This window comes from Pseudomonas sp. Irchel 3E19 (assembly GCF_900187585.1).
Lineage (GTDB): Bacteria > Pseudomonadota > Gammaproteobacteria > Pseudomonadales > Pseudomonadaceae > Aquipseudomonas > Aquipseudomonas baetica.
In genome coordinates, this window is the sequence record NZ_FYDT01000011.1 from 1 (window position 1) to 113,625 (window position 113,625).

The 113,625-nt window shown below is 59.6% G+C and carries 111 protein-coding genes, 6 tRNA genes and 1 pseudogene; 27 read left to right on the top strand and 91 right to left on the bottom strand.

The window, feature by feature from the left end; translation table 11 throughout:
- The 11 genes from CKW18_RS09400 to CKW18_RS09450 form a co-directional block, all read right to left on the bottom strand.
- The coding region (locus CKW18_RS09400; RefSeq protein ID WP_170947191.1) for a transposase domain-containing protein at positions 1 to 154 on the bottom strand (154 nt) is incomplete at its 3' end.
- A gap of 132 nt (positions 155 to 286) precedes the next feature.
- Positions 287 to 2,380, bottom strand: a complete 2,094-nt coding sequence (locus CKW18_RS09405; protein ID WP_095188546.1) for an LTA synthase family protein — start codon at positions 2,378 to 2,380, stop codon at positions 287 to 289.
- Positions 2,381 to 2,695: 315 nt separating this feature from the next.
- Positions 2,696 to 3,301 carry an START domain-containing protein gene (locus CKW18_RS09410; protein ID WP_095188547.1) on the bottom strand — a complete coding sequence of 202 codons (606 nt, stop codon included), beginning with the start codon at positions 3,299 to 3,301 and terminating at the stop codon, positions 2,696 to 2,698.
- Positions 3,302 to 3,342: 41 nt separating this feature from the next.
- Positions 3,343 to 3,597: a YkgJ family cysteine cluster protein gene (locus CKW18_RS09415; protein WP_095188548.1), complete on the bottom strand. Its 255-nt coding sequence runs from the start codon at positions 3,595 to 3,597 to the stop codon at positions 3,343 to 3,345.
- 166 nt (positions 3,598 to 3,763) lie between these two features.
- A complete protein-coding gene (locus tag CKW18_RS09420; protein ID WP_095188549.1) occupies positions 3,764 to 4,243 on the bottom strand; it encodes a translation initiation factor 2 in 480 nt (159 codons plus the stop codon).
- Between the two features lie 78 nt (positions 4,244 to 4,321).
- Entirely contained in the window at positions 4,322 to 5,761 is a 1,440-nt protein-coding gene (locus CKW18_RS09425; RefSeq protein ID WP_095188550.1) for a PLP-dependent aminotransferase family protein, read from the bottom strand.
- 201 nt (positions 5,762 to 5,962) lie between these two features.
- Positions 5,963 to 6,775, bottom strand: a complete 813-nt coding sequence (locus CKW18_RS09430; RefSeq protein WP_095188551.1) for an OmpA family protein — start codon at positions 6,773 to 6,775, stop codon at positions 5,963 to 5,965.
- Positions 6,772 to 7,128, bottom strand: a complete 357-nt coding sequence (locus CKW18_RS09435) for a DUF4398 domain-containing protein (protein ID WP_095188552.1) — start codon at positions 7,126 to 7,128, stop codon at positions 6,772 to 6,774. Before CKW18_RS09435 ends, CKW18_RS09430 begins: the two co-directional genes overlap by 4 nt.
- 9 nt (positions 7,129 to 7,137) lie before the next feature.
- Positions 7,138 to 7,959 carry an ABC transporter substrate-binding protein gene (locus CKW18_RS09440; RefSeq protein WP_095188553.1) on the bottom strand — a complete coding sequence of 274 codons (822 nt, stop codon included), beginning with the start codon at positions 7,957 to 7,959 and terminating at the stop codon, positions 7,138 to 7,140.
- Positions 7,960 to 8,039: 80 nt separating this feature from the next.
- Complete coding sequence (locus CKW18_RS09445; protein WP_095188554.1) at positions 8,040 to 8,969, bottom strand: electron transfer flavoprotein subunit alpha/FixB family protein; 930 nt, start codon at positions 8,967 to 8,969, stop codon at positions 8,040 to 8,042.
- Positions 8,970 to 8,971: 2 nt separating this feature from the next.
- Complete coding sequence (locus CKW18_RS09450; protein ID WP_007908338.1) at positions 8,972 to 9,721, bottom strand: electron transfer flavoprotein subunit beta/FixA family protein; 750 nt, start codon at positions 9,719 to 9,721, stop codon at positions 8,972 to 8,974.
- Positions 9,722 to 10,272: 551 nt separating this feature from the next.
- On the opposite strand from CKW18_RS09450, the gene CKW18_RS09455 reads away from it, so the two are divergent.
- Entirely contained in the window at positions 10,273 to 11,937 is a 1,665-nt protein-coding gene (locus CKW18_RS09455; RefSeq protein ID WP_095188555.1) for an electron transfer flavoprotein-ubiquinone oxidoreductase, read from the top strand.
- A gap of 183 nt (positions 11,938 to 12,120) precedes the next feature.
- Here the strand turns inward: CKW18_RS09455 and CKW18_RS09460 are convergent, their stop codons facing one another.
- Positions 12,121 to 13,011, bottom strand: coding sequence for an AraC family transcriptional regulator (locus CKW18_RS09460; protein ID WP_095188659.1), 891 nt, complete (start codon positions 13,009 to 13,011; stop codon positions 12,121 to 12,123).
- Positions 13,012 to 13,201: 190 nt separating this feature from the next.
- On the opposite strand from CKW18_RS09460, the gene CKW18_RS09465 reads away from it, so the two are divergent.
- The gene (locus CKW18_RS09465) at positions 13,202 to 14,254 is read left to right on the top strand and encodes an NAD(P)-dependent alcohol dehydrogenase (RefSeq protein WP_095188556.1); all 1,053 of its coding nucleotides are present in this window, start codon (positions 13,202 to 13,204) and stop codon (positions 14,252 to 14,254) included.
- Between the two features lie 3 nt (positions 14,255 to 14,257).
- On the opposite strand, the gene CKW18_RS09470 is transcribed toward CKW18_RS09465, so the two are convergent.
- The 10 genes from CKW18_RS09470 to CKW18_RS09515 form a co-directional block, all read right to left on the bottom strand.
- Positions 14,258 to 15,061 (bottom strand): IclR family transcriptional regulator, encoded by an 804-nt coding sequence (locus CKW18_RS09470; RefSeq protein WP_095188557.1) that lies wholly within the window; start codon positions 15,059 to 15,061, stop codon positions 14,258 to 14,260.
- Positions 15,062 to 15,121: 60 nt separating this feature from the next.
- Positions 15,122 to 16,432, bottom strand: coding sequence for an MFS transporter (locus CKW18_RS09475; protein WP_095188558.1), 1,311 nt, complete (start codon positions 16,430 to 16,432; stop codon positions 15,122 to 15,124).
- Positions 16,433 to 16,614: 182 nt separating this feature from the next.
- Positions 16,615 to 17,763 carry a galactonate dehydratase gene (dgoD, locus tag CKW18_RS09480; protein ID WP_095188559.1) on the bottom strand — a complete coding sequence of 383 codons (1,149 nt, stop codon included), beginning with the start codon at positions 17,761 to 17,763 and terminating at the stop codon, positions 16,615 to 16,617.
- 47 nt (positions 17,764 to 17,810) lie between these two features.
- Positions 17,811 to 18,431: a 2-dehydro-3-deoxy-6-phosphogalactonate aldolase gene (locus CKW18_RS09485; protein WP_095188560.1), complete on the bottom strand. Its 621-nt coding sequence runs from the start codon at positions 18,429 to 18,431 to the stop codon at positions 17,811 to 17,813.
- 19 nt (positions 18,432 to 18,450) lie between these two features.
- Entirely contained in the window at positions 18,451 to 19,440 is a 990-nt protein-coding gene (locus CKW18_RS09490; protein WP_095188561.1) for a 2-dehydro-3-deoxygalactonokinase, read from the bottom strand.
- A 292-nt stretch (positions 19,441 to 19,732) separates the two neighbouring features.
- On the bottom strand, positions 19,733 to 20,227 hold the full coding sequence (locus CKW18_RS09495) for a hypothetical protein (RefSeq protein ID WP_095188562.1): 495 nt from the start codon (positions 20,225 to 20,227) through the stop codon (positions 19,733 to 19,735).
- Complete coding sequence (locus tag CKW18_RS09500; protein ID WP_095188563.1) at positions 20,220 to 20,960, bottom strand: alpha/beta hydrolase; 741 nt, start codon at positions 20,958 to 20,960, stop codon at positions 20,220 to 20,222. The genes CKW18_RS09495 and CKW18_RS09500 overlap by 8 nt, the downstream gene beginning before the upstream one ends.
- A gap of 5 nt (positions 20,961 to 20,965) precedes the next feature.
- Positions 20,966 to 21,460 (bottom strand): PAAR domain-containing protein, encoded by a 495-nt coding sequence (locus tag CKW18_RS09505; RefSeq protein WP_095188564.1) that lies wholly within the window; start codon positions 21,458 to 21,460, stop codon positions 20,966 to 20,968.
- Positions 21,457 to 22,119, bottom strand: coding sequence for a hypothetical protein (locus CKW18_RS09510; RefSeq protein WP_095188565.1), 663 nt, complete (start codon positions 22,117 to 22,119; stop codon positions 21,457 to 21,459). The genes CKW18_RS09505 and CKW18_RS09510 overlap by 4 nt, the downstream gene beginning before the upstream one ends.
- Positions 22,120 to 22,279: 160 nt before the next feature.
- Positions 22,280 to 22,759, bottom strand: a complete 480-nt coding sequence (locus tag CKW18_RS09515) for a GNAT family N-acetyltransferase (protein WP_095188660.1) — start codon at positions 22,757 to 22,759, stop codon at positions 22,280 to 22,282.
- A 110-nt stretch (positions 22,760 to 22,869) separates the two neighbouring features.
- On the opposite strand from CKW18_RS09515, the gene CKW18_RS09520 reads away from it, so the two are divergent.
- The 4 genes from CKW18_RS09520 (at position 22,870) to CKW18_RS09535 (ending at position 25,551) form a co-directional block, all read left to right on the top strand.
- Positions 22,870 to 23,523 (top strand): HD domain-containing protein, encoded by a 654-nt coding sequence (locus CKW18_RS09520; protein WP_095188566.1) that lies wholly within the window; start codon positions 22,870 to 22,872, stop codon positions 23,521 to 23,523.
- A 111-nt stretch (positions 23,524 to 23,634) separates the two neighbouring features.
- Positions 23,635 to 24,831 carry an MFS transporter gene (locus CKW18_RS09525; RefSeq protein ID WP_095188567.1) on the top strand — a complete coding sequence of 399 codons (1,197 nt, stop codon included), beginning with the start codon at positions 23,635 to 23,637 and terminating at the stop codon, positions 24,829 to 24,831.
- An 82-nt stretch (positions 24,832 to 24,913) separates the two neighbouring features.
- Positions 24,914 to 25,249: a hypothetical protein gene (locus CKW18_RS09530; RefSeq protein ID WP_095188568.1), complete on the top strand. Its 336-nt coding sequence runs from the start codon at positions 24,914 to 24,916 to the stop codon at positions 25,247 to 25,249.
- A 47-nt stretch (positions 25,250 to 25,296) separates the two neighbouring features.
- On the top strand, positions 25,297 to 25,551 hold the full coding sequence (locus tag CKW18_RS09535) for a hypothetical protein (RefSeq protein WP_092279308.1): 255 nt from the start codon (positions 25,297 to 25,299) through the stop codon (positions 25,549 to 25,551).
- Between the two features lie 186 nt (positions 25,552 to 25,737).
- Here CKW18_RS09535 and CKW18_RS09540 read toward each other — a convergent pair whose 3' ends face one another.
- The 27 genes from CKW18_RS09540 to CKW18_RS09670 all read right to left on the bottom strand — a co-directional run bounded on the left by CKW18_RS09540 (position 25,738) and on the right by CKW18_RS09670 (position 51,485).
- A complete protein-coding gene (locus CKW18_RS09540) occupies positions 25,738 to 26,667 on the bottom strand; it encodes a PfkB family carbohydrate kinase (protein WP_095188661.1) in 930 nt (309 codons plus the stop codon).
- Positions 26,660 to 28,126, bottom strand: coding sequence for a cytosine permease (locus CKW18_RS09545; RefSeq protein WP_095188569.1), 1,467 nt, complete (start codon positions 28,124 to 28,126; stop codon positions 26,660 to 26,662). The genes CKW18_RS09540 and CKW18_RS09545 overlap by 8 nt, the downstream gene beginning before the upstream one ends.
- A gap of 202 nt (positions 28,127 to 28,328) precedes the next feature.
- Positions 28,329 to 29,327: an ADP-ribosylglycohydrolase family protein gene (locus tag CKW18_RS09550; protein WP_095188570.1), complete on the bottom strand. Its 999-nt coding sequence runs from the start codon at positions 29,325 to 29,327 to the stop codon at positions 28,329 to 28,331.
- Positions 29,324 to 30,037: a GntR family transcriptional regulator gene (locus CKW18_RS09555; protein ID WP_095188571.1), complete on the bottom strand. Its 714-nt coding sequence runs from the start codon at positions 30,035 to 30,037 to the stop codon at positions 29,324 to 29,326. Before CKW18_RS09555 ends, CKW18_RS09550 begins: the two co-directional genes overlap by 4 nt.
- A 998-nt stretch (positions 30,038 to 31,035) precedes the next feature.
- The gene (gene araH / locus CKW18_RS09560; RefSeq protein WP_095188662.1) at positions 31,036 to 32,004 is read right to left on the bottom strand and encodes an L-arabinose ABC transporter permease AraH; all 969 of its coding nucleotides are present in this window, start codon (positions 32,002 to 32,004) and stop codon (positions 31,036 to 31,038) included.
- 12 nt (positions 32,005 to 32,016) lie between these two features.
- Entirely contained in the window at positions 32,017 to 33,561 is a 1,545-nt protein-coding gene (gene araG / locus CKW18_RS09565; protein WP_095188572.1) for an L-arabinose ABC transporter ATP-binding protein AraG, read from the bottom strand.
- A gap of 48 nt (positions 33,562 to 33,609) precedes the next feature.
- Complete coding sequence (locus CKW18_RS09570) at positions 33,610 to 34,614, bottom strand: substrate-binding domain-containing protein (protein WP_095188573.1); 1,005 nt, start codon at positions 34,612 to 34,614, stop codon at positions 33,610 to 33,612.
- Positions 34,615 to 34,758: 144 nt separating this feature from the next.
- The gene (locus CKW18_RS09575) at positions 34,759 to 35,577 is read right to left on the bottom strand and encodes an SDR family oxidoreductase (protein ID WP_095188574.1); all 819 of its coding nucleotides are present in this window, start codon (positions 35,575 to 35,577) and stop codon (positions 34,759 to 34,761) included.
- A 270-nt stretch (positions 35,578 to 35,847) separates the two neighbouring features.
- Positions 35,848 to 36,723: an SMP-30/gluconolactonase/LRE family protein gene (locus CKW18_RS09580; RefSeq protein ID WP_095188575.1), complete on the bottom strand. Its 876-nt coding sequence runs from the start codon at positions 36,721 to 36,723 to the stop codon at positions 35,848 to 35,850.
- A 131-nt stretch (positions 36,724 to 36,854) separates the two neighbouring features.
- Positions 36,855 to 37,571, bottom strand: a complete 717-nt coding sequence (locus CKW18_RS09585; protein ID WP_095188576.1) for a FadR/GntR family transcriptional regulator — start codon at positions 37,569 to 37,571, stop codon at positions 36,855 to 36,857.
- A gap of 195 nt (positions 37,572 to 37,766) precedes the next feature.
- On the bottom strand, positions 37,767 to 38,327 hold the full coding sequence (locus CKW18_RS09590) for a DUF1285 domain-containing protein (RefSeq protein WP_095188577.1): 561 nt from the start codon (positions 38,325 to 38,327) through the stop codon (positions 37,767 to 37,769).
- A 12-nt stretch (positions 38,328 to 38,339) separates the two neighbouring features.
- Positions 38,340 to 38,945 (bottom strand): DUF4823 domain-containing protein, encoded by a 606-nt coding sequence (locus CKW18_RS09595; RefSeq protein WP_095188578.1) that lies wholly within the window; start codon positions 38,943 to 38,945, stop codon positions 38,340 to 38,342.
- Between the two features lie 170 nt (positions 38,946 to 39,115).
- Entirely contained in the window at positions 39,116 to 40,084 is a 969-nt protein-coding gene (locus CKW18_RS09600; RefSeq protein ID WP_095188579.1) for a GTP 3',8-cyclase MoaA, read from the bottom strand.
- Between the two features lie 137 nt (positions 40,085 to 40,221).
- Complete coding sequence (locus CKW18_RS09605; RefSeq protein ID WP_095188580.1) at positions 40,222 to 40,860, bottom strand: TetR/AcrR family transcriptional regulator; 639 nt, start codon at positions 40,858 to 40,860, stop codon at positions 40,222 to 40,224.
- 454 nt (positions 40,861 to 41,314) lie between these two features.
- Positions 41,315 to 42,106, bottom strand: coding sequence for a TatD family hydrolase (locus CKW18_RS09610; RefSeq protein WP_095188581.1), 792 nt, complete (start codon positions 42,104 to 42,106; stop codon positions 41,315 to 41,317).
- A 15-nt stretch (positions 42,107 to 42,121) separates the two neighbouring features.
- A complete protein-coding gene (locus tag CKW18_RS09615) occupies positions 42,122 to 42,478 on the bottom strand; it encodes a PilZ domain-containing protein (RefSeq protein ID WP_095188582.1) in 357 nt (118 codons plus the stop codon).
- Positions 42,479 to 42,520: 42 nt separating this feature from the next.
- On the bottom strand, positions 42,521 to 43,504 hold the full coding sequence (locus tag CKW18_RS09620; RefSeq protein WP_095188583.1) for a DNA polymerase III subunit delta': 984 nt from the start codon (positions 43,502 to 43,504) through the stop codon (positions 42,521 to 42,523).
- The gene (gene tmk / locus CKW18_RS09625; RefSeq protein ID WP_095188584.1) at positions 43,497 to 44,129 is read right to left on the bottom strand and encodes a dTMP kinase; all 633 of its coding nucleotides are present in this window, start codon (positions 44,127 to 44,129) and stop codon (positions 43,497 to 43,499) included. Before tmk ends, CKW18_RS09620 begins: the two co-directional genes overlap by 8 nt.
- Positions 44,130 to 44,148: 19 nt before the next feature.
- Complete coding sequence (gene mltG / locus CKW18_RS09630; RefSeq protein ID WP_095188585.1) at positions 44,149 to 45,324, bottom strand: endolytic transglycosylase MltG; 1,176 nt, start codon at positions 45,322 to 45,324, stop codon at positions 44,149 to 44,151.
- Positions 45,325 to 45,327: 3 nt separating this feature from the next.
- Positions 45,328 to 46,143, bottom strand: a complete 816-nt coding sequence (gene pabC, locus CKW18_RS09635) for an aminodeoxychorismate lyase (protein ID WP_095188586.1) — start codon at positions 46,141 to 46,143, stop codon at positions 45,328 to 45,330.
- Positions 46,143 to 47,387: a beta-ketoacyl-ACP synthase II gene (fabF, locus tag CKW18_RS09640; RefSeq protein WP_095188587.1), complete on the bottom strand. Its 1,245-nt coding sequence runs from the start codon at positions 47,385 to 47,387 to the stop codon at positions 46,143 to 46,145. Before fabF ends, pabC begins: the two co-directional genes overlap by 1 nt.
- 108 nt (positions 47,388 to 47,495) lie before the next feature.
- Complete coding sequence (gene acpP / locus CKW18_RS09645) at positions 47,496 to 47,732, bottom strand: acyl carrier protein (RefSeq protein WP_003175607.1); 237 nt, start codon at positions 47,730 to 47,732, stop codon at positions 47,496 to 47,498.
- Between the two features lie 196 nt (positions 47,733 to 47,928).
- Positions 47,929 to 48,669, bottom strand: coding sequence for a 3-oxoacyl-ACP reductase FabG (gene fabG / locus CKW18_RS09650; protein WP_095188588.1), 741 nt, complete (start codon positions 48,667 to 48,669; stop codon positions 47,929 to 47,931).
- A gap of 16 nt (positions 48,670 to 48,685) precedes the next feature.
- Positions 48,686 to 49,624 (bottom strand): ACP S-malonyltransferase, encoded by a 939-nt coding sequence (gene fabD, locus CKW18_RS09655; RefSeq protein WP_095188589.1) that lies wholly within the window; start codon positions 49,622 to 49,624, stop codon positions 48,686 to 48,688.
- Positions 49,625 to 49,746: 122 nt separating this feature from the next.
- Entirely contained in the window at positions 49,747 to 50,757 is a 1,011-nt protein-coding gene (gene plsX, locus CKW18_RS09660) for a phosphate acyltransferase PlsX (RefSeq protein ID WP_095188590.1), read from the bottom strand.
- A 4-nt stretch (positions 50,758 to 50,761) separates the two neighbouring features.
- Positions 50,762 to 50,944 (bottom strand): 50S ribosomal protein L32, encoded by a 183-nt coding sequence (gene rpmF / locus CKW18_RS09665; protein ID WP_003179396.1) that lies wholly within the window; start codon positions 50,942 to 50,944, stop codon positions 50,762 to 50,764.
- A gap of 13 nt (positions 50,945 to 50,957) precedes the next feature.
- Entirely contained in the window at positions 50,958 to 51,485 is a 528-nt protein-coding gene (locus tag CKW18_RS09670) for a YceD family protein (RefSeq protein WP_095188591.1), read from the bottom strand.
- Positions 51,486 to 51,590: 105 nt separating this feature from the next.
- Between CKW18_RS09670 and CKW18_RS09675 the strand changes: the two genes are divergently transcribed.
- Entirely contained in the window at positions 51,591 to 52,169 is a 579-nt protein-coding gene (locus CKW18_RS09675; protein WP_095188592.1) for a nucleoside triphosphate pyrophosphatase, read from the top strand.
- 94 nt (positions 52,170 to 52,263) lie between these two features.
- Here the strand turns inward: CKW18_RS09675 and CKW18_RS09680 are convergent, their stop codons facing one another.
- Genes CKW18_RS09680 through rluC form a run of 3 tightly spaced genes read right to left on the bottom strand, consistent with a single transcriptional unit; the run spans position 52,264 to position 54,886 of the window.
- The gene (locus CKW18_RS09680) at positions 52,264 to 53,253 is read right to left on the bottom strand and encodes a S49 family peptidase (protein WP_095188593.1); all 990 of its coding nucleotides are present in this window, start codon (positions 53,251 to 53,253) and stop codon (positions 52,264 to 52,266) included.
- Positions 53,254 to 53,277: 24 nt separating this feature from the next.
- Entirely contained in the window at positions 53,278 to 53,940 is a 663-nt protein-coding gene (locus CKW18_RS09685) for an HAD-IA family hydrolase (protein ID WP_095188594.1), read from the bottom strand.
- A complete protein-coding gene (gene rluC, locus CKW18_RS09690) occupies positions 53,927 to 54,886 on the bottom strand; it encodes a 23S rRNA pseudouridine(955/2504/2580) synthase RluC (protein ID WP_095188595.1) in 960 nt (319 codons plus the stop codon). The genes CKW18_RS09685 and rluC overlap by 14 nt, the downstream gene beginning before the upstream one ends.
- 699 nt (positions 54,887 to 55,585) lie before the next feature.
- Here rluC and rne point away from each other — a divergent pair.
- Positions 55,586 to 58,795, top strand: a complete 3,210-nt coding sequence (gene rne, locus CKW18_RS09695; RefSeq protein ID WP_095188596.1) for a ribonuclease E — start codon at positions 55,586 to 55,588, stop codon at positions 58,793 to 58,795.
- A gap of 80 nt (positions 58,796 to 58,875) precedes the next feature.
- On the opposite strand, the gene CKW18_RS09700 is transcribed toward rne, so the two are convergent.
- From CKW18_RS09700 to CKW18_RS09755, 12 genes are all read right to left on the bottom strand, one after another.
- The gene (locus tag CKW18_RS09700) at positions 58,876 to 59,466 is read right to left on the bottom strand and encodes a nucleotidyltransferase family protein (RefSeq protein WP_095188597.1); all 591 of its coding nucleotides are present in this window, start codon (positions 59,464 to 59,466) and stop codon (positions 58,876 to 58,878) included.
- A complete protein-coding gene (locus CKW18_RS09705; protein ID WP_095188598.1) occupies positions 59,463 to 60,443 on the bottom strand; it encodes an XdhC family protein in 981 nt (326 codons plus the stop codon). Before CKW18_RS09705 ends, CKW18_RS09700 begins: the two co-directional genes overlap by 4 nt.
- A complete protein-coding gene (locus tag CKW18_RS09710) occupies positions 60,443 to 62,764 on the bottom strand; it encodes a xanthine dehydrogenase family protein molybdopterin-binding subunit (protein WP_095188599.1) in 2,322 nt (773 codons plus the stop codon). The genes CKW18_RS09705 and CKW18_RS09710 overlap by 1 nt, the downstream gene beginning before the upstream one ends.
- A complete protein-coding gene (locus CKW18_RS09715) occupies positions 62,761 to 63,231 on the bottom strand; it encodes a (2Fe-2S)-binding protein (protein WP_034155364.1) in 471 nt (156 codons plus the stop codon). Before CKW18_RS09715 ends, CKW18_RS09710 begins: the two co-directional genes overlap by 4 nt.
- A 246-nt stretch (positions 63,232 to 63,477) precedes the next feature.
- Positions 63,478 to 64,497 carry a UDP-N-acetylmuramate dehydrogenase gene (gene murB / locus CKW18_RS09720; RefSeq protein WP_095188600.1) on the bottom strand — a complete coding sequence of 340 codons (1,020 nt, stop codon included), beginning with the start codon at positions 64,495 to 64,497 and terminating at the stop codon, positions 63,478 to 63,480.
- A complete protein-coding gene (locus tag CKW18_RS09725; protein ID WP_095188601.1) occupies positions 64,494 to 64,958 on the bottom strand; it encodes a low molecular weight protein-tyrosine-phosphatase in 465 nt (154 codons plus the stop codon). Before CKW18_RS09725 ends, murB begins: the two co-directional genes overlap by 4 nt.
- Complete coding sequence (kdsB, locus tag CKW18_RS09730) at positions 64,958 to 65,722, bottom strand: 3-deoxy-manno-octulosonate cytidylyltransferase (RefSeq protein ID WP_095188602.1); 765 nt, start codon at positions 65,720 to 65,722, stop codon at positions 64,958 to 64,960. The genes CKW18_RS09725 and kdsB overlap by 1 nt, the downstream gene beginning before the upstream one ends.
- Positions 65,719 to 65,904, bottom strand: a complete 186-nt coding sequence (locus CKW18_RS09735; RefSeq protein ID WP_003174668.1) for a Trm112 family protein — start codon at positions 65,902 to 65,904, stop codon at positions 65,719 to 65,721. Before CKW18_RS09735 ends, kdsB begins: the two co-directional genes overlap by 4 nt.
- Before the next feature lie 22 nt (positions 65,905 to 65,926).
- On the bottom strand, positions 65,927 to 66,937 hold the full coding sequence (gene lpxK, locus CKW18_RS09740; RefSeq protein WP_095188603.1) for a tetraacyldisaccharide 4'-kinase: 1,011 nt from the start codon (positions 66,935 to 66,937) through the stop codon (positions 65,927 to 65,929).
- Positions 66,937 to 67,365 carry a biopolymer transporter ExbD gene (locus CKW18_RS09745; RefSeq protein WP_095188604.1) on the bottom strand — a complete coding sequence of 143 codons (429 nt, stop codon included), beginning with the start codon at positions 67,363 to 67,365 and terminating at the stop codon, positions 66,937 to 66,939. The genes lpxK and CKW18_RS09745 overlap by 1 nt, the downstream gene beginning before the upstream one ends.
- Positions 67,362 to 67,997: a MotA/TolQ/ExbB proton channel family protein gene (locus CKW18_RS09750; RefSeq protein WP_167394894.1), complete on the bottom strand. Its 636-nt coding sequence runs from the start codon at positions 67,995 to 67,997 to the stop codon at positions 67,362 to 67,364. Before CKW18_RS09750 ends, CKW18_RS09745 begins: the two co-directional genes overlap by 4 nt.
- A gap of 101 nt (positions 67,998 to 68,098) precedes the next feature.
- A complete protein-coding gene (locus tag CKW18_RS09755) occupies positions 68,099 to 70,333 on the bottom strand; it encodes a DNA internalization-related competence protein ComEC/Rec2 (RefSeq protein WP_095188606.1) in 2,235 nt (744 codons plus the stop codon).
- A 136-nt stretch (positions 70,334 to 70,469) separates the two neighbouring features.
- Here CKW18_RS09755 and CKW18_RS09760 point away from each other — a divergent pair, with 136 nt between their 5' ends.
- Entirely contained in the window at positions 70,470 to 70,988 is a 519-nt protein-coding gene (locus tag CKW18_RS09760) for a DUF2062 domain-containing protein (protein ID WP_095188607.1), read from the top strand.
- Between the two features lie 156 nt (positions 70,989 to 71,144).
- Here CKW18_RS09760 and CKW18_RS09765 read toward each other — a convergent pair whose 3' ends face one another.
- The 4 genes from CKW18_RS09765 to CKW18_RS09780 all read right to left on the bottom strand — a co-directional run bounded on the left by CKW18_RS09765 (position 71,145) and on the right by CKW18_RS09780 (position 74,316).
- Entirely contained in the window at positions 71,145 to 71,924 is a 780-nt protein-coding gene (locus CKW18_RS09765) for an ABC transporter permease (protein ID WP_095188608.1), read from the bottom strand.
- On the bottom strand, positions 71,921 to 72,853 hold the full coding sequence (locus tag CKW18_RS09770) for an ABC transporter ATP-binding protein (RefSeq protein WP_095188609.1): 933 nt from the start codon (positions 72,851 to 72,853) through the stop codon (positions 71,921 to 71,923). Before CKW18_RS09770 ends, CKW18_RS09765 begins: the two co-directional genes overlap by 4 nt.
- A 136-nt stretch (positions 72,854 to 72,989) precedes the next feature.
- Positions 72,990 to 73,613 carry a glutathione S-transferase family protein gene (locus CKW18_RS09775; RefSeq protein WP_095188610.1) on the bottom strand — a complete coding sequence of 208 codons (624 nt, stop codon included), beginning with the start codon at positions 73,611 to 73,613 and terminating at the stop codon, positions 72,990 to 72,992.
- A gap of 43 nt (positions 73,614 to 73,656) precedes the next feature.
- Positions 73,657 to 74,316, bottom strand: coding sequence for a transglutaminase family protein (locus CKW18_RS09780; RefSeq protein ID WP_095188611.1), 660 nt, complete (start codon positions 74,314 to 74,316; stop codon positions 73,657 to 73,659).
- A 249-nt stretch (positions 74,317 to 74,565) separates the two neighbouring features.
- Between CKW18_RS09780 and CKW18_RS09785 the strand changes: the two genes are divergently transcribed.
- Positions 74,566 to 77,013: an acyl-CoA dehydrogenase gene (locus CKW18_RS09785; RefSeq protein WP_095188612.1), complete on the top strand. Its 2,448-nt coding sequence runs from the start codon at positions 74,566 to 74,568 to the stop codon at positions 77,011 to 77,013.
- Positions 77,014 to 77,102: 89 nt separating this feature from the next.
- Positions 77,103 to 77,510: a PA2817 family protein gene (locus CKW18_RS09790; protein ID WP_016986049.1), complete on the top strand. Its 408-nt coding sequence runs from the start codon at positions 77,103 to 77,105 to the stop codon at positions 77,508 to 77,510.
- A 144-nt stretch (positions 77,511 to 77,654) separates the two neighbouring features.
- On the opposite strand, the gene CKW18_RS09795 is transcribed toward CKW18_RS09790, so the two are convergent.
- Entirely contained in the window at positions 77,655 to 78,653 is a 999-nt protein-coding gene (locus tag CKW18_RS09795) for a LysR family transcriptional regulator (protein ID WP_095188613.1), read from the bottom strand.
- Positions 78,654 to 78,743: 90 nt separating this feature from the next.
- Between CKW18_RS09795 and CKW18_RS09800 the strand changes: the two genes are divergently transcribed.
- The 4 genes from CKW18_RS09800 to CKW18_RS09815 all read left to right on the top strand — a co-directional run bounded on the left by CKW18_RS09800 (position 78,744) and on the right by CKW18_RS09815 (position 82,806).
- On the top strand, positions 78,744 to 79,370 hold the full coding sequence (locus tag CKW18_RS09800; RefSeq protein ID WP_095188614.1) for a hypothetical protein: 627 nt from the start codon (positions 78,744 to 78,746) through the stop codon (positions 79,368 to 79,370).
- An 89-nt stretch (positions 79,371 to 79,459) separates the two neighbouring features.
- Positions 79,460 to 80,230: a 2OG-Fe(II) oxygenase gene (locus CKW18_RS09805; protein WP_095188615.1), complete on the top strand. Its 771-nt coding sequence runs from the start codon at positions 79,460 to 79,462 to the stop codon at positions 80,228 to 80,230.
- A gap of 1 nt (position 80,231) precedes the next feature.
- Positions 80,232 to 80,870 (top strand): LysE family translocator, encoded by a 639-nt coding sequence (locus CKW18_RS09810; protein WP_095188616.1) that lies wholly within the window; start codon positions 80,232 to 80,234, stop codon positions 80,868 to 80,870.
- A 196-nt stretch (positions 80,871 to 81,066) separates the two neighbouring features.
- Positions 81,067 to 82,806, top strand: a complete 1,740-nt coding sequence (locus tag CKW18_RS09815; protein WP_095188617.1) for a dipeptidase — start codon at positions 81,067 to 81,069, stop codon at positions 82,804 to 82,806.
- A gap of 132 nt (positions 82,807 to 82,938) precedes the next feature.
- On the opposite strand, the gene CKW18_RS09820 is transcribed toward CKW18_RS09815, so the two are convergent.
- The 6 genes from CKW18_RS09820 to CKW18_RS09845 all read right to left on the bottom strand — a co-directional run bounded on the left by CKW18_RS09820 (position 82,939) and on the right by CKW18_RS09845 (position 83,563).
- Positions 82,939 to 83,014, bottom strand: a tRNA-Gly gene (locus CKW18_RS09820).
- A 2-nt stretch (positions 83,015 to 83,016) separates the two neighbouring features.
- A tRNA-Glu gene (locus CKW18_RS09825) sits at positions 83,017 to 83,092 on the bottom strand.
- A gap of 58 nt (positions 83,093 to 83,150) precedes the next feature.
- Positions 83,151 to 83,226, bottom strand: a tRNA-Gly gene (locus tag CKW18_RS09830).
- Positions 83,227 to 83,229: 3 nt separating this feature from the next.
- Positions 83,230 to 83,305 (bottom strand) — tRNA-Glu (locus CKW18_RS09835).
- Positions 83,306 to 83,409: 104 nt separating this feature from the next.
- Positions 83,410 to 83,485 (bottom strand) — tRNA-Gly (locus CKW18_RS09840).
- Between the two features lie 2 nt (positions 83,486 to 83,487).
- Positions 83,488 to 83,563, bottom strand: a tRNA-Glu gene (locus CKW18_RS09845).
- 384 nt (positions 83,564 to 83,947) lie between these two features.
- Between CKW18_RS09845 and CKW18_RS09850 the strand changes: the two genes are divergently transcribed.
- A complete protein-coding gene (locus tag CKW18_RS09850) occupies positions 83,948 to 84,706 on the top strand; it encodes a hypothetical protein (RefSeq protein WP_170947233.1) in 759 nt (252 codons plus the stop codon).
- 579 nt (positions 84,707 to 85,285) lie between these two features.
- On the opposite strand, the gene CKW18_RS31465 is transcribed toward CKW18_RS09850, so the two are convergent.
- From CKW18_RS31465 to CKW18_RS09865, 4 genes and pseudogenes are all read right to left on the bottom strand, one after another.
- The gene (locus tag CKW18_RS31465; protein ID WP_371857622.1) at positions 85,286 to 86,167 is read right to left on the bottom strand and encodes a methyl-accepting chemotaxis protein; all 882 of its coding nucleotides are present in this window, start codon (positions 86,165 to 86,167) and stop codon (positions 85,286 to 85,288) included.
- Positions 86,144 to 87,253: pseudogene (locus CKW18_RS31470) on the bottom strand (HAMP domain-containing protein); the annotation flags it as partial. The gene CKW18_RS31465 and the pseudogene CKW18_RS31470, both read right to left, overlap by 24 nt.
- A 108-nt stretch (positions 87,254 to 87,361) precedes the next feature.
- The gene (locus CKW18_RS09860) at positions 87,362 to 88,756 is read right to left on the bottom strand and encodes a PLP-dependent aminotransferase family protein (protein ID WP_095188620.1); all 1,395 of its coding nucleotides are present in this window, start codon (positions 88,754 to 88,756) and stop codon (positions 87,362 to 87,364) included.
- A gap of 186 nt (positions 88,757 to 88,942) precedes the next feature.
- Positions 88,943 to 89,704 carry an SDR family oxidoreductase gene (locus CKW18_RS09865; protein ID WP_095188621.1) on the bottom strand — a complete coding sequence of 254 codons (762 nt, stop codon included), beginning with the start codon at positions 89,702 to 89,704 and terminating at the stop codon, positions 88,943 to 88,945.
- 242 nt (positions 89,705 to 89,946) lie between these two features.
- Between CKW18_RS09865 and CKW18_RS09870 the strand changes: the two genes are divergently transcribed.
- Positions 89,947 to 90,951, top strand: a complete 1,005-nt coding sequence (locus CKW18_RS09870; RefSeq protein ID WP_095188663.1) for an NADP-dependent oxidoreductase — start codon at positions 89,947 to 89,949, stop codon at positions 90,949 to 90,951.
- Positions 90,952 to 91,077: 126 nt separating this feature from the next.
- Here the strand turns inward: CKW18_RS09870 and pyrF are convergent, their stop codons facing one another.
- The gene (gene pyrF, locus CKW18_RS09875) at positions 91,078 to 91,776 is read right to left on the bottom strand and encodes an orotidine-5'-phosphate decarboxylase (protein WP_167394893.1); all 699 of its coding nucleotides are present in this window, start codon (positions 91,774 to 91,776) and stop codon (positions 91,078 to 91,080) included.
- Positions 91,777 to 92,059: 283 nt separating this feature from the next.
- On the opposite strand from pyrF, the gene CKW18_RS09880 reads away from it, so the two are divergent.
- The 4 genes from CKW18_RS09880 (at position 92,060) to CKW18_RS09895 (ending at position 95,959) form a co-directional block, all read left to right on the top strand.
- A complete protein-coding gene (locus CKW18_RS09880; RefSeq protein ID WP_371857621.1) occupies positions 92,060 to 92,821 on the top strand; it encodes a response regulator in 762 nt (253 codons plus the stop codon).
- Positions 92,821 to 93,870, top strand: coding sequence for a HAMP domain-containing sensor histidine kinase (locus CKW18_RS09885; RefSeq protein ID WP_095188624.1), 1,050 nt, complete (start codon positions 92,821 to 92,823; stop codon positions 93,868 to 93,870). The genes CKW18_RS09880 and CKW18_RS09885 overlap by 1 nt, the downstream gene beginning before the upstream one ends.
- Before the next feature lie 229 nt (positions 93,871 to 94,099).
- Positions 94,100 to 94,954, top strand: a complete 855-nt coding sequence (xopAW, locus tag CKW18_RS09890) for a XopAW family type III secretion system calcium-binding effector (protein WP_095188625.1) — start codon at positions 94,100 to 94,102, stop codon at positions 94,952 to 94,954.
- Positions 94,955 to 95,491: 537 nt separating this feature from the next.
- A complete protein-coding gene (locus CKW18_RS09895; RefSeq protein ID WP_095188626.1) occupies positions 95,492 to 95,959 on the top strand; it encodes a hypothetical protein in 468 nt (155 codons plus the stop codon).
- A 385-nt stretch (positions 95,960 to 96,344) separates the two neighbouring features.
- Here the strand turns inward: CKW18_RS09895 and CKW18_RS09900 are convergent, their stop codons facing one another.
- From CKW18_RS09900 to CKW18_RS09940, 9 genes are all read right to left on the bottom strand, one after another.
- On the bottom strand, positions 96,345 to 97,385 hold the full coding sequence (locus tag CKW18_RS09900; protein ID WP_095188627.1) for an AI-2E family transporter: 1,041 nt from the start codon (positions 97,383 to 97,385) through the stop codon (positions 96,345 to 96,347).
- A gap of 69 nt (positions 97,386 to 97,454) precedes the next feature.
- Complete coding sequence (locus CKW18_RS09905; RefSeq protein ID WP_095188628.1) at positions 97,455 to 98,261, bottom strand: DUF4892 domain-containing protein; 807 nt, start codon at positions 98,259 to 98,261, stop codon at positions 97,455 to 97,457.
- Between the two features lie 115 nt (positions 98,262 to 98,376).
- Positions 98,377 to 99,231, bottom strand: a complete 855-nt coding sequence (locus CKW18_RS09910) for an alpha/beta hydrolase (protein ID WP_095188629.1) — start codon at positions 99,229 to 99,231, stop codon at positions 98,377 to 98,379.
- Positions 99,228 to 100,034 (bottom strand): alpha/beta fold hydrolase, encoded by an 807-nt coding sequence (locus tag CKW18_RS09915; RefSeq protein ID WP_095188630.1) that lies wholly within the window; start codon positions 100,032 to 100,034, stop codon positions 99,228 to 99,230. The genes CKW18_RS09910 and CKW18_RS09915 overlap by 4 nt, the downstream gene beginning before the upstream one ends.
- Before the next feature lie 120 nt (positions 100,035 to 100,154).
- Positions 100,155 to 100,595, bottom strand: coding sequence for a hotdog fold thioesterase (locus CKW18_RS09920; RefSeq protein ID WP_095188631.1), 441 nt, complete (start codon positions 100,593 to 100,595; stop codon positions 100,155 to 100,157).
- 31 nt (positions 100,596 to 100,626) lie between these two features.
- Positions 100,627 to 102,282, bottom strand: coding sequence for an AMP-binding protein (locus CKW18_RS09925; protein WP_095188632.1), 1,656 nt, complete (start codon positions 102,280 to 102,282; stop codon positions 100,627 to 100,629).
- A gap of 203 nt (positions 102,283 to 102,485) precedes the next feature.
- A complete protein-coding gene (gene sixA, locus CKW18_RS09930) occupies positions 102,486 to 102,938 on the bottom strand; it encodes a phosphohistidine phosphatase SixA (RefSeq protein ID WP_095188633.1) in 453 nt (150 codons plus the stop codon).
- Positions 102,935 to 103,282, bottom strand: coding sequence for a DUF4389 domain-containing protein (locus CKW18_RS09935; RefSeq protein WP_095188634.1), 348 nt, complete (start codon positions 103,280 to 103,282; stop codon positions 102,935 to 102,937). Before CKW18_RS09935 ends, sixA begins: the two co-directional genes overlap by 4 nt.
- An 18-nt stretch (positions 103,283 to 103,300) precedes the next feature.
- Positions 103,301 to 104,326: an NAD(P)H-dependent glycerol-3-phosphate dehydrogenase gene (locus tag CKW18_RS09940; protein WP_095188635.1), complete on the bottom strand. Its 1,026-nt coding sequence runs from the start codon at positions 104,324 to 104,326 to the stop codon at positions 103,301 to 103,303.
- A 196-nt stretch (positions 104,327 to 104,522) separates the two neighbouring features.
- On the opposite strand from CKW18_RS09940, the gene CKW18_RS09945 reads away from it, so the two are divergent.
- The 6 genes from CKW18_RS09945 (at position 104,523) to CKW18_RS09970 (ending at position 112,052) form a co-directional block, all read left to right on the top strand.
- Positions 104,523 to 106,646 (top strand): TonB-dependent siderophore receptor, encoded by a 2,124-nt coding sequence (locus tag CKW18_RS09945; RefSeq protein WP_095188636.1) that lies wholly within the window; start codon positions 104,523 to 104,525, stop codon positions 106,644 to 106,646.
- A 1-nt stretch (position 106,647) separates the two neighbouring features.
- A complete protein-coding gene (locus CKW18_RS09950) occupies positions 106,648 to 107,580 on the top strand; it encodes an ABC transporter substrate-binding protein (RefSeq protein ID WP_095188637.1) in 933 nt (310 codons plus the stop codon).
- Positions 107,577 to 109,481, top strand: a complete 1,905-nt coding sequence (locus CKW18_RS09955; protein ID WP_095188638.1) for a response regulator — start codon at positions 107,577 to 107,579, stop codon at positions 109,479 to 109,481. The genes CKW18_RS09950 and CKW18_RS09955 overlap by 4 nt, the downstream gene beginning before the upstream one ends.
- Before the next feature lie 246 nt (positions 109,482 to 109,727).
- On the top strand, positions 109,728 to 110,243 hold the full coding sequence (gene fabA, locus CKW18_RS09960) for a 3-hydroxyacyl-[acyl-carrier-protein] dehydratase FabA (RefSeq protein ID WP_040065317.1): 516 nt from the start codon (positions 109,728 to 109,730) through the stop codon (positions 110,241 to 110,243).
- Between the two features lie 11 nt (positions 110,244 to 110,254).
- A complete protein-coding gene (gene fabB, locus CKW18_RS09965; protein WP_003227152.1) occupies positions 110,255 to 111,475 on the top strand; it encodes a beta-ketoacyl-ACP synthase I in 1,221 nt (406 codons plus the stop codon).
- Between the two features lie 388 nt (positions 111,476 to 111,863).
- Entirely contained in the window at positions 111,864 to 112,052 is a 189-nt protein-coding gene (locus CKW18_RS09970; protein ID WP_007917473.1) for a hypothetical protein, read from the top strand.
- Between the two features lie 70 nt (positions 112,053 to 112,122).
- On the opposite strand, the gene CKW18_RS09975 is transcribed toward CKW18_RS09970, so the two are convergent.
- The gene (locus CKW18_RS09975; RefSeq protein WP_016987455.1) at positions 112,123 to 112,665 is read right to left on the bottom strand and encodes a DUF2058 domain-containing protein; all 543 of its coding nucleotides are present in this window, start codon (positions 112,663 to 112,665) and stop codon (positions 112,123 to 112,125) included.
- A 24-nt stretch (positions 112,666 to 112,689) separates the two neighbouring features.
- On the bottom strand, positions 112,690 to 113,523 hold the full coding sequence (gene mazG, locus CKW18_RS09980) for a nucleoside triphosphate pyrophosphohydrolase (RefSeq protein WP_095188639.1): 834 nt from the start codon (positions 113,521 to 113,523) through the stop codon (positions 112,690 to 112,692).
- Between the last annotated feature and the right edge of the window lie 102 nt (positions 113,524 to 113,625).

Below are 113,625 nucleotides of genomic sequence, written 5' to 3' on the forward strand. Positions count from 1 at the left end.
CCAAAGGTAAGCGTCGCCTGCGCAAAGTGGCTACACCGGCCTGCTCCAATGCCTGTTCGACCAGAGATGGATCAAGCAACGAGTCCAACCCTTCGAGGGAGTTGGGAGTCGAGACGAAGTTGTGGGTAAGTTCCAGTGCCCGAGCCAGACGCATAAAAAAATCCGATGCCTATTCAGGCATCGGATTTTGATTTCTTGCGGCCAAAGGTCAAGCAAAAGGGCTTAACTGATCGGCATTACCCTTTTCAGGGCCTCTTTTTTATTGCGCGAAGCGTATGCCGATCATTCAGTCCGGCGTACCGTGAATGACACCGGCGGTGTTATCCAACAGGCTTTTGGTCGCCGTTTGCAGGAACGCTTCGAGCTTGAGTTTCAACTCGGCAGTGCGCGGTGCATCAGGAACGACCTCGGCGTGTGGATTGGCCCCCAGCTCGTACCGCCAGATCTTCGGCCCCATGTCCTTGTCTCTCGGCAACACCAGAATCTGGTCGGCAGTGACGATCGCAGTAGTCTGCTCGCTACCCGATGGCTTGATCACACCGAAACCGGTGTCGCCTTGCGGCAGGTTGAGCAAGTCGCGACCCCAGCACTGATGACGTACTTCGCCACCCAGACGCCCCATGATGGTCGGCACGATATCGATCTGCGTGCCCACGGTGTGGTCGCGGGTACCGAACTTCTCCTGGATGCCCGGTGCGATCATCAGCATCGGCACGTTGAAGCGGCCCAGATCCATTTCGGTGATCTGGCGTTCGTTACCGAAACCGTGGTCGCCGACGATCACGAACAGGGTTTCCTTGAAGTAAGGCTCTTTGCGCGCCTTCTCGAAGAACTGACCCAGCGCCCAGTCCGAGTAACGCATCGCGGTCAAATGCTCGTTGAGCGAACCGCGATCGGTCACACGCTCGACCGGCAATGGTGTCGGCAAAGCGTACGGCGTGTGGTTGGACAGGGTTTGCAGCAACGCGTAGAACGGCTTGCCGTTTTCCCGCGCCTTGAGCTCCTGCAGACCACGGTCGAACATGTCCTGGTCGGACACGCCCCACGTCGGATCGGAGAACACCGGGTTGACGAAGTCGTTACGGCCAACAAAGTTGGTCATGCCCTGGTTGCTGAAGAAGCCCGACTGGTTGTCCCAGGCGAAGTCGCCGTTGTAGACGTAGACGTCGTCGTAGTCACGGGCGCTGAGCACCTGCGGCAGGCCGGACAGCTTGTGGCTGCCTTCCGGCGTCTGCATCAGGTATTCGAAGCCTGGCAGGTTCGGGAAGCAGGCCATGGTCGCGAACATGCCCTGGTGGGTGTGCGTACCGTTGGAGAAGAAGCGGTCGAACAGCAGACCTTCCTTGGCCAGTTTGTCCAGGTAAGGCGTGATGTTACCCGGTGCGCCCAAGGCGCCAACCGAATGACCGGCCATGCTTTCCATCAGGATCACGACGACGTTCTTGATCGGCAGGGTCTTATCGGCCGGCGGCGTGTAATCACGGCGCACGGCGGCAATATCGGCATCGACCAGTTTGTCGTCAGGCATCAGCAGCATGTCACGCACGACTTTCTGCGCTTGCTCCTGCGGCAGCGTGGCTTTCCAGATGTTGTCGCGATCCTCGCCCATGCGGGACTTGGCGGCCTCGATCAGCGACAGCGTGGCGTTAAGGCCGAGTTGGTTGGCGAAGTTGGAATCGGTGGTGTAGACGTCACCCCAGCGCATTGGCGGGCCTTGGCGCAGGGTGCCACGGGCCGCGACTACGCAGATCAGCAGGCAAACCACAAACACTGCAAGGCGCATGTACCACGGGGCCACCTGGCGAGTGCTGACGCTGCCACCGCTGAACGGCCCGCGCGGCCGCGTGGCACGGTCGGCGCCCTTGAACGCCAGGGTCAGGATTACGGTGCCGATCACCCAGGCCAGCAGATAGCGCACCACCGGAAAGCCGTACCAGAGCATGCTCATCACGGTTTTCGGATCTTCCTTCACGTACTGAAACACCAGGCCGTTGAGGCGCTGGTGAAACTCGCGGTAGAAGTCCATCTCCATCAGGCCGAGAAACAGCGCGATGCTTGAGGCGACGGTCAGCCACAGACGGAAGAAGCCACGCGCCGCCATGGCGCGGGCACTGAACAGTGCCAGCACCAGCGGAATGCAGACGTAGACCACCAGGCGCAAGTCGAAACGCAGGCCGTTGGCGAAGGCTTCGAGGAAAGTCGAGGCCGGGGTGTCGAGGATCATCTCGCGGTTGTAGACCAGCAGCGCGAGGCGCAGCACGGAAAACATCACCATCATGACCAGCGCGCAAAGCAGCGTGTAAGCCAGATGCGATTTGACGGTCGGTTGCAGCAGGCGAGTGGAAGATCGCTGCTGATTCAGGGCGTCCGGGTTTGCCATGTCGTTTTAGGACCCATTGGAAGTTGAAGTTGCAAAATACAGCGGCGCCATGCCCTCTATTGGCCATTCCAGGCCCCGGGGCGTGCGCGGTGCGCAAATGTTGCACGATCATCCGCACCATTGCCATTGATTACTGACCCGCTACCAGACACTTTCATTTAAAGCCACGGCAGACAGGGACAGGGTGCAAACAGCGCGGGCGAATTGTCTTGAACGCATTGTGAAAATTTCGTTCAACGCATATCTGGAAACACAATAAAGCTACAAAACAAAACGCCCCGAATTGATCGGGGCGTTTTGCTGAATGGGCGGCGATTACTTCTCGGCGCGCTCTTTCAAGGCTTTAAGGGTTTTGAACGGAGCATCAACAACAAACTTGTTGGCAACCATCGCCGGCACGCTGCCACCTGGTTCGGTGTGCACTTGATAAGTGACTTCAACCTGGTCGCCCTTCGGTACGAACTTCCAGAAGCCTATGACCTGCTGCACGCGGACAAAGCCTTTTTCTTCAGGAACGTACGTCGGCAGACCTTTGAGGTTGCGGGTCAGGCTGCCGTCGGCACCTTCGACGGTGGTGACTTCAATCACCGAGTCACGCGGAGTTACCGGCCAAGGCGTATTGAACTGGCTATAGGTCCAGCTCTTGTCGCCCTCATGCTTGAGCAGTTTCTGGGTCTTGCACTCGTGAATCCAGGCGCAGGCGCCGGCGACGTCTTCCTGCAGTGCGCGCAGCTTGGCGACGGTGGTCTTCATCAGGGCGACGCCCTGATAGGACTTGTAGTCCGAACCCGGCACTTCGCTTAGGGAGACCTTGATGCCGTCCTCGTTCTTGGCGACTTTCCAGTCCTCAGCCTGAGCGGCGGAAGTGGCCAGCACGGCGGTCAAACCACACAACACAGCGATACGATGCAGCGAACCCATAGTCTTATTCCTTATTGTTGAAGTTCCGTTCGTTTGACACATCACGCCGCCGTCATTTGCTCCCACCAGCCGATCAATCTGATCGCTTCTTGCGAACTGCTGCCACACACCTCGATATCGGCGGCGAAGCCCGAACAGACAGCCGGACGCTCCGGGCGACCGAAAATGCTGCACAGGTTATCGACCGAAAGTTGCACGCAACGTTCGCCGGCAGGTTTGCCATCAGGCATGCCGGGTATCGCCGAACTGATGGAAGGGGCAATGCAGCAAGCGCCACAGCCTTCACGGCATTTCATGACGAACAAGTCCTCGCGACGGGCAATGTGTAAAAGGGACGCCGAACAGAGTAACCGCTAAAACGGCTGTTTCAAATTCCCTGTACCGGGGTTTTTACGGATAAGTGAATGTGACTGACCAGTCTCCGACAAAGCGTCTGCTTCGCGGGTCACAGATGGGAGGTATTTACTGCTTGAACTCGAAATCAAGCGCTGCGCCTTCAACATCCCGACGCTCTTCATTGCGTAGTTGCAAGTCCATTTCGTTTTTGAGCAAACGCCCATTGAGCTGGAATCCGCTGTCTTTTTCCCCAAACATCTGCGGCAGAATCGGCTCGCGCTTAGGCGAAATGACAGTGCCAGGCGGCTTCAATTCTTCAACCATGTCCTTGGGCAAACTCAGATCCAGCTTCGCTGACGGCAGTTTGGACTTTGCTATTTCCCTAGCGGGTTTCGATTTGGAGGCCACCGGCGGACGCTTCTTCACCGGAGCAGCTTTCTTTGGCTGGGCTTTTTTTACCGGGGCGGCTTTTTTACTCGCCGCCGGCTTCTGCGCTTGGCTCGTCGCTGCCGGTTTATCCTGAACCGCAGCCGCCAGCACCTGCGGCGCATGAATGATCATCAGCGAAAAAAGCACAACCCCAGCGGCAGAAAAAATCGCTTTCATGGACCCAACGACACTAACGGCAGAGGGCCATATGCTCGCTTGTTGAGCGCCACAAGACAAGCATGACCGGCCGTTCGTTCAGAATCCGCCAGCCGTTTCCTGACACAGTTGGGTCGCCAACAGCCCCAGCGTCATCAACGCCCGCTCCGCCTCGCGGTTCCACGGAATGCCGCAGTTCAGGCGGATACAGTGGTTGAATTGCTCGGTATTACTGAAGATCAGCCCCGGTGCGATGCTGATGCCTTGCTGCAACGCACGGACATGCAATTCCTGAGTATTGACCCTGCCCGGCAGACTCACCCACAGGATGAAACCGCCCGTGGGCCGGGTCATTTGCGTGCCTTCGGGGAAGTACTGCTGCACCGCCAACTGGAACGCACTGAGGTTTTTTCGGTATTCCTGGCGGATGTACCGTAAATGCCGGTCATAACCGCCGTTTTCCAGATAGGCGGCAATTCCCATTTGCGTGACGCTACACGCCGAATGTGTGCTGAAGGTCTGCAAGCGCTGGATTTCCTGCTGGTACTTGCCAGCAATCATCCAGCCGATGCGGACACCAGGCGACAGGGTTTTGGAGAAGCTGGAGCAGTAGATCACCCGATCAAGCCGGTCATACGCCTTGAGCGCTTTGGTACGGCCCTGCTCGAACATCAACTCGCCATAGATGTCGTCTTCGACGATCTGAATATCGAAATCAGAGGCCAGGCGCAGCAACTGTTTCTGCCGCTCCTCCGGCATGGTACCGCCCAGTGGATTGCTCAGGCGCGTGGTCAGCACCAGCGCCTTGATCGACCATTGGTTGGCCGCCAGTTGCAGGGCTTCGAGGCTCATGCCGGTGGCCGGATCACTGGGGATCTCGATGACTTTCAGGCCCAGCAGGTCGGCCAGTTGCAGCAGACCGTAATAGGTCGGCGACTCGGCGGCGATCAGATCGCCCGGCCGGGTCAGCACTCGCAGCGACATCTGCAAGGCATCGACACAACCGTGGGTGATCACCACTTCCGAGGGATCAACCACCACACCGGCATCGCGCATGCGGATCGCCACTTGCCGGCGTAGTGGCTCGAAGCCCGGGCTGAACATATAGCTGAATGCGCGCGGGCTGTGGAAGCGAGTGACTTTGGCCAGTTGCTGGTGCAGTGCCCGCACCGGCAAATAGTCAACGCTCGGTACCGCGGCACCCAACGGGAAGACACCTTCGCGGCGCGACTCGACCAGCACTTGTTGAATGATGCTGCTGCGGGTGACCATACCTGGCCGTTCAACTCGGGCAATGTCAGGCGTCGGTGCTGTCAGCGCCGGCGTCTGGTGTACGTAATAACCAGACTGCGGCCGCGCGCGGATCAGCCCCTGATCCTCGAGGTTGGCGTAGGCCTGCAACACCGTCGCATGGCTGACGTTGAGCTGCGAACTCATCTTGCGCACCGAAGGCACGCGCTCCCCCGGTTGATAGACACCACGGCGGATGTCTTCGGCCAGTTGCTGAGCAATACGTTGATAGAGCAAGAGATTGGTCATGACGCAGCACTCGATTTCACGGGCATTTTATTCTTGTGTGAAACAATACCGGAACAGTTTAGAAGTGTACTGGGACAGTTGTCACTCTAGTCGACCATACAGCGCTGTGTCAGCTGCAACTGTATTGATGTGCGAACCAATCGACAGGCATAAAAAAGCCCGGTGCTGCATGACAGCCCGGGCTTTCCAGAGACGCTGCCCTCAACGGGCGGCGCCGAGCTGGCCTTTTTCGTCGGAGAACACAATTTCCACTCGGCGATTCTGTGCACGTCCACGCTCGGAAGCGTTGGCGTCCACCGGGTACTCATCGCCGTAGCCTTCAACCTGAATGCGCTTGTCCTCAATGCCCAGGTCCATCAGCACGTCGGCGACTGACTGCGCGCGGTCGCGAGACAGTTTGAGGTTTTCCTGTTTGCCACCGGTGCTGTCGGTGTAACCCTCAATACGTACTACGCGCTTGGGATTCAATTGCAGGAACTGCACGATCTTCAGAACGACGCGGTTGGCCGAGTTTTTCAGCTCCGCTTCACCGGTGTCGAACAACACGTCGCCGAGGGTCATCACCAGGCCGCGATCGGTCTGCGTGGTGGCCAGTGCGACAATCTGTTCTTCGAGCCATTTGCCCTGCTGTTGAACGCTGAGCAACTTCGATTCGCGCAGGGCCAGTTGCAGGCGCTGACGCTCCAGTTCGAGCTTGGCTGCGCGCTCTTCGTTGAGCGCCTTATTGGTGTGCTCGCGAGCGATCTCGCTGTAGCGCTGGCTTAGGTAGGCGTAATGCACCACATCCGAACCACTGCCCCAATAGGTGGACAGGCGATCAGCGCGGGCCAGGGACTCACCGGCACGGATCACGTCTTTCGGCGCAATGCGCAGGACGTTGGAATCTTCCTTGACCTTCTGAAAGTCGGCGCTGGCCTCTTGCAGAGCGGATTCACTGTGTTGACCGGCGCAGCCGTAGAGGCTGACGCAACCGGCGAGAAGCAGACCACCGAGCACTTTGGACTTGAGGCTCATTTGGCATCTCCCAGTTGCTTGCGCAAACGGGCAATACGCGTGTTCAGTACATTGACCTGCTCTTCGCTTTTTTGCGTCAGCACTTTGGCTTCGGCCAGACGGGCGTCGAGCTCTGCCTGTTCGGCACGCATACGCGCATTCCGATAGGACTCGTCGGCCATGTTGCCCTTGGCCCGGTTGTACTTGGTTTCGGCCAGTTTCATTTCCGGCACGTCATCGGCGGTGGCGCCGACGGCTTTGGCCTGAGCGATGGTTTGCTCGGTCAGGCGCATTTGTTCATTGGGTGCCGGATCGGTTGCGCAACCGGCCATGGCCAGAACGGCCACAGCCGCGAAAAGAGGTCGAATACTCACTAAGAATCCCTACTGTTTTGGGGCACTGACGGGTTGTTGCGGCTGTTGCTGTTGCGCCTTCCAGCGCTCGATATTGCGTTGCAGCGCAGCTTCCGTCAGTCCGGACGCGGGCAATTCTGTCATCTTTTTGGCCAACTGTCCGCGCAACCACGGATCGTTGCATGCCGAGTTATGCGAAACCGCCAGAAACAGCCCCGGTCGATCAATGGGTTGCTCGAAGGCCAGCAAATCATTGGCCATGCCCAACGCCTGCGCGGCAGCCATGCCCGAGTAGCGACCGGCGAGTACATATTCCACCTCGCCCAGCAGAAGTTTCTGAAAGGCCTGGGTGAGGTTGGCTGACCGGGTAAGGGTCAATTGCTGATCGGCGAAAGTGCCGAATGCCTGGGTCATTCGAGACTTTTCCGACAAACCACCGGTATGGCCAAGCAGGTCTTTGGCTTCGCTGTACGCCAGTGTCGAGCCTTTGCGGGTCCACACCAGATAGTCGTTCTGCAGGATTGGCGGGTAAATGTAGTCGAGGTTCTCCAGCTCATTGAAGGTCAGCGCCGCATCGGCCAGCATGTCCATGCGCCCACTGCGCACTTCATCAAGTGCCTGCGAGCGTTTGCCGGCGTAGAGCAACTCGACCTTGATGCCCAGGTCTTTGGCGACTTGCTGCAACAGATCGGCACTGGCACCGATCAAGTGCTTGGGATTCTGCGGGTCTTGCCACAGGTACGGCGGCGCATCCGGGCTGCCGGTGACGACGAGGCGCTCGCACTTGCCGGCGGCCGTAGCCATTCCCGGCAAGAGGATCAATCCTAATAACAACCTGCGGCGCAGATCCATGGCTAAACGCTCCCACTCAAATCCGAGTCAAAAAAAAGCCCGACCAAAAGGTCGGGCTCTTTATAAGTGAAGCGGCTGGATTAGACCAGCTTCTCCAGCTCAGGGATTGCTTCAAACAGATCCGCTACCAGACCGTAATCAGCTACCTGGAAGATCGGCGCTTCTTCGTCCTTGTTGATCGCAACGATCACTTTGGAGTCTTTCATGCCGGCCAGATGCTGGATCGCGCCGGAGATACCGACGGCGATGTACAGCTGTGGCGCAACGATCTTGCCGGTCTGACCGACCTGCATGTCGTTCGGGACGAAACCTGCATCGACCGCGGCGCGCGAAGCACCCACGGCAGCGCCCAGCTTGTCAGCCAGAGCGTACAGGTGTTTGAAGTTGTCGCCGTTCTGCATGCCACGGCCGCCGGAAACGACGATCTTGGCAGCGGTCAGCTCTGGACGATCGGACTTGGCCAGCTCTTCGCCGACGAAGCTGGAGATGCCAGCGTCGTGAGCAGCAGCGACTGCTTCAACGGCAGCCGAACCACCTTCAGCAGCCACCGGGTCGAAACCGGTAGCACGCACGGTGATCACTTTGATCGCAGCGGTCGATTGCACGGTAGCGATGGCGTTACCGGCGTAGATCGGACGCTTGAACGTGTCGGCGCTTTCGACCGAAATGATCTCGGAGATCTGGTCAACGTCCAGCGCAGCAGCAACGCGCGGCAGGATGTTTTTGCCGTTGGAAGTGGCGGCAGCCAGGATGTGGCTGTAACCCTTGCCCAGCTCTGCAACCAATGGAGCAACGTTTTCCGGCAGCTGATGCGCGTAAGCGGCGTTGTCAGCGTTGAGGACTTTGCTCACGCCAGCGATTTTCGCAGCGGCTTCAGCCACGGCGCCAGCGCCCTGACCTGCTACCAGTACGTGGATATCGCCGCCAATTTTGGCAGCAGCAGCCACGGTGTTCAGCGTGGCCGGGGCCAGCACTTTATTGTCGTGTTCAGCGATTACCAAGATAGTCATGGTCAGATTACCTTCGCTTCGTTTTTCAGTTTCTCGACCAGTTCAGCCACCGACTTGACCTTGATGCCCGCGCTGCGTGCAGCCGGCGCTTCGACTTTCAGGGTCTTGTTGGTGGAGGCGGTGGAAACGCCCAAAGCGTCCGGAGTCAGCACTTCGAGAGGCTTCTTCTTGGCTTTCATGATGTTTGGCAGGGACGCGTAGCGCGGCTCGTTCAAACGCAGGTCGGTGGTGACGATGGCCGGCAGTTTCAGGGAAACGGTCTGCGCGCCGCCGTCGATTTCGCGAGTCACGGCAACGCTGTCGCCGGACACTTCGACTTTCGAGGCGAAAGTGCCCTGACCGTAGCCGCTCAGTGCAGCGAGCATCTGGCCGGTCTGGTTGTTGTCGCTGTCGATCGCCTGTTTGCCCAGGATCACCAGTTGAGGCTGTTCCTTGTCGACCACAGCCTTGAGCAGCTTGGCCACGGCGAGCGAAGTCAGATCTTCAGCGGATTCGACGAGGATGGCACGGTCGGCACCCAGAGCCAGTGCGGTACGCAGTTGCTCCTGAGCGGTGGTCGGGCCGATGGAGACGACGACGATTTCAGTCGCAACACCTTTTTCTTTCAGGCGTACGGCTTCTTCCACTGCGATTTCGCAGAACGGGTTCATCGACATCTTGACGTTGGCGAGGTCTACGCCGGAATTGTCCGCCTTGACGCGAACCTTGACGTTGTAATCCACAACGCGTTTGACAGCTACAAGAACCTTCATGGATTCCTCGTTACTCTCCGGTGAAAAGAAAGTCGCCTAGGCGAACCTGGCGGTTGATGCTCATCGGGTTGCAAGGGCACCTCTAAAAACGCCGGCTTGTGTGCGGGGTGATTCCACGCTGCGAAATCCGATGACCGTTCGTCAGTGGTGACCGACAAGTCATTGATCTTCACGGTGTGTAAACTGCGCGCCAGACATGCGCTGCGCTTCACCTTGTACTGCCTACGCCCTGTCTTTAGAGGTGCTCTTGAAACCGCCAGTCTGCCTACGGCGAGCGCAAAACCGCCCGTATCTTGACCGGAACGCCTATTCCGGTCAATACGGAAAAATGGTCACTCATAAGCCGCGCTTCTTTGATTTCTCTGGGCTGGAGCCAATTCAAACAAACGTTTGTATTGGACGCTCAGAGTGGTGTAGATATAATGCGCCCCCTAGAGAGAAAGGTGGGTTCTCCATTACTGCCCTTGACGTTAACGTAAAGGCAATTTGGATGCGACACCAAACCTCCAAAATAGAAAAAAAACTGTTGAGCCTTGAGTAGGAGATAGCCTGTGGAACGCGAATACATGGAATTCGACGTGGTCATCGTCGGTGCCGGCCCCGCTGGCCTGTCCGCCGCCTGCCGTCTGAAGCAGAAGGCCGCCGAAGCCGGTAAGGAAATCAGCGTCTGCGTGGTCGAAAAAGGCTCCGAAGTCGGCGCACACATCCTTTCCGGTGCCGTATTCGAACCACGCGCTCTGAACGAATTGTTCCCGGACTGGAAAGAACTCGGCGCTCCGCTGAATACGCCGGTCACCCGCGACGACATTTTCGTGCTGAAAAACGCCGACAGCGCGCAGAAAATTCCTGACTTCTTTGTGCCCAAGACCATGCACAACGAAGGCAACTACATTATCTCGCTGGGTAACCTGTGCCGCTGGCTGGCCCAGCAGGCCGAAAACCTGGGGGTAGAAATCTACCCGGGCTTCGCCGCTCAGGAAGCATTGATCGACGAAAACGGCATCGTGCGCGGGATCATCACCGGTGATCTGGGCGTCGACCGCGAAGGCAACCCGAAAGAAGGCCTGTACACCCCGGGCATGGAATTGCGTGGCAAATACACGCTGTTCGCCGAGGGCTGCCGTGGTCACATCGGCAAGCAACTGATCAAGCGCTTCAACCTCGACAGCGATGCCGACGCCCAACACTACGGCATCGGTCTAAAAGAAATCTGGGAAATCGATCCGGCCAAACACCAGCCTGGCCTGGTCGTACACACCGCCGGCTGGCCGCTGGACATCATGGGCACCGAGAACACCGGCGGTTCGTTCCTCTATCACCTAGAAAACAATCAGGTGGTGGTCGGTCTGATCGTTGACCTGTCCTACAGCAACACTTACCTGTCGCCGTTCGACGAGTTCCAGCGCCTCAAACATCACCCGGTGCTGGCGCAGTACCTGGAAGGCGGCAAACGCGTCAGCTACGGCGCTCGCGCCATCTGCAAAGGTGGTCTGAACTCGCTGCCGAAAATGGTCTTCAAGGGCGGCGCGCTGATCGGTTGCGACCTCGGCACCCTGAACTTCGCCAAGATCAAAGGCAGCCACACCGCGATGAAGTCCGGCATGCTCGCCGCTGAATCGGTGGCTGACGCGCTGTTCGCCGAGAAGGATGGCACTGAAGAACTGACCACTTACGTCGACGCCTTCAAGAAGAGCTGGCTCTACGACGAACTGTTCGCCAGCCGTAACTTCGGCCCGGCGATCCACAAGTTCGGCGCCATCGTCGGCGGCGGTTTCAACTGGCTGGATCAGAACATCTTCGGCGGCAAACTGCCGTTCACCCTGCATGACACCAAGCCGGACTACGCCTGCCTCAAGCTGGCGGCCGACTGCAAGAAGATCGACTATCCGAAGCCGGACGGCAAACTCAGCTTCGACAAATTGAGCTCGGTGTTCATCTCTGGTACCAACCACGAAGAAGAACAGCCGTGCCACCTGAAGCTCACCGACCCGAGCATCCCGATCAGCAAAAACCTGCCGCTGTACGACGAGCCGGCGCAGCGCTACTGCCCGGCCGGCGTGTACGAGGTGATCACCAAGGAAGACGGCGAGAAGCGCTTCCAGATCAACGCCCAGAACTGCGTGCACTGCAAGACCTGTGACATCAAGGATCCTTCGCAGAACATCACCTGGGTCACGCCGGAAGGCGCTGGCGGCCCGACTTACCCGAACATGTAAGCTGAACCGCTGAACAACAAGGCTCCCGAATTGGGGGCCTTTTTGTTGCCCTCGATTCCAGTAATGTCACAAAACAACGGTGGGAGCGAGCCTGCTCGCGAAAGCAATGTGTCATACAACGATGATGTCGACGGATACACCGCTTTCGCGAGCAGGCTCGCTCCCACAAGGGATTTGTATTGATCAAGCTGCGCGTTCGTCGCCGGGGCTGCGCTCAAAGTAGCGCTTGTACTCGCGACTGAACTGCGACGTACTCTGATACCCGACCCGATGCGCCACCTGTGCCACACCCAGCCCCTCCGCCACCAACAACGTCTGCGCTTTCAACAACCGTAAACGCTTCAGATACTGCACCGGCGACAACAACGTGCTGCGTTTGAAATGCTCATGAAACGTTGAAACGCTCATGTTCGCGCAACCGGCCAATGTCTCGACGTTCAACGGCTCGGTGTAGTGCGCATGCAGATGGCTGATCGATGCCGCCACCCGGGCAAACTGCCCCTGCTGCTCGACCAGCGCCCGCAACACATCAGCCTGCGGCCCGCGCAATGCGACGAAGAGCAATTCGCGAATCCGCGCCGGCCCGAGAATCTGACACTCCAGCGGATCGTGCAGACATTGCAGCAGCCGCTCGACACAACCGCGCATGGCATCGTCAAGCACCACCGAGGTCATCGACTCCGGGGTCTGCGCCGGAATGTGCCGCCCTGGCGCCAGCCCCATGGCCAGCACTAATTCGCCAAGCAAGACGCGGTCGATCGCCACCGAAATCCCCAGCAACGGCGCATCCGGCAAGGCAAAGGTTTCGCACTCGAAAGGCACCGGCAGTGCCTGAATCAGATAATGCCCGGCACCATATTCCAGGGTGCGCGGCCCAAGGAACGCCAGTTTGCTGCCCTGGGCGATGATCATCAGGCTCGGCTCATAAATATGCGGGCCACGGGCGACATCGCAACTGGCGCGCAACACCTGCACACCGGGTAACCCGGTCTGGCTGTAACCATCGCGCAGCGCCAGCGGTTCGATCAGCGAAACCAGCGTGGCATTGGCATCAAGGTGACGGGTCAATTGCATCGACATGTTCTTCACAAAAATCACGGAAAAAGGGATGAAAGCATCATCGCAGATCCTTTTGCCAAAGCGACCGATCAAAGCCGCATGCCGGAGGATTAGGCATGAGCCCCGGAGGAATCGTCATGGCCGGACAGGCGCACGGCGCCCAGAATGCGCCGCCTCACTTGTCACTGCTTTTGCGAGGTTTCACATGTATACCGCGATCGGCTATGCCGCCCAATCGGCCACCACTCCCCTCGCCCCGATGAAATTCGAACGCCGCAGCCCCCGGGCCGACGACGTGGCGATCGAGATCCTGTACTGCGGCGTCTGCCACTCCGATATCCACCAGGCTCGCAACGAATGGGGCATCGCCGTTTACCCGTTGATGCCTGGCCATGAGATCGTCGGAAAAGTCACCGCCGTCGGTGCGAATGTCACCAAACACAAAGTAGGCGATCTGGTCGGCGTTGGCTGCATGGTCGACTCTTGCCGCACCTGCGAAGCCTGCCAATCGGACCTTGAGCAGTATTGCCTCGAAGGCCCGACCATGACCTATGCCACCCCGGACCGGGTCGACGGCAGCAACACCATGGGCGGCTACTCCGACAGCATCGTCGTCAGCGAGCACTTCGTGGTAAGCATCCCGGAAAAACTGGCACTGGCCAGCGCCGCGCCGATTCTCTGCGCCGGCATCACCACGTATTCGCCGCTCAAGCACTACGGCGTCAAGGCTGGCGACAAGGTTGGTATTTTGGGCATGGGCGGCCTCGGCCACATGGGCATCAAGTTCGCCAAAGCCATGGGCGCCGAAGTGACGCTGTTCACCCGTTCGGCGAGCAAGGCTGAAGAAGGCCGTCGTCAGGGCGCCGATCATGTGATCGTGTCCACCGACGCCGAGCAGATGAAAGCGGCCGCCGGTTACTTCGACTTTCTGCTCGACACCATTCCGGTGCAGCACGACCTGAACCCGTACCTCGACACCCTGCGTTTCGACGGCGTACACATTCTGGTCGGTCTGATCGAGCCGGTTGATCCACCGGTACACGCCGGCAAACTGGTGATGAGCCGCCGCGTGCTGGCGGGTTCGTTGATCGGCGGCATCGCCGAAACCCAGGAAGTGCTGGATTTCTGCGCCGAGCACAACATCACCTGCGACATCGAAATGCTCGACATCCGCCAGATCAACGAGGCTTATGCCCGCATGATCGCCGGTGACGTGAAGTATCGCTTCGTGATCGACATGGCGACCCTGAAAGTCTGACCCTCAGACCTTCAAGCCAAGCTCCGCCGAGAGCCGGGCTGTGACCCCTTTGATCAGGGGAATCAGCTCGGCCATCTTCTCCAGCGGCATGTAAGGCACGGTGCTGGCAATGCTGATTGCCGCCACAATGCCTTTGCTCGCATCACGAATCGGCGCCGCCACGCAGCGGATCGACGGTTCGTTGTCTTCCAGATCGAACGCATAGCCACCGGCCACGTATTCGGTCATCCGCTGCTCAAGCTGTTCCCACGACTGCTGGGGATGCTGCGGCCAGAACTGACTTTTCCCACCCGCCGGCAGGCTGATGTCGTACAGCCTCTGCCAGTCTTGCGGCGCGTCATCGAGCATCAACGCCTTGCCGATCCCGGTCCGCGCCAGCGGCATGCGATGGCCGACCCGCGAGCGCATTTCCGGGCCGTTGCGCCCCGGATTTTTCAGCAGATAAAGCACTTCATCGCCTTCACGAATCCCCAGGTGAACGGTGTCACCGGTCAGTGCCGACAACTCATCCAGATAAGGTCCGGCCAACGTCACCAGCGGTAACTCTTCACGTGCCTGGAAACCCAGCTCGATCAACTTCGGCCCCAACAGATAACCGATTTGCGGCACCACGCGCAGGTAGCGCTCATCCACCAGACAACTGGCCAGCCGATGGGTGGTGCTACGCGTGGTGCCGATCAGCCGGGCAATCTCCTTGAGATCACGGGCGCCACTGGCCACGGCCTGCACCACACCCAATCCGCGCAGTAGCGTCTGAGTGCCGGTGGGCGCGGCGTCCTTGGTTTTTTCCGGGGCGTCTTCCTGCATATCCAGCCTTTACCGTTAAGCGAGGGAACGGGCGGCATTATGGTCGCCCGACGCAGAGCACTACAACTCGATACGTTCGACCTTGCCCACCAGCAGCACGTAGGACAACGCGCCAATCAGTGCGAGAACCGCGATGTAGGTGATCGCCGGGGCAAAGGAATCACCACTGGCGAGGAAACCGATCACGATCGGCGTGGCAATCGCCGACAGGTTGCCGATGAAATTAAACACCCCACCGGTCAAGCCGAGCAGACGCGCCGGCGCCAGCGTCGACACCAGCGACCAGGTGATCGACGCCAGACCGTTGCCGAAAAACGCCAGTGCCAGAAACGCAATCACCAGCGGCGTTGACTCAACGAAGTTGGCGCCAATGATCGAAGTGGAAATCAGCAGCCCGCCAATGATCGGCAACTTGCGTGCGAATCCGACGGTGTAACCACGACGGATCAAAAAGTCGGAAAAGAACCCCGAGCACAACACGCCGACGAACGCTGCGAGAAACGGCAGCGACGCCAACAGGCCGGATTTGATGAAGTCCATGCCGCGATATTTCACCAGGTAGGTCGGGAACCACGTCAGGAAAAACCACAGCGTCGAGTTGAGGCAGAACTGGCCGAGGTAGATACCCCACAACTTGCGTTTAGTCAGGACGATGCCGAGATCGGCCCAACTGAATTTGGCTTTGACCTTGGCGCTCTCGGCCTGAATATCCACCAACCCGCCACCCTCGCGGATCAGATCGATTTCTGCAGCATTGGCGCCTTTGAAATCCCGCGGCTCGCGATACACCGCGTACCAGATCGCCGCCCAAATGATGCCCACTGCACCGGTCGCGACGAACACCATGTGCCAGCCGAATTCGTGTTGCAGCCAAGCCAGTACCGGGGTGAGGAAAGCCAATCCAACGAACTGCCCGGACGTGTAGAAACCAATCGCCGTGGCGCGTTCACGCTCGGGAAACCAAGTGGTGACCACGCGGCTGTTGATCGGATAGGCCGGTGCTTCCAACGCACCGACCGCCATGCGCAGCACGAATAGCGCAATGAAACTGGCGGCGAAACCGAGCATCACCGTGGCCAGCGACCATAGCAACAGTGCAACGCTATACAGAATGCGCGGCGGCACCCGATCCACCAGCCAGCCGCCGGGGATCTGCATGGCGGCGTAGGTCCAGCCGAAGGCGGAGAAAATCAGCCCGACGTGAATCGGGTCGATGCCCAGTTCAGTGGTCAGGGCCGGCGCGGCAATCGACAGGTTGCTGCGGTCGAGGTAGTTGATGACCACGGTGATAAACAGCAACACCATGATGAAAAACCGCTTGCGGCTAGGCGTGACTAAAGACGCCTGCCCGGTGAGGGTTTGCGGTTGCATGAGAGAGGCCTCTTCTTATGTTTATTGAGGTCATGACGCAAATCTGCCATCCATGGAGATCAACACGGTGGGAGGGGGCTTGCTCCCGAAGAGGGGGTATCAGTCGACATTCATTTAGCTGACACGCCGCATTCGGGAGCAAGCCCCCTTCCACAGAAGAATGGTGGGGAGTCAGAAGGGACTCACCACTCGGCAAAACTGCCATCGGCATGGCGCCAGATCGGATTGCGCCAGCGGTGGCCGACGGCCGCACGCTCGATCACGTATTCCTCGTTGATCTCGATGCCCAGCCCCGGCCCGTTCGGGATCTTCACGAAGCCCTTGTCGTAATCGAACACCCGCGGGTCCTTCACGTAGTCGAGCAAGTCATTGCTCTCGTTGTAATGGATGCCCAGGCTTTGCTCCTGGATAAACGCGTTGTAACAAACCGCGTCGAGTTGCAAACACGCCGCCAGCGCAATCGGCCCCAACGGGCAATGCAACGCCAGGGCCACGTCGTAGGCTTCGGCCATGTTGGCGATCTTGCGGGTTTCGGTGATGCCGCCGGCATGGGACGCATCCGGCTGGATGATGTCGACGTAACCTTCGCTCAACACCCGTTTAAAGTCCCAGCGCGAGAACAGCCGCTCACCGAGGGCAATCGGCGTGCTGGTCAACGGCGCCAGCTCCTTCAGCGCTTCGTAGTTTTCGCTGAGCACCGGCTCTTCGATAAACATCAGTTTGTACGGGTCGAGCTCCTTCATCAGCACCTTGGCCATCGGCTTGTGCACCCGACCATGGAAGTCGACGCCAATGCCGACATTCGGCCCGACCGCGTCACGCACGGCGGCCACGTTGGCCAAGGCGAGGTCGACTTTTTCGAAGGTATCGAGAAATTGCAGTTCTTCGGTGCCGTTCATTTTCACTGCGGTAAAACCACGGCTCACCGCCTCTTTCGCCGCGCGTGCGGTGTCGGCCGGACGGTCGCCGCCGATCCACGAATACACGCGGATCTTGTCGCGCACCTGGCCACCGAGCAGATCGCTGACCGACACGCCGAGCGCCTTGCCCTTGATGTCCCACAGCGCCTGGTCGATACCGGCCAGTGCGCTCATGTGAATCGCGCCGCCGCGGTAGAAGCCGCCCCGGTACAACACCGTCCAGATATCCTCGATGTTGCGTGGGTCTTTGCCGATCAGGTAGTCGGACAATTCCTCAACGGCAGCGGCAACGGTGTGGGCACGACCCTCGACTACGGGCTCGCCCCAACCGGTGACGCCCTCATCGGTTTCGATCTTGAGGAAACACCAGCGCGGCGGGACGATGAAGGTGGTGAGTTTGGTGATTTTCATCTTTTTGTCTCTCTTATTAGATGCAGCGCACGCAGCGCTAAAAAGTCTTAACGAAGTGCCTTCCACGCGGCCACGTAGGCCTTGGCATTAACCGCCACTTGCTCCGGCGTCATGCCCGGTTTGAACAGACCGGAGCCGAGCCCGAAACCTTTCACACCCGCATCGATAAACGCCTGCATGTTGTCCGGAGTGATCCCGCCGACCGGCGCCAGAATCGTCCCGGCCGGCAATACCGCCAGCCAGGCTTTGACGACTGCCGGGCCCATCTGCTCAGCCGGGAACAGCTTGAGAATGTCCGCGCCCTCCGCCAGCGCCGCGAACGCTTCGGTCGGCGTGGCGACACCCGGCGACAGCAACAGCCCCGCCGCTTTGGCTGCGCGCAAGACCTTGGCATCGCTGTGCGGCATGACAATCACTTGGCCGCCTGCTTCTTTCACTTGCTCGACCTGTTCCGGCGTCAACACCGTACCGGCACCGATCAGGCAATCGGCGGGCAAGGTCTTGCGCAGGATGCGGATACTTTCGTACGGCAAAGGGGAATTGAGCGGTACTTCGATGACGCGAAATCCGGCCGCATACAGGACTTTTCCGACAGCGGCGGCTTCCTGCGGATGCAGGCCGCGCAGGATCGCGATCAGACCGTTTTGTGCCAATGCTTGCTTGAGCATGTCAGGCCTCCAGTCAGGGTTAACGGGATGAGGAGTCGATCAGTCCGGCGGCCAGCGCCAGTTGCCACAAGCCACGCTCGGTGGCCTGTTCGGCCAGCGTGACCTTGGCGAAACCGCAAGCATCGAGGGCACGGCTATAGCGCGCGCAGAGTTGCGCGTTACCGATGAGGATGATCGAAGGAAGATGCACGCTGTTGCGTCGATGCCGCTGAACCGTGGCGAGTGCCGCCAGTTCATGACCCATCATCAGGCCGGACAGGTAATCCGCTTGCGCCGTCGGGCTGAGTTCACCGGTCAGGCCCAGCGTTCGCGCACTGAATAAATTCGAGAGCACGCCGAGTTCACCGTCCGCCGACAGCGCCACCTGCACGCCCCGGTCAAACGCCTGACCGTCGAACGTCGCGCCCTGCAGTTGGGTACGGCCGAGGATGCTGTGTTCGCTGAGCACGGCGAATACTTCGCCAGTCATGAAGGTATCGAAATGGGTGATGCGGCCATCGACCACTTCCACCCATTTCGAATGGCTGCCCGGCAGGCCGATCAACAAGTCGCTGCCCGCTTCGGCCGGAAGATTCTGCAGCACACCGAGGACTTGAGTCTCTTCGCCACGCATCACATTCGGCAGACGCGAACGTTGAATCACGCCCGGCACGATATGCACTGGTGTGCCGCGAAGGCTGATCAATGTTTGTAGGGAGTTCCCGAGATTGGCGACGTTTGCCGGCGTCTCGCAGTATGCCGCTTCACGCCAGCCCTGCGCGCTGCCGACCATGCCGCAAGCGATCACCGGCAGATCCGGTTGCGCATCGAGCCAGTCGCCACACACCTCATCAAAGGCCAGTTCAAAACCGTCGGCGCATTCGCGACCGTTGATGATTCGCGGGGTCTTGGGCAACTGCATGATCCCGGACGACAGCGCGCGCTGCTCCAGCACCACACCGCCCGCCGCGAGTTTGTAAGCACGTAATGAGGTCGTCCCCCAATCGAGCGCGATCAATTGCGCCAGCATCGCTTCACCTGTTTTGTTTTTGGCAGTGAGTGCGACGGACTATAAACCCACGAGCTGTCATATCTCAATATATAAATATCAATCCCACATTATGAGATAAACAAGAGCGAGCAGGCTGCGGATTTCAGTCAGGGTTACGCCTACTGGAAAGCGGCCTTCGATAAAAAGAAGGCCGGAGCTTTCAAGGTTTCCGTGCGAAAGGCGCTTGATGGGTTGCTCAGTGGCAACTGGGAACGACAGAGGCGTGTTAAACCGGATCAAGGCTTCCTGCGATCAGGCAGGAAGCCCCTTCTCAGTACTTGTTGATTTCCTTTAACAGATCAGCAACAGGAATGTTCATCACGTCTGAATAGTAAATTTTGTAAGAGTAGGAGTTGATTCTGACTTTGCATGCGATTGACTGTCGGCCCGCTAACACAGTGCGTAAATCCTCGCTGCTCATCAGCGTGTCACTCGATGAGTCTTTCACTCTGCGAAACATCAGATCCGCTTTGAAGGCTGTTCCGTCAGCAGGCGCAACGGTTTCAATCCAGCCCTCACCATACTGATTCAGATTGCGCGGTTGCGAGAAATCCATCCCCTCACCCAAAGAGCAGAGCAAAGACTGGCTTATTTTTGACTTGAATAGTTTGTCGACATCGACATCGGATGAAAATCTGACTTGATAGATATTTCGGTCCAGGTATCGCTCGACGCCCAGATATTCGATTTTGGCAGTAGGTTTTCCGTGGCTGATCGCACATGAAGCACACAGCGAAAACATCAAAAACAAAATTAAATTACGCACATTTCCTCCCTTTAAAATGCAACACCACCGACTCCATCAAAACATCTCTGGCTGACATCCCCGTCCCAAGATCGGCAATATAAATTGCCCAGGCATCCGCATGGTTCACGTCAACTCTGCCATTCATGTTCGGACCGCTTTTCATATCCCACTGCTCTCCGAAATCTGCCACAAGGTCAGAAAAATTCCAGTCCTTGGCGTCGGCTCTTGCATTCACCCAATATTCAGTTTTAGGCGTAGGTTCTTTCTGATAGATATTGGAAATACCCCATACAATCTGTCCTTCTCCGACCGGATCAAGAGTTACCAGTACCGGAATTCGGTACCCCTTGTCGGCCAGGACTTTTGACAAGTGAGCCCCGTTCCACCCTCCCAGACTGTGTCCGATAATGTAGACCGGTGTCGTAAGGTCTGAAATTTTATCCAATACGCTTGCCTTGAGCCCGTCTTCACTGATGAACGCGTTATAGCCAATATGGTGTGCGTCGTACGTATCCGCGCAGAGTCCCTCCGCATCCATATTCTTCACAAAGATTTTCAGTGCTTCGGCAACGTTATTGTTAGGCCCGGTTCCATAATAACTTTCTTTATCGCCCGCTCCACCCACAAAAAACAGCACAATCTTTTTCGGAGTAACCGTAGCCTGCTTAACCGTTCCATCGGTTTTACAGGTCAAGTCATGGGTCACGACCAGCCTTTGGCATCCTTTCAAATCAGGGTTTTCAGCAGTCATCGAACCTACTCCACGAACAACTTGATGGATTCGGGTATGTGCGAGCTCACCGTATGGGTGAAACCCGCATCATTTGTAATACCGTGCTCGACACGTCCGTCGCCGCGTTGAATTGCGTAAGGATGATTGGGCATGGGTTCTCCCGTTATCTCGTTGACTACCTGCATCCGATCATTGAAATGCACCGGCATCGGCAACAACCCGCTAAACGCCGCCCCACCGCCGCTCTGGCCGATAATCACAGTGCCCGAACCACCAACCACGACATTGCCGTGGCCTCCGGTGCTGTCCAGCGTTGCGGCATTCAGGCCATTGATGAATACCGTGCCGGAAACTGCCCCGGTGATCGGACTGCCGCACGCCGATTTATCGGTCATGCGCGCGGCGGCGAGGCCGTCGAAGAAGACGTTCGGCGAGCCGGAGGCAATCGGGTTGGTGCCATGGCCTGGCAATGGGCAGGCGGTCGGGTCGGTGACGCGTGCAGCGGGTTTACCACTCAATTCAAAGCTCCTTGCTTCAGGGGTTCCGGGTGCGGCTGATGAATATCGATGTCGGTCGCGGCGAAGCGCCAGCGGTTATCGACGGGGTCTAACAGGGCGTGGCAATGCTCACGGCTGTCGGGTGATGCGGTGGTTTGCAGGTGCCGCCAGGCTTCGTCGGTTTGCCAGGCCAGTTCGGCCGGCGTCGCATCGTCGAGTTCGTTGAGCCAGGCGTTGTAGTTGCGCAGGTGATTACGCTCGTAAGTCGATTGCAGCAGTTCGGCCATTTGTGCGCCGAGGTCGAGATGATGCTGGGCCGTCCACTGGCCGATCTCGGAATAGACGTACCAGCCCATCGGCATCAACCCGCCGTCCTTGAGCAGCGAATGCCCGGCAGGGGCGACGAAACCGCAACAGACGTGCAGCATCAGCCAACCTTGATGAGCGTCGATAAACGCCGTCGGATCGAAGGTGCGTAGCGGTATCACGCGGTAATCGGCGAGCCCCGCACTGCGCGTCATCAACTCGGCATCGAGGCGTGACACGAACGCACGAATGGCGGTACCGCCCGCACGATTTGTCATGCAGAGAATGTCGACCGGTTGGCGCTGGGGGTTGTCGCTCGAGCCTGAGTTTTTCACCAGGCCATACAGACGCATTGACACCCGTAGTCCGCTCATCGCCGGTCACTCGGTGACGCAACTAAAGCTCCACGAGCGTGGAGAAAGAGTGCCAGAGGCATTGCAGGTGTCGTCCGTGAGCGCGCAAAAATGGCGCGTAGAATGCCGGACTAGAGCGCTGGCGACAATCGAATTAGCACTAGGTCGCCATCATTGTGGTTCAGCCCTCGGCGAACTCGCGCAACACCTTGCCATCCATGCGATACCTCACCCATTCTTCCTGCGGTTGCGCGCCAAGGGATTTGTAGAAATCGATGGCCGGCGTGTTCCACTCCAGCACGCTCCACTCGAAGCGGCCGCAGTCGTTATCGCAGGCGATTTTCGCCAGGTGACGCAACAAGGTTTTGCCGGCGCCACCGCCACGTTGTTCGGGGGTGATGTAGAGGTCTTCGAGGTACAGGCAGTTGCTGCCCAGCCAGGTCGAATAGCTGAAGAAGAACACCGCGAAACCGATGGGCAGACCATCGCGCAGGCAGATCAGGCCGTGAGCGGTGGCGCCTTCGCCGAACAGGCTGCGCTCGATGTCGGCGACACTGGCAATCACTTCGTGGCGGGCCTTTTCGAAATCTGCCAGTTCGGTGATGAACGCGAGGATTTGCGGTGCATCGCTAGGGGTCGCCGGGCGGATCTCGATCGACATGGACGGGCCTTGTTGGAAAATGGAAAGCGCCATACTAAGGCGCCAATGGTTTTGTGGCGAGAGAGCTTGCTCCCTCGCCACCGACACCCACCTCAACTGAAAGAATGTTTATGTCTGCCAGCGCTTTTATTCCTCTGATGCCCCTTGCTGAAGAACTGCTTCCTCACGCCCTCGAACCCTCAGACGACGGCGCCCACGACCTCGCGCACCTGCAACGGGTGTGGCACAACGCGCGCACCTTGCAGGCCGAGGAAGGCGGAAATCTTGAAGTATTGCTCGCGGCGGTGCTGCTGCACGATTGCGTGGCTGTCGAGAAAAACTCGCCGCTGCGCGCGCAAGCCTCGCGTCTGGCAGCGGAAAAAGCGTCGGCCGTGTTGACCGACCTGAGGTGGCCCGAAGCCAAAATCAAGACTGTCGCCCACGCCATCGAAGCCCACAGCTTTTCCGCCAACATCACGCCCGTCACCCTGGAAGCTAAAATCGTCCAGGACGCCGACCGTCTCGACTCGCTGGGCATGCTCGGTGTCGCCCGCACTTTCTACGTCGCCGGACGCATGGGCTCGGCGTTGTACGACCCAGAGGATCCGGAGGCAAAACATCGCGATTACAACGACACACGCTTCTGTCTGGATCACTTCCAGACCAAACTGCTGCACCTTGCCGACGGTTTCCAGACCGCCGCCGGCCAGCGTCTGGCGCAGATCCGCCATCAACGTCTGAAAGGTTTCATGGAGCAATTCAAGGAAGAGATTGGCATCGTCTGAACGCATTACTCCGGCCCGCAACGATCCTGACTTCACCAAGCTCAGATCTAAGCCTGGCATCGGGCGTGTTAGATAGAGGGCAGCCAATGTATCCGGTCAAGGAACCGCGTCATGTCTCAAGCCACACCCAAGGTGTCGGGCAAGCTGTTCGGCCTGTTCTGCCTCGCCAGTTATCTGCTGTCGCTGTCCTACGGCTCGACGTTTCTGCTGGCGTTGTTGATTGGCTCGCGCGGCGGCAACGAACACGATGCCGGCAGCGTGATTTCGGCGGCGATGCTCAGCACGTTTGCGGCGGTGCTGGTGTCCGGGCACCTGTCCGATCTGCTCGGCGCGGCGCGTTCGATCGCGTTGTTCGGTCTGCTGTTGGTGGTGGCCAGCCTCGGTTTTGCGATGACGCCGGGGGTCGGTCATCTTTTGCTGTTTTTCGGTCTGTTGCTGGGGTTGGGCTGGGGGATGTTTTACACCTTGGGGCCGATTATCGTCGCCACTCTGGTGACCCCGGCGCAGCGGGCGAAATATTTTGCCTTGCTGTCGGGGAGCATGATGACCGGGATCGGCTGCGGCCCGCTGCTCGGGCGCGCGGCCAGTGCGCTGGGCTTGCCGGTGACGTCGGCGTTCTATCTGGCGGCACTGGCGAGCCTGATCGGCGTGCTGCTGTTCTGGCGTCTCGGTGCTCGCCTGCAAAGTACCCAAGCCACCTCAGCGGCGAAAATCACCTGGCAAGCGACCACCCAAGTGCTCGGCTCCCGCGCTGTGTTTCCGATCATCATGGTCGGCCTTGGCGGTTGTGTGTTCGGTGGCCTGTCGAGTTTCCAGACCAGTTATGCCGCAGCCCGCTCGCTGGATTACTCGCTGTTCTTTCTCGGTTTCATGGGTGCGGCGATCAGTAGCCGGATGCTGATCGCAGGCTTCGTGGTCAAGCGTGATCCGCTGCGTGCGTCGTGTCTGCTGTCGGGGTTGATGCTCGGCTCGATTGTGCTGTTCACGTTCGGCGTCCACAGCGGTTTCACTTATCTGCTGGCGGCGGTGATGCTCGGTGTCGGTTACGGCCTGACTTATTCGGTGATCAACGGCCTGGCCGCCAACGAAGCACCGAATGGCACGACGTCGCAGGCACTGCTGCTATTCAGTCTTGCCTACTTCATCGGCGTTTTCGGCTTTCCGTTACTGGCCGGGAAAATCATCGTTGAACACGATATGGCAACGCTGCTGCTCACGGTGTTGGCGGTCGCGCTGGTGAACTGGTTGATCACCCTCGGCCGACTGCTCTGGCGCCGGATCAACATCAAAACCGCGCAGGTGATTTAGACCGTTCGTCGTTCCTCAGGCACCAATCCGGTTTGCGGGCAGACCAACAAAGGGTAAGGATTCCAATCACTGGAGAAGCCCTATGATTCCGTCAAGGTTGACCGCTCTTGTCTTCACCGCCCTGCTCTGCCCCGCAGCCTTCGCTGCAACCGCTGCAGGCACCGGCCCTACCGACCCGACCCCACCGCGTGCGCCGGCCATCAATAGCGCTCCGGGCATGAACACCGATGGTTCCGGTGTGCCATTGATCAATCAGCCACCGGCCACCGGCACCGACCCGCGCACGCAAGGCAGTGACCCCGGTCGCCAGGGCGGCATGAACACCCCCGACTCCCCTGCATCGCCAGATAATGCCGGCCCCGGCGTCGGCTCGAAAACCACCACCGGTGGCTCGGGTTCCGAAGGGTCCGGTCAGTAGCAGTTCGCCGACGCGAGCGTCCTATTCAATCCAATGAAGAGGTAACCATGAACGTCGATAAAAACCTGGAAAAAGAAGTCCTCACCCGCCTGCTGCACGCCCACCCGAGCGGCTTGGGCAAGGAGGTGCTGGACAATTATCGGGGCGAGAAAGTCGTCGCCAGCGCCCTCGCCGCCTTACAGGATCGCGGACTGATCCACCATGGTCATGTGACCTGCAACGAGGCCGGCGAACATTCGCTGAACCTGCCGATCAAGCTCAGTGCGGCTGGGGTTGAAGCGGCGCGCAAGCTCGATAGCTGACAACGTCTGCCCCTGTAAGAGCTGCCGCAGGCTGCGATCTTTTAGCTGTGGGGCGCAGAGCGTCCCCGGCTGCATTCCCACGCAGAGCGTGGGAACGATCAGATCGCAGCCTGCGTTAGCTCCTAAAGGGGTTTGTGCTTGGCACAGCTCCAATGTGGGAGCTGGCTTGCTAGCGATAGCGGCAGTTCAGTCGCCGAGAGTCTGGCTGATCAACGCATCAACCTCAGCACTCCCCGGCGAAGTGGCCGGCCCCCAGCGTGTCACTGCCAGTGCCGCCGCCGCATTCGCCCGCCGCGCTGCTTCATGCGCGTTCAACCCTTGCGCCAACCCGGCGACAAACACCCCGGCATGGGCATCACCGGCACCATTGCTGTCCAGCGCTTTGACGGCAAACCCAGGCACATGCCGACGCTCGCCACGCTGATGAATCCAGCAACCTTGCGGCCCGTCGCGCACCACCATCAGCACATCCGCTGGCAGATGTTCGGCAAGACGATCCAGCGCATCGCCAATATTCTCAGCTGCGGTAAAGCACAGCGCTTCGACACTGTTGCTGGTCCACACATCAATGCGCGGCAGCAATGCCTGCATCAACGGCGAATCCGGCGATTCCACCAACGGCCCCGGATCGAACACCACGTAGATGCTGGCGGGCAAGGCCAGTGTCCAGTCGAGCAACGCCTGCGCCTTGCCTTCATGCAACAGGCTGTAACCGCTGACGTAGACATAATCCCCGGCCTCGGCGGCGACGCTGTTCAAATCCTCGATCGTCACTTCACCTTCGGCGCCGATGTAGGAAATGAAACTGCGCTCGGCCGAAGCATCGGTCAGCGCCACACACAAACCGGTGTCGCTTTGCGCGGGTGTGTTGATGCCGATGTGAATGCCTTCCGCGTTCATCGCCTCGCGCGCCAGATCACCGAAACGCCCTGTGCCATGGCGACCGAGATAGACCACCGGCAGGCCGTTACGCACTGCTGCCGCCATCACATTGAAGCCGCCACCTGCTTCGAAACCGGCAGACTGCGCCAGCACATCACCGCCGATCTGCGGCAATTTTTCCACGGCCATGACCAGGTCGATGATCACCTGGCCGGTGTGCAACATCTTAGGCATGAGCATTCTCGACTTGCGCGGCGCGGCGATCTTTCGCCCCACCGAGTACCCAGTAAATGCCACCGGCGACCACGAACGTCACGATCCAGCCGAGACCGTTGTGGCCCAGCCACGAGTCGGACAGGAAGCCTTTGAACCAGACATTTTCCGCGGTGGTGCCGATGGTGGTGAAGCTGAAACCGAGCACGATGGCAATCGCCCACGCGCCGAACGCGCGCCACTCGATACCGCCGTGATACCAGTAGGCGCTGCTCGGGCTGACATCCAGCAAGTCTTTCGGGCTGTAGTAGTGACGGTGAATCAGGTCGACGACGAAGATCCCGACCCACGCGGTGATCGGTACCGCGAGCAGGGAAATGAACGTGATGAACGGGCCGTAGAAGCTGTCGGCGATCAACATGAAGTAGATCGAACCGGCGAAGATCGCAACGATGTCGACCACCACGGCGTAGACGCGTTTGACCTTCAGGCCCAGGGTTAGCGTGGTCAAACCGGCGGAGTACACCGACAGGTTATTCGACAGCAGCAGGCCACCAAACGCGGTGATCAGGTACGGCACGGCCATCCAGGTCGGCAGCATGTCGCGGATCGCCACGATCGGGTCAGTCGCAGAGGCAAGGTCGTTGTTGCCCACCGAGAGCAAACCACCGAGGGTGATCAGCAGCACCAGCGGAATGCCCGCGCCGAACGCCGCCGAAGCGACCAGGCGCACAGCCTTCACGCTGCGATGTTGATAGCGCGACATGTCGGCGCCAGCGTTGGCCCAGCCAATCCCGGTGCCGGCGGCCATGGTGCCGATGCCGATGATCATTGCGCTCATCGGCGCCGGCGTGGCGTTGAACACCGCCGTCCAGTCGATGGTCGCGCAAAGGAAGCCGCCGACCAGAATGTTCAGCGCACCGAACACGTAGGTTGCCCACTTCTGAATCACCAGCAACGTGGCGTGGCCGAGGCCGGATACCGACAGAGTCAGCAACACGAAAATCGCGATGAAGATCAGCGTCAGCACCGGCGCACTTTTCGCTTCCACTGGCGAGCCGAACAGGATCGAGCACAGCGACAGCAAGACGAACGCGGCGGTGGTGGTGTTGACGGTTTCCCAGCCCAGGCGCGACATCAGCGAGACCAGCGTCGGGCCGATATTGCCGCGCACACCAAAGATCGCTCGCGACAGGGTCAGGCTCGGCGCGCGGCCACGGCGGCCAGCGATGGAGATGATCCCGACCACCGCAAACGAACCGGCAGCGCCGATGATCGCGACGATGATCGCCTGCCAGATCGCCAGGCCGCGAAACGCGACCAGCGTGGCACCCAGCGGCAGGCCGAGAATGGAAATGTTGGCGGCGAACCAGACCCAGAACAGTTGCAGCGGATGACCGTTGCACTCGGCTTCCGGCACCGGTTCGATCCCGCGGGTTTCAAGTTGCCCGGCGCTTGGCCCGGCGTTTGATGAACTCATGAAAGTGCTCCTGTTGCCTTTTTTGTGGTTGTGGCAATGACGCAAAACGACAAGACATCCCGGCCATCCTGGGCCTGTCTGTGCGATCCATTGCGGGTGAATGATTCAACAATTGCAGCGCGCCCTTCGCGAGCAGGCTCGCTCCCACAGGTACAGCGTGATCCTTGTGGGAGCGAGCCTGCTCGCGAAGGCGCCAGACTAGTCAGCGCAAGGCCAACAGTCCTTGCACCAACGGTTCCAGCTCAAGATCATTGACGGCTTTCACCGTTGCAACCATCTCAGCAGGCCAGCTCTCAAGACCCAGGCAGGCCCCAAGCATTGCCCCGAGAATCGCCGCGATGGTGTCGGTGTCTCCGCCAAGACTGGCGGCCAGGCACAACGCCTCAAATGCGCTCATCTCACCGACCGCCACTTGCTGCCCCAGCGCGAACGACACCACCACCGACTCCTGCGACGCCACCGAAGTACCAATCACGTCGTACAGCAGATCCGCCAGCAACGCTTTGTCGCTGTCGACGCTGATGGTGCGTGCCCAACTGATACGCGAAGCGATGCGGCCACCGGCAACCCAATGGCCGTGGGATTCTGCTTGCTGAGCAATCTGCTGACCGAGGTTCAACGCCTCGCCCAGATCCATGCCATTGATCCCGGCCGAGACCACTGCCGCCACCGCCGCCGCGCTGGAAATCCCCAGCGTGGTGTTATGCGTCACCTGACAGGCCTGCACCACCGCCGCGATAAAGCGCTCGGGGTCGGCGACATCCGCGGCGATCCCCACCGGGGTAATCCGCATCGCCGCGCCATTGGTGGTGCCATAGCGCCCGGCTTCTTCCGGCGAATGGCCGGCGAGGATCATTTCGATAGCGCGTTTGGTCGACGGGCCGAGCAAGTCCTGCGAGCCCTTGGCCTGCATTTCGGCTTCCCATTCGATCAGCCGTTGCGCCAGCACTGCCGGTTCGATCCGGCCCTTGCCTTCGATCAACAACTCGCCGACCAGAATCGCCTGTTCGGTGTCATCGGTGATCGAGCCTTTGGGCATGTTCGCGGCAATCGGTTGCAAGGGACCTGCGTCTTGCAGATCGGTGATCTGGCCGAAGCGGGTCTTGATCGTTTCGCGGTTCAGCGATTGCGTCGGCATGCCCAGCGCATCACCGAGGGCCAAGCCATAGAAAGCGCCCAGGGCACGGTTGAGCGTGGTCATTTCGATTCTCCAAATTGCAGGTGCATACGGAAATGCACCGGGTCGAGCAGGCTTTCGACCTGTTCCATGAAGCGGTTTTGCCGGTCGTAAGTGGTGCGCAAGGCTTTGAGGAATACGGTGCCGACCGGGCGGCCAAGCAGTTCGGCATCTTCAGCATTCAGCGGTTCAGCGCCGATCCACTGATCGCCGCGCTCGCCGATGTAGCCGTAGGCGGCCAAGGTAATGGTCAGGGAATTGTCGATCAGCCCCACGCGCGGCAAGCTTTCCAGGCCGCCGGTCGCTGGCATCAAAGAACGTTCGAGGGACACCAGCGTGCCGTCGTTGGAACGGCGACGACGGTCGAGGGTGATGAATTGGTCAGTGCCGAACCGCGAGAGCAGATCGGGCCGGGTCACGGCCTCCAGGCGCAACACTTCGGTATTGACCAACGCCCCGCTGTCGGCGAGCGCCTGCGCCCAGCCGCTGCGCTGGTCGAGCGCGACACCGTCAAACGTGACGATCGAGCCGACCCCGCTTTGCGTGGCGATGTATTTACGCCGCTTCAATTCGGCCAGCGCTTCGCGCAACGTGCCACGGCTGACCTTGAATTCTTGAGCCAACTGATGCTCGCCGGGCAACAGAAAGCCGTCCTCCATGAGGCCGCTCTCGATGCGTCGGACGAGTTCGTCGACCACCCGTTGTTTCTTGTCAAATCGTACCTGTCTAATCATGTACAAAGTGATAACCGAAACGGGTGCGGGCGGGCAAGGGAAATTTCAGGGGTCAGACAGAAGGCGGGGGAATGACGCAGTCCATTGTGGGAGCGGGCTCGCTCGCGAAGGCGGGGTGTCAGTGAACATTTTCGTCGACTGATACACCGCCTTCGCGAGCAAGCCCGCTCCCACAGTTTTTGCGGTGAACCGACGTTCAGTGCTGACCGCGAATCCCTGTGGGAGCCGGCTGCCAGCGGTGGCGGAGTGTCAGTGAACATTTTCGTCGACTGATACACCGCCTTCGCGAGCAAGCCCGCTCCCACAGTTTTTGCGGTGAACCGACGTTCAGTGCTGACCGCGAATCCCTGTGGGAGCCGGCTGCCAGCGGTGGCGGAGTGTCAGTGAACATTTTCGTCGACTGATACACCGCCTTCGCGAGCAAGCCCGCTCCCACAGTTTTTGCGGTGAACCGGACGTTCAGTGCTGACCGCGAATCCCTGTGGGAGCCGGCTGCCAGCGGTGGCGGAGTGTCAGTGAACATTTTCGTCGACTGATACACCGCCTTCGCGAGCAAGCCCGCTCCCACAGTTTTTGCGGTGAACCGGCGTTCAGTGCTGACCGCGAATCCCTGTGGGAGCTGGCTTGCCAGCGAAGGCGGAGTGTCAGTGAACATTTTCGTCGACTGATACACCGCCTTCGCTGGCAAGCCCGCTCCCACAGTTTTTGCGGTGAACCGACGTTCAGTGCTGACCGCGAATCCCTGTGGGAGCCGGCTGCCAGCGGTGGCGGAGTGTCAGTGAACATTTTCGTCGACTGATACACCGCCTTCGCGAGCAAGCCCGCTCCCACAATTTTTGCGGTGAACCGACGTTTAGTGCTGACCGCGAATCCCTGTGGGAGCTGGCTTGCCAGCGATGGCGGCGGAACATTCAAAGTTGCTGTTGAATGATCTGACGCAATCGCTGGCCAGCTCCCATAGATTCGCGTGTTGAAATCCAGTCCTGAGGAGAATCGGATCAGCGTTGTTTGAGGCGATCGATCACCACAGCCAACAGCAAAATCGAACCGCGAATCACATACTGATAAAACGTATCGATGTTCTTCAGGTTCATCGCATTCTCGATGATCGCCAGAATCAACACCCCGGCAATCACATGCCGAATCATGCCGATCCCGCCACTCAGCGAAACCCCGCCCAACACGCAAGCGGAAATCACCGTGAGCTCAAAACCCTGGCCGATCATCGGCTGCCCGGAAGTCATGCGCGATGCCAGAATCACCCCGGCCAGCGCACCAATCACGCCATGCACGGCGAAGATGATGATCTTGGTCCGATCAACGTTAACCCCGGCGAGCAACGCCGCTTCCTGGTTGCCACCGATGGCCATGGTGTTGCGCCCGTAGGTGGTGTAGTTCAGCAGCCAGCCGAAAAACAGGAAGCAGACGATGGTGATCAGAATCGGCACCGGTACGCCGAACAACTGGCCATTGCCGAAGACAAAGAACGATTCCTGCGAGACGCCCACCGCTTTGCCATTGGCAAAAATGTAGGCCAGGCCTCGGACGATCTGCATGGTGGCCAACGTGGTAATCAACGCGTTGACCCGAAGCTTGGCAATCACGATGCCGTTGATCAAACCCACGATCAGGCCCATCACCAGCGCCGCACTGACGCCGAGGAAGACGCTGTTGGTGTCACGCATCACCACCGCCGCGACCACGCCGGCGCAAGCAATCACCGAACCCACCGACAAGTCAAAGTGCCCCGACGCCAAGCAATACAACATGGTGCACGCCGCAATCCCGGTGGTGGAAATCGCCAGGCCCAGACCCCGCATGTTCAGCGGCGAGAGGAAGTTGTCGATCAGCAGCGTGCAGGCCACGAAGATACCGACGGCCGCCAACAGCATGACCCAATCATCGAGGAAGCGCCGCATATCCAAAGGTTTGCGCTGGGTCGGCAGGGTTTCTTTCTGGGTTGTCATCATAGTCACCTCTCAGTTCGCCACGCCGTCAGCGCGGTGGCGCGGCAAAGCCAGTTGCAGCAAGTTGGATTCATTGGCCTGGTCACGGCTGACTTCGCCGCGCAGGGCGCCCTCGCACAGCACCAGGATGCGGTCGGAGATGCCCATCACTTCCATCAGGTCGCTGGACACCACGATTACCGAAATGCCGTCGGCGGCGAGGTTATGGATGATCTGGTAGATCTCGGCTTTGGCACCGATGTCGATGCCACGGGTCGGTTCGTCCAGCAGCAGGACTTTCATCGGCATCGACAACCAGCGGCCGAGAATGGCTTTCTGCTGATTGCCGCCCGAGAGAAATTTGATCTGCTGACCGGCGTGCGGCGTTTTCACTTTCAACGCCTTGATCTGCTTGTCGGCGTTGGTCTTTTCCCAGAGGCCGCGCAACAGGCAACCGAGACCGGAATGCGCGCCACGGGCGCTGATATTGATGTTCTCGGCGACACTGGCCAGCGGAATGATCCCTTCCTTTTTACGATCCTCCGGGCACAGCAGAATCCCGGCAGCAATCGCATCACGGGGTGAACGCAATTTCAGTTCATGGCCACGCAGTTCGAGACGGCCGGCCGTGTTGCGCTCAAGACCACTGAGCAAGCGGAACAATTCAGTACGCCCTGCCCCGACCAGGCCGAACAGCCCGAGAATCTCGCCTTTGTGCGCCTCGAAACTGATCGGCTCGCGCAGCCCCGGGCCAAGCAAGCCGTCGACTTTCAGCGCCACTGCGCCGCGCGGACGGTTGCGGTAATCGTAGATGTCCTGAATGTCGCGTCCGACCATGCAGGTCACCAGTTGATCGTGGGTCAACTGGCTCATGTCCTCGAACGTGCGCACGTAGCGACCGTCCTTGAACACGGTCACCGCGTCGCAGATGCGGAACACTTCTTCCATGCGATGCGAGACGTAGAGCACGACTTTGCCCTCGTCACGCAGGCGACCGATGATCGCCATCAAACGATCGATCTCGCGGGCCGAGAGGCTGCTGGTCGGCTCGTCGAAGGCGATCACATGGGCGCCACGCGACAGCGCCTTGGCGATTTCCACCAATTGCCGTTGGCCCAGCGACAAGCGTCCGACCTTGGTCTGCGGATCGATTTCATCGGCCAGACCTTTGAGGCAGCTCAACGCTTGCTGACGCAGCGCACCTCGATTGATCAGGCCAAAACTGGCGGGCAGGTGACCAAGAAACAGGTTCTCGGCCACGGTCATTTCCGGCACCAGATGCAGTTCCTGGTGAATCACCGCCACGCCGCAGCCAATGCTGTCGGCAGTGGATTTGAACGCCATCGTCTGCTCGCCGATCTGCAACTCGCCGCTGCTCGGGATGTAAGCGCCGCCGAGGATTTTTAGCAGGGTCGACTTACCGGCGCCGTTCTCGCCCATCAAGGCATGAACCTGGCCGGGATGGGCGACGAAGCTGATGCCGTCCAGCGCTTTCACGCCAGGAAAGGTTTTGCCGATCCCGTTGAAGCGCAGGCTGCCGCCAGCGTTGTGTTGTGTTGTCTGTACTTGCGCGTGCATTTAAGCCACCTCAATCAAACGGCCCGGTTGCCCGGGCCGGCGTTGCCGTCAGTTCCACAAGCCGATTTTTTCCAGCTCTTGCTTGAAGTTCTCGCGGGTGATCAGGGTGACGTCGTCCATCGCCGTGTATTTCGGTGGTTCTTTGCCGGTGGTGACCCACTCGTACATCATCTCGGCGGTTTTGTAGCCTTCGATGTGCGGACTTGGCAGCATCGACCCGAAGAAGCCGCTGTTGGGCTTTTTCAGCTCGCCGATCGCATCGGTGCCGTTGATGCCGATACCAATCACGTTGGCGGCAGCAAACCCGGCGGCTTCGGTGGCGCGCACGCCGCCAAGTACGGTGTTGTCGTTCATGCCGCCGATGATCAGGTTCTTCGCCGCACTCGGCAGTTTCACCAACGCCGAGTTGGTGGCGTCCATGCTGCCCGGCACGTCGAGGGTTTTCAGCGCGGCGAACAGAATGTGGTCTTTCGGCATGCCGGCCTCTTCCAGGGCTTTGACCGAGCCGTCGGTGCGTTTCTTGCCGGTGTCGAGTTCGTTGTAGGTGTTGACCACAGCAAAGGTGTCTTTCCAGTCCCAGTTGCGCTTTTTCGCCTCAGCGGCCATGGCGGCGCCCTGCTTCTGGCCGACTTCGAACGCGGCCATGCCGAGGTACGGCACGTCCTCCATGAACTTGCCGTTGGCGTCGACGAAACGATCGTCGACGGCAATCACTTTGAGGTCATTGAGTTTGGCTTTGGCCATGATCGCCGGGCCGAGGGACACGTCCGGCGGGCAGATCACAAAGCCCTTGGCGCCGTTGGCCGCCAGGCTGTCGATGGCCGACAGGGTCTTCTCGCCATCCGGCACGGCGATTTTGATCAGTTCAAAACCCTTGTCCTTGGCGGCTTTCTCGGCGAATGCCCATTCGGTCTGGAACCACGGCTCTTCGGCCTGCTTGACCAGAAAACCGATTTTCACGGCATCGGCAGCGAGCAGCGCACTGCTCAGGCTGAAGGCGCTGACCGCCAGCGCGGTAGTGCACAGGGTACGAATCCCGAAACGACGTTTCATAAGCTGACTCCTTGTTATTTTTTTTGAGCAATATTTGAAAAGCGTTAAAGCGTTCGAAGCGTGTTACTGCAAAGCCTGTCGAAAATAGTCATATCGTATGATGATTGGGTTTCAAGCGGACTTATCCGCATGAAACCCGTTCGCTCAGTCGTGGTACATCACCGAGCGGCCACCATCGATGGTGATACATGAAGCATTGATGAACGGCGCCTCGTCGCTGGCCAGAAACACGGCCGTCATCGCCACTTCCAGCGGCTGCCCGATGCGTTTTGGCGGATGCAGATCGAAGGCGCGCTGACGCTCGGCGTGCGGGTCGGCGAAACCGTTCCAGTAATCAACGTTGAGCTGCGTTTCGATATAGCCCGGGGCGATGGCGTTGACGCGAATGCCCTTCGGCGCATATTCGATACCCAGCGCACGGGTCAGGCCAAGCAAGCCGTGCTTGGCCACCGGGTACGGAAAGCAGCCGGGAATGATGTGTGAGGAATGGGTCGAGGCAATGTTGATGATGCTGCCGACGCCCTGCTCGATCATCTGCGGCAGCACCGCTTTGCAGCCATACCAGGCGCCGTCCAGATCAATGGCGAAGCAGCGATGCCAGTCCTGCTCGCTCATTTCCAGTGGATCACGGAACACGTTGACCCCGGCGCAGTTGACCAGCACGTCGATGCGGCCGTGCAACTCCACAGCGCGTCTGGCCATGGCGTGAAGATCCTGCTGACGCGACACATCTGCCTTGAGCGCCTGCACGTCAAAACCCTGCTCGCGCCAATGGGCGGCGACCTGCTCGACCTTCTCGGCCTGAATATCGCTGATCAGCAGTCTGGCTTGCTGGGAGGCGAATGCGGCGACGATGGCTTCACCGATGCCCTGGGCGGCGCCAGTCAACAGCACGACTTTGTTTTTCAGGCGCTCACCCTTCGGCGGTGCGGGCACCGGCGGCAGGGAAAGAGGTTCAGCCATGGCTCAGGACTCCTGTTCGCAAGCGCAAAAAAACCGGGCATCTGACGATGTCCGGTCCGAAAGGCGTTTGATACAAAACAGGCAGGCGCCGATGACAGCATTGAGCTGTTGCAAGACGCGGACTCCATTGGGGAGTGCGATAGACATTCGCTGCATCACTTCACCTGTTTTGTTCTTTTTAAGTGTGAGTGCGTGTTACTGCTGGAGTCGACTATAAACCCGACCACCAAATAATCTCAATATATAATTTTGCATCCCATATTTTGGGATTTAACCCGCAAACCGTGTACAAAGTTTTCCTGCGACATCCACCCGCATCGATAGCACGGCTCCGTCCAAAGGATGGTTATGCGGACTATGGGCACTGGTGATGTATAGGGTTTGCAGGTCTTCACCACCGAACACGCAACTGGTCGGACGGCTGACCGGCAGATCGATCTTGCGATCAACCTCGCCATCCGGCGTCAGTCGTAACAGACAACTGCCGTCCCAACGGGCGTTCCACACATAGCCTTCGGCATCCATCGCCGACCCGTCCGGGCCACCCTGTTGATCGGGGCCATACCAGGTTTGAGCGGCGTCCAGGTTGCCGTCGGCGTGAATGAAATAGCGATACAGCGTGCTATCAAGACTGTCACCGAACAGCAGCGTGGTGCCGTCGTCGCTCCACAGCAAGGTGTTGGGAATGCCCAATCCGCGCAGCAATGGCGTCACGCGTTTATCCGGATCGATACGGAACAGGCCACCGGAACGGCGGATGATCGGCAAGTCTTCACCCTGCTCGCCGATGTTGTTTTGCATGGTGCCGAGCCACAGTCGGCCCTGAGCGTCGCAGCGCGCTTCGTTTGGACGGTTACCAGGTTGCGGATCGGCGACGCAGAACAGGGTCAGGCGTGGTTCGAGGCCGGGAGAATCAAGATCCAGTCGATAGACGCCAGTGCTCAGCGTTACCAGCGCATCGCCGCTGGCGCAGGGGATGAATGCCGAGATGTGCTCGGGCATCTGCCAGATCTGCACGTTCTGACCGATCAGGCGCAAAGCCTGTTTGCCGGCGATATCCACCCAGTACAGTGCCTGATTCGGTGCATCCCAGAATGGCCCTTCGCCGAGTTGAGCGCGGTGTTGGGTCAGGGCGGTCCACGGCATATCAACTCCTCGGATCTTGTTGTTAATTAATGTGGGAACGAGCCTGCTCGCGAAAGCGTCGTGTCAGTCATTGCATGAGTTGCCTGATACACAGCTTTCGCGAGCAGGCTCGCTCCCACAGGAAAATTGGATTAACTGGCTTTTTTGTCGGCCATGACTTTCGGGTAAAAGCGTTTGATCGCCAGGTCCGCATTGTCGATCAGGGTCATGCAGGCCCACACCCCTCGCGCCGAATCCCGGGCGGCGATGGCGTCGGCCATGTCTCTGTGGATCGGCAAGGTGCGACGCAGTTCATCAGGGTCGGCGGCAGAGACTTCGAACGACACCGCGAGCAATGCGCCGAGGGCCGGGACCATTTGTTCGATGAACTGATTGTGGCTGGCAGCGAGAATGCATTCGTGGAACGTCTGGTCGGCGCGGTTGTAATCGGTGCTGCTGTCGACCGCCCGCTCCAGCGCGTTATAGGCCAGTTGCACGGCTTCAATCTGTTCCAGGGTCGCTCGCTCGCAGGCCCAGCGCACAGCCATCGGTTCGATGGTGCGGCGCAGGTCGAGCAAGTCATCGACGAAATTTTCCGGCAAGCCGTTGCGTGACAGCCAACCGACGACTTGCGGATCGAACAGGTTCCAGCGCCGCACCGGCAGCACGCGGGTACCGACTTTCGGCCCGACTTCAAGCATGCCTTTGGCGACGAGGGTCTTGATGGCTTCGCGGATGACCGTACGGCTGACCCCGAGCTGTTCGCCCAGATCAGCCTCAACCTTGATGGTCTGCCCCGGTTTCACCTGGCCGGCGGCGATCCAGCTGCCGAGCCAGTCGACCGTTGATGCGTGAAAGCTGCTGGACATGAACACCTCAAAGCGGATCGCGATGGGTGATCACGCTAATCATCATACGATTAAGAGTCAATCGGGATTTTCCAGGCATTCCAAAAATCAAAATGTGGGAGGGGGCTTGCTCCCGAAGTCGGTGTGACAGTCGCCTTATGTATCGACTGATGCACCGCATTCGGGAGCAAGCCCCCTCCCACATTTGGTTTGATATTACGGTTCGAGGCCGATGCGGAAGAACTCGCCGCCACTCCACACGCCGAGCCAGCGCTGCCCATCGATTTCGCGACTGACCGCCAGCTCCACAAGTTGATAGAACACATTGCGGTGGATCAGCGCTTCAAGGTTGGTGCGTACATGCACATACGGGGCGGGCTCTTGCGTCGCCGGATCGATCTCGACACGAATCGGATGCTCCGGTCCGGCCTCTGCGGTCTCGTCGACATTGGTGGTAAAGCGCAGCACTTGTGCCTCGCCATCACCTTCGACCTCGACGGCAATCGCCACGAACGGCGCATCGTCGACCTTGATCCCGACCTTCTCCACCGGAGTAATCAGGAAGTAATCATCGCCATCGCGGCGAATGATCGTGGAGAACAGCTTGACCATCGGCTTGCGCCCGATCGGCGTGCCCAGGTAATACCAGGTGCCGTCGCGGGCGATGCGCATATCGATGTCGCCGCAGAAGTCCGGGTTCCACAAGTGCACCGGCGGCAGGCCTTTGGTTTTGGGGATTTGCCCCAGCAGGTCATTGGCTTTTTGCGGGCCACTCATGGCGTACTCCTTTTATTGGTCGCCGATCCCCAACAGGCTGCGCGCGTATTGCGCCAGAGGTGGGCCGATCAGGTCTTCGGGTTTGTTGTCGTGGAACGTCAGTAAACCGCCACGACTCTTGATCCGTGCAGTATCAATCAAATACTGGGTGTTGGTCTCGATCAACATGATCTGAATCACGCCGCCATCAATGCCCAAGCGATCCACAGCTTCCTGATCCAGCCACTCATCGGAGTTGCCGATGCGGTCGTCAGCCTTGGCGAAACGCGTATAGAGCAGGTAATGGGCACCGGCATCGCGTGCTTCACCCATCGCCTGATCGAGGCCTTCCGGCGCACGGGCGCGGCGCACCATCGGGAAGTATTCGACGAAGCCCTTGAAGGCTTCTTCAGCCACCACGTTGGGCCGCGGATATGAGCCACCCGGCGGCGCAAACGCACCTTGGGCGATGTAGATGAACGAGTCCGGCTGAATGCGGAGGTTGTTCACGCGGCGGCTGTCGCTGTGATCCAACAGCCCCGCGTCGCTCATCTGATAGCGAGTGCCTTCGGCCATATCGCTGACAGTCATACAGCCGCCAAGCGCCAAAACGGCCAGCAGCAAAACCAGGCTACGCATCCTATTCCTCCAGAGGCCGGTGACGGAAAACCGGCGAATGGCCGTTGGATGCAGCTTTTGCGCCAGCTCGGGAACTTCGTCGATCTTCAGGACGCTTTCGCGAGCAGGCTCGCTCCCACAAGTGGGAAGCATTCCAGATGTGGGAGCGAGCCTGCTCGCGAATGGGAATATCAACCGCCGATGATTTTCATGATGGTCGCGCCACCGGAGAATGCCACTTCCTGCTTGTCACCCAAGGCTTTGACCAAGAGCCGTTGCAAGGCCGGCAACGCCTGATGACGTGGTTTGTCGAGCAGATCACCGACGTAATGACGGTTGCTCGACGACAGGCAGCCATGCAACCAACCGGTGGACGACAGGCGCAAGCGCGAGCAGGTTCGGCAGAACGGCACGCTTTCGTTGGCAATCACGCCAAAGTTGCCCCGCCCCGCAATCGCGTACCGCACGGCCGTGGCATCGACCGGTGCGTCAGTTTGAGCGTATTCGTGGCGTTCACCGATCAGCTCCAGCAATTGTTGCAGGCTGACGAACTGTTGCAAAAAGGCATTGGAGTCTTTGGCCAGATGGCCCATGCGCATCAATTCGATGAAGCGCAGTTCGAAACCACGGTCCAGGCAGTAATCAAGCAGCGGCATCACCTGATCGAGGTTCTGCCCACGCAACGGCACCATGTTGACCTTGATTTTCATCCCGGCGGCGGCTGCCTGATCCATGCCATCGAGCACGGTGGCCAGATCGCCGCCGCGGGCGATGCTGCGGAACGCGGCGGCATCGAGGGTATCGAGGGATACGTTGATCCGGCGCAAACCGGCGTCCACCAGCAGCGGAAGTTTTTTCGCGAGCAGTTGACCATTGGTGGTCAGGCTGATGTCGTCCAGGCCCATCTTGCCGACGGCGGTCATGAACGATTCGAGTTTGGGGCTGACCAGTGGCTCGCCACCGGTAATCCGCAGACGCTCGATGCCGGCGGCTTCGATCAGGTATTCAACGCCCCGCGCCATGGCTTCGGCCGACAGTTCATCCTGCGCAGCCACCAGCCGCTTGCCATTGGGCACGCAGTAGGTACAAGCGTAATTGCAGGCTGAGGTCAGGCTGATCCGCAAATTGCGAAAGCGCCTGCCTTGACGGTCAACGATCATGATCACTCCGGCGATAGAAAATCGAGCCGCTAAAACTTGACTCACAAATCAAGTTTTAGCAAGCCCTATGCCTGAGTATATTCCTGCGGTACTGCGCCATGTAGCGAAATCATGGCGCAATAAGGGAGGTGAATGGCTCAGCTGCTCGGCGTTTCCGAGTCGCGCTTGCGCTTGTTGCCCATGCGCACGCCGATATCCATCAGGAACTGGAAGAAACCTTCCTGATCTTCCAGCACATTGCTCCAGAACGGCGAGTGATACAGCGCCACCGCGCCATGCACCAGCGCCCAGGATGCGCAGTAGTGGAAGTACGGCGGCACATCTTCGAGCTTGCCTTCGCTGATGCGGCCCTTGATCAGCAGGGTCAGGCGTTCGAAGTTCGAGGCACGGATCTTGTGCAACTCCTCGACCATTTCCGGCACCTGATTGCCCTTGACCACCTTCTCTTCGAGGCGATCGAACAGGCGATAGCGCTGCGGGTCACGCATGCGGAATTCGAAGTAGGCGCGGGACAGTGCTTCCTTGTCCTTGTCGACATCGGCCGAATGCAGCAGCTCGTTCAAATCGCGCTCGTAGTCGAGCATCAGGCGCAGATAGATCTCGGCCTTGGACTTGAAGTGTTTGTAGATCGTGCCTTTGCCGATACCCACGGCATCAGCAATCATCTCGACGGTGACACTGTCTTCACCTTGGTCGAGGAACAGCTTGAGCGCGGTATCGAGAATTTCTTGCTCGCGGCGACGAAACTCACGGACCTTACGAGGTTCTTTGTGCATAAGAAAAGGTCTGAAGGGTCAAAATTCGAAGCCGCGTATTATGCCTAACTTGCGCAAAAATGCACGGATCATCCGACCATATCTGTGTTTCTTGTTCGTTTTGAGAACGTTTTGGGCGCAATGAGAACTCAACTGAAGCGAACGTATTCCAAATTTGTTTAAAAACCCCGACCGGCTCACTGGACTGCACGCCAGACTGATCAATACTTGAACTGTCGGGCGGCATCTCCCCCAAGTGCCGCGCCGATAAAGGTACCAAGGGACCGCGTGCCTTTGTTTTACTCCTAATGGTCTTAACCCGGATTCACCCCCCAGAACCCGGGTTTTTTTTGCCTGCGTTTTGACCTTTATCCGAGCCACCTGGATATCAAACCTGTAGGAGCTGCCGCAGGCTGCGATCCTTTGATCTTGCCTGTCAAAAACAAGATCAAAAGATCGCAGCCTGCGGCAGCTCCTACAGGGCAGATTTGACGGAGGCCAGCGGGAACAGGCGCTTGAAGTTCTCGGTGGTCTGCTCGGCAAATCGCTCATAGTTTTCGCCACGCAGCATCGCCAAAAACTCCGCCACTTCGCGCACATACTGCGGCAGGTTCGGTTTGCCGCGATAAGGGATAGGCGCCAGATAGGGCGAATCGGTCTCCACCAGCAGGCGATCCGCCGGGACTTTGCTCGCCACATCACGCAAGGCGTCGGCATTGCGGAACGTGACAATGCCCGACAGCGAAATGTAATAACCCATGTCCAGCGCCGCTTTGGCCATCTCCCAGTCTTCGGTAAAGCAATGCAGCACTCCGGCCTGGGGCAATGCTGCTGCACGCAGCAGCTCAAGGGTATCGGCGCGGGCGCCGCGGGTATGGATGATTACGGGTTTGCCTGTCTGCTGCGCGGCTTGCAGGTGCAGGCGGAACGACTCCTGTTGCAGCTCGGCGGCTTCCGGCTCGTAGTGATAGTCCAGACCGGTTTCACCGATCGCCACCACTTTTGGATGATTGAGTTCATGCAACAGCCAGTCCAGTGCCGGGGCTGCGCCCGGTTGCACGTCCAGCGGATGCACGCCGACTGAGCAATCAACGTCGTCATAACGCTCAGCCAGGGCTTTGACGTCGGCGGCGTTGTCGGCGCTGACGCCGATACACAGAAAGTGCCCTACTCCGCGCTGCCGGGCAGCATCGAGTGCGGCATCCAGCGAGCCGTCGTGGGCGGCGAGGTCGAGGCGATCAAGGTGACAATGGGAATCTACGAGCATAAAAAAGACTGCAACTTACATCGTATGAGTGGGACGGTCGGACTTGAGGGCTCCGGCCAGATGGGTTTCGATGCGACTGCGGGCGGTGTTGTCGCCATCGTTGAACTGCACGCCGACACCCGCCGCGCGGTTGCCTTGCGCACCTTTGGGGGTGATCCAGGTAACTTTGCCGGCCACCGGAATCTTCTCTGCTTCATCCATCAGGTTGAGCAACATGAACACCTCGTCGCCCAACTTGTAGCTCTTGTTGGTCGGGATGAACAGGCCACCGTTTTTGATGAACGGCATGTAGGCGGCATAAAGCACCGACTTGTCCTTGATGGTCAGGGACAGGATGCCGTTGCGCGGCCCCGGGCTTATCGGTTCATTCATGTTGACCTCCACTGCTGATGTTCAGAGTCTAGGTACACATTCTTATCTTTGGCCAGGCAATCCCGCCCATTGCACCAACAGCGCCTCCAGCAGCAACGCCGGATTCAGGTTAGCCTTGCTCATGACTTTCTGCCGCTGGGCAAGAATCCAGTCCTGAATATCGAGGACTTTGCCCTGCGCACTTTTCTGCGCGAGGTACTGCACAACCTTGCGCATATCGGTCAGACCCAGGCCAGCTTCATCCTGGGTCAGTTGATAGCGCAAGATCAGGTTCGACCAATCGCAGAACCAGTCGAACAGCCGCAGCATCGGAATACTTTTCCATTCCTCGGCCAGTTGCGTCGGCGATTGCTGCTGCTTGAGCAGTTTCTTCACCCCTTCGACTACCTGCGCACGCTGGTCGCGAACACCTTGGGATTGCAGGCTGACCGCTGCCAGCGGCGAACCAGCCGCCAGCGTCAACAGTTCGACACGCTCCTCTGCGGAACACTCCGGCAGCGCCTGGGCCAGCCATTGCAGGCTCATGGCCTCGCCCGGCAACGGACACGCCTGCTGCACGCAGCGGCTCTTGATCGTCGGCAGCAATCGGCTTGGCTGGTGACTGACCAACAACAGGACGGTATCGCCAGACGGCTCTTCAAGACTCTTGAGCAAGGCGTTGGCGGCGTTGATGTTCATCGACTCCACTGGCTCGATCAGCACAACTTTGCGCCCGCCCAGTTGCGCGGTCTGCACCACGAAACTGACCAGATCGCGCACCTGATCGACCTTGATTGCCTTGTCGGCTTCTTCCGGCTCGAGAATGTAGTTGTCCGGGTGGCTCCCGGCCCTGAGCAACAGACAGGATTTGCACTCGCCGCACGCTTCGGGCGTCGGCCGCTGGCACAGCAGACTGGCCATCAGCCGCTGCGCCAGTGCCCGTTTGCCGATCCCGGCCGGGCCATGCAGCAGATAGGCGTGGGCGTGCTGTTTACGCCCGGCCAGTTGCTGCCAGAGGCTGTCTTGCCATGGGTAGGCCTCAGCCACGGGCCAGCTCCAACAAGTTCGGCAGCAAAGTATCCAGCGATTGTTGAACCTTGGCCAATGGCTGACCGGCATCAATGCGCACATAGCGCGCAGGATCGGCTTCAGCACGCTTGAGGAACGCACTGCGCACCGCTTCAAAAAACGCCCGACCTTCCAGCTCGAAACGATCAAGGCGACCACGCGCACTGGCACGGGCCAGACCGATTTCCACCGGCAGATCGAAAATCAGCGTCAGGTCCGGGCGCAGATCACCCTGTACAAAAGCTTCCAGCGTGGCGATACGCTCCAGCGACAGACCACGGCCGCCGCCCTGATAGGCGTAAGTCGAGTCAGTGAAACGATCACACAGCACCACCGCGCCACGGGCCAACGCCGGGCGGATCACCTCGGCCAGGTGCTGGGCACGCGCGGCAAACACCAGCAGCAGCTCGGTGTCAGGGTTCATGACTTCGTCGGCCGGGGCCAGCAGCACGTCGCGAATCCGCTCGGCCAGCGGCGTACCACCGGGCTCGCGGGTCAGCAGCACCTCGACCCCCGCAGCGCGCAGGCGCTCGGCGAGGTATTCGCGGTTGGTGCTTTTGCCGGCGCCTTCCGGGCCTTCCAGGGTAATAAACAAGCCAGTCACAGGCAGTCCTTAATCAAAGTCATTGCGTGTTTTGTGGTGCGGTGGCATCCGGGGTCGGCGCGGATTCCTGAGGCGCAACCGGCGGTAACGACCCCGGCGTGGTATCCGGTGATGCCGCCGGGATCGAGTCTTCGCCTGCCGGAGCGGCTTCGGGCGTGGCCACTGGCGCGGGGCTCGAGCGGTAATCCGCGCGGCGCTTGAGCTGGAATTCACGCACTGCACTGTTGTGTGCATCGAGGTCGTCGGAGAACACATGGCTGCCATCGCCACGGGCCACAAAGTAGAGGCTGGTACCTTCCACCGGATTCAGCGCCGCATGAATGGCTTCACGCCCGACCATCGCAATCGGCGTTGGCGGCAAACCAGGAATCACGTAGGTGTTATACGGCGTCGGCTCCTTGAGATGAGCGCGGGTCAGCTTGCCGGTGTAGCGATCACCCAAACCATAGATCACCGTCGGGTCGGTCTGCAGCTGCATGCCCAGCGCCATCCGACGCACAAAGACGCCGGCAATCTCACCACGTTCCTGTGGCACGCCGGTTTCCTTTTCAACCAGCGAAGCCATGATCAGCGCTTGATAAGGTTCCTTGTAAGGCGCATCGACGGAGCGCTTTTCCCATTCCTTGGCGAGCACTTCGTCGAGACGGTCAAAAGCCTTTTTCAGCAGTTCGGTATCGGACACACCGCGCACGAAGCGATAGGTATCCGGGAAGAAGCGGCCTTCCGGGAACAGGCCCTTATGGCCAAGCTTCGCCATGACGTCGCTGTCGCTCAAACCGTTGAGGGTCTGTTCGATTTTTTCGTCTTTCGCCAAAGCAGCGCGTACCTGATGGAAATTCCAGCCTTCGACCAGGGTCAGGCTGTACTGAACCACGTCGCCACGCTTCCACGAGTCAATCAGACCATTGACGGTCATGCCTGGCTGCATGCGGTATTCACCGGTGTGAATGGGCGTACCGGCGAGATTGAAACGCCAATAGATCCGCAGCCAGAAAGCGTCCTTGATGACGCCATCGCTTTCGAGTCCAAGGAAGGTACGGGTCGGCGTGGAGCCTTTGGGCACATCCAGCAGTTCTTCCTGCGTGATGTTCAGGGGCTGTTCCAGTGCGCAGTGAATCTTCCAGGCGCTGGCGCCCAACAGCAGCCCTGCCAGAACCAGTCCGGTTTCCAGCAGCAGCAAAAATTTACGTCTCACAAATCAGGCATCCAGTAGGGCGCGGGCAATGGTTTGCAGTTTACGGGTGAGCGGGCCAACCGGCCAGCTCAGTGCAGCGTAGGCGCGTACCGGCCAGACGCCATACACGCTGTTGCAGACAAACACTTCATCGGCCCATTGCAGCTGTTCGAGGCTGATGTCGGCGATTTGGCTGGGGATGGCCAATGACGCGGCCTGAAACAATATTTCCGCGCGCATCACACCGGCCACACCACAGCGCTTCAGATCGGGGGTGACCAATACACCGTCACGCACCAGAAACAGATTGCTGAGCACGCCTTCAATGACCCGGCCGGCCTGATCGAGCATCAAGCCTTCGGCGTGTTCGCTGTCTTGCCATTCGGCGCGAGCGAGCACTTGTTCCAGTCGATTGAGGTGTTTGAGTCCTGCCAGCAAAGGCTGTCTGGACAAGCGGGTGCTGCACGGGAACAGGCGAATGCCTTGTTCAGCATGCACAGCGGGATAAGCGGCGGGAGGATTGCCTTGCAGAATACGTCGGCCCGGCGCCGCGGGATCGGGCGCATAACCACGCAAACCGTCGCCACGGGTGAGGATGAGCTTGAGCACGCCCTCGCCCATCGCTGCCGCGTAGCTCAGCAGTTCCTGGCGAATCAGTTCGATATCGGCCGCGATGGCCAGACGCGTGCAGCCCTCAGCCAGTCGCGTCAGGTGTCGATCCAGCAATAACGGTTGGCCGCCACGCACGGCGATGGTCTCGAACAGACCATCGCCGTAAGCCAGGCCGCGATCTTTCAGCGACAAAGCGTCAGCCGGTTGACCGTCGACCCAGCTGTCCATCAGCCTGCGAACCGACGGAACGCCAGGGTGCCGTTGGTGCCGCCAAAACCGAAGGAGTTGGACAGCACGACATCGATATCCATAGTGCGCGCGGTGTGCGGCACAAAATCGAGATCGCAGCCCTCATCAGGCTCTTCGAGGTTGATGGTAGGCGGTGCGACCTGGCTGTTGATCGCCAGCACACTGAAAATCGCCTCGACCGCCCCCGCCGCACCCAACAGGTGACCGGTCATGGACTTGGTGGAGCTGACCGCCAGTTTGTAGGCGTGATCGCCGAACACCGACTTGATCGCGTTGGCTTCGGCAAGGTCACCGGCCGGAGTCGAAGTGCCGTGGGCGTTGATGTATTGCACTTGATCAGCGTTGATTTTTGCATCGCGCAGCGCATTGGTGATGCAGCGCGCTGCACCGGCGCCATCAGCAGGTGGCGATGTCATGTGGAAAGCATCACCGCTGGTACCGAAACCGATCAGCTCGGCGTAGATGGTCGCACCACGCGCCTTGGCGTGCTCGAGCTCTTCCAGCACCAGCGCACCAGCACCATCGGACAGAACGAAACCGTCACGGCCCTTGTCCCACGGACGGCTGGCGCGAGTCGGTTCGTCGTTGCGGGTCGACAGCGCACGGGATGCGCCGAAGCCGCCCATGCCCAGACCGCACGCGGCCATTTCGGCGCCGCCGGCAATCATCACGTCGGCTTCGTCGTACATGATGTTGCGCGCCGCCATGCCGATGCAGTGCGTACCGGTGGTACACGCTGTGGCGATGGCGTAGTTAGGCCCCTGGGCACCCAAGTGGATGGACAGGAAACCGGAAATCATATTGATGATCGAGCCTGGCACGAAGAAGGGCGAAATTCGACGCGGGCCCGTCTCATGCAGAGTACGGCTGGTTTCTTCGATGTTGGTCAGACCGCCGATGCCCGAACCCATGGCCACGCCAATGCGTTCACGGTTGGCGTCAGTGACTTCCAGACCGGCATTGCGCACGGCTTGGAAACCCGCCGCGAGACCGTACTGAATGAACAGGTCGAGCTTGCGCGCTTCCTTGACCGACAGGTATTCCTCGACATTGAAGCCTTTGACCGAGCCGCCAAAGCGGGTGGAATAGGCAGAAAGGTCGGTGTGTTCGATCAGACCAATGCCACTGCGGCCAGCCAGAATGCCCTGCCAACTGCTCGGCACATCCGTGCCCAGTGGCGACAACATACCCATACCGGTGACTACGACGCGTCTACGCGACACAGCACTCTCCTTTTTCAAATGACGATTTTGCATCAGGCCTAAAGAAAAAACCGCACGCCATGATGGCAGTGCGGTTTTTCCATGACAGCAAACAACGATTACAAACTATTACGCCTGGTGGCTAGTAACGTAGTCGATTGCAGCTTGTACAGTAGTGATCTTCTCAGCTTCTTCGTCAGGGATTTCGGTCTCGAATTCCTCTTCCAGAGCCATCACCAGCTCAACGGTGTCAAGGGAGTCGGCACCCAGGTCTTCTACGAAGGAAGCGGTGTTAACCACTTCTTCTTCTTTAACACCCAGTTGCTCGGCAACGATTTTCTTGACGCGCTCTTCGATGGTGCTCATACCTTGTTTTCACTCCTAATGGACAAATTCAGGCAGCTGGCCAGTGGGTAAGTGTATAGAAAGACTTTTCAGCTTTTCAACTGAAAGCTTCACTCCTCAAACCCTGCGGCCCTCTGCCTATAAATAGATTGCAGCTTTATAACGGATTTTAGACAGCTCGTATGACATTTTTTTGAAGCAATCCGTCACATTTTACTTACATGTACATCCCACCGTTCACCGGGATTGTAGCCCCAGTGACGTATGCCGCACCGTCGGATGCAAGAAAAGCGACCACAGACGCGATCTCTTGAGCTTGCCCCAGACGACCCAGCGGAATCTGCGTCTGCAAGGCTTCACGCTGTGCTTCCGGCAGCTCGCGAGTCATATCGGTGTCGATAAACCCTGGGGTTACCGAGTTCACCGTAATCGAACGCGAACCGACTTCACGCGCCATTGCACGGCTGAAACCTTCCAGACCGGCCTTGGCGGCTGCATAGTTTACTTGGCCTGCGTTGCCCATGGCACCCACCACCGAGCCAATACTGATAATTCGACCCCAGCGCGCCTTGGTCATGCCACGCAGAACGCCCTTGGACAGGCGATACAGACTGTTCAGGTTGGTATCGATCACGTCGTACCATTCATCGTCTTTCATGCGCATCATCAGATTATCGCGGGTGATACCGGCATTATTCACCAGAATCGCCGGCGCACCGAACTGCTCTTGAATGCTCGCGATGACCTTGCTGACCGATTCGTCGCTGGTGACATTCAGTTCCAGACCAGTACCCTGAATACCGTGCTCTTTCAGCGTAGCGGCAATCGCCTCGGCACCCTTGGCAGAGGTCGCGGTGCCAATAACGATGGCGCCCTGACGACCCAGTTCCAGTGCGATAGCCTGGCCGATACCGCGGCTTGCACCGGTGACCAGTGCAACTTTACCTTGCAGACTCATGCAAGCTTCTCCTGATTCAGGCTTGCGCTGCGCGAGCGGCAGCGAAAGCGTCTGGGGTATTGAGGTTGGAAGTCGCAACGCCTTCGGCGCAGCGCTTGTTCAGACCGGCAAGCACCTTGCCCGGCCCGCATTCGACCAGATTGGTCGCGCCCTTCGCGGCCAGAGTCTGTACCGACTCGACCCAGCGAACTGGCTTGTACAGTTGTTCGAGCAGATCACGCTTGAGGGTTTCCAGATCGGCCGGCACTTGGGCGCTGACGTTCTGGACCACCGGGATCTGCGGCGCCTGCCAGTCGATGGCAGCAATGGATTCGGCAAAGCGCTCGGCAGCCGGACGCATCAGTTCGCAGTGCGACGGCACGCTCACCGGCAGTGGCATGGCACGTTTGGCACCACGGGCCTTGCAGCCTTCGATGGCGCGCTCAACAGCAGCCTTGGCACCGGCAATCACGACCTGGCCGGGCGAATTGAAGTTCACCGCGCTGACCACTTCGCCTTGCGCAGCTTCAGCACAGGCAGCCAAAACGTCAGCATCTTCCAGACCGAGAATGGCAGCCATGCCGCCCTGCCCCGCTGGAACCGCTTCCTGCATCAACTGGCCACGGCGCTCGACGAGCTTCACCGCGTCAGCCAGTGTCAGGCTACCAGCAGCAACCAGCGCGCTGTATTCACCCAGGCTGTGACCGGCGACGAAAGCCGGACGCGCACCACCTTCAGCCAGCCACAGACGCCACAGGGCGATCGAAGCGGTCAGAATGGCCGGTTGGGTTTTGTCGGTCTGGTTAAGCAGCTCTTCCGGGCCCTGCTGGGTCAGTGCCCACAGGTCATAGCCCAGAGCATCGGATGCTTCTTTGAAAGTGTCGAGGATCAGCGGATGTTGCGCGCCCAGCTCGGCCAGCATGCCGAGGGACTGCGAACCCTGTCCTGGAAAGACGAATGCGAGGGAAGCAGACATGTAACAAGCCCCTAATGATCTTGTCGTCGGAAATGACGCCCCGCTGGGGGACGCAAGAAACTGACAGTTGGATGACCCTTTGAACCGGGCGGTCACATTTAAGCATTGTCCGACGAAAACGCCTAAGACAACAAATCCTCCAGACGACCGTGGAGGCGCTCGGGAAGATTTTCCTGAATCTCGATCAGTGCGCGGGAAATCGCACTCTGAAAGCCTTGCACCCCAGCCGAACCGTGGCTCTTCACTACGATTCCCTGCAAACCGAGGAAGCTTGCGCCATTATGTCGCGCCGGCGCCAGATCAGCCTGCAAGCGCTTCATCAGTGGCAACGCCAGGGCACCGATGGCACGGGAGGCAAGATTTTTCTTGAACAGCGCTTCGATGCGCGCAGCAATCATCGTCGCCAGACCTTCGCTGGACTTGAGCAGGATATTGCCGACAAAGCCGTCACACACCACGACATCAGCCTCGCCGCGATACAAGCCATCACCTTCGATGAAGCCGATGTAGTTGATGCCTCGGGCAGCCTGCAACAGCGTCGCCGCCAGTTTGACCTGCTGATTGCCCTTGATGTCCTCGGTACCGATGTTCAACAGCGCCACGCGCGGACGGGGGATACCCAGCGTCTGCGCCGCCACCGAACCCATTACCGCAAATTGCAGCAGATGTTCTGCGCTGCAATCGACGTTGGCGCCAAGATCAAGTAACTGGCAATAGCCTTTCTGTGTCGGGATTGCAGCAACCATCGCAGGCCGGTCGATGCCAGGCAATGTCTTCAGTACAAATCGCGACAGCGCCATCAGCGCACCGGTATTGCCGGCGCTGACACAAGCCTGAGCCTTGCCATCACGCACCAGCTCAAGGGCGACACGCATCGACGAATCAGGTTTGCCACGCAGGGCCTGAGTCGGTTTTTCATCCATGGTGATGACTTCGCTCGCCGGAACGATCGTCAGGCGCGCGCGATCGGCAGCCGATTGGCCGTTGATCAATTCTTCAAGAAGAGAGGGTTGACCGACGAGGGTCAGGTGCAGCGAGGGCGTAGCAGAAAGGCAAGCAAGGCTGGCCTCAACAATGCTGCGGGGACCGAAGTCCCCGCCCATTGCGTCAATCGCGATGACTTGAGCAGACAAGTGATTACTCGTCAGCGCCCTTGTCGATCACTTTACGGCCACGGTATACGCCTTCTGGCGATACGTGGTGACGCAGGTGAACTTCACCAGTGGTTTTTTCTACAGACAGGGTGCTAGCCTCGAGAGCGTCGTGCGAACGGCGCATGTCACGGGCAGAGCGGGATTTTTTGTTCTGCTGAACAGCCATAATTGATTAACTCCTAAACGTTTGGGTCACGCTTTAACTGCGCCAATACACTGAACGGGTTGGACCGCGTTACCTCGTCCTCGCTCGGTTCGGGCTCATCTGCTCCCGCCGGCTGCTGGCATTCTTCCGGATGATGAGCAGGCACAATGGGCAAAGCGAGCAAAAGCTCTTCCTCGACCAGTGACTGCAGATCCAATGGATCTTCGCCCAGTTCCAGCACGTCATAACCTTTCGGTAACGACTGGGTATTCGCACCCTCCTTCACTACAGCGTAACTGCATTCGCTGTGGATCGGCAGGGTGACCAGCTCAAGACAACGCTGGCAAACCATTTTGACTTCGGTGTCGATAAAGCTGTGGATCACCACAGATTTACGTTCATCTCGTTCAAAAACGAATTTCGCCTGCACCGTACCGACATTGTCGGAAAGCGGGTCGCAGAGTCTCTTCAAATCGGCCAGCAGCAGTTCACCTTGAAGGGTGGTGCCACGGTCAGCCAATTTGCGCGGGTCAACGTGAGGTGGAATCGGGTCATTCAACATAGGCGCAGCATTATAGGGATGCACCCACCCATGTCAAAGGAAATTGTGCCCTGTCCGTCACTTGCGTGTGTCCGCTAGAATTCGTGCCTGCCTCAGGAGACGCGAATGCTGCCTTTATTACTCGCTTCAAGCTCGACTTATCGCCGTGAATTACTCGCCCGCCTGCACCTGCCGTTCGTCTGCAGCTCGCCGGATATCGACGAAAGTCACCGCCCGGGGGAATCGGCAATCGAACTGGTCAAACGCCTCGCAGAACAGAAAGCCAGGGCGCTGGCCGACAGCCACCCCGCTCACCTGATCATCGGCTCCGACCAGGCGGCCGTCCTCGGCGAACAGATCATCGGCAAGCCGCACACCTTCGAGAAGGCCCGCGAACAGCTGATGGCTGCCAGCGGCGCCAGCGTGACCTTCCTCACCGGCCTGGCCCTGCTCAACAGCCAGACCGGCCAATGCCAGGTCGACTGCGTGCCATTCACCGTGCATATGCGCCAACTCGATCAGGCGCGCATTGAGCGCTACTTGCGCATCGAACAACCTTATAACTGTGCCGGCAGCTTCAAGGCTGAAGGCTTGGGCGTAAGCCTGTTCCAGTCCACAGAAGGCTCGGATGCCACCAGCTTGATTGGCCTGCCGCTGATCCGCCTGATCGACATGCTGACCGTCGAAGGCGTGCCAATCCCCTAAAAGCAAAAGATCGCAGCCTGCGGCAGCTCCTACGGGGGAATGAGTAACCCTGTAGGAGCTGCCGCAGGCTGCGATCTTTTGATCTACCGGCGATTTAACGCAACGAAGGCCCGTGGAAACCCATCCACATCGCCAACTGCTCGGCCACACTAGCACCGAGCTTCTTCGAGAAGCGATCGAACGGCGACTCCTGGACAGTGAAATCGACCAGTTCTTTCTCGCCGATCACGTCACGCGCCACCGAACTGGCATTACCCAAGCCATCGATCAAGCCCAGCGGCAGCGCCTGCTCGCCCGACCAGACCAGCCCGGAGAACAGCTCCGGATGCTCTTTGTCTTTCAGGCGATCGCCACGACCCTGCTTGACGCTATTGATGAACTGCTTGTGCGTGGTATCCAGCACACCTTGCCAGAACGCTGTTTCTTCAGGCTTCTGCGGCTGGAACGGATCGAGGAACGACTTGTGCTCGCCGGACGTGTATGTGCGACGCTCGACGCCAAGCTTTTCCATGGTGCCGACAAAACCGTAACCGGCCGCCGTCACACCAATGGAACCGACCAGACTCGCCTTGTCGGCGTAGATCTGATCCGCCGCGCTGGCGATGTAGTAAGCACCGGACGCACCCAGATCGGAAATCACCGCGTACAGCTTGGTATCCGGGTGCAGGCCACGCAAACGCTTGATTTCGTCATAGACATAACCCGACTGCACCGGACTGCCACCGGGGCTGTTGATCCGCAGGATCACGCCCTTGACCTTCTTGTCTTCAAACGCCGCACGCAGACTACCGACGATATTGTCGGCACTGGCCGGCTCTTTGTCGGCAATGACGCCAGTGACATCGATCAATGCGGTGTAGTTGGGCCCGCGCGTGGCGCTCTTTTCCATGTCCATCAGCGGCGTGAACAGAATCAACGCAACAAACAGATAAACAAACGTCAGCAGCTTGAAGAAAATCCCCCAACGCCGCGAACGACGCTGCTCTTGCACACCGGCGAGCAGGGTCTTTTCCAACAGCTTCCAGCTTTTCTCGTCACCGCCGTCGGCACTTGCCTTGGCCGGTGCTTTCCATTCGTCGGTCATGCCATCCACCCCAGCAAAAACGTATTAAGCCTGCTTCCCCAGCCAGGCATGCAATTCGGAAAAACGGTCGATCGACAGGCGCGGCTCGAACTGCTGCAGCGACTCGATCGATTGCGCACCATAGCTGACAGCCACAGAATCCATTCCCGCGTTACGCGCCATCAGCAGATCAAAGGACGAATCACCGACCATCAACGCCTGCTCCGGGCGCACACAACAATGAGCGAGGATCTGCTCCAGCATCAGAGGGTGCGGCTTGCTCGCAGTTTCATCGGCAGCGCGAGTGATATCGAAATACTCTTCCCAGCCATTGGCCTTGAGCACCCGATCCAGCCCGCGACGATTCTTGCCGGTAGCCACCGCGAGGTGATAACCCTGCTCGCGAAAGGACGCCATCGACTCGACTACACCTTCGAACAACGGCGAAGGCACGGCTTCTGCGGCGATGTAGTGATCGGCGTAATACTCGCGAAACGCGGTCATCTCGGCATCACTGATTTCGGGATACAAGGTGCGAATCGCTTCGGGCAAGCCCAGACCGATAATGCCCTTTACGGCAAAATCATCACGCAACTCGAAACCGGAGCGCCCGGACGCCGAGTGCATGGCCTCGACGATCCGATGAATAGAGTCAGCCAGCGTGCCATCCCAATCGAAAATCAGCAGTTTGTAATCAGATGGGCGCACTCAATCGCTCCACGGTCTTGGCCCACATTTCGTCAACCGGCGCCTGCAAGGTCAGCTTGCCACCGTCGGGCAGCGGCACGGTAAGCATGTAAGCGTGCAGGAACAGGCGCTTGCCGCCCAGATCGCGGATTTCCCTGGTGAAATCGTCATCGCCGTACTTGCTGTCGCCAGCGATGCAATGCCCGGCGTGCAAGGTGTGGACGCGAATCTGGTGAGTACGCCCGGTGACAGGCTTGGCCTCGACCATGGTGGCGAAGTCGCCGAAGCGACGCAGCACCTTGAACACGGTCAGGGCTTCTTTGCCTTCATCGTTGACTTCAACCATACGTTCGCCAGAACGCAGATTGCTCTTGAGCAACGGCGCACTGACCTGCTTGATCGAGGTCGCCCAGTTGCCACGAACCAGCGCCATGTAGCGCTTGTCGACGCCATCGCCACGCAGTTTTTCGTGCAAGTGACGCAGCATGCTGCGTTTCTTGGCGATCATCAGCAGGCCGGAGGTGTCACGGTCGAGGCGATGAACCAGCTCCAGCTCCTTGGCGTCCGGACGCAACTGACGAAAGGCTTCGATGACGCCGAAATTCAAGCCGCTGCCGCCGTGAACCGCAATGCCGGCGGGCTTGTTGATCACAATCAGGGCTTTGTCTTCGAAGACAATCGAGGCCTCCAGGCGCTGCAACAAGCCTTGGGCCAGAGGCACCGGCTCGTCACGCTCAGGCACGCGAACCGGCGGCACGCGCACGATATCACCGGCCTGCAGCTTGTATTCGGGCTTGATCCGACCTTTGTTCACCCGTACTTCGCCTTTGCGCAAAATGCGGTAAATCAAGGTCTTGGGCACGCCTTTGAGCCGAGCGAGGAGAAAATTGTCGATTCGTTGGCCGGCATACTCCGGCGAGACTTCAAGCAGTTGAACGCCTGGAGTCGAAGGGGCAGTAGTTGTCATGCCGCGGATGATAACAATTTTTATGGAATTGAAGCACTTAATCATTGCTGCTATAGTCGCGAACGCCGCCAAAAGCGGCCTGGACAGCGGCACCACGGTCAAAAACCGGCCCTGACCAACGCAATTCACCAGGACGCGAGGCCGTCCTACGGGGCTTTCGCTACGTAACGGTGGAGTTTGCAGTTGTAACAAGCGCAGGTGACATGAGGCCTGAATTACACCGTCGAGCAGAGTTTTTACTCGCCTGACAGGCACACATTCAAGGCCAGTTCACAAAGTGCAGTCAGCTGCGAATGACCCCGAGCGAACGCTTCGGAAACAACGCCTAAATTAGCCATGATGCGTGACCTCCCCTTTCGGAGCTCACGGTAAATGCCAACCCGCTGCGGATTCTGCGCGCGGCAGCACCCGAATTATCAGGGATACGTGTAGGGTGGAGATGCACAACCGCTGGACTGTGTAGCAATAGGCTTTATCAAGACGCTTCATCTCGTCCACAGCCGCTGGTTGATTCCTCCTCCTGACTGAGTGCTTAAGTAGCCACAGCAAGCAGGACGCGTACGTCGCGGTATCGGCCCAATTGGCCGCACATCGCTGGACACGGGAATGGCCAACCACTCCCGACGCACCTGACACCGACCGTGAGAAGTCGTGTGTGCCGAACGCCGTTTCCGGCAGCCCGGAAACCGACGGTACTACATGAAAAGAATGCTGATTAACGCAACTCAACCCGAAGAGTTGCGTGTTGCACTGGTAGATGGCCAACGCCTCTACGACCTGGACATCGAATCCGGTGCACGCGAGCAGAAGAAGGCCAACATCTATAAAGGCCGCATCACTCGCATCGAACCAAGCCTTGAGGCTGCCTTTGTCGATTTCGGCTCCGAGCGCCACGGCTTCCTGCCCCTCAAAGAAATCTCCCGCGAATACTTCAAGAAAGCCCCTGAAGGCCGCGTCAACATCAAGGACGTCCTGAGCGAAGGCCAGGAAGTCATCGTTCAGGTCGAAAAAGAAGAACGTGGCAACAAGGGCGCAGCCCTGACCACCTTCATCAGCCTGGCCGGTCGTTACCTCGTGCTGATGCCGAACAACCCGCGTGCCGGCGGCATCTCCCGTCGCATCGAAGGCGAAGAGCGCAATGAACTGCGTGAAGCGCTGAACGGTCTGGTTGCTCCAGCCGACATGGGTCTGATCGTGCGCACGGCCGGCCTTGGCCGTAGCAGCGAAGAAATGCAGTGGGACCTCGATTACCTGCTGCAACTGTGGACTGCCATCAAAGAAGCCTCGCTGGATCGCTCCGCACCTTTCCTGATCTATCAGGAAAGCAACGTGATCATCCGCGCCATCCGTGATTACCTGCGCCAGGACATCGGCGAAGTGCTGATCGACAGCGTTGAAGCCCAGGACGAAGCCCTGACGTTCATCCGGCAGGTGATGCCGCAGTACGCCAGCAAGATCAAGCTGTACGAAGACAGCGTTCCGCTGTTCAACCGTTTCCAGATCGAAAGCCAGATCGAGACCGCTTTCCAGCGCGTCGTCGAACTGCCTTCCGGCGGCTCCATCGTCATCGATCCGACCGAAGCCCTGGTGTCCATCGACATCAACTCGGCGCGCGCCACCAAAGGCAGCGACATCGAAGAAACCGCCCTGCAGACCAACCTTGAAGCCGCTGAAGAAATCGCCCGTCAGTTGCGCCTGCGCGACATCGGCGGTCTGATCGTCATCGACTTCATCGACATGACACCTGCCAAGAACCAGCGCGCCGTGGAAGAGAAAGTCCGCGAATGCCTGGAAGCTGACCGCGCTCGCGTGCAGATCGGCCGCATCTCGCGCTTCGGCCTGCTGGAAATGTCCCGTCAGCGTCTGCGCCCATCGCTGGGCGAAAGCAGCGGCATCGTTTGCCCGCGTTGCAACGGCACCGGCATCATCCGTGACGTTGAATCGCTGTCGCTGGCGATCCTGCGCCTGATCGAAGAAGAAGCCCTGAAAGACCGCACTGCCGAAGTTCGCGCACAAGTGCCGATCCCGGTTGCAGCGTTCCTGCTCAACGAAAAACGCAACTCGATCACCAAGATCGAACTGCGCACCCGCGCTCGTATCATCATTCTGCCGAACGATCACCTCGAAACGCCGCACTTCGAAGTTCAGCGTCTGCGTGATGACAGCCCGGAAGCTGCTACCGGCCAGTCGAGCTATGAAATTGCTGCCGCTGCTGCCGAAGTTGAAGAAGTTCAGCCAGCCGCCGCGACCCGCACTCTGGTTCGCCAGGAAGCCGCAGTGAAGACTGCTCCGGCCCGCGCCAATGCTCCGGTCCCGGCCGAAGTGGCTGCACCGGCACCCGTTGCCGCGCCGGTTGCCCTGCCAGAACCAAGCCTGTTCAAAGGCCTGGTGAAGTCGCTGGTCAGCCTGTTCGCTACTAAAGAAGAGCCTGCCGCTCCGGTCGTGGTTGAAAAACCGGCTACCGAACGCCCTGCTCGCAACGAAGAGCGTCGCAACGGTCGTCAGCAGAGCCGCAACCGTAACGGTCGCCGCGATGAAGAGCGCAAGCCGCGCGAAGAACGTGCACCGCGTGAAGAGCGCGCCCCGCGTGAAGAGCGTCAACCACGCGAAGCCCGTGAAGTCCGCGAGCCGCGCGAAGCCCGTACCGAAGCGCCAGTTGCCCGCGAAGAGCGCGCACCACGCGCTCCACGTGAAGAACGTGCACCACGCGCTCCACGTGAAGACCGCAAGCCACGTGGCGAGCGTGAAGAGCGTGTGCGCGAACTGCGCGAACCTCTGGATGCCGCTCCAGTTGCTGCAGCCGCTGCTGCCGTAACCACTGAAGAGCGTCCGGCCCGTCAGCCACGTGAAGAGCGCGCCCCGCGTCCACCGCGTGAAGAGCGTCAACCGCGCGCCGAACAGGCCGCTACCGCCGTTGCTGAAGAAGAAGTGAACACCAACGAAGAGCAACTGCCGGAAGACGGTTCGGAGAACGCCGAAGGCGATCGCCCACGTCGTCGCTCCCGCGGCCAGCGTCGTCGCAGCAACCGTCGTGAGCGTCAGCGTGATGCCAACGGCAACGTGATCGAAGGTTCGGAAGAGTCCGAGTCCGGCGAAAACGCTGAAGCGCCAGACACTGCCGATCTGGCTGCCGGCCTGGCCGTTACCGCCGCTGTTGCCAGCAGCGTGATCAGCGCTCCAGCCGAAGCACAGGCCCACGAGCAAGCCGAACGCGCTACCGCCGCTACGCTGGAAACCGCTCCAGTTGAAGCGCCGGTTGTTGAAGCAACCACGCCGGTGGAAATGACTGCTGCTCCGGAAGTTGAAGTCGCTCCGGTTCGCGAAGCCCAGCCGCAGTTTGAAGGTTTTGCGCAGCCTGGTGTCGTCACTGAAGCGTTTGAAGTTGCAGAGCCGGTTGTCGAAACCGTGACCGAAACCGTGCGTGAAGTTCGCGAAGAGCAGACTGCATTCAACTGGGTTGCCGAGCCTGCCGCCGCTGAAACTCCAGCGCCTGTATTCGAAGCGCCAGTGGTTGAAGAAGCCAAGGCTGCCGAACCGGCTCCAGCGCCAGTCGTTGAAGCACCGGTCATCGAAGCGCCAGTGGTTGCCGAAGCACCTGCTCCGGTCGTTGAAGCGGCTCCGGTCAGCGCTCTGGCGCCAAACGGTCGCGCGCCAAACGATCCACGCGAAGTGCGTCGTCGCAAACGTGAAGAAGAGCGTCTGGCGAAGGAAGCCGAACTGGCTGCCGCTGCGGCTCCGGTTGCTGCTGAACCAGTGGTTGCTGAAGTGATCGAGGCAGAGCCTGCCCCGGTTGCTGAAGAAGCCGTGGTTGAGTCGGTGATCGCTGAAGCACCACGCTCCGTTCAGGACGCGGTAGAGCACAACGAAGAGGCCCAGGAAAAAGAACACGAGCATAAACCGCTCGTCTGATTCCAAAAGCCAATAAAAAGCCCCGCCTGATTCGTCAGGCGGGGCTTTTTTATGCCCTTGAAAATCGAAAGCTCTTGCTGTTACTTGAACACCAATGCCTCGGGCACATCGATATCCCACAACACCCCGGGATCATCCACCACCACTTCCACCACCCTTCCCTGCTTGAACAACGGCCTGGCCCCACGATCACCGTTCAAACCCAACAACCCTGGCCCGAACGAACGGCCAAACCCCACCGGATGCCCGAACTCGCCTTCCTGCACCGGCACGCTCACCGCATCGTCGGCCATTGCCGCCGCCACTCGCTCGATACTCGATGGCAAGATAAACGGCATATCGCCCAGCACGATCAGCCAGCCATCCACATCCGGACACGCCGCCACACCCGCAGCAATACTGTCGCCCATGCCAGTCGATTCAATCGAAACCACGTCACAACCATAAGCCTGCGCCATGCGCATCGCCTGCGGACGCGCTTCAGTCGTCACCAGCACGCGCTTGTCGAGGCTGGCCGGCAGATTCACCAGCACCTGCTCAATCACCGACCGCACCGCGCCATCACGTCCGGTGCAATCGGCCAGCAACTTGTCCTTGTCCGCTCCCGCCACCTGGCGAAAGCGACTGCCCTCGCCCGCCGCCAGCACAATCACACCGATGGATCGACTCATGCGCCCTCCAGTAACTTCTTCTGCTTCAACTCGACGCCGTTCTTGATCGCGACAATCTCCGCCAACAAGGACAAGGCGATTTCCGCCGGCGAATGACTGCCGATGTGCAAACCTATCGGCCCGTGCAACCGAGCGATGGCCTGTTCCGACAAGCCTAGCTGAGCCAGATTCTCCCGACGCTTCTGACTGTTGACCCGCGAACCCAGGGCGCCGACATAAAAGGCCGGCGAATCGAGCGCGGTAAGCAACGCCATGTCATCCAGGCGTGGATCGTGCGTCAGCGCGACAATTGCCGTGCGCTCATCGGTCTGGATGCTCAGCACCGCGTCATCGGGCATGCCCGGAACGAAACGACCATGATGCTCTTCCCAGCCGTAGACAAACTCGGTGCGCGGATCGCAGATCAGCACTTCGAAATCCAGCAGTCGCGCCATGTCCGCCACGTAGCGCGACAACTGCCCGGCACCGATCAACAGCAAACGCCAGCGTGGGCCATAAATGGCGCGCAGGGTCTTGCCGTCGAACACCAGCGAATCGGACTTGCTCGCGCCCGTCAGAACCACTTCGCCGGTGTCGATGTTCAGCTCACGGGCAACAATTTCATGGGCTTCACAACGTGCCAGCAGTTCAGCAACCCATGATGGATCGCCGACCCGCTCTTCAGTCAGGCGCAAGGTGCCGCCGCAAGGCAGCCCAAACCGCGCCGCCTCTTCCCGGGTGACGCCGTAGGTAATCAGTTGCACCGGCGGCCCGTCGATGGCGATGCGCCCGTCGTGCAGGCGGGCGATCAAATCATCCTCGACGCACCCGCCCGACACCGAGCCGATCACCACGCCGTCTTCGCGCAGTGCCAGCATGGCCCCGGGTACCCGGGGCGCGGTGCCCCAGGTCTGCACGACGCTGAACAGCACCACCCGCTGCCCGGCGCGGCGCCATTCGAGCACGCTGCGCAGGACGTTGAGATCGACACTGTCCATTACGCTTGCGCCTTCTGCCAGCCCTGCAACTGATAACGCACTGGCAGATTGCGGATACGTTGGCCGGTGGCGGCAAAAATCGCATTGCACAGCGCCGGCGCAATCGGCGGCACGCCTGGCTCTCCGACACCGCCCAACGGCACGTCGCCCGGCGGCGTCACCAGATGCACCGCGACCTCTTTGGGCGCCAGCGACATGCGCGCCACTTCGTACATGTGGAAGTTGTCCTGCTGCACCTTGCCATCCTTGAAGCTGATTTCACCCAGCACCGCGTTGCCAAGGCCCATGACGCAGGCGCCCTCGAATTGCGAACGGATGCGCTCAGGGTTGATCTGCGGTCCGCAATCCACAGCGATATCAGCCTTGTGCACGATCAGCGTGCCATCGTCCTTGACCTCGACTTCGATTACCGCGGCCACATAGGTGACGAAGCTGTAATGCACCGCCAGCCCCAGACCCCGGCCCTTGGGTAACTTGCGTCCCCAACCGGCAGCCTTGGCCGCGGTTTCCAGTACGGTGCGCATACGCCCTGTGTCGATCGGATAACGCTCGGGGGATTCGCCGTAGTTCCACTCTTCGCTCAAGGTGCGCGGATCGATCTGTCGATCAGGGCCAAGCAGTTTGATCTGGTACTGGAGCGGATCAACACCGGCCTTGTGCGCCAGCTCATCGACAAAACTCTGGATCGCAAACCCGTGGGGAATGTTCGACACCGAGCGATACCAGCCAACCCGCGTGTGTACCGTGGCTTCGGGGTTTTCCAGGCGCACATTGGGAATGGCATAGGCCATGTTGGTGAAGCCCATGCCCAGCTCGAAGGCCGCTTCATGGTTCATGCCCGGGGCGAACAGCGCAGTAATGCTCGGCGCCACGGTGCGATGCAGCCAGCCGGACGGCATGCCGTCCTTGGCGACACCGGCCTTAAGGTATTCGGCGGACACGGTATGGAAATACGAGTTATGGATGTCATCTTCCCGCGTCCACTGCACCCGCACGGCTTTACCGGGGAACTCTTTGGCGAGAATCGCGGCCTCCACGACAAAGTCCGGCTTCGATTTACGACCAAAACCACCGCCCAGCAGCGTCACAATAAAGGTGACGTTATCGAACGCCAGCCCGAGGCGCTCAGCGATGCGCTCACGGGTAACCTGCGGCGCCTGACTCGGTGCCCAAGCCTCGCAGACACCATCCTTGAAACGGGCGATCGCGACCATCGGTTCCATCGGCGCCTGCGCCAGGTGCGGCAAATAATAAGAAGCTTCGAGGGTGCTGGCAGCACCGCTCAGGGCTTTGTCGATATCGCCGGTATTGCGCACCACTTTGCCGGGTTTCAGCGAAGCGGCTTCCAGCTCTTTGCGATAGGCAATCGAGTCGTAACTGGCGTTAGGGCCGTCGTCCCACTCGATTTTCAGCGCTTCGCGGCCCTTGATGGCCGCCCAGGTGTTACTGGCAACGACTGCCACACCGCCCAACGGCTGGAACTCCGAAGGTAGCGGACGACTTTCGATCTGAATGACTTTCAGCACGCCGGGGACTTTCAGCGCGGCGCTGTCGTCCAGCGATTTGACCTTGCCGCCATACACCGCCGGGCGGGCAATCGTGGCGTAGACCATGCCGTCGAAATGTACATCGGCACCGTACACCGCGCGACCGTTGACGATGTCGTCACCGTCGATGGCTTTGGTGCCTTCCTTGCCAATGTAGCGAAACTCCGCCGGCTGCTTGAGGCGCAGGCTGTCACGCGCCGGTACTGCCAACGCACTGGCGGCAGCGGCGAGTTCGCCATAGCCCAGCTCGCGACCGGACGGTTTGTGAATGACTTTGTGCAACTGCGCGTGGCATTCGCCAACGGGCACTTTCCATTGCTCGGCAGCAGCCTGTTCCAGCATGGTCCGGGCCGCCGCCCCGCAGCGACGCATCGGCTCGTACCAGTGACGCATGCTGCGCGACCCGTCAGTGTCCTGATTGCCGAAGCGCACTTCATCACCCGGCGCCTGCTGCACTTTCACCTTGGCCCAATCCGCTTCCAGCTCATCGGCTACGACCATGGTCAGACTGGTGCGCACGCCCTGCCCCATCTCGGAACGGTTGCACACCACGGTCACCGTGCCATCAGCCGCGATGCTGACGTACACCTTCGGATCATCAATCCAGCCGTTGGGCATGCCATCGGCGCCAAATTTCTTTGGCTTGTCCTCGGCCAACGCGTCCTGCCAACCCCAACTGGCTGCCAGCACCAGCGCGCCGGTGGCACCAACACCTTTGAGGAAACCGCGGCGACTGAGGTTGCTCAGGGCGAAATCATTCGGTAGACGACTCATGCCTTGGCCTCCTTCAGGTGGGTGGACGCCTGGCGGATCGCGGTTTTGATCCGGTTGTAGGTGCCGCAGCGGCAGATGTTGCCGACCATCGCTTCTTCGATCTGCTCGTCGCTCGGGTTCGGGTTGGTTTTCAGCAACGCGGTGGCCGACATGATCTGCCCGCCCTGACAGAAACCGCACTGGGCCACGGCGCTGTCGAGCCAGGCTTGCTGGACGACTTGCCCGACCGGATCAGCGTGCAGGTTGTCGATGGTGGTGACGTTCTGCCCGACCACGGAGCCGATCGGCGTAATGCAACTGCGTGCCGGCAAGCCGTCGATATGAATGGTGCAGGCGCCACACAGGCCCATGCCACAACCGAACTTGGTGCCGTTGTAGCCTGCGACATCACGAATGGCCCAGAGCAGCGGCATGTCTTCAGTGACGTCTAGAGAATGGTCTTGACCGTTGAGTTTCAGGGTAATCATGGGCACGCCCGCATATTTTTGGAGGTTATGGGGTCGAGCAATCTGCCGCCGGAAACATCAGCGGCGGGTTCGCAGATCAACTCAGGCTAATCAGGCTCTCTTGCGCTGACGAAAACGTCTGCACCGGGCCTTTGGTGGAGCAAATGGTTTATATCGTTAGGTCGCTAAGTTAACCCAGCGTTAACAAAAAAGCCCTGCACTTTTTACTCAGTGCAGGGCTTTGGAGGGTGCCTGGAAAGCGTAGCTTCAATAACGATTGGGCTCCATTTCCAGTTCGACATTGAAACGCTCGGCAATATCTTTCTGGATACGCTGCGCCAGATCGAGCAATTGCAGCCCGGTCGCCGCGCCGTAGTTGACCAGCACCAGCGCCTGCAACTTGTGCACGCCAGCATCGGCTTCACGGAACCCCTTCCATCCGGCCCGCTCGATCAACCAGCCGGCGGCCAGTTTCATTTGCCCGTCCGGTTGCGCGTAGGCCACCAGATCCGGGTGCTGCGCCTTGATCTGCTCAACCAGTGCCGCCGACACCAGCGGATTCTTGAAGAAGCTGCCGGCATTGCCGAGCACCGCCGGGTCGGGCAGTTTTTCGCTTCGAATACTGCAAATCGCGCGGCTGACGTCTGTGGGCGTCGGCTGCTCAATGCCCTGCTCGGTCAAGCGCTGACGCACCGGGCCGTATTCCAGATGCAGATGTGCAACGCGATCGAGCTTGAAGCGTACCCGCAGGATCAGCCAACGTCCTGGCTCCTGCTTGAACAGGCTGTCGCGGTAGGCGAAGTTGCATTCTTCCAGGGTGAAGTCGCGCAGCTCGCCGGTCTGACGATCCAGCGCGGTGAGCCCGGCGAATACATCCTTGATCTCAACACCGTAGGCACCGATGTTCTGCATTGGCGCAGCCCCGACGGTGCCAGGGATCAGGCTGAGGTTTTCCAGCCCGGCCAACCCCTGTGCCAAGGTATGTTGCACAAACCCATGCCACGGTTCGCCCGCTTCGGCTTCAATCACGGCACGGTTGCCGTCATCGCTGATCACGCGGATACCGCGAGTGGCCATGCGCAGCACCAGCGCCGCAATGTCAGCAGTCAGCAGCAAGTTGCTGCCGCCACCGATCACCAGCAATGGCACATCGTGAGACTCGGCATACGCAAGGGCTTCGCGTACATCAGCATCGCTGTGGGCTTCGGCGAACAATTGCGCGCGAACGTCCACACCAAAACTGTTGAACGGCTTCAGGGAAACCTGCGGTTGCACCAGCAAACTCATAACCGCCCCTTCACTTCGATCAACAGTTGCTCACAGGCCGCTTCAATCAGATCCAGCACCTGCTCGAAACCCTGGTCGCCGTCGTAGTACGGGTCCGGCACTTCATCGACCAGCCCGGCATACCGACGCAGAAACAGGTCCAGTTCGGCCTTGCCGGTGGACGGTTGCAACGCCTTGAGATTGCGCAGGTTGCTGTTGTCCATGGCCAGGATCAAATCGTAGCTGGCGAAATCGGCACGGCTGACCTGCTGCGCGCGTTGCGCCGACAGATCATAACCACGCACTTTGGCCGCAGCCTGGCTGCGTTTGTCCGGCGGATTGCCGACGTGCCAGTCACCGGTGCCAGCAGAGGCCACTTCGACCTGGTCCGCCAGCCCGGCTTCACGCAATTTGTGACGCAACACGCCTTCGGCGGTGGGTGACCGGCAAATGTTGCCCAGGCACACAAACAGAACCCGCATCAGGCCTCCAGCAGGCGACGAACGCGCTCGAGGTCTTCGATGGTGTCGACACCGGTTGGCGGCGCGATCAGCGCATCGGCGACATGAATTCGCACGCCGTGCCAAAGGGCACGCAGTTGCTCCAGCGACTCAGTGTTTTCCAGCCAGCACGGGCCCCAGCTTACGAAGTCCTGGAGAAAACCGGCGCGATAGGCATAAATGCCGATGTGCCGACGGTATGGCACGCCTTCGGGCAACTGCTCGCGGCTTTTGGCAAACGCATCGCGCGCCCACGGCAAGGTTGCACGGCTGAAGGTCAGCGCCAGACCATTAAGGTCGCTGACGACCTTGACCACGTTCGGGTTGAACAGGGTTTCCACGTCTTCGATCGGCTCGGCCAAGGTGGCCATGCGCGCTTCGGTGTGGGCCGCCAGGTTGGCGGCAACCTGATCGATCACGCTCGGCGGGATCAGCGGCTCGTCGCCCTGCACGTTGACCACGATCGCGTCAGGCTCAAGGCCCAGTTTCGCCGCGACTTCGGCCAGACGATCAGTGCCGGAGTTGTGATCTTCACGGGTCAGCACCACTTCAGCGCCAAACCCCTTGCAGGCCTCGACGATACGCGCATCGTCAGTTGCAACGACCACACGGCTGGCGCTGCTTTTGCTCGCCTGTTCCCAGACGTGCTGGATCATTGGCTTACCGGCAATGTCCAGAAGCGGCTTGCCCGGCAGACGGGTCGAGGCGTAACGCGACGGGATGACAACGGTGAAGGCGGTGGTCATTTATCCAGACGCTCATCGGTGGTCAGGGTACGGGCTTCACTTTCGAGCATCACCGGGATGCCGTCGCGGATCGGGTAGGCCAGGCCAGCACCCTTGCTGATCAGTTCGGTCTTGTCGGCGCTGAGCTTGAGCGGGCCTTTGCAGATAGGGCACGCGAGGATATCGAGCAATTTGGTGTCCATGAACATTCCCTGGAATAAAGAGTTAAGGCAAAAGCCGATCGGGCAGCAGGCGCATCAATTGGGTGTCGAACCAGGCCACGAAGGCCGGCGACGGCACCGCATCGACCGCCAGATACCACCAGTCGGCAGCAGCGAAGGCGCGGCACTTCACCGCGTCCTTCTCGGTCATCACCAATGGCAATGACGGCGTGAAATTCAAGGCCTGCACGCTGTACTCGGCGTGGTCGGCAAACGCATGGTGGACTGGTCGCCAGTCTAGCGCTTCGAGGGTATTGAAGAAACGTTGCGGATTACCGATCCCGGCCACCGCGTGCACGCTCTGACCGGCAGAAAAATGATCGAGCGACTTGCGCTCGCCACTGCGCAGATTGACCAGCGCAGTGGGTTGAAGGCGAAAGGCGAATCCGTCGTCGCGATCAGCCGTCGCGCCGTTGAACAGCACGCCGTCGACGCTTTGCAGACGTTCGATCGGCTCACGCAGTGGACCTGCCGGCAAGCAGCGTTTGTTGCCCAAACCACGAGCGGCGTCGATCAGCACCAGTTCCAGATCGCGCGCCAGACGGTAATGCTGCATGCCGTCGTCGGACAGGATCAGGTCCAGCGGTTCGCTGGCGAGCAAGGCTTTGACCGCCGCGCTGCGATCAGGATCGATCATCAGCGGCACGCCGGTGCGCTGAACGATCAGCAGCGGTTCGTCGCCGGCGATGTCCGCGCTTTGCTGCGCCTCGACCCGCCACGGCAGATGCGGCGGTTTGGCGCCGTAGCCACGGCTGACCACGCCGACGCGCAAACCCCTGCGCCGGCAATGTTCGATCAGCCAGAGGATCATCGGCGTCTTGCCGGTGCCGCCGACGGTGATGTTGCCGACCACGATCAACGGCACTGGCGGCTGATAGATCTCGCCTTCGCCGTCGAGAAAGCGCTGACGTTTGCCGACCACGACGCGGCGATAGAGCATTTCCAGCGGTCGCAGCAGCGTCAGGGCCGGGTGCCCTTCGTACCATGCGGCGAGCAAGCGATCGGACAGGCTCATCAGGATTTGGGCGCCGCCTCGACCGTGGTCATGCGCAGATGGCTGAAACCGAGCTTGCCGGCCGCGTCCATGGCGGTGATCACCGATTGATGCTGAGTCTTGCCATCGGCACTGATCGACAACGGCATGTTGGTATCACCGTTGGATTCCTTCTGCATGGCTTCCATCAGGGTCGCCAGATCGTTCTTCGGCAGAATCTTGTTATTCACCGAAAACACGCCCTCGGCGCTGATGGCGACGTCGATCTGCTTGAGCTGCTGATCTTCGGCCGGCGAGCCGCTGACCGCTTCCGGCAGGTCTACACGCAACTGAGTCTCGCGAGTAAACGTGGTGGTCACGACGAAAAACAGCAGCAGGATGAACACCACGTCGATCAGCGACGCGAGGTTGATGTCCACGGTTTCCCGGGGTTTGCGACGGAATTTCACGCGCGGCCCTCGGCGAGGTCGACGTCACGGTCGCCCTGCACCACTTCAACCAGCTTGATCGCTTCCTGCTCCATGCCCACCACCAGTTCATCGATGCGGCGTTGCAGGAACCGGTGGAAGAACACCGCCGGAATACCCACCATCAGGCCCGCTGCGGTAGTGATCAGCGCCTTGGAGATACCGCCAGCCAGTACCGATGCATTGGTAGTCATACCGGAACCGGTGAAGGCGCTGAAAATATCGATCATGCCCAATACGGTACCCAACAGCCCCAGCAACGGCGCCATGGCGGCGATGGTGCCCAGTGCGTTGACGTAGCGTTCGAGCTCGTGGATGACACGCCCGGCGGCTTCTTCAATGCACTCTTTCATGATCTCGCGGCCATGTTTGGAGTTGGCCAGGCCTGCGGCAAGGATTTCCCCCAGCGGCGAGTTGGCGCGCAGTTCCTTGAGCTTTTCTTTATTGAGCTGCTTGTCCTTGATCCAGACCCAGACCTGGCCCAGCAGATGCTCGGGGGTGACGCGGCTGGCGCGCAGGGTCCACAGGCGCTCGGCGACAATCGCCATCGCAGCGATGGAACTCAGAATGATCGGCAACATCATCCAGCCGCCGGATTTGACCAATTCCCACACAGTGACAGTCCCCTCGAAAAAGTGCGCCACTTTACCATACCGGTTCGCGATTAAGACCCGCTGCTCCGACGACCGTGATGCCACATTCGTCCGTGCTCCGATCAACGGCCAAGCGCGGGTGAATCACGCCAGAAACGCGGTTGTTGACGCATCGTCCGGGGCGACTCGAAAGTGCCTAGTTGCAGATGAATGGCACCGTGTTCGGCGCTGTCGTAAATGCGCAACCCCTGTTTGCGATAACGCGCAACAACCGTCGGGTGTGGATGGCCGAACGAGTTGCCGTGGCCTCGGGAAATGAGCACGGCTGCGGGTTTCAACGCTTTGAGCAAAGCCATTGATGAGGAACTGCGGCTGCCGTGGTGTGGCGCTTGCAGCCATTGCGTCGCAACCGCCAGTGGGCTTTCCAGAAAGATGCGCTCGGCATGAGTGTCGATATCACCCGTCAGCAGCAAGCGCTCGCCGTTGGCGTCGATCTGCAACACGCAAGAGCGCTGGTTGCTGTCGTGGGCGTCCGACCATTGCCAGAGTTGAAAACTGACACCGTCCCATTGCCATCGATGGCCGCTGGCACAGATTTCGGCGTTCAGTTCGGCCGGCAAGCCTGGCGGATCACCGCTTATCACCTGCCCCACCTTTAACGCGCGCGCAACGGCCAGAGCACCGCCAGCATGGTCGGCATCGGCATGACTGAGCAGCATCAGATCAAGTTTCTCAATGTTCAGTTTGCGCAGGGCCGGCAGCACGACGCGTTCACCGAGATCGAAATCACCGAAACGCGGCCCGGCGTCGTAGAGCAAGGTGTGATGCCGGGTGCGGATCAGAATCGCCAGCCCTTGACCAACATCGAACTGCCAGATGTCCGCCAAACCTTCCTCCAGTTGTGTCTGTGGCGCAACGACCAGAATCAACAGCAAGGGCCAACCCAGTGGACGCAGCGGTACACCTCGCGGCAAAAGCAACAGCACGGCACCGAGACTAGCGATAACCAGCGCCCACACGGGAATCGACGGGGCAATCCACGCGGGCCAGTGCCCGGCGATCACGGCCAGACCTTGAAACAACCCGTCGATCAAACCACCGGCCAGCCACAACAGCCCCTCACCGACATAAGGCACCGGCAGCAATAACGTCCCAAGCAGCGCCGGTGGCAGCACCACCAGACTGACCCAAGGCACCGCCAGCAAATTCGCCAACGGCCCGCTCAGGCTGATCGGCAGGTTCAGCGCCATCAGCAGCGGACACAAACCGATTGCAATCAGCCATTGCGCCCGCGTCCATGTCTGCCACCAGCGCCACGCGCCGAGGCGGCCGCCAAAGGTGAAGATCAAGACAGCCACCGCCGCGAACGATAACCAGAAACCGGGGCGCAAACTGGCCAGCGGATCGAGCAACAGCACGCCGTTGAATGCCAGCAACAGCGGCCACCACGCGCCGAGATGGCGAAAGCGCAGACGCCACAACAAGACCAGGCCGACCATCACGCAGGCCCGTCGCACCGGCACGTCGAAACCGGCGAGCAGCCCGTAACCGAGCGCCGCCGCGAATGCCAGACCACAAGCCCAAGGCAGCCAAGGCCAACGCAGCGGCCAGAGACCGTAACGGGCTAACCCGGCGACCAGCAAGTACATCACCGCCGCCAGCATTCCAACGTGTTGGCCGGAAATCACCAGCAAATGCACGGTGCCGGTATCTTGCAGAATCTGCCAATCCTCACGACTGAGCCCCGAGCCATCACCCAGCACCAGCGCTGCCAGCGCGCCTTCACGCCCTTGCGCGTCGACCGCCAGCAAGCGCTGACGGATGCTGTCGCGCCACGCCCATCGCGCCGCGCTCAGGCGCTGGCCATCCTTGATGGTGCCGGTCGCGCCAATGCGCTGCGCCAGCAGCCAGGCTTCGTAATCGAAAGCGTCCGGATTGAGCAGACCGCTCGGGCGCTTGAGCTTGACCGCCAGGCGCCAGCGCTCACCGCTATTGACCGGCGGCCCGGCGTACCAGGCCAGACGCATCAGCGGCGGCAGCTGGCCGTGACGCGAGCGCGCATCAGCCAATTCGAAACGCACCACGCCTTCGCTGTTTTGCGGCAGGCCGACCACCCGCCCTTCGAGCCAACGGGTTTCGCCGTCGAGTTCGACCGGCAAGCGATCATTCAAAGCCCATTGCGCGCTGGCACAGGCCCAAGTGAAACCCAACAGAAAAAAAGCCAATGGATAGCTGCGAAACGGCAGCAATATCAAACCCACGACCGGCAACAACAGCATCAACCAGACCGGCGGTAAGGCCGGCATAAAAACAGGTGCGAGCAGACCGACTGCCAGCGCCATCATCCCTGTGCGCATAAGGCCGTCCTTGAGAGTCCCGCACTTAGGCATAGCGGCTCTTTCGCACGACCGTCGTCAACAATTGTCACAAAGTCTGAATGGGCGCTTCGTAGAATCCAGACATACTTGCCGCCTTAACCGACCGAGAAGCCTTATGCCCCGGCGCTTATTCAAACGTTACATGCCCGATCCGACGAGCATCAGGGAACACAAATCCTTACGCTTTCTCGGCAAGTTGCTGCATGACCCGAACCTCTGGCACCTCAACCGTCATTCGGTTGCGCGCGCAATGGCGGTCGGTCTGTTTGCCGCTTTTCTGCCGATTCCGGCGCAAATGCTGGTGGCTGCCGCGCTCGCAATCACCGTGCGCGGCAACATGCCGATTGCCGTCAGCCTGGTGTGGCTGACCAATCCGATCACCATGCCGGCGGTGTTTTTCTGCACCTATCAGGCCGGCGCGTGGCTGATGGATGTGCCCGCACGGCATTTGCCGGATGCGCTGACGTGGGAATGGATCAGCGGCGAATTGTCGACGCTGTGGCAGCCGTTTTTGCTGGGCTCGGTGGTGGTCGGGCTGGTACTGGGCGCCCTCGCCTACTTCGTGGTAATGATGTATTGGCGCTGGTGGGTGGCGCGGCAATGGGCGCGGCGCAAGAAGAAACGCATGTCGTGAATGCAAAACGGCCTCCGCAATGGGAGGCCGTTTTTGTTTTGTGCTGTCTGGACTGACGCCTTCGCGAGCAAGCCCGCTCCCACAGGGGGTCTGCGTCGTAACACAGATCCCCTGTGGGAGCGGGCTTGCTCGCGAAGCGCTAGACGCGGTCTTGGATCAGGTCCGCATCCCGCGCCCACTCACCAGCAACCGCGCACAACCGAGATACAGCACCACGGTCGCCACCAGCATGAAGGTGATCGCAATACCGATACGGATATCCGACACCCCGAGAATGCCGTAGCGGAAGGCGTTGACCATGTGCAGCACCGGGTTGGCCAGCGACACGGTCTGCCAGAAAGGTGGCAGCAAAGTGATTGAGTAGAACACGCCCCCCAGGTAGGTCAGCGGCGTCAGCACAAAGGTCGGGATGATCGAAATGTCATCGAAGTTGCGCGCAAACACGGCGTTGATAAAGCCCAGCAACGAAAAGATCGTCGCCGTCAGCACCACCACCAGCACGGTCACGCCCAGATGATGTACCTGCAAATGGGTGAAGAACAGCGACAGGATCGTCACGATCACACCAACCATCAGACCACGCAACACGCCGCCAATGGTGAAGCCGATCAGGATCGTGTGCGGCGATACCGGCGAGACCATCAGCTCTTCGATGGAGCACTGGAACTTGCTGCCGAAGAAGCTCGAGACCACGTTGCCGTAGGAGTTGGTGATCACCGACATCATGATCAGCCCCGGCACGATGTACTCCATGTAAGTGAAGCCACCCATGTCGCCGATCTGCCGACCGATCAGGTTGCCGAAGATCACGAAGTACAGAACCATGGTGATTGCCGGCGGCAGCAGGGTTTGCGGCCAGATCCGGGTGAAGCGTTTGACCTCGCGGTAAACGATGGTTTGTAGCGCGACGAGGTTGGGACGGAATTCGGAACTCATACCGCCACCTTCGACAGATTCTTCTCCACCAGGGACACGAACAGCTCCTCGAGGCGATTGGTTTTGTTACGCAGGCTCAGCACTTCGATGTTCTGCAGGGCCAGTTGGCCGAACAGCGCGGTGATCCCCGCGGATTTGTCGACCTGGACTTCCAGGGTATGGCTGTCGATCAACCGGGCGGGATAGCCGATCAATTGCGGCGCGGCGTTCAAGTCGTGTTTCAAGTCCAGCAGGAAGGTTTCGACGTGCAACTGGCCCAGCAGTTGTTTCATGCTGGTGTTCTCGACGATTGTGCCGTGGTCGATGATGCCGATGTTGCGGCACAACTGCTCAGCCTCTTCCAGATAGTGCGTGGTGAGGATGATGGTGATGCCTTTCTGGTTCAGTTCGGTGAGGAACGTCCACATCGAACGGCGCAACTCGATGTCGACCCCGGCAGTCGGTTCGTCGAGGATCAGCAGGCGCGGCTCGTGAACCAGCGCACGTGCGATCATCAAGCGACGCTTCATGCCGCCGGACAGCGACCGCGACGGCACATCGCGCTTGTCCCACAGGCCGAGCTGGGTCAGGTATTGCTCGGCGCGTTCCTTGGCGATCTTCGCCGGAATGCCGTAGTAACCAGCCTGGGTCACGACGATATCGAAGGTCTTTTCGAACTGGTTGAAGTTGAATTCCTGGGGCACCACGCCGATCGAGCGCTTGAGCGCTGCCGGGTTCTTGTCCAGGTCATTGCCAAAGATATTCACTGTGCCGCTGGTCTTGTTCACCAGGGTGGAGAGAATGCCGATGGTCGTGGACTTGCCGGCGCCGTTGGGGCCGAGCAACGCGAAAAAGTCACCTTCGGCGACGTCCAGATCGATACCACTCAAGGCTTGGAACCCGTTGCCGTAGGTTTTGGTTAGCTGCCGGATGGACAGAGCGGAACTCATATCTGATTTACGCACCATGGTGAAGGGAAGAAAGAGAGAAATAAGGGCGTACGGCGAGGGATACAACCGCGGCGCACGAGCACAATGGTGCTTGCCGACGCCGCACAAGTACAGTCAAGCGTGTCGATAGTAGTTATCAAGTCAACGCGGTCATGACTGCTTTCTGATACGCCGGACGCTGTTTCAAGCGCTCGTACCAGGCTTGCAAATGCGCTTGCGGCGCGCGTTCGATGGGCATCTCGAACCAGGCATAAATGAAACTGCCAAGTGGAATGTCGCCCATGCCGATTTCGCTGCCGGACAAGTAAGGCTGGCTGGCAAGTGCCTGATCTGCCATGTTCAGCAGTTCAGTGCATTCCTTGATCGCGGCATTGATGGCTGGCCAGTCCTGCTTGTCGACTGGAGTACGCAAAACACCCCAAAACACTGTGCGAAAGGGTCCGGCAAAACTCGAGGTGGTCCAGTCCATCCACTTGTCAGCGATGGCCCGCGCTTGCGGGTCGGCCGAATACCAAGTGCTGTTCGGCGCATGTTTGGCCAGCAGATAACGGACGATGGCGTTGGATTCCCACAGCACAAAACCGTCGTCCGCAATCACCGGCACCCGACCATTCGGGTTCATCGCCCGGTACTCGGGCGTATCGACAACGCCGAATGCACCGCCGGCATCAATCGCCTCGTAAGCCAGACCCAGTTCCTCGGCGGCCCACAATGGCTTCCTGACATTCGATGAGTTTTTCCTTCCCCAGATCTTCAGCATGACCGCCTCTTTGCAAATGCGTGGGCAGGCAGCATACGCCGGATCAGAGACGGCTTACATCACTGTGCATGTCACCCAACAGTTGCGGCTGATGATCGCCGAACAGATGCGGATAGCACTTTTCCAGATGCTCGAAAAAGAAGGTTTCCGGCACATCGGCGAACTGGCCGTGATCAACCAGATACTCCATCAGTTGCGCGCCGTCACGATTGAACGGGTGGAAAACGCTGTCGTTGACCCCGTCGAAGTCCAGCGGTGCCACATTGAACAATTCACAGAGTTTCTGGTTGAACGCCGGTGTTGCCTTGACCCAGCGCCCGTCGAGAAACAGCTCGGTATAGCCGTGCATGGCGAACATATCGCTTTTGAGCAACTCCAGCAGACGCGGGGTCGACAGATGGTTTCTGACATCCGCCAGACCGATGCGCGCCGCGATCCCGCAATGGCGGGCGCAGCCTGCGAGCAGCGTGGCTTTCGGTACGCAGTAGCTCTCCCCCACCGCCAACGCGTAACTGCCGCGCAAGGTTTGCGGATCGCGACTGAAGGTGTAGGGGTTGTAGCGCACCGCCTCGCGCACGGCGTAATAAAGACTGATCGCCTGCTCGAGCGGATTTCGGCTGGTACCACGGTGTTGTTCGGCGAACTCCACCACCGCCGGGTGGTCACTATCGATGAAGCGGCCGGGACTCAGATACTCGCGCATGACGACAGATCTCCTGGGTGAGCCCCGAGTCTAGCGACAGCTCAAGCACAGAGATAACGACGTTTCGGCCAAACATGCACGCGAAGACGCGGGATCAGCGAACGATTTCCCACACGTGTTGCCCACCGAACCTACGAAAACCATCCGGGGTTTCCCACGATTTCAATCACCTTGCTCTGACCACCCGGTTTTGCAGATGCCGTCTAAGCTCTGGAGGGTCGATTTGCCTTGGTTCACGGAGGACTGAATATGCTGTTGTTGTGGATACTGGTTTTGATCGTTGGCGTGGCGTATCTCGCCCACCGGCGCATCGCCCCGCTGCCTGCGTTGGGCATCGTTGCCGTCTACCTGCTGGCGATGGGGATTTTCAGTCACGCGCCGGGCTGGTTGTTGCTGGTGTTCTGGGTCGTTCTGGCGGTGGTCGCCGCGCCGTTGCTGCTGCCTGACCTGCGCCGCAAACATTTCACCGCGCCGCTGTTCAACTGGTTCCAGAAAACCCTGCCACCGATGTCGCAGACCGAACGCGACGCGATCGATGCCGGCACCGTGTGGTGGGATGGCGAGCTGTTCAGCGGCCGTCCGGACTGGGACAAACTGCTGTCCTATCCCAAGGTGCAACTGAGCGAAGAAGAGCAGGCCTTTATCGATGGCCCGACCGAAGAACTCTGCGCGATGGTCACTGACTGGCAGATCGGCCAGTCGATGGATCTACCACCAGAAGCATGGACACACATCAAGGAACACGGCTTCTTCGCGCTGATCATTCCCAAGGAGTTCGGCGGCAAAGGTTTCTCTGCCTATGCCCACTCGCAAGTGGCGATGAAACTTGCCACCCGCAGCGGCGACCTCGCCTCCACGGTCATGGTGCCCAACTCCCTCGGCCCCGCCGAGCTGCTGTTGCACTACGGCACCGACGAGCAACGCAATCACTATTTGCCCCGGCTGGCCCGTGGCGACGACATCCCGTGTTTTGCCCTCACCGGCCCGCTTGCCGGATCCGACGCTGGCGCGATGCCCGACACCGGAATCATCTGCAAAGGCCAGTGGGAAGGTCAGGAAGTGCTTGGCCTGCGCCTGAACTGGGAAAAGCGCTACATCACCCTCGGCCCGGTAGCAACCCTGCTCGGCCTGGCCTTCAAAGCGTATGACCCGGATCACCTGCTGGGTGACAAGGAAGACCTCGGCATCAGCCTCGCACTTATTCCCACCGATACCGCGGGCGTGGAAATCGGCCGTCGTCACTTGCCCCTTGGCGCCGCTTTCATGAACGGCCCGAACTCCGGCAAGGATGTGTTCATCCCGCTGGACTTCCTCATCGGCGGTCAGGAGATGCTCGGCAAAGGCTGGATGATGCTGATGAATTGCCTGTCTGTCGGGCGTTCGATCTCGTTGCCGGCAGTCGGCACCGGCGCGGCCAAGTTCACCAGCCTGGTGACCGGTCAATACGCGCAGATTCGCGAGCAGTTCAACGTACCGCTGTCGGCGTTCGAAGGTATTCAGGAGGCGATGGCACGCATCGGCGGCAACGCCTGGATGATGGACGCCGCACGGATGCTCACCGCCAACGCGGTGGATCTGGGCGAGAAACCGTCGGTGCTGTCGGCGATCCTCAAGTACCACCTCACCGAACGCGGTCGCGAGTGCATCAGCCACGCCATGGACGTGCACGGTGGCAAGGCAATCATCATGGGGCCGAACAACTATTTGGGGCGCAGCTGGAACGGTGCGCCGATTTTCATCACTGTGGAGGGTGCGAATATCCTGTCGCGCAACCTGATGATCTTCGGTCAGGGCGCGATTCGCTGCCATCCGTTCGTGCTCAAGGAAATGGCCCTGGCGGGTCGCGAGGACAAGGATCAGGCGCTGAAAGAGTTCGACGGCTTGCTGCTTAAGCACATCGGCTTCGCCGTGGGTAATGCCGCCAGTACGCTGGTGTTGAACCTTGGGTTCGGCCATTTCGAACATGCGCCGGGGGACAAAATCAGCCAAGGCTATTTCCGTGCTCTCAACCGTCAGGCCGCGGCGTTCGCCATGCTGGCCGACTTCAGCATGATGTTGCTGGGTGGCGAACTGAAGCGCCGTGAACGCCTGTCGGCCCGTCTGGGCGATGTGTTGAGCAACCTGTATCTGGCCTCCGCCGCGCTCAAGCGTTATCACGATCTGGATTCGCCGGCGTACATGGAGCCGCTCTTCAGATGGGCCATGGAAGAAAGCCTCGGCCAGTCGGAACGCGCACTGGATGAACTGCTGAGCAACTTCCCGAACAAGGTGTTCGGCTGTCTGTTGCGGGTGATCGTGTTCCCGTTCGGTCGGCGCCACAAAGGCCCGTCGGACAAGCTCGGTGCCGAAGTAGCCGGTGTTATTGGCCGGGCCAAGGGTGATCCGGCGCTGGAAGAGCTGCTTGCCGGCTGCTATCGCCCGCAATCGGCGGACGATGCGGTGGGTGCCTTGCAACACGCCAGCGACCTGCTGAACGCCGCGCAACCGCTGCACAAAAAGCTGCACACCTCGCTGAAAAGCGGTCAGGTCAAACCGGCCGCAGGCGAACACGCGATCGATGCGGCTTTGGAGGCAGGGGTGCTGCAACCGGTGGAAGCGCAAAGCCTGCGCGAGGCCGAAGCGGCGCGGCGCAAGGTGATCGATGTCGATGATTTCGATAAAGAGGAACTGAAACAGGCGGAGGGCAAAGTCCGCTGATCCTGACAGCCGTGTAGCTGTTTATTTGTGAAAAATGGGTGCAGGAGCTTTATACTCCCGCGCCCGTTTTGCTCTTGAGGACTTATCTCGTGTCCAACGTCGTTGCCGATCATCTTGTATTGCTCGACCACCTGCGCAGTATCCTGGTCGCCGTAGGTGAGGCCGAACAGGTTCCCGAAGAAAGCCATGCCTTGTTCCTGGAGCGCTTCGACGAACTGCTGGCGTCATTACCTATCGATCCGATCGAAAGCCAATACCTGGGCCAGGACATCCTGACTCAAGTGATTACCCGTTACCCGCAAATTGCCCACTTGATCCCGCGGGATCTGCTGTGGTTCTTCGCTGGCGACTGCCTGCACTACCTGGCCGATGAAGAAATCGACCTGTATCAGGCGCTGGAAGAACGTCGTTTTGAAGCTGAACAGAACGATGAACCGTTCGACTGGAATCAGGAAAAACAGCTGCTGGCGATGTCCGCTCAGGACAGCAAGCACTGATTTTCGTCCAGCCATTAAAAAGGCCTGCATGACTGTTCATGCGGGCCTTTTTTAAGATCAAAAGATCGCAGCCTTCGGCAGCTCCTACATAGCAACGTATTCTCCTGTAGGAGCTGCCGAAGGCTGCGATCTTTTGCTTTTGCGCTACAACAATCCCTCGCTCTCCGGCAGCTCGTATGCCATCGCAGCGTTACTGGCGCTACCGGCCTTCCCCGGTTTGCCGAGGGTCGGCTCTTTCTGCAGACACTCCACCAGATAATCGATAAACACCCGCAGCTTGGGCGGCAGGTAGCGCGTCGGCGAATGCAGCAGCCACAGGCCGCCGTGGTAGGAAGCCAGGAAAGTCCAGTCCGGCAGCACCTGCACCACCAACTTCTGCTCCAGTGCATAACGTGCGGTGAAATAAGGCAGGCTGCCAATGCCGATGTGCTGCAACACCGCGCCCAACCGCACCCCGGTGTGGTTGGCGGCATAGCGACCACGCACACCCACCGTCACCGCTTGTGTGCCTTTCTTGAATTTCCAGCGCGCGTCGCTCGGGGTTTCGCCCAGATAAATGCAGCTGTGATTGAGCAAGTCGTGGGGATGGGTCGGCGTGCCGTGCTCGGCCAGATATTGCGGGGTGGCGCAGAGCAAATGATCGATGGTCAGCAGTTGCCGCCCGACCAGTCCGGCTGGCGGCCGATCAGTGATGCGAATCGCGAGGTCAACATGATCGTCGATCAGATCGACCTGCCGATCTTCCAGCAGCAACTCCACATCTACCTTGGGATAACGCCGCAGAAACTCGGGCATGTGCGGATGAATGACGAAACGCCCCACCGCCTTCGGCACGCTGACCCGCACCAGACCCTCGGCTTCATGGGTGAATTGACCACTGATTTCCATCACTGACTTGGCGGCGCTGACCATCTCCTGGCAGCGCTTGAACACCTCTTCGCCACCATCACTGAGGCGCAACTTGCGCGTGGTGCGCTGCAGTAATCGCGTGGCCAGAGCCTTTTCCAGTCGCGAAATGCTACGACTGACGGCGGACGGCGACGAACCGAGTTGGCGCGCTGCCTCGGAGAAGCTGCCGGTCTCCACGACCTTGACGAAAATCGCCATTTCGCCGAGCAGTGGTAACGGAAGATTTATGCTCACAGCGCACAAGTCCTTTGATGTTTGAGCGGATTATCACGTTATTACACGATTCATATAATAAAAACAGAAACTTTAATAAGGACATGGAATATGACGCTTCGCCTCTTTTTCCATAGTGATGATCTCAAGGCCAATGTGGAAGTCCTCGACTGCACGCCCCACGAGAACGAGTTTGCGGTAGTGCTGCGCGCCACCCTGTTCCATCCGCAAGGTGGCGGCCAACCGTGCGATACCGGCTGGATCGGCGAAAGCCAGGTACTGCGAGTGGTACAGGAACCGGAGCGGATCGTGCATTACGTCGACCGCCCGGTAAAACCTGGCATGACCATGATTCGGGTCGATGAACAACGCCGCGGCTTCAATACCCGTATGCATTCGGCCGGGCATCTGATCGGGCATTTTGTTCAGGCCATGGGCTGGACACCGATCAAGGCACACCACTGGCCAGACGAAGGCCGGGTGCAATTCAAACCGGGCGACGGCGCTCAAGAGATCGACGCGCAAACCGTTCAACACGGTGTCGAGCAGTGGATCAAGCACGACCTGCCACGCCTGATTTCTCTGCGCGAAGGTGCGCGGGAAGTCGGTTTCGGTGAACTGCCGGCCTATGGCTGTGGTGGCACCCATGTACGCAGCCTGAAGGATCTGGGCACCGTCACGATCGCGTCCCTTTCACAGAAGAAGGGCACGTTGTCCGTCCACTACAGCGTGGCTTGAGCATTTCGGACGCCGCCTCAGGCAGCGTCCGGCGCCGGGGAACCGCATTCGCCGGTTCCGTTGACTATCGATAGATGGACCTAAAAAAAATGATGCTAGACGTCGAGCGTCTCGATGAGACGTGCATAAAAAAACTGGCCAACGAAGAAGTCCTCGCCATTCGCGTCAAAGGCTTTTTGCCCGAACCGCTGGCGATCCAGATTGGCGACAAGATTCTCGCTCCAGGCTTTGAGGGTTACATCAATGCACCGAGTATCGGTCGCATCGGCATGGCGTTTTACGAGGCAGAAAACCAGCCGCTGCTGATAGAGGATTATTTCGAACGCGCCACCAGCAACATCGCTGAACTGCGTAATCGCTGCGCCCCCTACTCCTCGCCAGTCGACACGCTGCGCTGCATGCTCGATGAATCGTGGCCGGCCGGCGCGCATCTGGAAAACCTCTACGGTCGCAAAATGTATGTCGGTCTGTCGCGCGTGGTGAAACCCGGCGTGTGCTTCCTCGCCCACCACGACATTTTCGCCAAGGACGCCCCGGAGAGCTTTCAGGCCCGCAGTCTCGAAGCGCAATTTGCCTGCAACGTGTACCTCAACATGCCAACTGAGGGGGGCGCGTTGCAGATGTGGGACGAGGACATTACGCCAGATCAGTTCGACGAGATGCGCGGCGACAGCTATGGCATCGACCCAGCCTTGCTCGGCCCGCCAACCCTCGAAGTACGGCCCAAACCCGGCGATTTCATCATGTTCAATTCGCGCTGCATGCACTCGGTAACCCCCGGTGTGGCCGATCCGCGCCTGAGCCTTTCCTTCTTTGTCGGCTATCGCGGCAATGCTTCACCCCTGACCTTCTGGAGCTGAGATGCTATCGAATTACCTGGGCGAATTTCTGGCGCTCGCCACCATCCACTTTCTGGCGGTGGTCGCTCCCGGCCCGGATTTCGCCGTCACCATCCGCCAGAGCGTGCGTTTTGGCAGGCTCATCGGGATCTGCACGGCACTGGGTATCGGCGCGGGGATTTCCGTGCATGTTCTCTACACGTTGCTCGGCGTTGGCGCCTTGATGCACACCACACCCTGGTTGTTGACAGTGGCCAAGGTGGTGGGTGGTGCTTATATTCTTTATCTGGGCATCAGCCTGATTCGCAGCAAACCCAAAACCACACTTGAAGGCGAAAAAGCGGCTGATGAGCCGGTGATCGAGCAATCACTGTTCAAGGCTTTCAGCACCGGTTTTCTGACGAATGCCACCAACCCCAAAGCCACGCTGTTTTTCCTGGCGATCTTCACCACGATCATCAGCGCGACCACGCCCTTGCAGATTCAGGCGCTGTACGGTTTATGGATGTGTCTGGTGAATGCGCTGTGGTTCGTGGTCGTTGCATTGTTTTTCTCCAGCAACCGCGTTCGAGTCCTGTTTATGCGCATGGGCCACTGGTTCGAGCGCAGCATGGGCGTGATTTTGATTCTGTTTGCCGGCAGGCTGGTGCTGTCGATATAACCCCCAGACAAAAGGCCCGATCGGTCAGTTGCACCGATCGGGCCTTTTTCATTTGTGCGCCGCTTTTGCGTTTCTGTGCGACGCATCGCACTTCAGGGGCTCCCCTTAAACACCTTCGCGGTGTTAGCTTGGAAAAGATTTGTTTCAACTTTCAAACACTTCCCACTCAACTGCCTGCAAAGGAATGCCCATCGCAATGGATTTTTCTCTCAAGCGTCTCGCCGCTGCCAGTTTGGTTTTGGCCAGTCTTTCGGCAATTGCCCTGCCCGCCCAAGCCAATATCACCGCACAGCAAAGTGCCGCTATCCTCAAGACCGTCAACGATGCGACGGTCACTGATTTCCATCAGTTTCTCGGCGCTGTAGGCAAAAGCGAGTTGAGCAAAACCGACAATCTCGCCCCGGCGATCAACGCTTTTCTCGAAAACAAAACCCTGACCTCCGAACAGCAGAACGAAATCAATCGCCTGCTGGGCCTCTATACCCGGATCAAGTACGGCAAAGCGGCCCTCGAAACCCTGCGCGAACTGGTGGAAATCCCGACCTTCCAGAAAGAAGGCGTAGCCCAGCATGACAATCCCGAGTTCATCAAGATCGCTGAAAAGATCAAGAACCTGGCCGAATCCTTCAATCTCAAATTCCGTAACGTCGACAACCGCGTCTATGAAATTTCTCTGGACGGCAGCGGTGACGAGGTCGTGGGCATTCACGCCCATGCCGACGTAGTGCCAGTCACCCCGGAAAACTGGGTGCTCAAAGACGGCACCAAACTTGATCCCTTCAAGGTCACCCTGATCGGTGATCGCATGTATGGCCGCGGCACCGAAGACGACAAGAATGGCATCGTCGTCGCGCTGTATGCCATGAAGGTGATCAAGGAAGAGCAACTGCCGCTGGCGCGCAACTTCAAACTGCTGGTGGACACCACCGAAGAAACCAGCGGCGACGCGATTCCTTACTACTTCGAACACAACCCGACGCCGAACTACAACATGGCGCTGGATGGCGGCTACCCGGTGGTCATTGCCGAGAAAGGCTACGGCACCGTCATGGCGAACTTTCCCAAGCGCAAAGGGGAAGGCAAAGGCGCGGAAATCACTTCGATGACCGGCGGCCTGGCAACCAATCAGATCCCGTCCGTTTCGGTGGCCACACTGGTCACCGACAACCCTGCCGAACTGGCCGCGAGCCTGCAAAAGGCCGGCAATGAGTTCGCCAAACGCAACGGCGGCGACTTCCAGGTAGCGGCCAAGGTCGATGGCAACGACGTCAAACTCACCGTTACCGGGGTTTCCGCTCACTCCTCGGAACCCGAGTCCGGCGTCAACCCGGTCGCCCGGATGCTGAGTTTCATTGACAGTCTCGACGGCAAAGTCGCACTCAAGCACAACCAGTTCACCGATGCAGCCCGCTATGCCGCCGACAACTGGGGTCTGGATTATCTGGGCAAAAAGCTCGGCGTGGGGTTTTCGGACTCATTCATGGGCCCGCTGACCACTTCGCTGACCTACGTTGGCATGGACGACAAGGCGTTCAAACTGGCCGTCAACCTGCGCGTTCCAAAGGGTAAATCCCCGGAAGTACTAAAGAAGGAAATCGCCGACAAGCTAGCGGCATGGAGCAAAAAGAGCCAAGTTGCCGTGGACTTCACCTACTCGATCGCCGAACCGATGTATCGCAATCCTGAAGGCGAATGGGTCAAAGCACTGCTGGCGGTGGCCACTGAGAACCTGGGCATGAAACACGAGTTCGGCACCTCTGCCGGCGCCACCTCCGTTCATGAACTGCCGAACGGTGTGCAGTTCGGCCTGGCCCGACCTGAAGTGAAATACACCGGCCACACTGATGGTGAGTTCAAGACCGTTGACCAGTTCCTGCTGGACTTGCAGATCGTGACAGAAATGATGGGGCGTGTCGGGCAACTGCCGAAACTCTGACCTTTACCCGGACCCACTATTGAGTGGGTCCATCGCGGTGCAAATACAGATAAAGACCCGAAGGTTCTTTTTCGCGCACAAATCACGCACAAACAAAAACGCCGCTCATCACTGAGCGGCGTTTTTTTAATTTGGAGCGGGAAACGAGACTCGAACTCGCGACCCCGACCTTGGCAAGGTCGTGCTCTACCAACTGAGCTATTCCCGCAATGGCGTCCCCTAGGGGACTCGAACCCCTGTTACCGCCGTGAAAGGGCGGTGTCCTAGGCCACTAGACGAAGGGGACAGGCTACAACTTTCACTAAAATAAAAACGCCGCTCTTACCGAGCGGCGTTTTTGAATTTGGAGCGGGAAACGAGACTCGAACTCGCGACCCCGACCTTGGCAAGGTCGTGCTCTACCAACTGAGCTATTCCCGCAAATGGCGTCCCCTAGGGGACTCGAACCCCTGTTACCGCCGTGAAAGGGCGGTGTCCTAGGCCACTAGACGAAGGGGACACGCTACCCGGAACACATGGTGTGTGTTTCGGTGTCCAGATCCGCATCCGAAAACTTGGTTCTGGTTTCACTCAACACTGCCCGAAAGCAATATTGTTTAAAATTGGAGCGGGAAACGAGACTCGAACTCGCGACCCCGACCTTGGCAAGGTCGTGCTCTACCAACTGAGCTATTCCCGCAATGGCGTCCCCTAGGGGACTCGAACCCCTGTTACCGCCGTGAAAGGGCGGTGTCCTAGGCCACTAGACGAAGGGGACACACTACAACATTCACTGCCTGCCGCGCTTCGCTGTGTGCTTTACGCTGCAAGTGGCGCGCATTCTATGGATGGATTGAGAGGTCGTCAACCCCCTGATATAAATTTATTTAAATCAATGACTTCGACCTGCTTTAAGGGACGGCGCAGGCTTTTCCGTCGCTTGGGGTTTGACGCCTATATTCCGACACTCGCCAAGACGTTATAGTCCACAACACAGTGGTGGCAATCTGCACATCATGCGCCAGCATTCATATAAGCAGCGCTTGGCCGATACAGATTGAACCCGCCGTTCCAACTCGTCGAGCGGCGCTAGGCGCTTATATGCCAAGCCACTACACTCGCATGCGAACCCTATAAAGAGGTCTTACCGGTGACACCACTCATGATCACCCTGCTAGTCGTAGCCGGGATCGCAATTCTGATCGCCATTGGCTACATGAACCATGTGGTGGAAAACAACAAGGTAGAGAAGATCCGTACCAAGGTCGAACTCAACGACCGCCTGCGCCGCTGCGGCGAACTGACGGAGACCTTCCCCGGCCAGTTCATGACCCCGGCACTCAAGCTGCTGCTGACCCGCCTGGAACTGAACGTCTGTCAGCGCCTGCTGAATCTGGAAAAAACCAGTGCGACGACGAAAGCACGCATTACCGAACTGAGCGCGCTGGTTGCCCAAGGCGAATCGATCCCGGTCAACAACCCGCCCGCACCGATCCTGACCGAGGCCAAAGCCAAAGACGTGCGCTTCCTGCTCGAAGCCCTCCACGGCCAGATCACCCGCGCCGCCCACGATGGTTTCCTGCCGCCAAACGAAGCCAAACAGTGGATCCGCGAAGTCCGCCACATCCTGGTGCTGCTGCACATCGAGTTCTTCAACAACCTGGGCCAACAGTCCCTGCAACAAAACCAGCCAGGCCAGGCCCGCCTCGCCTTCGAACGCGGCGTGCAATACCTGCGCAAACAACAGGACCCGCAGATCTACTCCGAACAACTGCAATACCTGGAAAAACTGCTGGCCCGTGCCAACGCTCAAGTCATGGACAAGATCGCGCCGGTCGAAGGTGAAGAGAACCAACTGACGACGGGGCTCAAAGAAGTCGATGCAGATGCCGAGTGGAAGAAAAAAGTGATCTACGACTGATCGCAAATGTTGAAAGAGGAGCCACCGAGAGGTGGCTTTTTTGTGGGCGGGTTGTTTGAAAGATCGCCTTCGCGAGCAAGCTCGCACACAGTTTTAACCGAGTCCCCCCGCACCAGAACGGTCGGCTGTCAGGCCGCCATCGCTGGCAAGCCAGCTCCCACAAGGAAATAAGTACACCCCGCACGCGGCGCATGCCGCCCCACTCAACACAATGAGCGCAAGCTCGAGTACCGCTTTTGATCTTAGAGCGCCCATCGGCAGGCTGAGTGGAGGGATTGATCCGGGGGTGGGAGCGCAGCGACCGTTTGGCGCAGCCAAACACAGCGAGAGGAGGTGCAGCGAAGCAAACCGCAGGCGCTGCGCCCGGATCAATTCCGTAACGAAGGAACCCGAGCCACAGCGAGGGCCGTACGTCAGGGCAAAGCCTTTTGGGTTACCTTTTCGCTGGGCCGGCATTCCGGCGTTTGGAAAAGGTGACCCGCCGTAGGGGCGGAACCCTAATCAGCAACACCCGCAGCAACGGATATTCACAAAAAACACCCCAAGCATGGTCGGCCCAAACGCCGCCAAGCCAAAGCGTCAAAGCCGAAAATGCCCAACCATCCCACGCAACTCACTCCCCAACTGCGCCAGTTCAACACTGGAAGCCGCATTCCCGTGCATCGCAATCGACGACTGATCCGCACTCGCGCGAATGCTCGTCACACTGCGATTGATCTCCTCCGCCACCGAACTCTGCTCCTCGGCCGCCGCCGCAATCTGCTGATTCATCTGCTGAATCAACGAAACCGCCGCCGCAATACTACCCAGCGCACTCTCGGTCTGCAGCGCATCACTCACCGCCAGCTTCACCAACTCACCACTGCTCTGAATCTGCTGCACCGATGAATGCGCTGCCGCCCGCAATGCACTGACCAGCCGCTCGATTTCCTCGGTCGATTGCTGCGTGCGCCGGGCCAGCGCGCGAACCTCATCGGCCACCACCGCAAATCCCCTGCCCTGCTCCCCGGCCCGCGCCGCCTCAATCGCCGCATTCAACGCCAAGAGATTAGTCTGCTCGGCCACGCTCTTGATCACCCCCAACACCGTGCCGATATTCTGAATTTCGGCACTGAGGCTTTCGATGCTGGAACTGGCAGACGTCGCTGAATCCGCAAGCTGTTCAATGCGCGCCATGCTCTGGCGCACCACCTGCTGACCACCCTCAACCTTGTCGTCGGCGGTCTGTGCCGCCTGAGCCGCCTCTTCGGCATTGCGCGCAACATCGTGGACGGTGGCCGTCATCTGGTTCATCGCCGTGGCGACCTGCTCGGTTTCCTCCTTCTGACTGCTCACTTCAAGGTTGGTCTGCTCGGTCACCGCCGACAGCGATTGCGCCGAACTGGCCAGTTGCTCAATCCCGGCCTGCAAGCCACTGACAATCGTGCGCAGCCCCGCTCCCATCTGCTGCATTGCCAACATCAGTTGGCCAATCTCGTCACGCCGAGTCACCTCCACGGTGGCACTCAAATCACCGGCGGCAATCCGCTGCGCGACATCAATCACACTGCGCAATGGTGCGACGATCAGCCGAGTGATCACCCACGCTGCGATCAACCCGACCAATAGCGCCAGCGCTGAGGAGCCAACAATCAACATCGAGTTCTTTTTCAGCTCCGCCTGCATGGTCGCGTCTTCGACGACGTAAGCCTGATCGACCCGATTCACCACTTGCGCGGCACGCTGGCGCAATTGCTCGTAGACCGTTTTTTCCTGCGCCAGCAGCGCGGTGTACTCGGCGAGTTTCTCGTTGAAACCGACGATATGCCCGGAGACTTCGTTGAGTACCGTCAGATACCCCTCGTCCTTGACCGTGGATTTCAGTGCCTCGGCCTGCTCCCGGGCTTGCGCGGCCTGTTCGATGTTGCCCTTGCCGGCACTGTCGGCATCGCCCTTGCGGCTTTGATCCAGACGAATACGCGCCTCGTTCATCGCTTGCAGCATCAGTCTCGACACCTGGCTGACCTGGCTGGCCTGCTCGATGAACTGCGCGCCGTCCTTACCCTCGCTGTCCTTCAAGGTGTACGCACCATCATCGGCCAGCCCGGCCTGCAACACGTCAAGGTTGTTGGCCACACTGGAGACCGACCAACTGGCCATCTCCAGCGCCAGCTCCTTGGCCTGAGTCAACGAGACGAACTCATCGAAGGCTTTTCGATAGGCTCCCAGCGACGCCTCGACATCGTTCATCACCGGCACGTTGGCCGGCGATTGCGCCTTGAGTTGCTCAGCCTGCGCAACCAGAGCAGCAATGCCTTCGTGCAAGGCATCGGCGGTTTTCGGCTCACTGTGCAAGGCGTAGTCCTGCTCCAGCAGCCGCACTTTGAGCAGTGCACTGTTGAGCGAGGACATTTGCTTGAGCCCGTCGAAGCGTTGACTGATGGTTTGCAGAGACCAGACACCCATGCCTGCCACCAGCGCAGTCAACAGCAGCACCAGGACAAACCCGACACCCAGTTTTTTCGCCATACCGAGGTTGGCAAAACGTCCTTGCACGGCCGAAATCATTGCGCGTAGTCCCCTGCCATAGTCTGTCAACGCAGATTCGCAACGGCCATCCGCCAGCACAAGTCTCTGGCGTCGGAATAATGGCAAAAAGCTACGCACGCGTCGTTTTCAGAACACTCGAGGTCGATCCGCACCGGTCTTGCGAAAAAACTGCCGGGCTCTTGGATCACAGGCATAAGCCACATTGATACGCTGCCACTCACTGGCTTCACCAGCGGGACTGAAGACGCCCGGGGTTGCCAGTTCAACGCCGTTAGACTGCGCCTGTACACGCAGACGAACGGGGTCGGTCAACGGTGAACGCGCCCAGATGAACAAGCCCCCCATCGGTTTGCCGAATACTTCCCATTCGGCGTCCTCCAGCGCCTGCAGTGCAGCGGCTCGATCGGCGTTCAGACGTTGACGCTGACGTTGCACCAGTTTGCGATAGGCGCCGCTGGCCAGAAGACTGGCGAGCACCGCCTCACTGAATCCCGAAGCGCCCATGCTGGAAATCAACTTGACCTGGGTAAGCCGGTCTATCAGCGCTGAATCGGCCAGCACGAAACCGACTCGCAAGGAACTGCTCAGGGTTTTCGAGAAACTGCCGACGTAGATCACCCGTTCGTCGAGTGCCGCCAGCCGTGTACCGTTGCCATTGTGCAAATCGGCGTAGACATCGTCTTCGATCACGCGCACATCATGGGCCGCGCACAGCTGCAACACCTGTTGCGCGACGGCGGAGCTCAGGCAAGTGCCTGTAGGGTTCTGATGATGGCTGTTGATGAACATGGCGACCGGCCGGCACTGCTGCAGTAACACCCGCAGCCCATCGGTATCCGGCCCGTTCGGTGTGCGTCGAACTTCGAGCAAGCGTACGCCGTGCAGGCGCAAAAGATCGAACAGGGGGGCGTATCCGGGGCTCTCGACCACCGCACAATCGCCAGCCTTGAACAGCGTGCGCACAATCAGATCGAGCGCGTGACTGGCGCCACTCGTGGTCAGCACCTGACTGTCGCAGGCGTCGATTCCGACGAGTCTGAGTCGTTTGACGATCTGCTCGCGTAGCGCCGGCAACCCTAATGGCGTGCTGTAGTTGAACAGACTGGCCATGTCGGTGCGGGCCACCTGGCGGATCGCGTAGCTCAGGTCATCGGATTCGCGCCAGTTTTCGGGCAGGCCTCCGCCGCCCAGCGGCAACCTGCCCCCCCGCCCGCACAGCGCGGCGCAAGTCGCCTGAGCGTATTGCAACGTCACCGAGTCGCCGCTGCCGGCGACCCTCCCGGGCGCCGCTGCCACCCTGAACCCCGAGCCCTGACCGGAGGCCAGAATGCCTTGCGCCACAAGGCGCTCACAGGCTTCAACGACACATGACTGGCTGAGCAGATTGGACCGCGCAATTTGCCGCACCGAGGGCAAACGTGTGGACGGCGGCACCCGACTTCGCGAGATCCAGTCGATCATTCCGTCAACGATCTGCTGCACGACCGGCACCATTGCCTGTCGGTCAATTCTCAATTCCATGAGCTCGCAAACTCCTGTCCGTTTTGCTGGCGGCAGTAAATCACAGCCGCGCCGCACAGGCTGTGCGACAACGCCGCCAAAAGCGACTGTTCTAACCATTTGATACACATTGTTTAACGGATCACGGAACTGAGCGTGAGACACAAAAAAGCCCGCAGGAATGCGGGCTTGTTTCAGCGATGCGCTTCAGAACGCGGTAACGCCACCATCTACCGCCAGTGAATGACCGGTGGTGAACGCCGCACCGTCGCTGCACAGGTACAGCACTGCACTGGCAATTTCCTCGACCGTGCCGATGCGCCCGACCGGATGCATCGCGTTGGCAAACTCACCCTTCTTCGGATCGGCCTCATAAGCGCGGCGAAACATGTCCGTGTCGATCACCGCCGGGCACACTGCATTGACGCGAATTTTCTTTTTCGCGTACTCGATGGCTGCCGACTTGGTCAGACCGATCACCGCGTGTTTCGACGCTGCGTAAATACTCATCTTCGGCGCCGCCCCGAGCCCAGCCACAGACGCGGTGTTGACGATAGCCCCGCCACCTTGGGCAAGCAACAGCGGCAACTGATACTTCATGCACAGCCAGACGCCTTTTACGTTGACGCCCATGATGGCGTCGAACTCATCCATCGAGCCCTCGGCCAGTTTGCCCTTCTCGATTTCGATTCCGGCGTTGTTGAAGGCGTAGTCGAGACGGCCGTAGGTATTGATGACCTCGTCCATCAGATTTTTCACTTCGCTTTCGACGGTAACGTTACAGCGCACGAACGTCGCTTCGCCGCCGGCTGTACGAATCAGCGCCACCGTACCCTCGCCCCCGGCAGCGTCCAGATCGGCCACCACCACTTTCAAACCTTCGGCGGCGAATGCCTGGGCGGTCGCGCGGCCGATGCCGTTGGCGGCTCCGGTGACTACGGCAACCTGACCGGAAAACGTCATGCTCATTGTTATGTCCTCGAACGGGATAGATGCAGGGGCGAGACTGGATATTTGCAGCATAGCCACAGCGGCCAGCTGTACGTCAGCACTATCAAAAGGCTGTTTATGCGCCCATGCGTTGCAGTGATAAACCTGTGCCGGTGACTATCACTGCACTGGATCGGTATGCATTCGCCGCATCAGCCGACCTTGCGACATCGCCGCTGAAGGTCTATCAACAAGGCTTCATTTCAGCTCGAGTGCCGGCCATGACCAACCAGACCAACCGCCAGTTCCTGCTCGCCAAACGCCCGGTGGGCGCCGCGACCCGCGAGACTTTCACTTATCAGGAAGTGCCGGTGGGCGAACCCGCAGCGGGGCAGATTCTGGTCAAGAACGAATACTTGTCCCTCGACCCGGCCATGCGCGGCTGGATGAATGAGGGCAAGTCCTACATCCCGCCGGTCGGCATCGGCGAAGTCATGCGCGCCCTGGGCGTAGGCAAAGTCGTTGCTTCGAACAATCCGGGGTTTGCGGTCGGGGACTACGTCAACGGAGCCATTGGCGTGCAGGATTATTTCCTTGGCGAACCCAGAGGTTTCTACAAAGTCGATCCGAAACTGGCGCCGTTGCCGGTGTATTTGTCCGCGCTGGGCATGACCGGCATGACCGCGTACTTCGCTTTGCTCGAAGTGGGCGCGCCGAAGGCTGGCGACACCGTGGTGCTGTCCGGCGCAGCGGGTGCGGTGGGCAGCATTGCCGGGCAGATCGCCAAGATCAAAGGCTGCCGCGTGATCGGCATTGCCGGTGGTGCCGACAAGAGCAAATACCTCATTGATGAACTGGGCTTCGACGGCGCCATCGACTACAAAAACGAAGACGTGCTGGCCGGGCTAAAGCGCGAATGCCCGAAAGGCGTGGACGTGTATTTCGATAACGTCGGCGGTGACATCCTCGACGCCGTGCTGAGTCGCTTGGCGCCGAAAGCGCGAGTGGTGATCTGCGGCGCGATCAGCCAGTACAACAACAAGGAAGCGGTCAAAGGCCCGGCCAACTACCTGTCGCTGCTGGTCAATCGCGCGCGAATGGAAGGGTTTGTGGTGATGGACTATGCCGCGCAGTACGCGAGTGCCGCGCAGGAAATGGCCGGGTGGATGGCCAAGGGTCAGCTCAAGAGCAAGGAAGATATTGTCGAGGGGCTGGAGACGTTCCCGGAGACGCTGATGAAACTGTTCAACGGTGAGAACTTTGGCAAGTTGGTGTTGAAGATCTAAAGCCACCGCAAAACCAATGTGGGAGCGGGCTTGCTCGCGAATACGCTGGATCAGTCGACATTAATGTTGAATGACCAACCGCATTCGCGAGCAAGCCCGCTCCCACATTTGGATCTTCAGCGTTGCTTAGGCGATTTCGGCGACTACCGAGGCCAGCGCCTTGGCCGGGTCCGCCGCCTGGCTGATCGGACGGCCAATCACCAGATAATCGGAGCCGGCATCCAGCGCCTGACGCGGGGTCAGAATGCGGCGCTGATCGTCCTGCGCGCTGCCCGCCGGGCGAATCCCCGGGGTCACCAGTTGCAGCGACGGATGCGCGGTTTTCAGCGCCTGAGCTTCCAGCGCCGAGCACACCAGCCCGTCCATCCCGGCTTTCTCGGCCAGTGCAGCCAGACGCAGCACTTGCTCCTGCGGCTCGATATCCAGACCGATACCGGCCAGGTCTTCTCGCTCCATGCTGGTCAGCACAGTCACGCCGATCAGCAACGGTTGCGGGCCGCTGCGCTTGTCCAGCTCTTCACGGCAGGCCGCCATCATGCGCAGGCCACCGGAGCAATGCACGTTGACCATCCACACGCCCATCTCGGCGGCGGCTTTGACGGCCATCGCGGTGGTGTTGGGGATGTCGTGGAATTTCAGGTCGAGGAACACTTCAAAACCCTTGTCACGCAGGGTGCCGACAATTTCGGCGGCGCAACTGGTGAACAGTTCCTTGCCCACTTTGACCCGGCACAGTTTCGGGTCCAACTGGTCGGCCAGCTTCAGTGCGGCGTCACGGGTGGGAAAATCCAGGGCGACGATGATAGGAGTCTGGCAGGCGGACATGAATGGGCTCTCAGGCAGGTCGAAATCGGCGCGCATTGTAGCGGAACCGGCGACGGCGCGGCACCCGATGATCGGTAAATCGTCGCCCCGGCCGTGATCAGCATAGCGCTCGCGGCTATTGTGTCGAACTCGATACACAGCGGACACGCCGCCAACAAGCGCCCCGGCTACCCTCGCCAGCCGCAACACGTCCTTACATCAGCACTTCCCGCCTCACCGCCGGACGCCTATGCTGAAACCACCACCTCGCAGCCCATCTTTGTGGTTGGCGGCCTAATGGCAGATGAACAGCCCCATGCACAACACCCAAACCACCGTGAATGATGAGCCAAAAGACGACAAGCGCTGGAGCATCCGCGCCCTGATCGTCGATGATGACGTGCCGATCCGCGAGCTGATGATCGATTACCTCGCTCGCTTCAATATTCACGCCAGCGGCGTTACCGACGGCGCGGCCATGCGTCAGGCAATGCAGGCCGAGCATTTCGATGTGGTGGTGCTGGATTTGATGCTGCCCGGCGAAGACGGCCTGTCGCTCTGCCGCTGGCTGCGCGCCGAATCGGACATCCCGATCCTGATGCTCACCGCCCGCTGCGAGCCCACCGACCGCATCATCGGTCTGGAACTGGGCGCCGATGACTACATGGCCAAACCGTTTGAACCGCGCGAACTGGTGGCACGGATCCAGACCATTCTGCGCCGCGTCCGTGATGACCGTACCGAGCAACGGGCGAACATTCGCTTCGACAACTGGCGCCTGAACAGCGTTTTGCGTCAGCTGATCGCCGACGATGGCCTCGTGGTGCCGCTGTCCAACGCCGAATTCCGTCTGCTTTGGGTGTTTATCGAACGCCCGCGCCGGGTGCTCAGCCGCGAACAATTGCTCGACGCCGCCCGCGGTCGCTCGATCGAAGCGTTCGATCGCAGCATCGACCTGCTGGTGTCACGCCTGCGGCAGAAACTCGGCGACGATCCAAAGGCCCCACAGTTGATCAAAACCGTACGCGGTGAGGGTTACCTGTTCGACGCCAGGGACATCGGCTGATGCGGGCGCGCTTTGACACGCTGTTCGGTCGCCTGTTTGGCGTGCTGTTCGTGGCGATCGTCCTGGCGCACCTGCTGGCTTTTACCTGGTTTCATCTCTACGGCCCGCCACCGCCACCACCGCCTCCGGATTTTTCGCAAAACGCCGAGGGGCAAAGACCGCCACAGGATCCGCGCTACCCGCCCCGCCCCCCTCGTCCATGGTTTGGCGGGCCGGTCGTGCCGCTGACCTTTCAGTTCATCACGCTGATGATCGCCGCGTGGTATGGCGCCAAGCTGCTCAGTCGCCCGATCCAGCGCCTGAGCGACGCCGCCGAACGCCTCAGTGAAGACCTCGACAGCCCACCGCTCGACGAATCCGGCCCCCGGGAAGCACGGCAAGCGGCGCACACCTTCAACCTGATGCAACAACGCATTCGCGAGCAAGTGCAGCAGCGCGCACGCATGCTCGGCGCCGTCTCCCACGACCTGCGCACGCCGCTGTCACGATTGAAACTGCGCCTGGAAAACATCAACGACGACAAATTACAAAGCCAGATGCGTCAGGATCTCAACGACATGATCGCCATGCTCGACGCCACCCTCACCTACCTGCACGAGCAACGCACCAGCGAAGCCTTGCAACTGATGGACGTGCAGGCGCTGGTCGAGTCATTGTGCGAAAACGCTCAGGATCAAGGCGCGGACGCACAAGTCAGCGGTCATTGCACACCGATGCAGGTGCAGCCGATGGCGCTGCGATCATGCATCAACAACCTGATGGACAACGCCCTGCGCTATGCCGGCCAGGCGCGCATCGAATTGCTGGATCAGCGCGAGCAACTGCTGATCCGCGTGATCGACCATGGGCCGGGGATTGCCGAGGACAAACGCGAGGCGGTGTTTGAACCGTTTTATCGCCTGGAAGGCTCGCGCAACCGCAACTCCGGCGGCGTCGGTCTGGGCATGACCATTGCCCGGGAAGCGGCGCAGCGTTTGGGTGGACAACTGAACCTGGAAGAAACCCCAGGTGGTGGCCTCACCGCAGTCATCCGCCTGCCTCGCCCCTGAGAAACACACAAAACCCTGTGGGAGCGAGCCTGCTCGCGAAGGCGTCAGTTGATCCAGCATCTCTGTTGTATGTTCCGGCCTGTTCGCGAGCTGGCTCGCTCCCACAGGGGTTCAGCATTGTTCTCGTGTGTACCAGCCGGTACAAACCCCACATACCCACGACAACTTGCCCCTTGAGGCTGCATAAGCCGGTACACCCACCGGCTTTCCAGTCCAAGGAGTGAGCCCGATGATCGGTAGCGTCAGCAACTACACGAGCTATACCAGCACCAGCAGCACCTCCACGCAAAACGCCCGCAGCCAGCAACTGCAAAAAGACCTGTTCGCCGAACTCGACAGCAACGGCGACGGCGCGGTGGATCAGGACGAACTGAATAGCGCCCTGTCACAAAAGTCCGACGACGGCCTGCTGGTCAACCTGAGCAAACAGTTCGGCGACCTGGACAGCGACGGCAGCGGCAACCTCAGCGCCGAAGAAATGACCGCCATGGCGCCCCCACCACCCCCGCCGCACGACCAGGCGCCCGACACGGAACTGGCCAACGCCCTGATCAGCGCACTCGACAGCGACGGCGACGGCGCCATCAGCAGCGACGAACTGAGCACTGGCCTGACCAGTGCCGGCAGCACCGCCGACAGCAACCAAATCTTCTCGGCCCTGGACAAGAACAAGGACGGCACCGTCAGCCAGGACGAACTCACCGCCAGCCTGACCCCGCCACCACCACCGCCGCCACAAGTGAACAGCGACGAGCTGTTCAGCCAGCTCGATGCCGATGGTGACGGCAGCGTTACGGCGACAGAACTGAGCAGCGCCTTGCAGGCCAGCGACAGCACCTCGACGACTAGCACCGACACCAGCGCCGCGTTGCTCAAGGTTCTCGACAGCGACAGCAGCGGTGGCGTCAGCAGCGATGAATTGAAAGCGGCTCTGCAGGCGGGGCGTGAACGTCCTGAGCAAGAACAGACTGCCAGCGCACAGACCCGCTCCGAAGCGTTGAACCGCATGATTGCCAACTTGAGCAAGCAGTACTCGCTGGATAATGCTGCGCCGGTGGGCAAGTACCTCAACGTCGCTACGTAACTCGCCTACTGGCTGTCGAGTGAAACGAGGCTGCGATCTTTTGATTTTGCTTTTTGAATCAATAGCAAGATCAACGGATCGTGGCGTTGGGCGGTTCTTGCATGGGGGTGGGGGTGGGGGTGGGGTTGGAGTTGGGGGCATATCCGTTGCTGCGGTAACGGCTGCTTAGGGTTCCGCCCTGACGGCGGGTCACCTTTTCCAAACGCCGAAAAGGTAACCCAAAAGGCTTTACCCTGACGTACGGCACTTCGCTGAGGCTCAGTGTTCCCTCGCTACGGTGTCCATCCGGGGGCATCGCCTACGGTTTGCTTCGCTGCACCTCCTCTCGATGGATGCGGCTTCGCCGCACGGCGCTACGCGCCTACCCCCGGATGAACACCTTCGCTCGGCCTGCCGATGGGCCTGAAGAGCAAGATCAAAAGCCAAAGCCAAAGCCAAAGCCAAAGCCAAAGCCAAAGCCAAAGCCAAAGCCAAGCAGATCAAAAGATCGCAGCCTTCGGCAGCTCCTACAGGTGGGTTGATTACATCTGTTAGATATTGGTCGGCTGGCAGGCCGCCTTCGCGAGCAAGCCCGCTCCCACAGGGATCGAGTTCACCCGCCAGAGCTTGGTCGGCTGTCAGGCCGCCTTCGCGAGCAAGCCCGCTCCCACAGGGATTGAGTTCACCCGCCAGAGCTTGGTTGGCTGTCAGGCCGCCATCGCTGGCAAGCCAGCTCCCACAGGGATCGAGTTCACCCGCCAGAGCTTGGTTGGCTGTCAGGCCGCCTTCGCGAGCAAGCCCGCTCCCACAGGGATCGAGTTCACCGGCCAGAGCTTGGTCGGCTGTCAGGCCGCCATCGCTGGCAAGCCAGCTCCCACAGGGATCGAGTACACCCGCCAGAAACTGGTCGGCTGTCAGGCCGCCATCGCTGGCAAGCCAGCTCCCACAGGGATTGAGTACACCCGCCAGAAACTGGTTGGCTGTCAGGCCGCCATCGCTGGCAAGCCAGCTCCCACAAGAAAATGACTACACCCCGCACGCGGCGCATGCCGCCCCACTCAACACAATGAGCGCAAGCTCGAGTACCGCTTTTGATCTTAGAGCGCCCGTCGGAAGGCTGAGTGGAGGGAGTGATCCGGGGGTGGGAGCGCAGCGACCGTTTGGCGCAGCCAAACACATCGAGAGGAGGTGCAGCGCAGCAAACCGCAGGCGACTGCGCCCGGATCAATCCCGCAGCGAAGGAACCCGAGCCTAAGCGAGGGCCGTACGTCAGGGTAAAGCCCTTTTGGTTACTTTTGGCTGGGCCGGCATTCCGGGCGTTTGTCAAAAGTGACCCGCCGTCAGGGCGGAACCCTAATCAGCAACACCCGCAGCAACGGATATTCACCCAAAAAAAATCGCAACCAAACACCTAAACCCGAGCCTGACTCTTACTCCAATCCGTCAACAAACTATAGGCAACAGCCAACAGCGTAGGCCCGATAAACAACCCGATAAACCCAAACGCAATCAACCCGCCAAACACCCCAAGCAACACAATCACCAACGGCAGATTCCCGCCGCGACTGATCAGATAAGGCTTGAGCACGTTATCCACGCCACTGATGATGAACGTCCCCCAGATCCCGAGAAACACCGCCATCCCGTACTCACCCTTCCACGCCAGCCAGGCCGTGGCCGGTACCCAGACCAGCGGTGGCCCCATCGGAATCAGACTCAGCAGAAACGTCACAATCCCCAACACCAGCGCCCCCGGCACCCCGGCAATCAAAAAGCCGATCAACGCCAGAACCGCCTGCGCCGCCGCCGTGCCAATCACCCCGTTGACCACCCGCTGCACCGTGCCGGCCACCAGATCGATGTAATAGCCAGCGCGATCACCGATCAAACGTTCCAGCAAACCATGCACGAACGCCGCCAGACGCGGCCCGTCGCGGTAGAAAAAGAATACAAAAACGATGCTCAACGTCAGCTCGAGAATCCCGCCGCCGATTTGCGCACTGCGCGCCAACAGCCAGTTACCGACCTGCCCCAGATAAGGCTTGATCGACACCATCAACGCCGCGCCCTGTTGATCGATGCTGTTCCAGATCCCGACCAGCCGTTCACCTACAAACGGCAGCCCACCTAACCACGTCGGCGCCTCGGGCAAACCATCGACCTGCACATCCTTGATGAACGCCGTAGCATCGCGCACATGATCGGCGAGGTTGAACCCCAGCCAGACCAGCGGCGCCGCCACCAACAACATCCAGCCCAAGGTCAGAATCGCCGCAGCCAGCGATTCGCGACCATTGAGCAGGCGGGTCAGAAGGCGCATCAACGGCCAACTGGCAAACGCCAGTACCGCCCCCCAGAACAGCGCCGACCAGAACGGCGCCATCACCCACAGGCTGGCACCAAACAGCACCAGCAGCAGAATCTGCACCAGCAGTCGATCGTTATTGAGCATGTAAGGTCTCGAAAAGGTCAGTCAGGCAAAGAGTAGGCGAACATGCCGCGCATGCTCGCCTGCCAGAGCTTATCGCAACAGATCGATGCGCAGGCCAACGCCGTCGACACTGCCGGTTTCCATCCGCGCCGCCCGCACGCCCTGATTGATCAATGCCTGGCGCCAGGCCTCGGCTTTCGGCCCGGACAGCGTCACGCGCTGCGTGGTATCGAGGTTCAAGCCACGGGAAATCAGCCGTAGCCAAGTGTCATCCGGATCATTGACGAGTTTGGGGAAGTCGAGTTCACCGGTGCTTTTAAGCTGGCGCAACAGGGTCGCGGAGGTCGGCAGCAAATTGCCCAGCGGCGCCCCTGCCTCGAACTGCTCGACATGCAGATAGGCTTTTCGATTGCCGCGCGTGATGCTGTAGAGCGCCACCAGTGTGTTGTCCTTCGGCGCGGCCAATCTCAGCAACAGATAGGCCTGTTGCTCGTCGGCGCCGTACAACTTGGCATTACCGAACACCTCGTTGGCCCACAGGCTGCTTTCGCCGCAGTCACGGGCCTGACACCAGAACAGCAACTCGGCGTCCTGCTTTTGCAGGGCTTCGCGGGCGGCAGTAAACGCTTCGGTGGCGGAGTGTTCGGGTGGCAACTCGTAAGTCACCGACGTGGTCTGGCCACGGGCCGTGACCTGGCTATCGAAGCGCAACTGGCCGCTGATCTTGCGAATCGAACCCAACGGGTAGATTCGCTCCAGCTCCACGGGCGGGCGATAGTCGACGATTTGCGCATCGGCCAGGCGCGGCACGATCTGCAGATCCTGACTGCCCGGCACATCGGCGGCGAACGAAACGGAACTGAAACAGCACAGCGCCAGCAGACTGAATGAGCGCATAGTCAGGCTCATCGGATCGGCATGACTTGGCTATTCGGGGTTGCAGCGGTATAGAAATCCATCGTGGTTGTCTCCCATTTCAACCCGCCCAGCCTCGACAGTTGCCCGCAGCAAGTCAAGGAATGGCGAAGAAGCGATTGAAACAGTCTGCGACAAGGTCGGCACCAGCCTCGTCGTTAAGGTGCAAATGGTGCCCGCCGGGCAGCTGTTCCCGGCTAAAGGGTAGACGCTCCAGCAGCTCCGGATGTTTGGCCAGCATGCCGTCGGCCGCGACCACCAGTTGCGCCGGGCATTCGATGCGCTGGACGAAGGCCATCGCCTGCTCCTGGGTCAGGCGCAAGGGCGATGGCAGGGTCAGGCGATTATCAGTGCGCCAAGTGTAACCACCGGGCACCGGCATCAAGCCGCGCTGAGCCAACAGTTCTGCGGCCTCTCGACTGACCGCCACCAGACCTTTCATTCGCGCTTCGATGGCACGGTCGAGGGTGCTGTAGACCGGTTTACGCTTCTCGCGTAGATCCAGTTGCGCTTGCAGGGCCATGCCCATGCGTTCGGCAGCATTTTCGCCTTTATCTGTAGGAGGAATTACACCGTCGATCAGCGCCAGATGCGTGACGCGATCCGGCAAGGAGCCTGCCAGTACCAGCGAAACAATGGCCCCCATCGAATGCCCGAGCAGGCCGAAACGCTTCCAGCCCAGTTGCTCGGCGACTTGCAGCACGTCATGGGCATAGTCCCACAGTGCATACCCGGCGCCATTCGGCCGATGCCCGGAATGCCCGTGCCCGGCCATGTCCAGCGCAACGATGCGCAGGCCTTTGAGCTTCGGCGCCAAACGGGCAAAGCTGTTGGCGTTGTCGAGCCAGCCATGCAGCGCGATCACCGGCAAGCCGTCCTCGGGGCCGAACAAATGCGCGGCCAACTCGATATGCGGCAGGCTCAGGCGCACTTCTTCGACGGTCTGACTCATGCGCAATCCTTGTCCTGGCGACTTTCCCAACGGTTAAACAGATTCTTCAGCAACCGCGCAGTGTCTTGCGGCCGCTCAAAAGGAAACATGTGGCCACCGGGCATGCTCAGCGCTTCGCCCTGGGCGAGACGCGAGACGAAACGAGTGTGATGGCGCATGACGACGTTGCTCTTGTGCCCACGCACCACCGCCAGCGGCACCTGCAACTGACGAGTGCGCCCGGGGCTGGTGTGCGGCACGCCGCGATAGATGCTGATTTCCGTGGCCGGATCGAAGCGCAGGCGCAGCTTGTCGCCGACCTGGTGCAAACCGTGTTGCAGGTAAGCGTCGAAACACTCCGGATCGAAACCACGGAACAAGGTCTTTCCGGCGAAATAGCTGCGTGCACTGGCGAGATCGGCGAATTCTTCGCGCCGCCCCAACGTGCGCCCGGCCGGCGTCAGTTTGTCGATAAAACCAAAGCGCTTGGCCGCGCGGATCACCCACTGATCGGTCCTGGTCAGCACCGGCGAATCAAGCATCACCACGCTGCGATACAGCTCAGGGCAACGCAGCGCCGCGTGCAAATGCAGGACGCGGCCGAAAGAATGACCGATGCCCCACACCGGCTGATCCTGCTGCTGCAAATGGTGAATCAACTCGTCGACGAGGTGGTACCAATTGTCATCTGCCGGGAAACGCGGGTCATGAGCATGCTGCTCCAGATGCGCAACCCGGTACTCGGGCGCCAGCGCCGCGAACAACTTGCCATAGGTGCCCGAAGGGAAACCGTTGGCGTGGGCGAAAAAGATCGGTTGCGACATGCGGGCAAATCCATGAGCGGGGAACGTGGCGTTGATTGTCCGTAAGACCGCGCCCTACAGCAATGACCGTAACTGCCAGGAATGATGACAGTCAGGTCAAAGCTATGGGCAAATCGGTAATCAACGCGGCGGCTGCTCACCCAACGGCACCACCGCCATGGTCAACCGCGACACACAACTGGCCTTGCCTTCGTCGCTGGTCAGGCGAATATCCCAAACATGGGTCGTACGGCCGAGATGAATCGGCTTGGCCACCGCCGTCACCCGGCCACTGCGCAGGCCGCGCAAATGGTTGGCGTTGATCTCGAGCCCCACGCAATAGAACTTGCTGGCGTCGATACACAAATAGCTGGCCATCGAACCGACGGTTTCCGCCAGCACCACCGATGCCCCGCCATGCAGCAAACCGTAAGGTTGATGCGTACGGTGATCGATGACCATGCTCGCGGTCAGCGACTCTTCATCGAACGCTTCAAAGCGGATGTCGAGCACTTCGCCGATGGTGTTTTTCTGGATTGCGTTCAACTGCTCGATGTCGGGAGTGGTACGCCACAGGCTCATCGCAGACTTCCTTTGTTGTTTTAGTGGTCGCTCAATCCTGCCACAGCACCACCTCGCTGCGCTCACTCCATTCTTCGAAGCGCGCACCGTAAGTGTCTTCGATGACGTTGCGTTTGATTTTCAGCGTCGGTGTGAGAAAGCCGTTCTCCACCGCCCAACTGTCCTTGACCACCACCAGGCGGCGCAGACGTTCATGCTTGTCGAGCACAGCGTTGACCTCCTCCAGCAGCTTCTCCAGACTCGAATGCAGACTTGCCCGCGGCTCCTCCTGATTGACCGTCGAGAGCACGCACAACCCCAGCGGCGCACTCAGACCGTCCCCGACCACGCATACCTGCTCGATCCCCGAATGCACCGCCAGGCGATTTTCGATCGGTGCCGGAGCGACGTATTTGCCCTTGCTGGTCTTGAAGATTTCCTTGAGTCGCCCGGTCAGGCGCAGCCGCCCCTGCGCATCCTGTTCGCCCTTGTCGCCGGTACGCAGAAAACCGTCCTCGGTCAGGGTCTCGGCGGTTTTCTGCGGTTCCTTGAAATAGCCAAGCATGTTCGCCTGACTGCGCACCTGTACCTCGCCCGACTCGTCGATGCGCACCTCGACTTCCGGGCACGGCTTGCCGATCCAACCCTGTTTGTATTGGCCCGGCAGGCAGATATGCGAGTAGCCGCAGCTTTCGGTCATGCCGTAGACCTCCAGCACATCGAGCCCGAGCTTCTGATACCAGGTGAGCAAGGTCTGCGGTACTGGTGCGGCGCCGGACAGGGCCACGCGTAATGCATCCAGCCCCAGGCCAGCGAGAACTTTGTGTCCGACCCGCTTGCCAATGAACGGCAGACCAAGAAGGAAATCCAGACGCTGTGCCGGGATCTTGCTGTACACGCCCATCTGGAACTTGGTCCAGATCCTCGGCACACCGAACATCGCCGTCGGCCGCGCACGCTTGAGGTCAGTGATGAAAGTGTCGAGACTTTCAGCAAAGAACACCGTCTGCCCGGTGTAGATCGAAGCCAGCTCAACGAACATGCGCTCGGCGACGTGGCACAGCGGCAGGTACGACAGCAGTCGGTCATTCTCGTTGAGCCCGAACAACTGCGTACCATGGGTCGTGGCGAAACCGAGATTGGCGAAGCTGTGCATCACGCCTTTGGGCAGGCCGGTGGTACCGGAGGTGTAGATGATGGTCGCCAGTTGCTCGGCGGCGGGACGCGGGTCGTCCTGGATCGGCGAGCCGCGCTGCAGGTCATCCCAGCTGAAATCGAACGTCCCGGGCGGATGCAATGGCAGGCTGATGGTCGGCAGACCCGACGGCAGCCCTTTCGACATGCCGGGCCAATCGTCGAGTTTGCCGATAAACGCCAGCACACTCTGCGAGTGAGTGAGCACCTGCGCCATGGAGTCAGCCGTGAGATTGGGATAGAGCGGCACCGAAACATGCCCGGCCATCCAGATCGCGAGATCGGCAATGATCCAGTGCGCGCAGTTTTTCGAGATCAGGGCGATATGGCTGCCTTGCGGCAATTCACGGGCACGCAGCCAGTGTGCGGCGCAGCGGGCCTGATGACCGACATCGGCCCAGGTCAGCGTCTCGATCTGCCCGCCACCGATGGGCTGCACGAGAAAGCGCTGGCGCGGGTGCCGGGCTTCACGTTCGTAAAACACGTCCAGCGGCAAACGGAAGGCGGCAGACATGCGACTCGCTCCTGTTTTTTGGGTCTGGAGCAAGCGTAGTCAACCAAGCAAGTGCTTGGTTGGAAAATTCAAACAAATAATTTCCGGCACACAGAGAACCAATGTGGGAGCGAGCCTGCTCGCGAAGGCAGCGTTTCAGACACCTAAGTTGTGAATGACACTGCGCTTTCGCGAGCAGGCTCGCTCCCACAAAGGGATCAGCGTTATGGATGTTTGAGGCTGTTAAGCGTCATCGAACCGATCAGCAGCTCAGGGCTTTCCAGCTCCGCCAGGCCAGCGGTGCTGACCTTCTCCGGTGGATATCCGGCGCCATGTTGCAGATAGCTGAGCAGGTTGCCCACCAGCGGGTTGTGGCTGACCAGCAGCACGTTACTCACCGACACCAGTTGATCGGTCACCTTGTCGGGATCGACCTCCGGCGTCAGCCACTCGACCGTGCGAATCTCCGGCTCGAAACCCAGCGCCTCGCGGACAATCTGTGCAGTCTGCTGCGCACGCAGATAAGGGCTGGCGTAGATCGCCGTCAGTGGCTGGCCGATCAATCGGGCCGCGCTGCTCAACGCTTCCTTACGACCGTGATCGGTCAGTTCCCGCTCGGAATCAGGGCACGAGCCGTAAGGCACGGCCTCACCGTGACGCAATACCCAGAGTTTCATAGCTTGGGCTCCTCATCTCGGGCCGGATGCGGTGCTGGCGGCACGACGTGTGGCGCTTCACCTTCCGGGGTACGCGGCGTTGGCCAGTCAGCGAACGGCCAGGGTTTCTGGTCGCTGTGAAAACTGCCGAAACGGCCAATCTGTGCCAGAAACTGGCTCAGGCTATCGCCGAAGTTCATCAGGCTGGCGCTTGGGGCGCCATAGATCAAACGATAGATCAGTTGCACCAGCACCACTGCGCCGAGGATGAACTGCGCCACTTGCCAGACCAGCACGTAGACGATCATCCACAGCACGCGCAGAAGGATGGATTCGTAATTGGCTTCGGTTTTCGGATCGTTCATGTGTCGTTCCCTGCTGAATCAGTTGAAACCACTGGTGGAAATAAAGTCGACGTCGGTTTTCGGCTCGGCCCGCATCAGTAGACCGATCACCTGCTCCAGCGTGCGTCCTTCGAACAGAATGGCGTGCAGCCCGGCGACCAGCGGCATGTACACGCCAACTTCCTGGGATTTGGCCTTGAGCACTTTCAGGGTGTTCACTCCCTCGGCGACTTCACCGAGGCGCGATACCGCTTCGTCGAGGCTCAGGCCCTGACCGAGGGCGAAACCGACCTGGTAGTTGCGGCTCTTGGGCGACGAACAGGTCACGATCAAATCGCCAACGCCAGCCAGACCGAGGAAGGTCATCGGGTTGGCGCCCTGATTCACCGCAAACCGGGTCATCTCGGCCAAGGCTCGAGTGATCAGCATGCTCTTGGTGTTCTCGCCCATTTCCAGCGCCACCGCCATGCCGGCGATGATCGCGTAAACGTTTTTCAACGCCCCGCCCAGCTCGACACCAAAGCGGTCGGCGCTGGCGTAAACGCGAAAGGTGCGGCCGTGTAGTGCGGCTTGCACCTGCTTGCAGAGTTCTTCGTCTTCACTGGCGACCACCGTGGCGGTCAGCGCATGTTCGGCGATTTCCCGCGCCAGATTCGGCCCGGACAACACGCCGATGCGCGCCTGCGGGGCGATCTCTTCGAGAATCTGGCTCATCAGTTTGAAGGTGTGTGCCTCGATGCCTTTGGTCAGGCTGACCAGCATTTTGCCGCTCAGCCGCTCGGCGTGGGCAGCCAGCACCGTGCGCAACGCGCTGGACGGCAGTGCAACAAAGCACAGGTCACAGGCATCGAGCGTGGCTTGCAGGTCGGTGACCGCAGTCACGCCCGGCAGAATCTTGATGCCTTTGAGGTAACGCGGGTTTTCGCGATTGACCCGGATGGCCTCGGCCTGCTCGGGGTCACGCATCCACTGCAAGACTTGATGGCCGTTCTCGGCCAGAAGATTGGCCACGGCGGTACCAAAACTTCCGCCTCCCAGGACCGCAATCGGGCGCTGTTCAGTCATATGCAATCCGTTAATCCATACCAGTGGCGATGGCGGCATTATACGGGGCGACCCGGTCGCGGCCAGCCCCCGCGTCAATTACCGATACTTGTAGGAAGAAGACCCATAAAACCTAGGAAAATGCCTGCAACGTGACTGGAAAAGTCGCGCCCCTCGGTTAACATGCGCGCCAATTCTTCGCTCTATAGGCCGTGTCGTGCTTTTTGCTCTTCCCCCATCGCGTTCGTCCCTCCTGCTGGCGCTGCTGTTCAGCCCGGTATTACTGGCGGACGACCTGTTCATGGACAGTGAGGCATTGCCGCAGGTGCTGACGGCCACACGCCTGAAGCAAACGCCGGCGGAAGTGCCGGGAAGCATGACCGTGCTCGACAGCGAACTGATCACCGCCAGCGGCGCCCGTGACATCAGCGAACTGCTGCGGCTGGTCCCTGGGATGATGGTCGGCAACATCAGCGGCAATCAGGCAGCGGTCAATTACCACGGCACCAACGCCAGCGAAGCGCGACGCATGCAGGTGTTGATCGACGGCCGTTCGGTGTACCGCGCAGGCCTGGCCACGGTGGACTGGAGCGATATTCCGGTGGCCATCGAGGACATCGAGCGCATCGAAGTGTTTCGCGGCCCGAACACCGTCAGTTACGGCGCTAATGCGCTGATGGCGGTGGTCAACATCATCACGCGTCATCCGGCAGACAGCCATGGCACGCGGCTGAAGATCACTCGCGGCCAACTTGGCATCAATGACTTCTATGCCAGCCAGAGCAAGGGATGGAATGGCGGCGACCTGCGCTTGTCGCTGTCCGGTCAGGAAGATGACGGATTCGATACCGATCGAACCGGCGCCGACTACCGTGACAGCCGCCGCTTGAACCGTTTCAGTCTCGCCGTCAGCCAGACGTTGAATGAAAACCAGAGCCTCGACTGGCAGGTCAACGCAAAGGATGGCACCAACCAGCGGCCCTACACCTACCGCCCGGTGTTCTCGGGGATTACTGACGCCGGGAACAATTCCGACGTAGTCGCCAAGGATTACGCCGGTTCGGTGCGCTGGAACCTCGACATCAATCCCGAACACAGCCTCTATATACAAGGCTCGGCACAGCACTGGGATCGCCAGCAAACCTGGCGCGCCTGCGACGCCGAGGTGTCGTTCAGCCCCGAGCTGACGCAGCTGTGGCAAATCGACCCGAATTACACCGAACGTCTGGCGCGTAATATCACCCGTTTCCTGGGTCCCGGCCCTGAAACAGGCACCGCGCAGCAAATGACGTTGGCCAATCGCGTGCTCGATCAGTGGCGCAACGGCGCCAGTAAAACCCTGTGCGGCGATATCGACCAGAGCGCCCGAGAATCGCGTTACGACCTCGAATTGCAAGACACCCTCAGCCTGTCCGACAGCCTGCGCCTGGTCAGCGGCATGAACTATCGTTACGATCGGGCCGACTCCGAGACCTACTTCAACGGCACGCTGGACGACACCACGTGGCGCGCGTTCGGCCAACTGGAGTGGCGCGCCAGTGAACACTGGCTGTTGCAGGGCGGCGCAATGTTCGAAGACACGCAATTGATCGGCAGTTCGCTGACCCCACGCTTCGCGGTCAATTACCTGATCAATCCGCGCCACGGTCTGCGCGCGGTGTACTCGGAAGCGATCCGCTCGCCGGACATGTTCGAGAACAACGTCAACTGGAGTTATCAGGTCAGCAATCTGCGGCCCTTGGCGTATGGCCAGTCTTCGGCGCGCTATTTCGTCAAGACCCGCGGCCCCGGCGATCTCGATCAGGAACACATGCGTTCGCGGGAACTGGGCTACAACGGCTATTTCGCCGAATGGGGGCTGGCGCTGGACGTGAAGCTGTTCTACGACGAGATCACCGGCATGATCAGCGAGCCGCTGCGCAATAACCAATACATCGCCAGCAACGCCAACAGCTCACGTTTTCGCGGCACGGAAACCCAACTCGACTGGCGTGTGAGCCAGGCCGATCGCTTGCGTTTCACTTATGCCTATGTCGACGCCGAGGCGAGTAATCCGCTGGATCAGCAATTCACCGCGAGCAACAGCGGCTCCGCCGGCTGGCTGCGCGATTGGGGCCACGGCTGGAACAGCGCCCTCTTCTATTACGGCGACAACGCGCTCAACGGCTACCGCTTCGAACGGCTCGACACGCGCATCGCCAAACGCATCGCCTTGGGCAAGGCTCATCTGCAACTGGCCGGTGTGCTGCAACAACGTCTGGACCATGAGCCCACCACGTTCATCGATAACAATTACGACCAACGCCGCGTGATGTACTTCAGTGCCGAGCTGGAGTTCTAAGGTGCGCTACGGCCTGACGCGCAAGACGCCAACGCTGGCTCATTGGCTGGCCGGGCTGTGTGTGTTTCTGACGGCGTGGCTGCATGGCGTGGCGGTACAAGCCGCCGACATCCTGCTGACCGGTGCCGAAGAAAGCCCCGGCGTGCAGGCCTTCGTTCAGGCGCTGAGTGAATTACGCCCGACCGACACCGTACGCTTCCAGCCATTGGCCAGCCTGCCGGCGCCGGGCGAGTTGCCGTCCAGCCTGCGCCTGATTCTGCTCGACCTGCCAAGCTTCGACTGGCGCCTGCAAGAATCCCAGGGCCCGGCGACACTGGTGCTACGCATCAGCCGTCTGCAAGCCCGACAACGCCTCGGTTCGACGCAACCCTCGCACCTGAGCTTGCTGTGGAGCGATCCGCCGCTGGGCCGGCAACTGCAATTGATCCGGCGTATCTTGCCGCAGGCGCGACGGGTTGGCGTATTGTTCGATGAGCACAGCGAATTCCTCCTCAAAGAGCTGCACCTGGCCGCCACGCCACTGAATCTGGAAATCGTCAGCCAGCGCTGGGACAACACCCACGACAGTCGCCCCTTGCAAGCCGTTCTGAAAAACAGCGATGTGTTACTGGGTCTTGATGATCCCGATCTGTACAACCCGAAGACCGCGAAAAACCTGCTGCTCAGCAGTTACTCAAGACAATTGGCGCTGGTCGGCCCGAACGTCGCATTTGTGCGCGCGGGTAGCCTGGCGAGCAGTTACAGCGACCAGAGCGACTGGCTCGGCGTGCTCGACCATTTGCTCGACCAGCCCCCGGCCAATTGGCCGCGAACGCTCTATCCCGAACGTTTTAAAGTCTCAAGTAATACGCAGGTGGCTCGTTCCTTAGGGATCGAACCGCTGGATGATGCATCTGTCGCCAGAGCGATGGCAGAAGGAGAACGCCACCCATGAGTTTTCGTCGCCGTTGGGACATCAACACCCGCACCCAACTGATCAGCCTGGGCCCGGCACTGTTGCTGACCCTGTTGCTGATCAGCTTCTTCACCTTCGTGCGCATCCAGGATTTGCGTCAGGAGCTGAACCACACCGGCCAATTGATCGCCAACCAGCTGGCGCCCGCGACCGAATACGGGGTGATTTCCGGCAACAACGAAGTGTTGGAGAGTTTGCTCAAGGCCACGCTGGCGACACCCAACGTGCGTTTTCTTGAGGTACAGGACAGCGCCAACCGGATTCTGGTGTATGTCGAACAACCGGCGGACGCCCACCGGCGACCGCATCAGGTAGAAGTGTTCCAGGCGCCGGTGCGGTTGCAACGAATCGCTTTGAACACTGATTTTTTTCAGGACACAAAAGTCAGCAGTGGCGCTGCCAATGAGGATTATCTGGGGCGCGTGATCGTCGGGCTGTCCAACGACGCCTTCAGTCAGCGTCAACAGGAAATCTTGCTCAAGGCCGCAATCCTCGCGCTGTTCGCCCTGCTCTTCACCTTCGTCGTGGCACGACGCCTGGCCGGCAGCCTGTCGCAGCCGATCCACGATATCGGCAATGCGGTCAAGGCGATTCAGGACGGCGACTTCAAAACGCCGCTGCCGATTGTCGACGACACCGAACTGGGCGCCCTGTCGCAGCACATCAACAACCTCGCCCAGGCGCTGGATCAGGCCAGTCGTGAACAGCAGCAGGCCATGGCGCAGTTGATCCAGACCCGCGAGGAAGCGGAAAAGGCCAACAACGCCAAATCCGATTTTCTGGCGATGATGAGCCATGAACTGCGCACGCCCATGAACGGCGTGCTGGGCATGCTGCAATTGCTTGAAACAACTGAAATGACTGAAGAGCAGCTCGAATACGCCGCGCTTGCTTCGGAATCCACCGAGCATTTGCTCAAGGTCATCAACGACATCCTCGATTTCTCGCGCATCGAACGTTCGGAGCTTGAGCTTGAGCACATTCCGTTCAACCTCGCCGAACTGATCGGGGCCTGCGCCCAGTCGTTCCAGCACAGCGCAGTGCAACGTGACCTGACCCTGAATCTGCGGATTCCCGAGGATATGCGCGGCTTGCAGGTACAAGGCGATCCGACGCGGATCCGGCAGATTCTGGTCAACCTGGTCGGCAATGCCTTGAAGTTCACCGAACGGGGCCGGGTCAGTATCGAGGCGCAGTGGCAATCGCTGGATCACGAACTGCTGTGGTTCACCTGCTCGGTGCGCGACAGCGGCATCGGTATTTCGTCCGAAAGTCTGGAGCTGATGTTCAACGCCTTCCAGCAGGCGGACAGTTCAATCTCCCGGCGTTACGGCGGCACCGGTCTCGGCCTGCCGATTGCCCGTACGCTCGCCGAGCGCATGGGTGGCACATTGCGCGCGCAAAGCGAGGAAGGCCTGGGCTCGGTGTTCACCCTGGAAATCCCATTGGCACTTTATAAGCAGGCGTTACCGCAACTGACCGCGCCGCGAATGCTGGACGGCGGCCGCCACGGCGAAGGGCGCAACGTGTTGCTGGTCGAAGACAACCCGGTGAACCAGACGGTCATTGAAGCAATGCTTCGCAGCCTGGGCTTTACTGTCAATGTCGCCACCGATGGCGCACAGGCAGTACGTAGCGCCGAGGGCAACGATTACGAAGTGATTCTGATGGATTGCCGTTTGCCGATCATCGACGGCTACGAGGCCACCCGGCAGATTCGCCGCCTGCCCGGCCGCGGCGATGTACCGATCATCGCGCTGACGGCCAACGCTTTGCAGGGCGACCGGGAAACCTGCCTGTCGGCCGGCATGAACGATTACCTTGCCAAGCCGTTCAAACGCAATGACCTACAGCAGATTCTGCAGCGATGGGTGCAGTAGTGACGGTTTTTCGACCATCTGCGACTGGCGTGGAAAGCGAAAGTGCGGCAGTCTTAGGCACCCGAACAAGCCTCAAAAGGGGCTTGAATAAAAATTTCAGTGCACAAGTGTACATTCATGTCCTTGGTGCTGTGACTTTCACCACAACGCAATAGTCTATGAGTAGGCTGCCGGTTCGAGGCATGAACGCTTCGAACGGTCGGGAGATTTGCCCCACCTGCCGCATGGGATTATTGAGGAGCTCGCATGACCAAACAAAACGCCTTTACTCGGGAAGACCTGCTGCGCTGCAGTCGCGGTGAGCTGTTCGGCCCAGGTAACGCGCAACTGCCCGCGCCGAACATGCTGATGGTGGATCGCATCACCCATATCAGCGAAGAAGGTGGCAAGTACGGCAAAGGTGAATTGGTCGCCGAGCTGGATATCAACCCTGACCTGTGGTTCTTCGCGTGCCACTTCGAAGGCGATCCGGTGATGCCGGGCTGCCTGGGTCTGGATGCCATGTGGCAACTGGTCGGCTTCTTCCTGGGCTGGCAAGGCCTGCCGGGCCGCGGCCGTGCGCTGGGTTCGGGCGAAGTGAAGTTCTTCGGTCAGGTGCTGCCGACCGCCAAGAAAGTCACCTACAACATTCATATCAAACGCGTCCTCAAGGGCAAGCTGAACCTGGCCATCGCCGATGGTTCGGTGACCGTCGACGGTCGCGAAATCTACACCGCCGAAGGCCTTCGCGTCGGCGTGTTCACCTCCACTGACAACTTCTAAGGGTTATTCGCATGCGCCGCGTCGTTATCACTGGTCTGGGCATTGTTTCGTGCCTGGGCAATGACAAAGAGACCGTCTCCGCTAACCTGCGTGCAAGCCGCCCTGGCATCCGGTTCAACCCGGAATATGCCGAAATGGGTCTGCGTAGCCAGGTTTCCGGCTCCATCGACCTCAACCTTGAAGAGCTGATCGATCGCAAGATCTATCGCTTCGTCGGCCACGCAGCGGCTTACGCCTACCTGGCCATGAAAGACGCCATTGCTGACTCCGGCCTGACCGAAGAGCAAGTGTCCAACCCGCGTACCGGCCTGATCGCCGGCTCGGGCGGCGCGTCCACCTTGAACCAGATGGAAGCGCTGGACATCCTGCGCGAGAAAGGCGTCAAGCGCGTCGGTCCATACCGCGTCACGCGGACCATGAGCAGCACCGTTTCCGCTTGCCTGGCCACGCCGTTCAAGATCAAGGGCCTGAACTACTCCATCGCTTCTGCCTGCGCCACCAGTGCTCACTGCATCGGTACCGCCATGGAACAGATCCAGATGGGCAAGCAGGACATCGTTTTCGCCGGTGGCGGTGAAGAGGAGCACTGGAGCCAGTCGTTCCTGTTCGACGCAATGGGCGCACTGTCCAGCAAGCGTAACGACACCCCGGAACAAGCCTCCCGCGCCTACGACGCCGACCGTGACGGTTTCGTCATCGCTGGCGGTGGCGGCATGGTTGTGGTTGAAGAGCTGGAACACGCTCTGGCCCGTGGCGCGAAGATCTACGCGGAAATCGTTGGCTACGGCGCGACGTCCGACGGCTACGACATGGTTGCCCCAAGTGGCGAAGGCGCGATCCGCTGCATGCAGATGGCGATGTCCACCGTTGATACTCCGATCGACTACCTGAACACCCACGGCACCTCGACTCCGGTCGGCGACGTTGCGGAAATGAAAGGTGTGCGTGAAGTGTTCGGCGACAAGGCACCAGCGATCAGCTCGACCAAGAGCCTGTCCGGTCACTCCCTGGGCGCCGCCGGCGTTCACGAAGCGATCTACTGCATGCTGATGATGGAAGGCAACTTCATTGCCGGTTCCGCCAACATCGACGAACTGGACCCTGAAGTGGCCGATCTGCCGGTGCTGACCAAGACCCGCGAAAACGCCACCATCAATACCGTGATGAGCAACAGCTTCGGCTTCGGCGGCACCAACGCCACGCTGGTACTGAAGCGCTGGGAAGGCAAGTAATTCCCCGCTGAGCCACACATGAAAACGCCCCGACTGGTTCGGGGCGTTTTTTTTGGCCTGCAGAAAATAGCAGCCACACCGCAAAAACCTGTGGGAGCGAGCCTGCTCGCGAATGCGATATTCCAGTCACTCTATCGTCGTCTGACCCACCGAATTCGCGAGCAGGCTCGCTCCCACAATGGGTTTCAGTGCTTATGAAAATGAAACTTCTGTCATGAAACTTTCTGCCCTGCGACCGAATGTCGCGGATTGCGCGGGCTGCAGCACTGTTGCAAAAAACGCAACAACACCTTGCGTGAATCACCGGTTTACTTAGCTACCTAACAAATCCTATAAAAGAGTCCTGCACACGCCTTGCTGCAGATAACTTGAGATTTGGAGCTAGCAGATGACTGTAAAAGTAACTGAACGCGACGATTCACACATGTCCCATGAAGGCGTAGCCGCCGGTATCCGGATTTGGGACGTGCATCAACAAGACTTGCTGGTCGGGATGTTCCACAACGAAATCGACGCCCACAACTACAAGGCCGAACTCGAAGTGCAAGAGCAGCAGCGGGATCTGAAATCCGCCTGATTCAACCACAGCATTGAAAACGACAAACCCCGCCATGAGCGGGGTTTGTCGTTGTTACAGCTCTATCGATTTACCACATCAGATCGTCAGGGATCTGATAGGCCGCGTACGGATCGTCCTCGGTGCTGACTTCTTCGGTTTGCACGTTGAGCTGCACGATGCGCTGCGGATCGCGCTCCTGGATCTTCAGGGCCGCCTCACGCGGGATTACTTCGTAGCCACCGGCATGATGGACGATCGCCAGCGAACCGCTACTGAGCTTGTTGCGCATCAGCGTGTTGACCGAGATGCGCTTGACCTTCTTGTCGTCGACGAAGTTGTAGTAGTCCTCGGTGGTCAGCTTCGGCAGACGCGAAACCTCGATCAACTGCTTGACCTGCGCTGCACGCGCCTTGGCTTCGGCTTTCTCTTTCTGCTGACGGTTCAGCTCCTGGTCGCGCTTGACCTTCTCGGCCATCGCTTCCTGGGCGGCGCGCTGCTGCGAGTCGTCCAGCTCGATCTGACCTTTGTGGGCCAGACGCTGCTGCTTCTGTTTGTCCTTGCTGACCTGCTTGGCCTGCTTTTGGTTGACCAGCCCTGCTTTGAGCAACTGATCGCGAAGGGAAATACTCATGTGCTTACTCACTTGGGCAGTTGCTCAGCCGCAGCCGGGCAAATTCTTTTCCTGACGTTTGGCTTCACCCCACAGGGCGTCCAACTCTTCGAGGGTGCAATCTTCTATGGGACGGTGGGTGTCGCGCAATGCCTGTTCGATAAATCGGAACCGTCTTTCGAACTTGCCGTTGGCGCCACGCAATGCGGTTTCCGGATCGACCTTGAGATGCCGGGCCAGATTGACCACGGAAAACAGCAAATCGCCGATTTCGTCAGCCACCGCTACCGGATCGTTTTCGGACATGGCCTGGAGCACTTCATCGAGCTCTTCGCGCACTTTGTCGAACACGGGCAAGGCATCCGGCCAGTCAAAACCAACCTGCCCTGCGCGCTTTTGCAACTTGGCTGAACGGGACAATGCCGGCAACGTGGCAGGCACGTCGTCGAGCAGTGACAGTTGCTCTGGCGCGGTTGATTTCTCGGCGCGCTCTTCGGCCTTGATTTCTTCCCAGCGCTGCTTGACCTGTTCTTCGCTCAAGCGCGGCACGTCCAGCGGCGCGTAAAGATCGCCGGTGGGAAACACATGCGGGTGACGACGGATCAGCTTGCGGGTAATGCTGTCGATCACCCCGGCGAATTCAAAGCGCCCTTCTTCCCGCGCCAACTGACTGTAATAGACGACCTGAAACAGCAGATCGCCCAACTCACCCTGCAAATGATCGAAGTCACCCCGCTCGATGGCATCGGCCACTTCGTAGGCTTCTTCGAGGGTGTGCGGGACGATGGTCGCGTAGGTTTGCTTGATGTCCCACGGGCAACCGTACTGCGGATCGCGCAGGCGGTTCATGAGATGGAGCAGGTCTTCAAGGCTGTACATCATTCTTCTGTCTCACCACAAAACCACTGTGGGAGCGAGCCTGCTCGCGAAAGCGGTGTGTCTGCAACTATGTTGTCGACTGACACGCCCTCTTCGCGAGCA

Excerpts from the sequence above, each read along its gene's own strand:
- CKW18_RS09430 (WP_095188551.1), bottom strand. The coding sequence starts at position 6,775 with ATGAGCCTCAAGTCCAAAGTGCTCGGTGGTCTGCTTCTCGCCGGTTGC.
- CKW18_RS09460 (WP_095188659.1), bottom strand. The coding sequence starts at position 13,011 with ATGCAATTGACCCGTCACCTTGATGCCAATGCCACGCTGGTTTCGCTG.
- fabD (WP_095188589.1), bottom strand. The coding sequence starts at position 49,624 with ATGTCTGCTTCCCTCGCATTCGTCTTTCCAGGACAGGGTTCGCAGTCC.
- CKW18_RS09465 (WP_095188556.1), top strand. The coding sequence starts at position 13,202 with ATGTATACCGCGATCGGCTATGCCGCCCAATCGGCCACCACTCCCCTC.
- fabA (WP_040065317.1), top strand. The coding sequence starts at position 109,728 with ATGACCAAACAAAACGCCTTTACTCGGGAAGACCTGCTGCGCTGCAGT.
- CKW18_RS09535 (WP_092279308.1), top strand. The coding sequence starts at position 25,297 with ATGAACGTCGATAAAAACCTGGAAAAAGAAGTCCTCACCCGCCTGCTG.
- CKW18_RS09970 (WP_007917473.1), top strand. The coding sequence starts at position 111,864 with ATGACTGTAAAAGTAACTGAACGCGACGATTCACACATGTCCCATGAA.
- CKW18_RS09550 (WP_095188570.1), bottom strand. The coding sequence starts at position 29,327 with ATGACCACGCTCAACCGTGCCCTGGGCGCTTTCTATGGCTTGGCCCTC.
- CKW18_RS09595 (WP_095188578.1), bottom strand. The coding sequence starts at position 38,945 with ATGCGTAGCCTGGTTTTGCTGCTGGCCGTTTTGGCGCTTGGCGGCTGT.
- mazG (WP_095188639.1), bottom strand. The coding sequence starts at position 113,523 with ATGTACAGCCTTGAAGACCTGCTCCATCTCATGAACCGCCTGCGCGAT.
- CKW18_RS09440 (WP_095188553.1), bottom strand. The coding sequence starts at position 7,959 with ATGGATCTGCGCCGCAGGTTGTTATTAGGATTGATCCTCTTGCCGGGA.
- CKW18_RS09815 (WP_095188617.1), top strand. The coding sequence starts at position 81,067 with ATGGATTTTTCTCTCAAGCGTCTCGCCGCTGCCAGTTTGGTTTTGGCC.
- CKW18_RS09900 (WP_095188627.1), bottom strand. The coding sequence starts at position 97,385 with ATGCTCAATAACGATCGACTGCTGGTGCAGATTCTGCTGCTGGTGCTG.
- CKW18_RS09755 (WP_095188606.1), bottom strand. The coding sequence starts at position 70,333 with ATGCGCACAGGGATGATGGCGCTGGCAGTCGGTCTGCTCGCACCTGTT.
- CKW18_RS09760 (WP_095188607.1), top strand. The coding sequence starts at position 70,470 with ATGCCCCGGCGCTTATTCAAACGTTACATGCCCGATCCGACGAGCATC.
- CKW18_RS09470 (WP_095188557.1), bottom strand. The coding sequence starts at position 15,061 with ATGCAGGAAGACGCCCCGGAAAAAACCAAGGACGCCGCGCCCACCGGC.
- CKW18_RS09485 (WP_095188560.1), bottom strand. The coding sequence starts at position 18,431 with ATGCTCAAGCAAGCATTGGCACAAAACGGTCTGATCGCGATCCTGCGC.
- CKW18_RS09955 (WP_095188638.1), top strand. The coding sequence starts at position 107,577 with ATGAGTTTTCGTCGCCGTTGGGACATCAACACCCGCACCCAACTGATC.
- CKW18_RS09905 (WP_095188628.1), bottom strand. The coding sequence starts at position 98,261 with ATGCGCTCATTCAGTCTGCTGGCGCTGTGCTGTTTCAGTTCCGTTTCG.
- CKW18_RS09680 (WP_095188593.1), bottom strand. The coding sequence starts at position 53,253 with ATGACCGACGAATGGAAAGCACCGGCCAAGGCAAGTGCCGACGGCGGT.
- CKW18_RS09490 (WP_095188561.1), bottom strand. The coding sequence starts at position 19,440 with ATGCTGGCGCAATTGATCGCGCTCGATTGGGGGACGACCTCATTACGT.
- CKW18_RS09570 (WP_095188573.1), bottom strand. The coding sequence starts at position 34,614 with ATGAAACGTCGTTTCGGGATTCGTACCCTGTGCACTACCGCGCTGGCG.
- CKW18_RS09545 (WP_095188569.1), bottom strand. The coding sequence starts at position 28,126 with ATGAGTTCATCAAACGCCGGGCCAAGCGCCGGGCAACTTGAAACCCGC.
- CKW18_RS09525 (WP_095188567.1), top strand. The coding sequence starts at position 23,635 with ATGTCTCAAGCCACACCCAAGGTGTCGGGCAAGCTGTTCGGCCTGTTC.
- CKW18_RS09530 (WP_095188568.1), top strand. The coding sequence starts at position 24,914 with ATGATTCCGTCAAGGTTGACCGCTCTTGTCTTCACCGCCCTGCTCTGC.
- araG (WP_095188572.1), bottom strand. The coding sequence starts at position 33,561 with ATGCACGCGCAAGTACAGACAACACAACACAACGCTGGCGGCAGCCTG.
- pabC (WP_095188586.1), bottom strand. The coding sequence starts at position 46,143 with ATGGACAGCTGGGTCGACGGTCAACCGGCTGACGCTTTGTCGCTGAAA.
- rluC (WP_095188595.1), bottom strand. The coding sequence starts at position 54,886 with ATGACAACTACTGCCCCTTCGACTCCAGGCGTTCAACTGCTTGAAGTC.
- CKW18_RS09860 (WP_095188620.1), bottom strand. The coding sequence starts at position 88,756 with ATGGAATTGAGAATTGACCGACAGGCAATGGTGCCGGTCGTGCAGCAG.
- xopAW (WP_095188625.1), top strand. The coding sequence starts at position 94,100 with ATGATCGGTAGCGTCAGCAACTACACGAGCTATACCAGCACCAGCAGC.
- CKW18_RS09775 (WP_095188610.1), bottom strand. The coding sequence starts at position 73,613 with ATGCTGAAGATCTGGGGAAGGAAAAACTCATCGAATGTCAGGAAGCCA.
- CKW18_RS09785 (WP_095188612.1), top strand. The coding sequence starts at position 74,566 with ATGCTGTTGTTGTGGATACTGGTTTTGATCGTTGGCGTGGCGTATCTC.
- CKW18_RS09940 (WP_095188635.1), bottom strand. The coding sequence starts at position 104,326 with ATGACTGAACAGCGCCCGATTGCGGTCCTGGGAGGCGGAAGTTTTGGT.
- CKW18_RS09805 (WP_095188615.1), top strand. The coding sequence starts at position 79,460 with ATGATGCTAGACGTCGAGCGTCTCGATGAGACGTGCATAAAAAAACTG.
- fabB (WP_003227152.1), top strand. The coding sequence starts at position 110,255 with ATGCGCCGCGTCGTTATCACTGGTCTGGGCATTGTTTCGTGCCTGGGC.
- CKW18_RS09850 (WP_170947233.1), top strand. The coding sequence starts at position 83,948 with ATGATCACCCTGCTAGTCGTAGCCGGGATCGCAATTCTGATCGCCATT.
- CKW18_RS09670 (WP_095188591.1), bottom strand. The coding sequence starts at position 51,485 with ATGTTGAATGACCCGATTCCACCTCACGTTGACCCGCGCAAATTGGCT.
- CKW18_RS09880 (WP_371857621.1), top strand. The coding sequence starts at position 92,060 with ATGAACAGCCCCATGCACAACACCCAAACCACCGTGAATGATGAGCCA.
- CKW18_RS09735 (WP_003174668.1), bottom strand. The coding sequence starts at position 65,904 with ATGGACACCAAATTGCTCGATATCCTCGCGTGCCCTATCTGCAAAGGC.
- CKW18_RS09415 (WP_095188548.1), bottom strand. The coding sequence starts at position 3,597 with ATGAAATGCCGTGAAGGCTGTGGCGCTTGCTGCATTGCCCCTTCCATC.
- araH (WP_095188662.1), bottom strand. The coding sequence starts at position 32,004 with ATGACAACCCAGAAAGAAACCCTGCCGACCCAGCGCAAACCTTTGGAT.
- CKW18_RS09910 (WP_095188629.1), bottom strand. The coding sequence starts at position 99,231 with ATGAGTCAGACCGTCGAAGAAGTGCGCCTGAGCCTGCCGCATATCGAG.
- CKW18_RS09540 (WP_095188661.1), bottom strand. The coding sequence starts at position 26,667 with ATGCCTAAGATGTTGCACACCGGCCAGGTGATCATCGACCTGGTCATG.
- CKW18_RS09710 (WP_095188599.1), bottom strand. The coding sequence starts at position 62,764 with ATGAGTCGTCTACCGAATGATTTCGCCCTGAGCAACCTCAGTCGCCGC.
- CKW18_RS09555 (WP_095188571.1), bottom strand. The coding sequence starts at position 30,037 with ATGATTAGACAGGTACGATTTGACAAGAAACAACGGGTGGTCGACGAA.
- dgoD (WP_095188559.1), bottom strand. The coding sequence starts at position 17,763 with ATGAAAATCACCAAACTCACCACCTTCATCGTCCCGCCGCGCTGGTGT.
- CKW18_RS09800 (WP_095188614.1), top strand. The coding sequence starts at position 78,744 with ATGACGCTTCGCCTCTTTTTCCATAGTGATGATCTCAAGGCCAATGTG.
- CKW18_RS09410 (WP_095188547.1), bottom strand. The coding sequence starts at position 3,301 with ATGGGTTCGCTGCATCGTATCGCTGTGTTGTGTGGTTTGACCGCCGTG.
- kdsB (WP_095188602.1), bottom strand. The coding sequence starts at position 65,722 with ATGACCACCGCCTTCACCGTTGTCATCCCGTCGCGTTACGCCTCGACC.
- CKW18_RS09475 (WP_095188558.1), bottom strand. The coding sequence starts at position 16,432 with ATGCAACCGCAAACCCTCACCGGGCAGGCGTCTTTAGTCACGCCTAGC.
- CKW18_RS09580 (WP_095188575.1), bottom strand. The coding sequence starts at position 36,723 with ATGCCGTGGACCGCCCTGACCCAACACCGCGCTCAACTCGGCGAAGGG.
- CKW18_RS09575 (WP_095188574.1), bottom strand. The coding sequence starts at position 35,577 with ATGGCTGAACCTCTTTCCCTGCCGCCGGTGCCCGCACCGCCGAAGGGT.
- CKW18_RS09865 (WP_095188621.1), bottom strand. The coding sequence starts at position 89,704 with ATGAGCATGACGTTTTCCGGTCAGGTTGCCGTAGTCACCGGAGCCGCC.
- CKW18_RS09765 (WP_095188608.1), bottom strand. The coding sequence starts at position 71,924 with ATGAGTTCCGAATTCCGTCCCAACCTCGTCGCGCTACAAACCATCGTT.
- CKW18_RS09520 (WP_095188566.1), top strand. The coding sequence starts at position 22,870 with ATGTCTGCCAGCGCTTTTATTCCTCTGATGCCCCTTGCTGAAGAACTG.
- CKW18_RS09675 (WP_095188592.1), top strand. The coding sequence starts at position 51,591 with ATGCTGCCTTTATTACTCGCTTCAAGCTCGACTTATCGCCGTGAATTA.
- CKW18_RS09515 (WP_095188660.1), bottom strand. The coding sequence starts at position 22,759 with ATGTCGATCGAGATCCGCCCGGCGACCCCTAGCGATGCACCGCAAATC.
- CKW18_RS09810 (WP_095188616.1), top strand. The coding sequence starts at position 80,232 with ATGCTATCGAATTACCTGGGCGAATTTCTGGCGCTCGCCACCATCCAC.
- CKW18_RS09885 (WP_095188624.1), top strand. The coding sequence starts at position 92,821 with ATGCGGGCGCGCTTTGACACGCTGTTCGGTCGCCTGTTTGGCGTGCTG.
- acpP (WP_003175607.1), bottom strand. The coding sequence starts at position 47,732 with ATGAGCACCATCGAAGAGCGCGTCAAGAAAATCGTTGCCGAGCAACTG.
- CKW18_RS09585 (WP_095188576.1), bottom strand. The coding sequence starts at position 37,571 with ATGTCCAGCAGCTTTCACGCATCAACGGTCGACTGGCTCGGCAGCTGG.
- CKW18_RS09915 (WP_095188630.1), bottom strand. The coding sequence starts at position 100,034 with ATGTCGCAACCGATCTTTTTCGCCCACGCCAACGGTTTCCCTTCGGGC.
- sixA (WP_095188633.1), bottom strand. The coding sequence starts at position 102,938 with ATGAAACTCTGGGTATTGCGTCACGGTGAGGCCGTGCCTTACGGCTCG.
- CKW18_RS09445 (WP_095188554.1), bottom strand. The coding sequence starts at position 8,969 with ATGACTATCTTGGTAATCGCTGAACACGACAATAAAGTGCTGGCCCCG.
- CKW18_RS09715 (WP_034155364.1), bottom strand. The coding sequence starts at position 63,231 with ATGATTACCCTGAAACTCAACGGTCAAGACCATTCTCTAGACGTCACT.
- lpxK (WP_095188603.1), bottom strand. The coding sequence starts at position 66,937 with ATGAGCCTGTCCGATCGCTTGCTCGCCGCATGGTACGAAGGGCACCCG.
- murB (WP_095188600.1), bottom strand. The coding sequence starts at position 64,497 with ATGAGTTTGCTGGTGCAACCGCAGGTTTCCCTGAAGCCGTTCAACAGT.
- pyrF (WP_167394893.1), bottom strand. The coding sequence starts at position 91,776 with ATGTCCGCCTGCCAGACTCCTATCATCGTCGCCCTGGATTTTCCCACC.
- fabG (WP_095188588.1), bottom strand. The coding sequence starts at position 48,669 with ATGAGTCTGCAAGGTAAAGTTGCACTGGTCACCGGTGCAAGCCGCGGT.
- CKW18_RS09975 (WP_016987455.1), bottom strand. The coding sequence starts at position 112,665 with ATGAGTATTTCCCTTCGCGATCAGTTGCTCAAAGCAGGGCTGGTCAAC.
- CKW18_RS09405 (WP_095188546.1), bottom strand. The coding sequence starts at position 2,380 with ATGGCAAACCCGGACGCCCTGAATCAGCAGCGATCTTCCACTCGCCTG.
- CKW18_RS09770 (WP_095188609.1), bottom strand. The coding sequence starts at position 72,853 with ATGAGTTCCGCTCTGTCCATCCGGCAGCTAACCAAAACCTACGGCAAC.
- CKW18_RS09500 (WP_095188563.1), bottom strand. The coding sequence starts at position 20,960 with ATGACTGCTGAAAACCCTGATTTGAAAGGATGCCAAAGGCTGGTCGTG.
- CKW18_RS09615 (WP_095188582.1), bottom strand. The coding sequence starts at position 42,478 with ATGAATGAACCGATAAGCCCGGGGCCGCGCAACGGCATCCTGTCCCTG.
- CKW18_RS09780 (WP_095188611.1), bottom strand. The coding sequence starts at position 74,316 with ATGCGCGAGTATCTGAGTCCCGGCCGCTTCATCGATAGTGACCACCCG.
- CKW18_RS09920 (WP_095188631.1), bottom strand. The coding sequence starts at position 100,595 with ATGAGCCTGTGGCGTACCACTCCCGACATCGAGCAGTTGAACGCAATC.
- CKW18_RS31465 (WP_371857622.1), bottom strand. The coding sequence starts at position 86,167 with ATGTTGGCAATGCAGCAGATGGGAGCGGGGCTGCGCACGATTGTCAGT.
- CKW18_RS09450 (WP_007908338.1), bottom strand. The coding sequence starts at position 9,721 with ATGAAGGTTCTTGTAGCTGTCAAACGCGTTGTGGATTACAACGTCAAG.
- CKW18_RS09925 (WP_095188632.1), bottom strand. The coding sequence starts at position 102,282 with ATGTCTGCCGCCTTCCGTTTGCCGCTGGACGTGTTTTACGAACGTGAA.
- CKW18_RS09725 (WP_095188601.1), bottom strand. The coding sequence starts at position 64,958 with ATGCGGGTTCTGTTTGTGTGCCTGGGCAACATTTGCCGGTCACCCACC.
- CKW18_RS09935 (WP_095188634.1), bottom strand. The coding sequence starts at position 103,282 with ATGAACGATCCGAAAACCGAAGCCAATTACGAATCCATCCTTCTGCGC.
- CKW18_RS09600 (WP_095188579.1), bottom strand. The coding sequence starts at position 40,084 with ATGATCGTTGACCGTCAAGGCAGGCGCTTTCGCAATTTGCGGATCAGC.
- rne (WP_095188596.1), top strand. The coding sequence starts at position 55,586 with ATGAAAAGAATGCTGATTAACGCAACTCAACCCGAAGAGTTGCGTGTT.
- CKW18_RS09605 (WP_095188580.1), bottom strand. The coding sequence starts at position 40,860 with ATGCACAAAGAACCTCGTAAGGTCCGTGAGTTTCGTCGCCGCGAGCAA.
- CKW18_RS09610 (WP_095188581.1), bottom strand. The coding sequence starts at position 42,106 with ATGCTCGTAGATTCCCATTGTCACCTTGATCGCCTCGACCTCGCCGCC.
- rpmF (WP_003179396.1), bottom strand. The coding sequence starts at position 50,944 with ATGGCTGTTCAGCAGAACAAAAAATCCCGCTCTGCCCGTGACATGCGC.
- CKW18_RS09705 (WP_095188598.1), bottom strand. The coding sequence starts at position 60,443 with ATGGACAGTGTCGATCTCAACGTCCTGCGCAGCGTGCTCGAATGGCGC.
- CKW18_RS09420 (WP_095188549.1), bottom strand. The coding sequence starts at position 4,243 with ATGAAAGCGATTTTTTCTGCCGCTGGGGTTGTGCTTTTTTCGCTGATG.
- CKW18_RS09425 (WP_095188550.1), bottom strand. The coding sequence starts at position 5,761 with ATGACCAATCTCTTGCTCTATCAACGTATTGCTCAGCAACTGGCCGAA.
- CKW18_RS09510 (WP_095188565.1), bottom strand. The coding sequence starts at position 22,119 with ATGAGCGGACTACGGGTGTCAATGCGTCTGTATGGCCTGGTGAAAAAC.
- CKW18_RS09590 (WP_095188577.1), bottom strand. The coding sequence starts at position 38,327 with ATGAGTGGCCCGCAAAAAGCCAATGACCTGCTGGGGCAAATCCCCAAA.
- CKW18_RS09700 (WP_095188597.1), bottom strand. The coding sequence starts at position 59,466 with ATGAGTCGATCCATCGGTGTGATTGTGCTGGCGGCGGGCGAGGGCAGT.
- CKW18_RS09870 (WP_095188663.1), top strand. The coding sequence starts at position 89,947 with ATGACCAACCAGACCAACCGCCAGTTCCTGCTCGCCAAACGCCCGGTG.